Source organism: Bacteroides celer (genome assembly GCF_002632415.2).
Classification (GTDB): Bacteria; Bacteroidota; Bacteroidia; order Bacteroidales; family Bacteroidaceae; genus Bacteroides.
In genome coordinates this window covers 3,748,647-3,863,989 of record NZ_CP178209.1, presented here as the reverse complement: position 1 = coordinate 3,863,989, position 115,343 = coordinate 3,748,647, and the positions used below count along the sequence as shown (strand labels likewise).

At 41.9% G+C, this 115,343-nt stretch carries 99 protein-coding genes, 3 tRNA genes and 6 pseudogenes (1 of these 108 only partly in view); 82 read left to right on the top strand and 26 right to left on the bottom strand.

The genetic code is table 11. From position 1 onward, the window contains the following. Together CJF29_RS15815 and trxA are read right to left on the bottom strand one after the other, a co-directional pair. Nucleotides 1-616: the 5' portion of a radical SAM/SPASM domain-containing protein gene (locus tag CJF29_RS15815; RefSeq protein ID WP_099147281.1), read on the bottom strand. Its footprint begins 602 nt before the window's first position; the window shows 616 of its 1,218 coding nt (coding positions 1-616); its start codon is at nucleotides 614-616; the stop codon falls past the left edge of the window. A 216-nt stretch (nucleotides 617-832) separates the two neighbouring features. Continuing rightward, the gene (gene trxA / locus CJF29_RS15810) at nucleotides 833-1,330 is read right to left on the bottom strand and encodes a thioredoxin (protein ID WP_176553170.1); all 498 of its coding nucleotides are present in this window, start codon (nucleotides 1,328-1,330) and stop codon (nucleotides 833-835) included. Nucleotides 1,331-1,836: 506 nt separating this feature from the next. Between trxA and CJF29_RS15805 the strand changes: the two genes are divergently transcribed. The 6 genes from CJF29_RS15805 (at nucleotide 1,837) to tnpC (ending at nucleotide 7,920) form a co-directional block, all read left to right on the top strand. Then, on the top strand, nucleotides 1,837-3,234 hold the full coding sequence (locus CJF29_RS15805; RefSeq protein WP_099147280.1) for an RtcB family protein: 1,398 nt from the start codon (nucleotides 1,837-1,839) through the stop codon (nucleotides 3,232-3,234). Between the two features lie 42 nt (nucleotides 3,235-3,276). Next, entirely contained in the window at nucleotides 3,277-3,984 is a 708-nt protein-coding gene (locus tag CJF29_RS15800) for an RNA ligase family protein (RefSeq protein WP_099147279.1), read from the top strand. Nucleotides 3,985-3,986: 2 nt separating this feature from the next. Then, nucleotides 3,987-5,096, top strand: a complete 1,110-nt coding sequence (locus tag CJF29_RS15795; RefSeq protein ID WP_099147278.1) for an AAA family ATPase — start codon at nucleotides 3,987-3,989, stop codon at nucleotides 5,094-5,096. Nucleotides 5,097-5,363: 267 nt separating this feature from the next. Next, on the top strand, nucleotides 5,364-5,738 hold the full coding sequence (locus CJF29_RS15790; RefSeq protein WP_099147684.1) for a hypothetical protein: 375 nt from the start codon (nucleotides 5,364-5,366) through the stop codon (nucleotides 5,736-5,738). Beyond that, on the top strand, nucleotides 5,732-6,067 hold the full coding sequence (gene tnpB / locus CJF29_RS15785) for an IS66 family insertion sequence element accessory protein TnpB (protein WP_099147683.1): 336 nt from the start codon (nucleotides 5,732-5,734) through the stop codon (nucleotides 6,065-6,067). The genes CJF29_RS15790 and tnpB overlap by 7 nt, the downstream gene beginning before the upstream one ends. A gap of 68 nt (nucleotides 6,068-6,135) precedes the next feature. Further along, nucleotides 6,136-7,920, top strand: coding sequence for an IS66 family transposase (gene tnpC / locus CJF29_RS15780; RefSeq protein WP_413544489.1), 1,785 nt, complete (start codon nucleotides 6,136-6,138; stop codon nucleotides 7,918-7,920). 877 nt (nucleotides 7,921-8,797) lie between these two features. On the opposite strand, the gene CJF29_RS15775 is transcribed toward tnpC, so the two are convergent. From CJF29_RS15775 to CJF29_RS15765, 3 genes are all read right to left on the bottom strand, one after another. Further along, a complete protein-coding gene (locus CJF29_RS15775) occupies nucleotides 8,798-10,297 on the bottom strand; it encodes an L-lactate permease (RefSeq protein WP_099147612.1) in 1,500 nt (499 codons plus the stop codon). Between the two features lie 92 nt (nucleotides 10,298-10,389). After that, the gene (locus CJF29_RS15770) at nucleotides 10,390-11,841 is read right to left on the bottom strand and encodes a DUF3868 domain-containing protein (protein ID WP_099147613.1); all 1,452 of its coding nucleotides are present in this window, start codon (nucleotides 11,839-11,841) and stop codon (nucleotides 10,390-10,392) included. Nucleotides 11,842-11,865: 24 nt separating this feature from the next. Then, nucleotides 11,866-12,453, bottom strand: a complete 588-nt coding sequence (locus CJF29_RS15765; protein WP_099147611.1) for a DUF3575 domain-containing protein — start codon at nucleotides 12,451-12,453, stop codon at nucleotides 11,866-11,868. Nucleotides 12,454-12,699: 246 nt separating this feature from the next. Between CJF29_RS15765 and CJF29_RS15760 the strand changes: the two genes are divergently transcribed. The 6 genes from CJF29_RS15760 (at nucleotide 12,700) to CJF29_RS15735 (ending at nucleotide 20,028) form a co-directional block, all read left to right on the top strand. Continuing rightward, the gene (locus CJF29_RS15760) at nucleotides 12,700-14,244 is read left to right on the top strand and encodes an acyl-CoA carboxylase subunit beta (protein ID WP_099147610.1); all 1,545 of its coding nucleotides are present in this window, start codon (nucleotides 12,700-12,702) and stop codon (nucleotides 14,242-14,244) included. Nucleotides 14,245-14,399: 155 nt separating this feature from the next. After that, nucleotides 14,400-15,911, top strand: a complete 1,512-nt coding sequence (gene accC / locus CJF29_RS15755) for an acetyl-CoA carboxylase biotin carboxylase subunit (RefSeq protein ID WP_099147609.1) — start codon at nucleotides 14,400-14,402, stop codon at nucleotides 15,909-15,911. A gap of 104 nt (nucleotides 15,912-16,015) precedes the next feature. After that, nucleotides 16,016-16,429 carry a helix-turn-helix domain-containing protein gene (locus CJF29_RS15750; RefSeq protein ID WP_099147678.1) on the top strand — a complete coding sequence of 138 codons (414 nt, stop codon included), beginning with the start codon at nucleotides 16,016-16,018 and terminating at the stop codon, nucleotides 16,427-16,429. After that, the gene (locus CJF29_RS15745; protein ID WP_141561047.1) at nucleotides 16,345-17,028 is read left to right on the top strand and encodes an IS630 family transposase; all 684 of its coding nucleotides are present in this window, start codon (nucleotides 16,345-16,347) and stop codon (nucleotides 17,026-17,028) included. The genes CJF29_RS15750 and CJF29_RS15745 overlap by 85 nt, the downstream gene beginning before the upstream one ends. Nucleotides 17,029-17,057: 29 nt before the next feature. Then, a complete protein-coding gene (locus CJF29_RS15740) occupies nucleotides 17,058-17,582 on the top strand; it encodes a biotin/lipoyl-containing protein (protein WP_004297139.1) in 525 nt (174 codons plus the stop codon). A gap of 88 nt (nucleotides 17,583-17,670) precedes the next feature. Then, nucleotides 17,671-20,028 carry a PAS domain-containing protein gene (locus CJF29_RS15735; protein ID WP_099147201.1) on the top strand — a complete coding sequence of 786 codons (2,358 nt, stop codon included), beginning with the start codon at nucleotides 17,671-17,673 and terminating at the stop codon, nucleotides 20,026-20,028. Nucleotides 20,029-20,133: 105 nt separating this feature from the next. Here the strand turns inward: CJF29_RS15735 and bioD are convergent, their stop codons facing one another. The 6 genes from bioD to CJF29_RS15705 all read right to left on the bottom strand — a co-directional run bounded on the left by bioD (nucleotide 20,134) and on the right by CJF29_RS15705 (nucleotide 27,390). Then, nucleotides 20,134-20,787, bottom strand: coding sequence for a dethiobiotin synthase (bioD, locus tag CJF29_RS15730; RefSeq protein ID WP_004297136.1), 654 nt, complete (start codon nucleotides 20,785-20,787; stop codon nucleotides 20,134-20,136). Further along, entirely contained in the window at nucleotides 20,784-21,674 is an 891-nt protein-coding gene (gene bioC / locus CJF29_RS15725) for a malonyl-ACP O-methyltransferase BioC (protein WP_099147200.1), read from the bottom strand. The genes bioD and bioC overlap by 4 nt, the downstream gene beginning before the upstream one ends. A 64-nt stretch (nucleotides 21,675-21,738) precedes the next feature. Continuing rightward, nucleotides 21,739-22,401 (bottom strand): DUF452 family protein, encoded by a 663-nt coding sequence (locus CJF29_RS15720; protein WP_099147199.1) that lies wholly within the window; start codon nucleotides 22,399-22,401, stop codon nucleotides 21,739-21,741. Next, entirely contained in the window at nucleotides 22,398-23,552 is a 1,155-nt protein-coding gene (locus CJF29_RS15715) for an 8-amino-7-oxononanoate synthase (RefSeq protein WP_004297133.1), read from the bottom strand. The genes CJF29_RS15720 and CJF29_RS15715 overlap by 4 nt, the downstream gene beginning before the upstream one ends. A gap of 221 nt (nucleotides 23,553-23,773) precedes the next feature. Next, nucleotides 23,774-26,188: an adenosylmethionine--8-amino-7-oxononanoate transaminase gene (bioA, locus tag CJF29_RS15710; RefSeq protein ID WP_099147198.1), complete on the bottom strand. Its 2,415-nt coding sequence runs from the start codon at nucleotides 26,186-26,188 to the stop codon at nucleotides 23,774-23,776. Nucleotides 26,189-26,280: 92 nt separating this feature from the next. After that, on the bottom strand, nucleotides 26,281-27,390 hold the full coding sequence (locus CJF29_RS15705; protein WP_004311216.1) for a DUF4421 domain-containing protein: 1,110 nt from the start codon (nucleotides 27,388-27,390) through the stop codon (nucleotides 26,281-26,283). A gap of 157 nt (nucleotides 27,391-27,547) precedes the next feature. On the opposite strand from CJF29_RS15705, the gene CJF29_RS15700 reads away from it, so the two are divergent. Beyond that, nucleotides 27,548-30,676, top strand: coding sequence for a SusC/RagA family TonB-linked outer membrane protein (locus CJF29_RS15700; RefSeq protein ID WP_008774623.1), 3,129 nt, complete (start codon nucleotides 27,548-27,550; stop codon nucleotides 30,674-30,676). 14 nt (nucleotides 30,677-30,690) lie between these two features. Beyond that, nucleotides 30,691-32,172 (top strand): RagB/SusD family nutrient uptake outer membrane protein, encoded by a 1,482-nt coding sequence (locus CJF29_RS15695; RefSeq protein ID WP_004311214.1) that lies wholly within the window; start codon nucleotides 30,691-30,693, stop codon nucleotides 32,170-32,172. Nucleotides 32,173-32,293: 121 nt separating this feature from the next. Here CJF29_RS15695 and CJF29_RS15690 read toward each other — a convergent pair whose 3' ends face one another. Then, nucleotides 32,294-33,511 (bottom strand): MFS transporter, encoded by a 1,218-nt coding sequence (locus tag CJF29_RS15690; protein ID WP_074557974.1) that lies wholly within the window; start codon nucleotides 33,509-33,511, stop codon nucleotides 32,294-32,296. A gap of 207 nt (nucleotides 33,512-33,718) precedes the next feature. On the opposite strand from CJF29_RS15690, the gene CJF29_RS15685 reads away from it, so the two are divergent. The 5 genes from CJF29_RS15685 to uxuA all read left to right on the top strand — a co-directional run bounded on the left by CJF29_RS15685 (nucleotide 33,719) and on the right by uxuA (nucleotide 37,827). Then, nucleotides 33,719-33,964: a GlsB/YeaQ/YmgE family stress response membrane protein gene (locus CJF29_RS15685; protein ID WP_004297125.1), complete on the top strand. Its 246-nt coding sequence runs from the start codon at nucleotides 33,719-33,721 to the stop codon at nucleotides 33,962-33,964. A gap of 44 nt (nucleotides 33,965-34,008) precedes the next feature. Continuing rightward, a complete protein-coding gene (locus CJF29_RS15680) occupies nucleotides 34,009-34,296 on the top strand; it encodes a YtxH domain-containing protein (RefSeq protein WP_004297124.1) in 288 nt (95 codons plus the stop codon). A gap of 390 nt (nucleotides 34,297-34,686) precedes the next feature. Next, nucleotides 34,687-35,760, top strand: a complete 1,074-nt coding sequence (locus CJF29_RS15675) for a substrate-binding domain-containing protein (protein ID WP_004304112.1) — start codon at nucleotides 34,687-34,689, stop codon at nucleotides 35,758-35,760. Nucleotides 35,761-35,781: 21 nt separating this feature from the next. Then, nucleotides 35,782-36,594 (top strand): SDR family oxidoreductase, encoded by an 813-nt coding sequence (locus CJF29_RS15670; protein WP_004304110.1) that lies wholly within the window; start codon nucleotides 35,782-35,784, stop codon nucleotides 36,592-36,594. A 63-nt stretch (nucleotides 36,595-36,657) separates the two neighbouring features. Continuing rightward, nucleotides 36,658-37,827, top strand: coding sequence for a mannonate dehydratase (uxuA, locus tag CJF29_RS15665; RefSeq protein WP_004304108.1), 1,170 nt, complete (start codon nucleotides 36,658-36,660; stop codon nucleotides 37,825-37,827). 74 nt (nucleotides 37,828-37,901) lie between these two features. On the opposite strand, the gene CJF29_RS15660 is transcribed toward uxuA, so the two are convergent. Further along, complete coding sequence (locus tag CJF29_RS15660; protein ID WP_004304106.1) at nucleotides 37,902-38,498, bottom strand: 3'-5' exonuclease; 597 nt, start codon at nucleotides 38,496-38,498, stop codon at nucleotides 37,902-37,904. Between the two features lie 310 nt (nucleotides 38,499-38,808). Here CJF29_RS15660 and CJF29_RS15655 point away from each other — a divergent pair. The 3 genes and pseudogenes from CJF29_RS15655 to CJF29_RS15645 all read left to right on the top strand — a co-directional run. Continuing rightward, nucleotides 38,809-38,979: pseudogene (locus CJF29_RS15655) on the top strand (ammonia-forming cytochrome c nitrite reductase subunit c552); the annotation flags it as partial. Between the two features lie 37 nt (nucleotides 38,980-39,016). Beyond that, a complete protein-coding gene (locus tag CJF29_RS15650; RefSeq protein WP_004297116.1) occupies nucleotides 39,017-39,841 on the top strand; it encodes a helix-turn-helix domain-containing protein in 825 nt (274 codons plus the stop codon). 81 nt (nucleotides 39,842-39,922) lie between these two features. Further along, entirely contained in the window at nucleotides 39,923-40,339 is a 417-nt protein-coding gene (locus CJF29_RS15645; protein WP_004304104.1) for a pyridoxamine 5'-phosphate oxidase family protein, read from the top strand. Between the two features lie 67 nt (nucleotides 40,340-40,406). Here the strand turns inward: CJF29_RS15645 and CJF29_RS15640 are convergent, their stop codons facing one another. Then, entirely contained in the window at nucleotides 40,407-40,682 is a 276-nt protein-coding gene (locus tag CJF29_RS15640; RefSeq protein WP_004297114.1) for a putative quinol monooxygenase, read from the bottom strand. Nucleotides 40,683-41,075: 393 nt separating this feature from the next. Here CJF29_RS15640 and CJF29_RS15635 point away from each other — a divergent pair, with 393 nt between their 5' ends. The 10 genes from CJF29_RS15635 to CJF29_RS15590 all read left to right on the top strand — a co-directional run bounded on the left by CJF29_RS15635 (nucleotide 41,076) and on the right by CJF29_RS15590 (nucleotide 51,582). Further along, entirely contained in the window at nucleotides 41,076-41,915 is an 840-nt protein-coding gene (locus CJF29_RS15635) for an RteC domain-containing protein (protein ID WP_099147197.1), read from the top strand. Nucleotides 41,916-42,023: 108 nt separating this feature from the next. After that, nucleotides 42,024-42,626 (top strand): DUF1062 domain-containing protein, encoded by a 603-nt coding sequence (locus CJF29_RS15630; protein ID WP_004304101.1) that lies wholly within the window; start codon nucleotides 42,024-42,026, stop codon nucleotides 42,624-42,626. An 85-nt stretch (nucleotides 42,627-42,711) separates the two neighbouring features. Continuing rightward, nucleotides 42,712-43,413: an SIMPL domain-containing protein gene (locus CJF29_RS15625; protein ID WP_004304099.1), complete on the top strand. Its 702-nt coding sequence runs from the start codon at nucleotides 42,712-42,714 to the stop codon at nucleotides 43,411-43,413. Between the two features lie 217 nt (nucleotides 43,414-43,630). Continuing rightward, on the top strand, nucleotides 43,631-44,719 hold the full coding sequence (rsgA, locus tag CJF29_RS15620; RefSeq protein WP_004311209.1) for a ribosome small subunit-dependent GTPase A: 1,089 nt from the start codon (nucleotides 43,631-43,633) through the stop codon (nucleotides 44,717-44,719). A gap of 198 nt (nucleotides 44,720-44,917) precedes the next feature. Then, nucleotides 44,918-45,037 (top strand) — tRNA-OTHER (locus tag CJF29_RS15615). A 213-nt stretch (nucleotides 45,038-45,250) separates the two neighbouring features. Beyond that, nucleotides 45,251-47,497: a hypothetical protein gene (locus CJF29_RS15610; protein ID WP_004311208.1), complete on the top strand. Its 2,247-nt coding sequence runs from the start codon at nucleotides 45,251-45,253 to the stop codon at nucleotides 47,495-47,497. A gap of 269 nt (nucleotides 47,498-47,766) precedes the next feature. Continuing rightward, the gene (locus CJF29_RS15605) at nucleotides 47,767-48,387 is read left to right on the top strand and encodes a DNA-binding protein (RefSeq protein WP_074557967.1); all 621 of its coding nucleotides are present in this window, start codon (nucleotides 47,767-47,769) and stop codon (nucleotides 48,385-48,387) included. Between the two features lie 145 nt (nucleotides 48,388-48,532). Next, nucleotides 48,533-48,847 carry a hypothetical protein gene (locus CJF29_RS15600; protein WP_004297096.1) on the top strand — a complete coding sequence of 105 codons (315 nt, stop codon included), beginning with the start codon at nucleotides 48,533-48,535 and terminating at the stop codon, nucleotides 48,845-48,847. Between the two features lie 87 nt (nucleotides 48,848-48,934). Further along, complete coding sequence (locus CJF29_RS15595; RefSeq protein WP_099147196.1) at nucleotides 48,935-51,094, top strand: TonB-dependent receptor; 2,160 nt, start codon at nucleotides 48,935-48,937, stop codon at nucleotides 51,092-51,094. After that, nucleotides 51,091-51,582: a DUF4625 domain-containing protein gene (locus tag CJF29_RS15590; protein WP_004309723.1), complete on the top strand. Its 492-nt coding sequence runs from the start codon at nucleotides 51,091-51,093 to the stop codon at nucleotides 51,580-51,582. Before CJF29_RS15595 ends, CJF29_RS15590 begins: the two co-directional genes overlap by 4 nt. Before the next feature lie 102 nt (nucleotides 51,583-51,684). On the opposite strand, the gene CJF29_RS15585 is transcribed toward CJF29_RS15590, so the two are convergent. Next, a complete protein-coding gene (locus CJF29_RS15585) occupies nucleotides 51,685-52,593 on the bottom strand; it encodes a helix-turn-helix domain-containing protein (RefSeq protein WP_175486893.1) in 909 nt (302 codons plus the stop codon). A 218-nt stretch (nucleotides 52,594-52,811) separates the two neighbouring features. On the opposite strand from CJF29_RS15585, the gene CJF29_RS15580 reads away from it, so the two are divergent. From CJF29_RS15580 to CJF29_RS15535, 10 genes are all read left to right on the top strand, one after another. Next, nucleotides 52,812-53,840, top strand: coding sequence for an efflux RND transporter periplasmic adaptor subunit (locus tag CJF29_RS15580; RefSeq protein WP_099147203.1), 1,029 nt, complete (start codon nucleotides 52,812-52,814; stop codon nucleotides 53,838-53,840). Between the two features lie 8 nt (nucleotides 53,841-53,848). Further along, nucleotides 53,849-56,959 carry an efflux RND transporter permease subunit gene (locus CJF29_RS15575; protein ID WP_099147202.1) on the top strand — a complete coding sequence of 1,037 codons (3,111 nt, stop codon included), beginning with the start codon at nucleotides 53,849-53,851 and terminating at the stop codon, nucleotides 56,957-56,959. 21 nt (nucleotides 56,960-56,980) lie between these two features. Then, on the top strand, nucleotides 56,981-58,270 hold the full coding sequence (locus CJF29_RS15570) for a TolC family protein (protein WP_099147195.1): 1,290 nt from the start codon (nucleotides 56,981-56,983) through the stop codon (nucleotides 58,268-58,270). Nucleotides 58,271-58,377: 107 nt separating this feature from the next. Next, nucleotides 58,378-58,977 (top strand): cytochrome c nitrite reductase small subunit, encoded by a 600-nt coding sequence (nrfH, locus tag CJF29_RS15565; protein WP_099147194.1) that lies wholly within the window; start codon nucleotides 58,378-58,380, stop codon nucleotides 58,975-58,977. 39 nt (nucleotides 58,978-59,016) lie between these two features. After that, complete coding sequence (gene nrfA, locus CJF29_RS15560; RefSeq protein WP_099147193.1) at nucleotides 59,017-60,498, top strand: ammonia-forming cytochrome c nitrite reductase; 1,482 nt, start codon at nucleotides 59,017-59,019, stop codon at nucleotides 60,496-60,498. A 12-nt stretch (nucleotides 60,499-60,510) separates the two neighbouring features. Beyond that, the gene (locus CJF29_RS15555; protein ID WP_099147192.1) at nucleotides 60,511-61,746 is read left to right on the top strand and encodes a cytochrome c biogenesis protein ResB; all 1,236 of its coding nucleotides are present in this window, start codon (nucleotides 60,511-60,513) and stop codon (nucleotides 61,744-61,746) included. Then, entirely contained in the window at nucleotides 61,743-62,534 is a 792-nt protein-coding gene (locus tag CJF29_RS15550; protein ID WP_074557958.1) for a cytochrome c biogenesis protein, read from the top strand. The genes CJF29_RS15555 and CJF29_RS15550 overlap by 4 nt, the downstream gene beginning before the upstream one ends. 29 nt (nucleotides 62,535-62,563) lie before the next feature. Beyond that, nucleotides 62,564-63,844 (top strand): alginate export family protein, encoded by a 1,281-nt coding sequence (locus tag CJF29_RS15545; RefSeq protein WP_008999995.1) that lies wholly within the window; start codon nucleotides 62,564-62,566, stop codon nucleotides 63,842-63,844. A 127-nt stretch (nucleotides 63,845-63,971) separates the two neighbouring features. Continuing rightward, nucleotides 63,972-64,382, top strand: a complete 411-nt coding sequence (locus tag CJF29_RS15540) for a hypothetical protein (RefSeq protein ID WP_002558307.1) — start codon at nucleotides 63,972-63,974, stop codon at nucleotides 64,380-64,382. Further along, nucleotides 64,324-65,400, top strand: coding sequence for a transposase (locus tag CJF29_RS15535; RefSeq protein ID WP_002558306.1), 1,077 nt, complete (start codon nucleotides 64,324-64,326; stop codon nucleotides 65,398-65,400). Before CJF29_RS15540 ends, CJF29_RS15535 begins: the two co-directional genes overlap by 59 nt. A 141-nt stretch (nucleotides 65,401-65,541) precedes the next feature. On the opposite strand, the gene CJF29_RS15530 is transcribed toward CJF29_RS15535, so the two are convergent. Both CJF29_RS15530 and CJF29_RS15525 read right to left on the bottom strand, forming a co-directional pair. Continuing rightward, the gene (locus CJF29_RS15530; protein ID WP_074557955.1) at nucleotides 65,542-66,231 is read right to left on the bottom strand and encodes a Crp/Fnr family transcriptional regulator; all 690 of its coding nucleotides are present in this window, start codon (nucleotides 66,229-66,231) and stop codon (nucleotides 65,542-65,544) included. 80 nt (nucleotides 66,232-66,311) lie between these two features. Next, nucleotides 66,312-67,136 carry a helix-turn-helix domain-containing protein gene (locus CJF29_RS15525; protein WP_074557954.1) on the bottom strand — a complete coding sequence of 275 codons (825 nt, stop codon included), beginning with the start codon at nucleotides 67,134-67,136 and terminating at the stop codon, nucleotides 66,312-66,314. Nucleotides 67,137-67,262: 126 nt separating this feature from the next. On the opposite strand from CJF29_RS15525, the gene CJF29_RS15520 reads away from it, so the two are divergent. The 10 genes from CJF29_RS15520 (at nucleotide 67,263) to CJF29_RS15475 (ending at nucleotide 77,375) form a co-directional block, all read left to right on the top strand. After that, nucleotides 67,263-68,111, top strand: coding sequence for an aldo/keto reductase (locus CJF29_RS15520; RefSeq protein WP_074557952.1), 849 nt, complete (start codon nucleotides 67,263-67,265; stop codon nucleotides 68,109-68,111). Between the two features lie 16 nt (nucleotides 68,112-68,127). Further along, the gene (locus CJF29_RS15515; protein ID WP_074557951.1) at nucleotides 68,128-68,436 is read left to right on the top strand and encodes a Dabb family protein; all 309 of its coding nucleotides are present in this window, start codon (nucleotides 68,128-68,130) and stop codon (nucleotides 68,434-68,436) included. Between the two features lie 6 nt (nucleotides 68,437-68,442). Further along, complete coding sequence (locus CJF29_RS15510; protein WP_074557949.1) at nucleotides 68,443-69,309, top strand: aldo/keto reductase; 867 nt, start codon at nucleotides 68,443-68,445, stop codon at nucleotides 69,307-69,309. A 4-nt stretch (nucleotides 69,310-69,313) separates the two neighbouring features. Continuing rightward, the gene (locus CJF29_RS15505) at nucleotides 69,314-69,961 is read left to right on the top strand and encodes an NADPH-dependent F420 reductase (protein ID WP_099146800.1); all 648 of its coding nucleotides are present in this window, start codon (nucleotides 69,314-69,316) and stop codon (nucleotides 69,959-69,961) included. Between the two features lie 18 nt (nucleotides 69,962-69,979). Beyond that, complete coding sequence (locus CJF29_RS15500; RefSeq protein WP_229092346.1) at nucleotides 69,980-70,999, top strand: aldo/keto reductase; 1,020 nt, start codon at nucleotides 69,980-69,982, stop codon at nucleotides 70,997-70,999. Between the two features lie 44 nt (nucleotides 71,000-71,043). Beyond that, nucleotides 71,044-71,793 (top strand): SDR family NAD(P)-dependent oxidoreductase, encoded by a 750-nt coding sequence (locus CJF29_RS15495; protein WP_099146801.1) that lies wholly within the window; start codon nucleotides 71,044-71,046, stop codon nucleotides 71,791-71,793. A gap of 24 nt (nucleotides 71,794-71,817) precedes the next feature. After that, the gene (locus CJF29_RS15490) at nucleotides 71,818-72,375 is read left to right on the top strand and encodes an NAD(P)H-dependent oxidoreductase (protein ID WP_074557993.1); all 558 of its coding nucleotides are present in this window, start codon (nucleotides 71,818-71,820) and stop codon (nucleotides 72,373-72,375) included. Between the two features lie 221 nt (nucleotides 72,376-72,596). After that, a complete protein-coding gene (locus CJF29_RS15485; protein WP_074557945.1) occupies nucleotides 72,597-73,136 on the top strand; it encodes a flavodoxin family protein in 540 nt (179 codons plus the stop codon). A 148-nt stretch (nucleotides 73,137-73,284) separates the two neighbouring features. After that, entirely contained in the window at nucleotides 73,285-74,106 is an 822-nt protein-coding gene (locus tag CJF29_RS15480) for an MBL fold metallo-hydrolase (protein ID WP_074557943.1), read from the top strand. A gap of 17 nt (nucleotides 74,107-74,123) precedes the next feature. Beyond that, nucleotides 74,124-77,375: a S41 family peptidase gene (locus tag CJF29_RS15475; protein WP_074557941.1), complete on the top strand. Its 3,252-nt coding sequence runs from the start codon at nucleotides 74,124-74,126 to the stop codon at nucleotides 77,373-77,375. 109 nt (nucleotides 77,376-77,484) lie between these two features. Here the strand turns inward: CJF29_RS15475 and CJF29_RS15470 are convergent, their stop codons facing one another. Beyond that, nucleotides 77,485-78,156: a YczE/YyaS/YitT family protein gene (locus CJF29_RS15470; protein ID WP_099146802.1), complete on the bottom strand. Its 672-nt coding sequence runs from the start codon at nucleotides 78,154-78,156 to the stop codon at nucleotides 77,485-77,487. A 154-nt stretch (nucleotides 78,157-78,310) separates the two neighbouring features. On the opposite strand from CJF29_RS15470, the gene CJF29_RS15465 reads away from it, so the two are divergent. After that, nucleotides 78,311-79,216, top strand: a complete 906-nt coding sequence (locus CJF29_RS15465; RefSeq protein ID WP_099146803.1) for a helix-turn-helix domain-containing protein — start codon at nucleotides 78,311-78,313, stop codon at nucleotides 79,214-79,216. 67 nt (nucleotides 79,217-79,283) lie between these two features. Here CJF29_RS15465 and CJF29_RS15460 read toward each other — a convergent pair whose 3' ends face one another. Both CJF29_RS15460 and CJF29_RS15455 read right to left on the bottom strand, forming a co-directional pair. Then, nucleotides 79,284-81,041 (bottom strand): 1-deoxy-D-xylulose-5-phosphate synthase, encoded by a 1,758-nt coding sequence (locus CJF29_RS15460; RefSeq protein ID WP_099146804.1) that lies wholly within the window; start codon nucleotides 81,039-81,041, stop codon nucleotides 79,284-79,286. A gap of 300 nt (nucleotides 81,042-81,341) precedes the next feature. Further along, nucleotides 81,342-81,509: a winged helix-turn-helix domain-containing protein gene (locus CJF29_RS15455; RefSeq protein ID WP_081352720.1), complete on the bottom strand. Its 168-nt coding sequence runs from the start codon at nucleotides 81,507-81,509 to the stop codon at nucleotides 81,342-81,344. A 151-nt stretch (nucleotides 81,510-81,660) separates the two neighbouring features. Here CJF29_RS15455 and CJF29_RS15450 point away from each other — a divergent pair, with 151 nt between their 5' ends. The 3 genes from CJF29_RS15450 to CJF29_RS15440 all read left to right on the top strand — a co-directional run bounded on the left by CJF29_RS15450 (nucleotide 81,661) and on the right by CJF29_RS15440 (nucleotide 84,786). Next, entirely contained in the window at nucleotides 81,661-82,692 is a 1,032-nt protein-coding gene (locus tag CJF29_RS15450) for an alpha/beta hydrolase (protein ID WP_074638066.1), read from the top strand. Nucleotides 82,693-82,758: 66 nt separating this feature from the next. Further along, nucleotides 82,759-83,622 (top strand): DUF3737 family protein, encoded by an 864-nt coding sequence (locus tag CJF29_RS15445; RefSeq protein ID WP_074638082.1) that lies wholly within the window; start codon nucleotides 82,759-82,761, stop codon nucleotides 83,620-83,622. 3 nt (nucleotides 83,623-83,625) lie between these two features. After that, nucleotides 83,626-84,786, top strand: a complete 1,161-nt coding sequence (locus tag CJF29_RS15440; protein WP_074638068.1) for a MalY/PatB family protein — start codon at nucleotides 83,626-83,628, stop codon at nucleotides 84,784-84,786. A gap of 12 nt (nucleotides 84,787-84,798) precedes the next feature. Here CJF29_RS15440 and CJF29_RS15435 read toward each other — a convergent pair. Further along, nucleotides 84,799-84,887 (bottom strand): annotated as a pseudogene (locus CJF29_RS15435) (anaerobic ribonucleoside-triphosphate reductase activating protein); the annotation flags it as partial. Nucleotides 84,888-85,079: 192 nt separating this feature from the next. On the opposite strand from CJF29_RS15435, the gene CJF29_RS15430 reads away from it, so the two are divergent. The 10 genes and pseudogenes from CJF29_RS15430 (at nucleotide 85,080) to CJF29_RS15385 (ending at nucleotide 95,906) form a co-directional block, all read left to right on the top strand. Continuing rightward, nucleotides 85,080-86,216, top strand: coding sequence for an OmpA family protein (locus tag CJF29_RS15430; RefSeq protein ID WP_081352721.1), 1,137 nt, complete (start codon nucleotides 85,080-85,082; stop codon nucleotides 86,214-86,216). Nucleotides 86,217-86,417: 201 nt separating this feature from the next. Beyond that, complete coding sequence (locus CJF29_RS15425) at nucleotides 86,418-87,491, top strand: STM4015 family protein (protein ID WP_099146813.1); 1,074 nt, start codon at nucleotides 86,418-86,420, stop codon at nucleotides 87,489-87,491. Between the two features lie 3 nt (nucleotides 87,492-87,494). Further along, nucleotides 87,495-88,505: an STM4014 family protein gene (locus CJF29_RS15420; RefSeq protein WP_074559838.1), complete on the top strand. Its 1,011-nt coding sequence runs from the start codon at nucleotides 87,495-87,497 to the stop codon at nucleotides 88,503-88,505. Beyond that, entirely contained in the window at nucleotides 88,492-89,346 is an 855-nt protein-coding gene (locus tag CJF29_RS15415) for an STM4013/SEN3800 family hydrolase (RefSeq protein ID WP_099146805.1), read from the top strand. Before CJF29_RS15420 ends, CJF29_RS15415 begins: the two co-directional genes overlap by 14 nt. Next, the gene (locus tag CJF29_RS15410) at nucleotides 89,343-90,620 is read left to right on the top strand and encodes an STM4012 family radical SAM protein (RefSeq protein WP_099146806.1); all 1,278 of its coding nucleotides are present in this window, start codon (nucleotides 89,343-89,345) and stop codon (nucleotides 90,618-90,620) included. Before CJF29_RS15415 ends, CJF29_RS15410 begins: the two co-directional genes overlap by 4 nt. An 11-nt stretch (nucleotides 90,621-90,631) precedes the next feature. Further along, the gene (locus CJF29_RS15405; protein WP_099146814.1) at nucleotides 90,632-92,197 is read left to right on the top strand and encodes an STM4011 family radical SAM protein; all 1,566 of its coding nucleotides are present in this window, start codon (nucleotides 90,632-90,634) and stop codon (nucleotides 92,195-92,197) included. 237 nt (nucleotides 92,198-92,434) lie between these two features. Further along, a pseudogene (locus tag CJF29_RS15400) lies at nucleotides 92,435-93,800 on the top strand (MATE family efflux transporter). A 40-nt stretch (nucleotides 93,801-93,840) separates the two neighbouring features. Next, nucleotides 93,841-94,389, top strand: coding sequence for a Crp/Fnr family transcriptional regulator (locus tag CJF29_RS15395; protein ID WP_004297054.1), 549 nt, complete (start codon nucleotides 93,841-93,843; stop codon nucleotides 94,387-94,389). Between the two features lie 123 nt (nucleotides 94,390-94,512). Continuing rightward, nucleotides 94,513-95,391 (top strand): helix-turn-helix domain-containing protein, encoded by an 879-nt coding sequence (locus CJF29_RS15390; RefSeq protein WP_074559846.1) that lies wholly within the window; start codon nucleotides 94,513-94,515, stop codon nucleotides 95,389-95,391. Nucleotides 95,392-95,483: 92 nt separating this feature from the next. After that, nucleotides 95,484-95,906, top strand: coding sequence for a pyridoxamine 5'-phosphate oxidase family protein (locus tag CJF29_RS15385; RefSeq protein ID WP_004309698.1), 423 nt, complete (start codon nucleotides 95,484-95,486; stop codon nucleotides 95,904-95,906). Nucleotides 95,907-96,095: 189 nt separating this feature from the next. On the opposite strand, the gene CJF29_RS15380 is transcribed toward CJF29_RS15385, so the two are convergent. From CJF29_RS15380 to CJF29_RS15370, 3 genes are all read right to left on the bottom strand, one after another. Then, on the bottom strand, nucleotides 96,096-96,716 hold the full coding sequence (locus CJF29_RS15380) for a TetR/AcrR family transcriptional regulator (RefSeq protein WP_004304037.1): 621 nt from the start codon (nucleotides 96,714-96,716) through the stop codon (nucleotides 96,096-96,098). 4 nt (nucleotides 96,717-96,720) lie between these two features. Continuing rightward, nucleotides 96,721-100,932 carry an acyl-CoA dehydratase activase gene (locus tag CJF29_RS15375; RefSeq protein WP_074638073.1) on the bottom strand — a complete coding sequence of 1,404 codons (4,212 nt, stop codon included), beginning with the start codon at nucleotides 100,930-100,932 and terminating at the stop codon, nucleotides 96,721-96,723. A gap of 624 nt (nucleotides 100,933-101,556) precedes the next feature. Beyond that, nucleotides 101,557-101,919 (bottom strand): hypothetical protein, encoded by a 363-nt coding sequence (locus CJF29_RS15370; protein WP_004326683.1) that lies wholly within the window; start codon nucleotides 101,917-101,919, stop codon nucleotides 101,557-101,559. A gap of 97 nt (nucleotides 101,920-102,016) precedes the next feature. Here CJF29_RS15370 and CJF29_RS15365 point away from each other — a divergent pair, with 97 nt between their 5' ends. From CJF29_RS15365 to CJF29_RS15335, 7 genes and pseudogenes are all read left to right on the top strand, one after another. After that, on the top strand, nucleotides 102,017-103,276 hold the full coding sequence (locus CJF29_RS15365) for a phosphatase PAP2 family protein (RefSeq protein ID WP_074558974.1): 1,260 nt from the start codon (nucleotides 102,017-102,019) through the stop codon (nucleotides 103,274-103,276). A 247-nt stretch (nucleotides 103,277-103,523) separates the two neighbouring features. Then, nucleotides 103,524-103,892: pseudogene (locus tag CJF29_RS15360) on the top strand (putative quinol monooxygenase); the annotation flags it as partial. Nucleotides 103,893-103,903: 11 nt separating this feature from the next. Next, nucleotides 103,904-104,730 (top strand): annotated as a pseudogene (locus CJF29_RS15355) (carboxymuconolactone decarboxylase family protein). Nucleotides 104,731-104,785: 55 nt separating this feature from the next. Then, nucleotides 104,786-104,860, top strand: a pseudogene (locus CJF29_RS15350) (sugar O-acetyltransferase); the annotation flags it as partial. Nucleotides 104,861-104,958: 98 nt separating this feature from the next. After that, nucleotides 104,959-105,522 carry a flavodoxin gene (locus CJF29_RS15345; RefSeq protein WP_004304033.1) on the top strand — a complete coding sequence of 188 codons (564 nt, stop codon included), beginning with the start codon at nucleotides 104,959-104,961 and terminating at the stop codon, nucleotides 105,520-105,522. 105 nt (nucleotides 105,523-105,627) lie between these two features. Continuing rightward, nucleotides 105,628-106,206: a Crp/Fnr family transcriptional regulator gene (locus CJF29_RS15340; RefSeq protein WP_074638457.1), complete on the top strand. Its 579-nt coding sequence runs from the start codon at nucleotides 105,628-105,630 to the stop codon at nucleotides 106,204-106,206. Between the two features lie 64 nt (nucleotides 106,207-106,270). Next, nucleotides 106,271-106,693 carry a GNAT family N-acetyltransferase gene (locus CJF29_RS15335; RefSeq protein ID WP_004326689.1) on the top strand — a complete coding sequence of 141 codons (423 nt, stop codon included), beginning with the start codon at nucleotides 106,271-106,273 and terminating at the stop codon, nucleotides 106,691-106,693. Nucleotides 106,694-106,911: 218 nt separating this feature from the next. Here CJF29_RS15335 and CJF29_RS15330 read toward each other — a convergent pair. Together CJF29_RS15330 and CJF29_RS15325 are read right to left on the bottom strand one after the other, a co-directional pair. After that, nucleotides 106,912-106,985 (bottom strand) — tRNA-Asp (locus CJF29_RS15330). A gap of 55 nt (nucleotides 106,986-107,040) precedes the next feature. Next, a tRNA-Asp gene (locus CJF29_RS15325) sits at nucleotides 107,041-107,114 on the bottom strand. A 443-nt stretch (nucleotides 107,115-107,557) separates the two neighbouring features. On the opposite strand from CJF29_RS15325, the gene purU reads away from it, so the two are divergent. The 9 genes from purU (at nucleotide 107,558) to CJF29_RS15280 (ending at nucleotide 115,307) form a co-directional block, all read left to right on the top strand. Continuing rightward, complete coding sequence (purU, locus tag CJF29_RS15320; protein WP_004297049.1) at nucleotides 107,558-108,415, top strand: formyltetrahydrofolate deformylase; 858 nt, start codon at nucleotides 107,558-107,560, stop codon at nucleotides 108,413-108,415. Further along, entirely contained in the window at nucleotides 108,415-109,005 is a 591-nt protein-coding gene (hisH, locus tag CJF29_RS15315; protein WP_004297048.1) for an imidazole glycerol phosphate synthase subunit HisH, read from the top strand. Before purU ends, hisH begins: the two co-directional genes overlap by 1 nt. 18 nt (nucleotides 109,006-109,023) lie before the next feature. Further along, entirely contained in the window at nucleotides 109,024-109,743 is a 720-nt protein-coding gene (hisA, locus tag CJF29_RS15310) for a 1-(5-phosphoribosyl)-5-[(5-phosphoribosylamino)methylideneamino]imidazole-4-carboxamide isomerase (protein WP_009000028.1), read from the top strand. A gap of 103 nt (nucleotides 109,744-109,846) precedes the next feature. Further along, entirely contained in the window at nucleotides 109,847-110,602 is a 756-nt protein-coding gene (gene hisF / locus CJF29_RS15305; RefSeq protein ID WP_004297046.1) for an imidazole glycerol phosphate synthase subunit HisF, read from the top strand. Nucleotides 110,603-110,732: 130 nt separating this feature from the next. Beyond that, complete coding sequence (hisIE, locus tag CJF29_RS15300) at nucleotides 110,733-111,344, top strand: bifunctional phosphoribosyl-AMP cyclohydrolase/phosphoribosyl-ATP diphosphatase HisIE (RefSeq protein WP_074558975.1); 612 nt, start codon at nucleotides 110,733-110,735, stop codon at nucleotides 111,342-111,344. Nucleotides 111,345-111,385: 41 nt separating this feature from the next. Then, nucleotides 111,386-112,114, top strand: coding sequence for a cell division ATP-binding protein FtsE (locus tag CJF29_RS15295; protein ID WP_074558976.1), 729 nt, complete (start codon nucleotides 111,386-111,388; stop codon nucleotides 112,112-112,114). 13 nt (nucleotides 112,115-112,127) lie between these two features. Next, nucleotides 112,128-113,447, top strand: coding sequence for an aspartate kinase (locus CJF29_RS15290; protein ID WP_099146807.1), 1,320 nt, complete (start codon nucleotides 112,128-112,130; stop codon nucleotides 113,445-113,447). Between the two features lie 78 nt (nucleotides 113,448-113,525). Then, the gene (gene lysA / locus CJF29_RS15285; protein ID WP_099146808.1) at nucleotides 113,526-114,686 is read left to right on the top strand and encodes a diaminopimelate decarboxylase; all 1,161 of its coding nucleotides are present in this window, start codon (nucleotides 113,526-113,528) and stop codon (nucleotides 114,684-114,686) included. Nucleotides 114,687-114,827: 141 nt separating this feature from the next. Then, on the top strand, nucleotides 114,828-115,307 hold the full coding sequence (locus tag CJF29_RS15280; protein ID WP_099146809.1) for a ferritin: 480 nt from the start codon (nucleotides 114,828-114,830) through the stop codon (nucleotides 115,305-115,307). The last annotated feature ends 36 nt before the right edge of the window (nucleotides 115,308-115,343 follow it).

The window sequence follows — 115,343 nt, the reverse complement described above, 5'->3', positions numbered from 1 at the left end:
GGGCTGCTTCAATCGTATGAGTAGATAAATGGAAACGTCCATACATCCACGTCATGAAATCATTAATCTGGTCTATATTATATTTAGTGATAACCGTGGCTACATTGAGCAATACTTTTCCATCGTCTTTAAAATGTTCGCTTACTTTCCGTATGGTATCTGCCGCTTTATAAAAATTGCCCGGTACCCCTCGTTGTGTATCATGTGTATCTCCGAATCCATCCAGTGAGATGCTGACATTGATATTACAATCCGGACAGTTGGTGCGGAACCGTTTCACCCATTCGATGACACGATCCGGCTTCAGTCCGTTTGTCGGCATATTGACATCTTTGATTTGGTTATTGCGGTAAAACATTTCAAGAATTTCAGAAAGATCTTCCCGGAGCGTCGGCTCGCCTCCAGATACCCACAACTTGTTGATTTCTCCGGCCGTCTCTGATATTTTCCTGATTTCTTCGAAAGTCAAATCCTTTTCTTTCTTAGCCATATCATTGGCATAAAAGCACATGGCACATTTGGCATTACACTTTCCGGTAACAAATAAAAAGATGGACTCTAACTTTTTTTCCGAATTCATAGAACGAAAAGAACTTCTTGTACGCTTGGTCTTCATATTATTAGAATATTGCTTTAATTATTGGCTAATACATATCTATATGAGACAAAAGTACATAAATCTTCAATTCGAAGTCCAGCGGTGAAAAGTAAAATTCTTACCTTTTCACTGTAAATGAATACCATAAGGCAACCTATTATAAAGAACTAGCCCTCTATCCATCTTCAAAAGACGAATAGAGGGCAGTCACCATGACGAGAAAAAAGTCGAAGTCTATTGCTTTGCTTCGTTATTTTGTTTCAGAAGAAATTCATCAATTGCTTTTTTAAGCTGGTCTTTGGGCATAGCTCCCTGCATGATTCTAGGTTCCTCTTTCATCGGAATCATCAATAAGGTAGGGATGCTGCGGATACCGAATGCCGCTGCCAGATCTTGTTCTTTGTCCACATCAATCTGGTAGATATCTACTTTACCGCTATATTCTTTGCTTAGTTCTTCCAGAATCGGGTGCATCACCTTACATGGACCACACCAGGTAGCATAGAAATCTATGATAGCAGGACGGCTGCCCTCAAATTTCCAATCGTTCGGATTGGCTTCATAATTATATACTTTCTTTAAAAAATCTGCTTTATTTAATGCTACTACTTCCATTTTATTGTCCTCCTTTGTTGATTCATTACTCTTTTTATTTTCTCCGCTGTTGCCTGCACAAGCTGTGGTTGCCAATACAACGGCAAAAGCACTCAATAAACCTTTCATTAGTTTCATATACTATCTTTCTTTTTGTTTTCTCTGTTGCAAAGATAGGGGATATAAAGGGAGTAAAAAATAGCAATTTGACAGAAACTCTTGGCAAAACTTCCCTCGGATAGTTACTGAACGCTAAAATTTGTCTATTATTCTTTGGAGGAAATAAAAATAAGCACTACTTTTGCCGCGATAAAATGAGTATTCACCCTTTAAAAACAGATGGAAAGGGTATTAATTATGTTGGAGTTATAATATTTTCAAATTAGGACTAAGTTGTCTCGTCGGGAGGATGAGGCTTTGCAACTTATTGTTTTTACACTGAACCTATGGTTCTTATATTGACCGCAATTCTACTAACAAGCGGTAATCGTTGATTAGTCCTGCAATCACTTTTTATATTTTAAATTAATCACTTCAATGCGGTGGTGAGGTATTTCATATCCAAAGCATTGGTATCACGTGTATTGCATTGTTGTTTGCCGGTGAGGCCGACAGGGAATGCTGTATGCGAACGAAAAAAAAGTATGGGAATACGATTAAAAGATTTAAGCAAACTGGGATACCGGGATAATGTTGCCTGTAGTCTGGTAGTGGACATTGTGAGTAAACATTGCAAATACGACACTAAAGAACAGATTGAAATGACATTGAGCGATATACTCGAGCATCCCGAATCTTACAAAAATAATGAAATTTGGAATAAGCTGGCCGAACGCCTTTCGCCTACTATCATAGCAAAAGAGTTTATAGCTTATGATTTATTGGATGAGCCGTTGATGTATAAAACCTATGGAGGTAAATTTATCGAAACGCTTGCCAAACAACAGATGAACCTGGCTATGCGCTTACCTGTAACGGTGGCCGGAGCATTGATGCCTGACGCTCATGCCGGATACGGGTTACCTATCGGTGGAGTGCTTGCTACGGATAATGTCGTGATTCCGTATGCCGTAGGCGTTGATATCGGTTGTCGGATGAGCCTGACGGTATTTGATGCCAGCGCCGACTTCCTGAAACGATATACCTATCAGATGAAAGAAGCCTTGAAAGATTTCACCCATTTCGGTATGGATGGCGGATTGGGTTTTGAGCAGGAACATGAGGTGTTGGATAGGGAAGAATTCCGTTTGACGCCTTTGTTGAGAGATTTGCATGGAAAGGCAGTACGTCAACTGGGGAGTTCCGGTGGTGGCAATCATTTTGTGGAGTTCGGCGAGATCGCTCTGCAAGAAAATAACGTGTTGAATCTTCCGGAAGGAAATTATCTGGCATTGTTGTCACATTCCGGTTCACGAGGATTGGGAGCTGCCATTGCCAAACATTACAGCCTGTTGGCACGTGAAGTGTGCAGGCTTCCCCGTGAAGCACAGCATTTTGCCTGGCTGGATTTAAACACTGAAGCGGGGCAGGAGTATTGGATGAGTATGAATCTGGCAGGCGATTATGCCCGTGCCTGTCATGAGCGGATTCATTTGAATTTGGCGAAAGCATTAGGGTTGAAGCCGCTTGCTAATGTCAACAACCATCATAACTTCGCTTGGAGAGAGGAAATAGCACCGGGGCGTATGGCAATCGTGCATCGTAAAGGGGCTACTCCGGCACAGAAAGGACAAGCGGGATTGATTCCCGGTAGCATGGCTACTGCAGGTTATCTGGTTTGTGGCAAAGGGATGGAAGCTGCTTTAAATTCGGCTTCTCATGGAGCCGGCAGGGCGATGTCCCGCCAGAAGGCAAAAGATAGTTTTACGCAATCGGCTTTGAAGAAACTACTGTCGCAGGCAGGAGTGACTTTGATTGGTGGGAGCGTGGAAGAAATGCCACTGGCATATAAGGATATTGACAGAGTGATGTATACACAGGAAACGCTGGTGGAAGTGCAGGGTAAATTTATGCCTCGCATCGTTCGAATGAATAAGGAGTGATGCGATGAAAGAAATTAGTATTTAATTAAAAAAAAGAAAGAAATGATATCAGAGAAATATGGTCGCACTTATCACTATCCGTTCTCTCCCGGAACGACTAGTGACGACCGGATTAGCCATACGTATTGGGAGGACATTCAACGGATTCGGACATTGGTGCATACCGAGAAGCTGGATGGAGAGAATAATTGTTTAAGTCAGTGGGGTGTCTTTGCCCGTTCGCATGCTGCTCCTACTACTTCACCCTGGACGAGGCAACTGCGTGAGCGTTGGGAATTGATAAAGAATGATTTGGATGATATAGAAATCTTTGGAGAAAATCTATATGCCGTACATTCCATAGAATATCAGCGATTAGAAACGCATTTTTATGTTTTTGCAGTCCGCTGTATGGATCAGTGGCTGTCGTGGGAAGAAGTAAAGTTTTATGCAGCTTTATTCGACTTTCCTACTGTTCCGGAGTTGAAGATAGAGCCTGTTTCCGGTTTGACACCGGAACTATTAAAACAGGAAATCATCCGTATGTCACAAGAACCGGCTATCTTCGGCTCTTGTGATCCGTGGACGAAAGAGGTTTGTACCCGTGAGGGAGTAGTCAGCCGCAATGTCGGAGAATATCCGGTTAGCGAATTTGCACATAATGTATTTAAGTATGTGCGGAAAGGACATGTTAAAACAGACGAGCATTGGACACGTAACTGGAAGCGTGCCCCGCTTGTTTGGGAATTTAATAATGAAAAGGAGGAATAAAGATGAATTGGAAATTGATAGAAGATAAATCGTGGTGCTCACTCGAACAACAGTTCGAGTGGGTGCGCGAAATGAATACTGTTCAGCAGGATATTCGTTATCATGCCGAGGGCAGTGTAGCCGAACATACCCGTATGGTGTTGGAGGCATTGCAGCAGTCTTCCGCTTATCATTCTCTTTCTACTTTGGAGAAAGAACTTATTTGGACATCTGCCTTGTTGCATGATGTTGAAAAACGTTCAACTTCCGTGGATGAAGGAGAGGGGCGGGTATCTGCTAAAGGACATGCCAGAAAAGGAGAGTACACTGTCCGCACTATTTTATACCGGGATTGTCCTGCTCCATTCCATATCCGGGAACAGATTGCATCTTTAGTCCGGTACCATGGATTACCTGTTTGGCTGATGGAGAAGCCTGACTCTGTGAAGAAACTCTGTGAAGCTTCTTTACGGGTAGATACTTCATTGCTAAAGATGTTGGCCGATGCTGATATCAGAGGACGCATTTGTGAAGATAAGAATGAACTGCTGGAAGCACTGGAACTGTTTGAGATTTTCTGCCGTGAACAGGATTGTTGGAAGAAACCAAGAGAATTTGCCACTGATTATGCACGTTTTCATTACTTCCATACTGAAGACAGTTATATTGATTATGTCCCTCACGAACAGTTTAAATGTGAAGTGACGATGTTGTCAGGACTTCCGGGAATGGGGAAGGATTATTATATTCAATCTGCTGGCATAGATGTTCCGGTGGTGAGTTTGGACGTCATTCGTCGAAAACACAAATTGAGTCCTACGGATAAGTCTGCGAATGGATGGGTAGTGCAAACAGCGAAAGAGGAAGTCAGAACGTATCTCCGCAAAGGTCAGGACTTTGTTTGGAATGCTACTAACATAACTCGTCAGATGCGTGCTCAATTGATTGATTTGTTTGTTGATTATGGTGCAAAAGTAAAGATAGTCTATCTGGAACAACCATACCACATTTGGCGTCAACAAAATAAAAGCAGGGAATATGCACTTCCTGAATCTGTTTTAGATAAAATGTTGGATAAACTGGAGGTTCCTCAACTGGCGGAAGCGCATGAAGTCGTATATCATGTGGTATAAGTAACTAGAAAAAATGGGACAAACATAAAAAAGCCTGCCACATTGATACAGCAGGTTCTCCTGCTGTGAACTTTGATAAAGAGCATTGTAAAGATAGAATATAAATCAAAAAGAAGAAAGAAAATCTAGATAATTTAGAGCTTATAGCAATAAACTCAACACTAAACTTCTGAAAATGTCTTTCATATGTTAGCGTCCAAAAATGCCGTATAGTATAACCGATATAAAATCCAGATCTTTGCTTTCGTTAAATCAAAATCCAAGTTTATGTATAGTTACAATGATTTTGAGCGTCTATTTTTGCGCTATAAATTGGAAGGTATCCCTGCTGGTGTTTCTATTGAGAAATTTTGTATGTCCAACCAAGTTCCTTATAACCTATTTTCCAAATGGTACAAGGATACCCGAAAGAAGATAATTCCTGTTCAGGTTTTGGGTTCTCCCTCAACGGAAGCAGAAGTGCCGGAAAGTCCTTCCTCAATCCGGGAAGTAAAGCCAGAATCGGATCCTCGGCTTTCTTGTCATACCGAACTTCGAATCCTGGTGGATATCCGCATGAGCAATGGTGTTCATCTCAGTCAGAAAAATTTAAGCTACGAAGGTTTGAAAAGCTTAGTGGAGAAACTGGAGGGCTTATGTTGAATATTACAGGACTAAATCGTTTTTTCTTAGTTCGTGATTTTCATGATATGCGCTGTAAATATGATAAGGTCTTATCCATCATCCATCAACAGTTGAACCGTGAGCCTGAGGATGGTGATGTCTTTATCGTGATGTCTAAAGATTTACGTCTGGTTCGTTTGTTCAGCTATGACCGACGGTCTTACAGTATGTTTGAGAAACGTTTCAGACCCGGCTACCAGTTTATGCATGTAACCTGTAATGGTGCTGAAAGTATTTATTCAATCAATTGGCAGGATGTCATCCTCTTGTTGGAATCCCCTGTTGTTAAACGTTTAATAATCAAATAATTATCAATTAAAAAGTAGTAAAAAATTCTTTTATTTCATTGTTTTTTTGTATCTTTGAAGCAACAAAGATGCTGAATATGAATGATTTGGAAAGAATGAAACAGCTTTCTTCCGCAAGGAAATTGAAGGAACGGGAGGAGACTCCTGCACCTTTTGAAGACCCATATTCAGATATGACCCCTGACGAAAAATCAAAAATGATAATAGCGCTGATGGCTGCCCGTGAGCGTGACGCTGAACGGATCCAACGGGACGAGGCTCGCATAGATGAACTGTTGTCCAAGGTTGATGAACTGTTGTCTTTGCAGAGATCGGCCATTGCAGCTGAAAAACAGCTGGACGATTATAAACAGATGAACATCAATCTGTTGTCTAAAATATCAGCTTTGGAAGAGCGGCTTAAAGTCCGTAATAAGAATCTTTATGATGGTAAGAGCCAAAAAGGAATCCATAAAAAGAAGCGTGAGGTCGAAGAGGACCATACACGTGACAAGGATGATTTCGACGGCACTCCCCAATCCCTCGGCTCCTGCTTGCCACAATCTGGTGAGGCTCATGCGCAGGAAGAGGATTTTGAATCAAAATCAAAAGAAGCCCGTCTTTATCGTCAAGGACTTTCTTATCGCACTATGAGCGCTGACAATACGGTTTGTCATAATAGTGATATCCGCCAACTGCCGGCAGGTTCAAAAATCATCAAACGTTTCCGTAAATATGCCTATGAACAGGTAAGCAAGCTTGTCGAGCATGATTACGAGGTTATCCGCTATAAGACTTCGGACGGGAAAATTCATGAAGGCTATTTCCCTTTCAGTGGGCAGCCTGAAATCATTGACGTGGTTCCTGGAACGCACGCTTCCGGTTCTTTTCTGGCTTATCTTGCTTTCAACAAATATGTTCTGGATACCCCTCTTTATCGTGAAATGTACAGATTATCAGGTGAATCAATGCGTTTGAGCCGTATGAGTCTGACCAATTGGTTGGAGAAAGGCTCTACCCATTTCTGCGGTTTGATTGCTTATCTTAAGAATACTTGTTTGGAAAAGGATTCCATCGTGAACTGTGATGAGACCTGGTGCCGGGTAAAGCGTAAAGGCTGCTATAAGAAGAAATACATCTGGTGTCTGGTCAACAAACTGTCAAAAGTGGTTATCTATTGCTACGAGGATGGTTCCAGAGGACGTGATGCCTTGAAGCATATCTTGGGTGACAGCCAGGTGAAAGCTCTTCAGTCAGATGGCTACAATGTCTATCTGTATTTGGATGATCATATGGTCGATATAGAACATCTTTGTTGCATGGCCCATGCCCGTGCGAAGTTCAAGTATGCGTTGGATCAGGGTAATGATAAGGATGCGGCATTCATATTGGAATTGATCGGTGAGCTTTACAAGCTGGAACGCGAGTATGAAGAAGGGCAGTTGTCCCCCGAGCAGATAAAGCTTTGCCGGAATAACTTAAAGACCAAAGAAGTAATCATAAAGTTACGCAGTAAGCTTGACGTCTTGCTCAGTGACGGTCATCCGCCCCGCGGAGAGTTGATGGAGAAGGCAATAAATTATATGAATACTTTTTGGACTCAGCTGTTCGCCTACTTGAATGACGGCTCTTATTCCATCGACAATTCCATTGCCGAACGTTTTATCCGTCCCTTGGCCGGTGAGCGAAAGAACTCGTTATTCTTCGGAAGTGACAGGATGGCACACGTTTCAGCGGTATATCATACCATCATCTCAACCTGTAAGATGCAGGGTGTGTCTGTGCTTGATTATTTCAAGAGATTTTTCAGCGAAATTGTTAAAGGACGTAGGGATTATGAACATTTGTTACCCTTGACAATCGGACTGGAGTAATAACAAATATTAAAAATCAGTATCTTTTTTGACGTTATTTATGAGGGAACCGCCTTGTGGCGGCTTTCCTTGGGGTACACGTCAAAATTGGACGCTAACCTTTCATATAGATTATTGGATATATATATCCAATATATAGGGGATATATGCGCAGCGTGTTGGATATATATGTCCAATGTGTTGGGTATATATACCCGACAATTCATGTATTAATATCCTAGCGATAGAGTATTAATACTTTTCCACCTTTACAACTTATCATGAACGACTAGATGTTTTAGTTATATTATGCAGAAGATATAATAAGTTCTATTGCATCTATTACTAATTTCTCCTTATCTTTTAGCTAATTCATCCGCATAAGTTAATCTGTTGCACTTGAGTAACTACTCATCTACACTTGTGTAACAGCTACGTAGCACTTGTCCATTCGGTAAATTACTCAACTGCAAGCAAACAGTGATTATCTAAAAGATATCTTTACCGACAACAAAGAAATAGATGCGTTGAGGCCGAAGTGTGATGAAAAGAATAAAACGATACATCCAATACACTAAAATTCAAATGATTAAAAAGAAAGTGCATTTTATCTTCTCCAAAAAGCAGAAACTCTATATACGTTTTCTGTAAACTTCTCTTATTTCTACGCTTTTTTAGAACCAAGTCATTGATTATAAGCACTGCCACATTTTTGTTTTCCCCCGTATAATACTTGAATAAATGACAAAAATGTGGCAGAGAGTTATAGTTTTTATTGGTGTTCAAATCAGTACGAAAATGAGCTGAATGCTTTGCCATCTAATGGCTAAGCGGAAATATTGTCAAGCATTATCGCACTTTGTTAACGGTACTATTATCTTCTTCTATTTTGGGGGAATTAACTGAAAATATAAACAATAATTCCGGTAATCGCTACATATACTAATGCATACGGAATAGCCGCTTTCAGTATTTCACCTTCTTTTCCCTGTTGGTTTCCGGCAGAAGTAGCAATAGCAATACTTTGCGGGGAGATAATCTTACCACCTGTGGCACCTACTGTATTTGCCGCAGACAGCCAATCCGGACTGACATGAATCTGTCCTGCCACACTTGCTTGCAACTTTCCGAAGAGGATGTTGGAAGATGTATCGCTTCCAGTGATAAATGTTCCCAGACAACCGATAACCGGAGCAAATAACGGATACAAACTTCCGGTAGCCGTAGCCAGTGCTGTGGCAATCACAGCGATCATTCCGGAACTATCCATAATAGTAGATAACCCCACGAGGCAGATAACCGTAATGAATGTTTTCTTCAACTGCTTCACGGTATTCCAAAGAACGATGAACAGATCTTTTACTTTAGCCCCCTGAATCAATCCACCGATAAAAGTACCGATGAAAAGCAATACTCCGGCGTGAGTCAGCCAAGAAATAGTATAATTGACGGTGGACGCATTGATAGGCAGACTGATTCTCGTAATCCAATTGTTCTCTAAAGTATGACGCAATCCCGGAAAGAGCGGACTGGTCAGGATAATCAGAAACAGAATCAGTAAATAAATGCTCCATGCATTTAATATATCTTTCGTTTTCAGATGACTTTTTCGTGCTTTCTCTTCTTTGGATGCAGTAAGTTTTCCATAAACAACGATTACGATAATAGAAAGAATACTGCCGATTATGGCCGGAGATTCAGCACCCATATATTTTGCTGCCACATATTGGCTGGCTAAAGAGACTCCGCCTACCAATAAAGCTAGGAATATATTTTTCGGGAGCGATTTAAGTTTGGAGTCAGTAAGGAAAAGTAGAACCAGCGGAATCAGGAACATTAAAACGGATAATTGCAATACGACATTCGTACTAAGATGCAATACGTCCAAATTCGTTTCTTTGGCCAATACTAATACTGGAGTTCCGATTGCTCCGAAAGCAGTAGCTACACTATTGGCAATCAGACTCACCGTTGCCGAAAAGATAGGCTTGAATCCCAGACTGATAAGAATTGCCGCCGGAATAGCTACTGCTGTTCCGAAGCCGGCCATAGCTTCCAATAGACCTCCGAATCCCCAAGTCAGTAATAACACCTGAATACTTTTATCGGTAGAAATAGAAGCGAATTGCTGTTTAATAATCTCCATCTTTTCAGTTTTCAGCAATACATTATAACTGAAAATAGCCATCAAAATAATGATTAAGATAGGAGAGACAGCTTTTAATGCTCCATATAAAAAGGAGTAAAACAGATTGTCTACCGAGAAAGCAAAGCCGAAAAGAGCAATCAGCATCGTCACAATCAGAGAAATGATACTACTTTTATCACCTGACATTTTAAAAAATGCCATCAGTATAATCAACAGTAACACCGGAATAACAGCAAGGATCAAGGTCATAATTATCAGATTTAAAAAGTGGAACGTCGTTTATTATTGATATAACAAACGAACGCCCCACTTTGGTCGGTTGAATAAATAGATTTTTCTGTTTATTTCATCTTCACACTTAAAATTTGTTGTAATTGTTTTAAGTTGGCAAGGGCAGCTTCATTACCTAGCTTTGCTGCTTGCTCGAATGCAGCCATGGCACGGTTAATGTCTCCGTTAAGGAAATTGTAGACTCCGGTATTGTTTATGAATTCGGCGGTATTGTGATCGGCTTTCTCCATAAACTTCACTGCTGCATCCAAATCCTTTTGTGATAATGCGACGGCTCCTGCGTTCAGGTTAGCTACGGCGTCAGTAGGATACATGCGTACAGCAATATCGAATACATTAACAAAATCCTTGCTGCCTTTCGGATAACTGTTGGCCACCTGATACATTTCGTTCAGACTAAGATATTTCGGATTTTCCCGGATAATGATACGGCCTTGTTCAACATCGAAATTGACAACGGTATAGTCAATCTTGCAGTTCACTTTACGCAATCCCGGATAAATCTCTTTCAGCATACTACGGTAAGGAGCTCCGCCGCCTACACGCATGATTTCCTGTTTACGTTTGGCATCGTCAGTTGTATTTTTGATGATGTTCAGGAATGTTTCCTTCTCCTTCATCGAAGAAGATTGGAGTGCTTTTACCAATCCATCCCAGTTTTCTCCACCGAAAGTCACTTTATATAGTTTGGAAGACACTTTTTCGTTCTTAACCAGATAATCCTTCAAAGCTTCCGCACGTTTTTTGGAAAGCTGTTCATAGAAGGCAAGAGGTCCTTCTGGCGAGGCGAAACCTTCGATACTGATACCTTTCACAGTCAGGTTCCGGTCATTCTGTATTTTGTCAAACATGGCATGGATATTCACCAATTCAGCATGATTGTTCATGAAGTCGGTAAGGATCACCGATTTGTTGACCGGAAAATCCAGATGAGCTTCATATTGTTCGCTACGGTTTTTGACCACTTCTACGGTTGGCTGAATATAGGCAATGATAGGAGACATGGCACTTAAACGTTTGGCTTCAGTAGATACATCATTGGTAATCAGTTCCTGTGCATTCATTTCCTGATAATTGCCGCATCCGCATAGATTCTCTACAAGTTGCAAACTGGCATTAGCCATCCAGGGTTTGTAAGGAATCACCTGCGTATAATTAAAAGTTTCCCTTTTATTATACGGAACGATAATGGCGGTAGGTTCTTGCTTAGTGATTGCCAGACCGCGGATATATGCTTTTTCGCGTCTTTTACCATTGACGATGATTTCTTGCAAGGGTACATTATGCTGTCCGTCCGTTAGCAGGGGAATAAGGCTTAAACTTCGGGCGGAACCTATTGTCAGATTCTTCATGTCGAAAGTCATGCCGACATAAAGAGAGTTACCTTGTTGCCATAAAGATACGTTCGAGAGAGTGAGCGCATCGTTCAGGAATTTTTGTGCATGAGCCGGCAGGATAGTGGCTGCAAGAGCTATAAATAGATAAATAAGTTTTCTTTTCATCATTGTAAGTTTTAGAAAGTTCGATTATTTGATGACATAAATGAAGCTAAGACCGACTTTGGTCGGGCCGAAATAATTACGGGTGTTATGTCCCAGCTTTTCACCTCCGTCACCACGGGCATACTTATCATATTCCAGACGGGCGTATCCCACTCCGATGGTAGCTTCCATACTCCATCGTTTGCTTATGATCCATTGGTATCCGTAGGAAATACCGGCTCCGTACAGATTGCCGTCGTAACGGTCATGTCCCATTCCGAATATATTCAGATTGCTGACATTCATTTCTCCGTAATGTCCGTGCAAACCGAAGAAACTTCCGTTGAAACGTTCGCAGAGCCAATAGCGTAATTCCGGCTGAACGAGCCAATGTTTGATTTGACGGTCGTCACCAAACTTCCACGGATTGTAGTTACCGGATATGTCGAGAGTCAGTTTCTTTGCCAGTCCCACTTCGATTCCTAAGTTGGGCGTAGAAGTGGCCCAATAGAGAGCATTGGTCTTGATGGCAAATTTGGGTAGATAGGTTTCATTCCGTTGTACCTGTGCATGAATACTTGTACCGAACACGAGCAGGAAACCGGCTGCTAATAAGATTTTAATTGTTCTCATTTTGTTAGGGTATAGGTTTTATTAAAAATGATAAGCGATAAACAGAAAAGCATGGACATTTGTTGTCGCAACCTGCAAAAAAAGCTTCCTGAATAAATAGAAAAAGATGTTTTAAGGCATAAATGCTAACAAATTCCGTACACGATGCGTTCATTATATAAAAGTATCTTTGTGTAATCAATATGACAATGATTTCATTTATTACTATTTATTTTTACACACATACAATTTTAATAACTACAGCCTATGAAAGAGCTTATTAACAATCTGGAAGAACTGAACAGGAAAGCAGAAAAAGGCGGCGGAGACGCTCGCATTGAAAAACAACATTCTGTGGGCAAACTGACCGCCCGTGAACGCATCGATTTATTATTGGAGAAAGGTTCGTTTATCGAACTGGATAAGTTGGTAACCCATCGGTGTACCGATTTCGGTATGGAAAAGCAGAAATTTGCCGGAGACGGGGTGGTGACGGGATATGGTATGATTGGCAAGCGCTTGGTTTATGTATTCGCACAGGATTTCACCGTATTTGGAGGAGCTCTTTCAGAAACGCACGCTAAGAAGATCTGCAAAGTGATGGACATGGCTATGCAGATGGGAGCGCCTATCATCGGATTGAATGATTCGGGAGGCGCGCGAATTCAGGAAGGGGTACGTTCTTTGGCCGGATATGCCGAGATATTCCTGCGCAATTCTATGGCATCCGGAGTGATTCCACAGATTAGCGCGATCATGGGACCTTGTGCCGGTGGTGCGGTTTATTCTCCTGCATTGACCGATTTTATTCTGATGGTGAAAAACTCCGGTTATATGTTTATTACAGGACCGGATGTGGTGAGAAGCGTGACACAGGAAGAAGTGACTAAAGAAGAACTCGGCGGAGTGGGCGTGCACATGACAAAGTCCGGTGTAGCCCATCTTTCTGCGGAGAATGATATTGAGTGCATCAATTATATTCGTGAATTGATCTCCTATCTGCCGGGGAATAATATGGAAGAGCCTCCGTTTGTAGCGACCAGCGATTCGCCGACTCGCCTGACTCCGGAACTGGCAGATTTGATTCCGGCCAATCCGAATCAGCCATATAATATAAAAGAGATGATAGAAGCGGTGGCTGATGATAATAGTTTCTTCGAACTTCAGGCAGAATATGCTGCGAATATTGTGACGGGTTATATCCGCCTGAATGGAAAAACGGTGGGAGTGGTGGCTAATCAGCCATTGGTGCTTGCTGGTACACTGGATATCAATGCGTCTGTCAAAGCCGCCCGTTTTGTCCGCTTCTGTGATGCTTTTAATATTCCTTTACTGACATTGGTAGATGTGCCGGGATTCCTTCCGGGAGTCGATCAGGAATATGGTGGAATTATCCGTAACGGGGCAAAACTGCTTTATGCTTATTGCGAGGCTACGGTTCCGAAAGTGACGGTTATTACCCGCAAAGCATACGGTGGTGCTTACGATGTGATGAGTTCCAAGCATATCCGTGGAGATGTAAATCTTGCTTTCCCTACTGCCGAAATCGCAGTGATGGGACCGGATGGAGCTGTGAATATCCTTTTCCGTAAGGAAATAGATAAAGCCGAGAAACCCGAAGAGAAACGGAAAGAACTTCAGGATGATTATCGCGGAAAGTTTGCCAATCCTTACCGGGCGGCGGAACTGGGATATGTGGATGAAGTGATCGATCCGGCGGTAACCCGTTTGCGGTTGATTCGAAGTTTCGAGATGCTTGCCAACAAACGGCAATCGAATCCTCCTAAGAAACATTCTAACCTACCGCTTTAGGCTTGTTTATGGATTGAATTTAGGCACGGATTACGCGGATTTCACGGTTGCTTTATGTGGTAACCTTTATTCTGCAAGCAGTGTAATCCGCGTAATCCGTGCCTAATATTATTTGATTGCTCTTTTAAGTTTTTATTTCTAAAAAGAAAAAGATTATGATAAAGAAAATATTAGTAGCCAACCGGGGTGAGATAGCGATGCGTATCTTCCGCACTTGCCGGGTGATGAATATCTCGACAGTGGCTGTTTATACCCATGTAGATCGCGGGGCTTTGCATGTCCGTTATGCAGAAGAAGCCTATTGCATTTCCAATTCGCCGGAAGATACCTCTTACTTGAAGCCGGAATTGATATTGTCCATTGCCAAAAAGACCGGAGCCGCTATTCATCCGGGATACGGTTTCCTGTCAGAGAATGCGGATTTTGCCCGTCGTTGTGAAGAAGAGGGAGTGATTTTTATCGGACCGAGTGCGGATATTATTTCCAAAATGGGAATCAAGACGGAAGCCCGTAAGATTATGCGTGAAGCAGGATTACCCATTGTGCCCGGAACCGAAACGCCCGTACAGGGCATTGATGAGGTGAAGAAGGTCGCTAATGAAGTCGGCTACCCCATTATGTTGAAAGCACTTGCGGGAGGTGGAGGCAAGGGGATGCGTCTGGTACGTACGGAAGAAGAGGTGGAAACAGCTCTCCGTTTGTCACAATCCGAAGCAGGGACCTCCTTTGGCAATGATGCGGTTTATATTGAAAAATATATTGAGAATCCGCATCATATCGAAGTTCAGATCATGGGAGACAAGTATGGAAATGTCGTTCATCTGTATGAACGTGAATGTTCCATCCAGCGTCGTAACCAAAAGGTGATAGAAGAAAGTCCTTCTCCTTTTGTGAAAGAAGAGACGAGAAAGAAGATGTTGAAGGTAGCTGTGGAAGCCTGTAAGAAAATAGGTTATTACAGTGCCGGGACATTGGAGTTTATGATGGATAAAGATCAGAATTTCTACTTTCTTGAGATGAATACCCGTTTGCAGGTGGAGCATCCTGTGACGGAGGAGTGCACAGGCGTTGACCTGGTACGGGATATGATTACTGTTGCTGCCGGAAATTCGTTGCCTTATAAGCAGGATGATATACAGTTTAGCGGAGCAGCGATCGAATGTCGTATTTATGCCGAAGATCCGGAGAATAACTTCATGCCTTCTCCCGGTGTGATTACTGTTCGTGAAGCTCCCGAGGGACGTAACCTGCGTCTTGACAGTGCCGCTTATGCGGGATTTGAAGTCTCTTTGCATTATGACCCGATGATTGCAAAGCTTTGTTGTTGGGGACGTACCCGTGCTTCGGCCATTTCTAATATGGCACGTGCTCTGCGCGAGTATAAGATTCTGGGAATCAAAACGACGATTCCTTTCCATCAACGTGTATTGAAGAATGCGGCTTTCCTGAAAGGTGAATACGATACGACATTTATCGATACGCGTTTTGATAAGGAAGACCTGAAACGTCGTCAGAATACCGATCCGACAGTGGCTGTCATTGCTGCCGCAGTGAGACACTACGAGAGGGAGAAAGAAGCGGCTTCCCGTGCCACTACGCTTCCGGTAGTAGGCGAATCGCTCTGGAAGTATTACGGTAAATTGCAGATGACTGCTAATAATTATTAAATTGAAAATTGAGAATTAAAAATTAAAAAATAAGTAGTTATTCATAATTATTTCACATATGTCGAAATTGCATTATCTTTGTCTCGAACCAAACCGCAAGACAAATGAAAATCAAGAAATTGACGTTGAGCGATTCCGAACGTCGGGAACTTACCACCGGTTTCCGTACAGGCGAAAGCCATTGTTTTCGTATGCGTTGCCGCGCCATATTGCTCAAAGCAGAGGGCTTGAGTGCGCCCCAAGTGGGAGCACAAACGGAAATGACCGCCCAAACCGTTGGCAGTTGGGTCAAACGTTTCGAAAACCAAGGAATCCAAGGATTATATACACGTCCGGGACAAGGTCGCAAAGCCATCATGGACTGTTCGGACGAGGAAGCTGTGCGCAAAGCCATCGAGTCGGACCGACAGAGTGTGCGTGCAGCCAAAGAAGCCTGGCAGAATGCTTCGGGCAAGGAAGCGAGCGAATCGACGTTCAAACGTTTTTTATCCGCATTGGCGCAAGATATAGACGTATAAGAAAACGTCCTAAGGGTAAGCCCTCGCCGCAGCTCTATGCGTATAAGACCGAGAAGCTGCAAGAACTTGAAGTACTTTTTGAAAAAGGCTCCATCGACCTCTTCTATGGTGACGAATCTCATATCTGCACGGAAGGCTATGTCCCTTACGGGTGGCAGTTTTCCGGAGAAGACGTTTACATTCCTGTCGAAAAAGCCAAACGGCTCAACATCTTTGGTATGATTGACAGGAATAACCGCTTTGAAGGTTTCTGCACCTGCGATTCTGTTGATGCAGAGAAAGTCGTGGATTTCCTCGACAGGTTCTCTTTCAAGCTCAACAGAAAGACATTTGTTGTGCTTGACAATGCAAGTGTACACCGTAATGAGAAAATAAAGCGAATGCGTCCAATATGGGAAAAACGGGGACTTTTTCTTTTCTACATTCCCCCATACTCTCCTCATTTGAACATTGTGGAGACCCTTTGGCGTATTATGAAAGGGAAATGGCTCCGACCGCAAGATTATGTCACTACAGAATCGCTGTTTTATGCCACAAATAGGGCTTTGGCGGCGATAGGAACACAACTGAATATTAACTTTAGTCATTATGCTGCTTAATTTTGATTAGTTACTTAACGGAATTGGTTATGGGTACAACATTAGCTACATATTACGCCAAGCTCCAGGATATGCCGGACAGTGAATATAAGGTGGAGATTCTGGAGGACGGACCAATCAAGAAGATTGCAGTCAATGGTAAGATATATGAGGTCGATTATAACATGGGTGGCGACTCTATCCATTCGATCATCATCGATCATCATTCGCATGGAGTGCAGATTTCTCCTTCTTCCAATAATTCGTATACGATTATGAATAAAGGGGAGCTTTATCAGATTGAATTGCAGGGAGAAATGGAGAAGATACATAATGCCCGCACTGCTGCTGAATCCGTAGGGCGTCAGGTGGTACAGGCACCGATGCCGGGAGTTATCCTGAAGACGTATGTAAAGAAGGGAGATCTCGTGAAGCGGGGTGATCCGCTTTGTGTATTGGTGGCGATGAAAATGGAGAATGAGATACGTTCGGTGACGGATGGAGTTGTGAAAGAAGTATTCGTGGAAGATGGCATGAAGGTGGGATTGAACGACAGGATTATGGTAATTGAGTAATTCTTTGAAAAAAACGGGGTAAATACATGCTTTTATTCAAAAAAATATTTACTTTTGGCAGATAAGTACGTATTTACCCCGTTACATCATGAGCATCGAACAAAGCAAAGAAGCATTACTAGAACAGTTAGAAGCACTTAAAAAAGAAAACGAGCAGCTTAGAAAAGAACTTTCTGTTCTTAGGGATGAGAAGCATAGCGATCGTCCTGTTAGTTTTAAAGAGAAATATGCTGTTAGAATACTAGACTCTCTTCCCGATATGCTGACTGTCTTCAATCAGAGTGAGGTAGGCATTGAAGTTGTTTCCAATGAAGAAACCAACCATGTAGGAATATCAAACAAGGATTTTAGAGGGATGCGCATGCAGGATATGGTTCCACCGGAAGCGTATCAGAATATTCACTCCAATATGCGTCAGGCTATCACCACCGGAACTGTTTCAACTGCACATCACGAACTGGATTTTAATGGTGAACGCCATTATTACGAGAACCGTATTTTTCCGTTGGATGAGGAATACGTGCTGATTATGTGTCGTGACATAACGGAACGAGTGGCTACCCAAAGACAATTGGAAGTTTTTAAAAGTGTGCTTGATAAGGTGAGTGACAGTATTCTTGCTGTGGCGGAAGATGGAACGCTGGTTTATGCAAATAAGCAATTTATAGAAGAATACGGTGTAACGCAGGAGTTGGGTACACAAAAAATATATGATTTGCGTGTCTCTATGACCGACAAGGAGGCATGGGAACAAAAGCTCCAGGTGATACGCGATCATGAAGGAAGTCTGGCTTATCGGGCGGCTTATATACCTTACGGGCATACGAAGGAGAGAGTACATCAGGTATCTACTTTCCTGATTCGTGAAAATAATCAGGAACTCACCTGGTTCTTTATGCAGGACATTACCGATGTTATCAAGAAACGCGATGAACTCCGTGAACTGAATTTATTGTTGGATGGTATTTTAAATAATATTCCGGTCTATTTGTGTGTGAAGGACCCGGAAGATGATTTTAGATATTTGTATTGGAATAAGGCATTTGCCGATCATTCAGGTATTCCGGCGTCTAAAGCTATCGGGCATACGGATTATGAAATATTTCCGGTGCATGGAGATGCGGAGAAATTCCGTAAAGATGATTTAGAATTACTTCAGACTCATAAGCGCATTGATATGCAGGAAACTTATTTGTCCGCTAATGGAGAAGCGCGTATCGTGCAGACTTTGAAAGCACTTGTACCGATGGAGGGACGTAAACCGTTGCTGATTGGCATTTCATGGGATATTACTAATCTTCAGAATATTGAGCAGGAACTGATTAGGGCAAGGATTAAAGCGGAGCAATCCGACAGATTGAAAAGCGCTTTCCTTGCTAACATGAGCCATGAGATCCGGACTCCGCTGAATGCTATTGTAGGATTCTCCCAGTTATTGCCTTCTGCCGAAACTGCTGAAGAGAAAAAACTCTATTCGGATATAATCAATCAGAATTCGGATATTTTGTTGCAATTGATTAATGATATTCTGGATTTATCGAAGATAGAAGCCGGGACACTGGAATATATCAAACGTCCAATGAATCTGGGAGAGGTCTGCCGAACAATTTATACTGTTCATAAAGAACGTGTGAAAGAAGGGGTAACTCTTGTCTTTGATAATGAGGAGGAGGATTTGCTCATGGAGGGAGATCAGAACCGTATCATGCAGGTGATAACGAATTTCCTGACTAATGCAAGTAAGTTTACCTATGAAGGAGAGATCCGTTTTGGTTTTGGACGAATGGATAAAGATATTCGTGTGTATGTAAAGGATACAGGAATAGGGATAGAACCGGAAAAGGTAGATCATATCTTCGAGCGTTTTGTCAAACTGAACTCTTTTGCCCAAGGGACAGGATTAGGTCTGTCTATCTGTCGGATGATTATCGAAAAAATCGGTGGAGAAATAGGGGTGACTTCCGAACTGGGTAAAGGCTCCACATTCTATTTCACGATCCCTTATGAAGAAACCGGAGAGCATGGTAAATTCTTTAAAGAGTCGAAAGTGGTATCTAAAGGAAATACAGTCAATCGTGTACAACAGATTAAGAAGATTCTGGTAGCAGAAGATGTGGAGAGCAATTTTATCTTGCTGAAGAATCTGATTGGCAGGGAATATACATTGCTTTGGGCTAAAGACGGAGTGGAAGCTATCGAAATGTATAAGCAGTACCAACCGGACTTAATCCTGATGGATGTAAAAATGCCGCGTATGGATGGACTGGAAGCAACCCATATTATCCGCTCTTATTCTAAAGAAATTCCAATCATTGCTTTGACGGCTTATGCTTTTGAGGCGGATAAAGAATTGGCATTGGAGATGGGTTGTAATGACTTTGTGACCAAACCGATTTCGGAAAGAACATTGAGAAAGGCTTTAGATAAATATTCGACTACTGTTTAAAAAAAGGATTATGGCTATATGTATCCGGTGAAAGTTACTTATGATAGCCATAATCCACAAAAGAGTACGATTGTTGTTGAGTGAAAGTAGTCGGTGATTACTTTTCTATAGATTCTTTTTTATTTCCGGAACCAGTATAAACTTCGTTTCCGGAAAATACTTTTTCAGCCAGGTCCGGATAAATTCCATTGTATCATTCTGAATCGTCTTGTCTTCTACGGTAGGATATAAATTATATAATACGGTATCTAGTACAATGCCGCGTTTTTGTATTGCTTCGAGACTAAGCAGGGTATGATTGATACTCCCCAGTTTGCCCGAAGTAACAAAGATAAGCGGATATTTTTCTTGGACGATGTAGTCAATGGTTAAAAGTTCAGTTGTCAGGGGAACCATAAGGCCGCCTGCTCCTTCAAGTAAAACAGAGTCATACCGTTCACTCAATTCTTCGGTCGCACGTTTTATTTTATCAAAGTCGATGGGGCGGTTATCCAGCTGGGAAGCAAGATGCGGAGAGGCGGGATAAGAGAAAATCTCCGGCATGGTTAGTCCCTCTTGGTCTTCTTTGGTGAAAGGGATTCCCATGATTTGCCGATGTAGGTCAATATCTTCGGAATGACCTACATTTCCCGTTTGAATAAATTTCTGGGTGATGGTGCGATGCCCGTTCTTGTTCCATTCACGAGCTAGAAAGCCGGTGGCATAGCTTTTTCCGGCATCAGTGTCGATACCGCTTACGAAATATACATTCTGTTTCATACTTTTTTCTTTTTTGCGATGATATAAATAGGGTGATATGTTAAGGACACAGAAGTGCCCTGAGTAAATTCCTGCGTGTAACGTTCACAGAAGAGTTGCAAGTCACGACGAGTCCACTGTTGTTGGGGGAGATTGTTCTTAGAATTGTTCTTAGAATTGTTCTTAGAATTGTTCTTAGAATTAGTTCTTGAATTATTCTTTGAATTGTTGTCTGATGAACACAAATCGTTCTCTTGTTTTCCGGTAGGAGAGGATTGCGTTGATAAGCCATTGACTCCGGTTTGCTTCAAGTGATATAGTACTTTTATCGGGTCTTCGAACGAAAGCGGGATAAGCTCTTCTTCTGAATACAGTATGTCAAAATGGGGTGACAAAGCTACTTCGAGCTCTTCCCGTGAACGATAAGGAAGTCCGTTGCCGGTAAGTTCGCGTATTTCTTTCATGTTTTCTTTTCCAAAAGTGCTAAAAGCAAAATAACCCTGATTATTGAGTAGGGTATTACACCTTTCGAAAAAGTTTTCTGGTGATTCGAACCATTGCAAGGCGGAGCAGGAAGTTATCAATGTACTTTCGGTGGGGAAAGAGACTGTTTCGGCATCTCCCGGAAGAAAAGAAACCTGCTTCTTCATTAATAAGTCCTCACAGCAATATTTCATATCGGGGCAAAGGTCATTAAGTAATAACTCTTCCGGACGGAGGGCTTGGAGCAGCATACGGGAGTAAATACCGGTTCCGCAGCCAAATTCAATTACTTTCGAACAGGGAGAAGGTATGTGTTCTGTAAGCAAACGAATCATTTTACCTGCTATTTGCCGTTGCACGTTTGCTTCCTTTGGATAGGTAGTGATAGCTTTTGAAAAACGTTCTGCGATTAGTCGTTTATTCATAATCAATATTTATTTAATAGGCTGATATACTTGATAATCACTTTATTTTAAAATGATGGATGCATCAGTTCTCCGGCTGCATGAGTATCGTGTTAAAAAGCTCTTGTTGGTAATGTGCCGCTTCCACTTGTTCAAGAGAGTCCACTTGGTTTTCCCATGCCAAATATTGGTTATCCGGGAGGAAAATGTGGTCGCCTTTTCCTATGATAGCTTTTTGCCATTTAAAATCAGAGGGCGGCAATGATAAATATTGTTGTTGTATAGCGGCAAGTTCTTCTTTGAGTTCTTCCATCGGACGCTGGGGGGATATGGTTTGAAAAGTTTTATAGTCAGCTATTGAACCACACATTCTTCTTTGAAATTTTTGCAAGGTTTGTTCATTCAGCCCTTGAAGTGTGCCATCGAAAATAGAGTGAGCGATACCTTTGGTTTCGTGTATGGGGTAGAGGGTGCCGTTGATGGCGATACTTTGGGAGACAGGCAGATGTGGGTACTGCTTCATGATTTGCGAAGCTGCCCAGACTCCCATCGACCAGGCGATAAGTGTAATCTGGGAATAGGTTTCTAATAAGTCGGTATCAAATGCTAATGAACGGTAATCATAGCAAATCATCCAGTCCTTATCTGTAGGATGAATGGTCAGGAAAGGAGTTTCGTCCATCCCCCAACCGGCGAAGAAAAGCAATAGATGCTTCTGATTATTCTTTATGATAAAATGCTGCTTCATTCGTTTATCAATTTGATGAGTTGGTCAATTTCATGTTCAGTGATGTCCGCTGTCAGTGAAAAACGGATACGTGAAGTTCCGTCGGGTACGGTAGGCGGACGGACGGGCAATGCATAGAATCCTTTGCGCTGGAGTTCTTCTGCTTTCAATATGGTATCTTCACTGGCTCCTATAATCATAGGTACAATATGGCTCACCGATGGGCAATTATATCCTTTGGCTGTAAGGGCTACCTTTAGCTTTTCACTGATTTGTAGCAGGTGAGCCCTCTTATGTTGTAAAGCTGAAAGGCGTTCTAACATCCACGAAGTCCACTGGATATTGATAGGAGGAAGTGCGGTGGTGAATATAAACGTGCGCATTTTATTAATAAGATATTCCCGAATGAGTTGCCGACAGACAATATAGGCACCTGCCGAAGCAATGGCTTTTCCGAATGTTCCTACTAAAAAGTCTATATCGTTGATACAGTCCTGTTCTTCGGCACATCCTAATCCTTTTTTTCCTCGTACACCAAAAGCATGAGCCTCATCTACATAAAGAAGAACATTGGAATAACTCTTTTTGAGTTGAATGAGAGCGGGAAGATCAGCTTCATCGCCATCCATGCTGAAGATACTTTCGGTAACAATAATAAGCTGCTCATAAGCGTTATGATTTTCAGCAATCAGTCGTTGCAACTGGGAAATATCATTGTGACGATACCGAATACATTTAGCTGATGATAATTTAATTCCGTCTATCAGGCTTGCATGCACTAGCTTGTCGGCAAGAATCAGTGTGTGAGTATTGCAAATGGCAGGAAGTATTCCTGTATTGGCATGATAACCACTATTGAATATAAGTGCACTTTCCGTTCCGAACATCGTGGCTAGCTGTTGCTCCAACTTCTGATAGTCACTAAAATTGCCGGTCAGTAACCGGGAAGAGGAGGAAGTAGGCAGGAATGTTTCAGGGGTGAGTGTTTTTAAGAATTCCTTCCTCAATGAAATGTCATTGGACAGCCCGAGATAATCATTAGAAGATAGGTTCAACATTCGTTGTCCGTTCAGCAGAACATCTCGTCCTTCGTGAATAAGCGGTGGGAGAGAACGGTAGTTCTTTTTCTCTTTCAAGGTCTGGAGTTCCTGGTTTATATGTTCTAATGTCATGAATTATTGTTTTAAGTAATAAGTATTCGATATATGGATGGTTGAAAGCGTAATCAGTTGTCTATAAGATGTTTATTGTCTAAAGAAGTATCCCGAAAGTTTCTCACCGACCAAGGCATCCTTCCTCGGTGAGGAAAGGCCCGTTCCTCACCGAGGAACACCCTTTTGCTCACCGAGGAACAGATTCTTGGGTGAAAATCTGGTAATATTCTTCTTATCTGTCATCTTTTTTGAATAACTTTAAGTAAGCCGGAAGTCAGTTCGCTTAATTGTTCCGAAGTGATGATGAAAGGCGGCATCAGATATACCAGCTTGCCAAAGGGACGTACCCAGATTCTTTCTTCCACAAATCTTCGTTGCATATAGGCCATATTTACCGGACGTTTCATCTCAATGACTCCGATGGCTCCGAGTATTCGTACATCAGCCACTTCCGGAAATTCCCGTGCAGGAGCCAGTTCTTCTTTCAGTTGAGTTTCGATTCGCTTCACATTCTCTTGCCAACCGGATTCGAGCAGCAGGCGAACGGAAGCGCAAGCCACTGCACACGCAAGTGGATTCCCCATAAATGTAGGTCCGTGCATAAAAGCTCCCGGTGCGTGGTTAGAGATTGTATCTGCTATCCGGTTGCTGGTCAATACAGCAGAAAGTGTCATATATCCTCCGGTCAGTGCTTTACCGATACACATTATATCCGGTTCTACTCCGGCATGTTCCCAAGCAAAAAGTTTACCGGTTCGTCCGAATCCCGTTGCTATCTCATCGAAAATAAGAAGAATATCGTGCTTCCGGCAAAGCTTTTCTGCTTCACGTAGGTACTGCGGATGATAAAACCACATCCCGCCTGCTCCCTGTACCACCGGTTCCAGAATAAGCGCCGCCAACTCTTTTGAATGTTTTTCAATCATCTTTTGTAGAGGTAGTATATCTTTCGGATTCCATTCTCCGTCGAACCGGGAAGTGGGGGACGGGACAAAATAACGTACAGGCAATGCCGAACCGAAAAGACTGTGCATACCCGTCACCGGATCACATACAGACATGGCATTCCACGTATCACCGTGATAGCCGGAACGGATAGTCACGAAATTGTTCTTTTCCGGTTTTCCTGCTGCATACCAATATTGTACAGCCATTTTCAGTGCCACTTCTACGGCTACCGAACCGGAGTCAGCATAGAATATTTTCTGCATGGAGGAAGGAACCAAAGGCAATAACAGTTTCCCCAGTTCAATGGCCGGATCATGCGTCAGTCCTCCGAACATGACATGAGACATTTTATCTAATTGTTCTTTTGCCGCCTGATTTAATACCGGATGATTATATCCATGCACTGCACACCACCAGGAAGACATTCCGTCAATGAGCGTTCGTCCGTCTTCGAGGGTAATGGTAGCGCCGTCTGCCCGTTTTACTTTGTAGACAGGAAGCGGATCGGTAGTCGAAGTATACGGATGCCAGATGTGCTCGCGATCAAATTGGGAATCGGCGAAATGATAGCCTTCTTCCTGAATCATCTTTTTGTCTTCCGATACTTTGGAGCCGAGTGTTGTCAATAGGTCGCCTACGATAGCCGAGTTAATTCCGATATATAATGCCTTGTGCATCGCTTCGGAAGAAAGTTGTGAACGTCCTCCGGCAAAACGCAGAAAAGCGGTCGGATTGATAAAACGAAAGAGTGCGATGGTTTTAAGTATTTCTTCTTCGCTTAGAGGCTGCTCGTTTTCCAGTGGAGTTCCCGGAATCGGACTAAGCAGGTTGATAGGTATGGATTGAACATTCAGTTCTGCCAATGTGAAAGCAAATTCAATCCGTTGTTCCATCGTTTCTCCCATGCCGATGATACCTCCGCAACAGATATCCATGCCTACACGACGGGCTGCATCGAGAGTAGCCAGTTTCTGTTCTTGCGTATGCGTAGAGCAGAGTTTGGAAAAATAAGACGGGGCAGTTTCCAGATTACAGTGATAACGGGTGATTCCTGCTTCATGCAGGGAACGCAATTCCTCTTCATTGAGCAGTCCAAGAGAAGCACAAAGTTGAATCGACGAATGTCGACGCATATAACGGACTGTATCGCAAAGTTGGGTAATCTGTTTGGGAGATGGTTTTCGTCCGCTGGTAACGAGGGAGAATCGGTTGACGTCCTGGGCTTCGTTGTATTGGGCCTGTCGGAGACATTCTTCAGCGGGGAGGAGATCGTAAATCTCGGCTTTGGTCTGGTAGTGGGAGGATTGTGCACACCATTTGCAGTTTTCCGGGCATCGGCCGGACTTGGCGTTGATGATGGAACACATGTCGAATTCGTGCGAAGCACGTGCGACGGTAATCTCATGCGCGGCGGCATAAAGCGCCTCGCTGTCAGCCATGTTGGCTAGCCAAGCTGCTTGGTCGGGTGATATGTCGATACCCGCCAACACTTGGTCTTTGATTTCCTGAAGTGTCATAAATGTATGATAAGGGATAGTTTGTGCAGCATTCTGCTTACGAAGAGCAACGTCTACTACATTGGTATGCAGATGACCGATTTGGAATTCGCGTCCCATACTTGCAAAGGCAGCATAGTTCTTTCTTCCCCAGTAGCGAAAGCGGGAAAGAAGAGTGCGTGTGGTCTGTATGTGGCGTTGTTGCTTCATTGATTTTTTTACTTTTGTTCGTTAGAACGTGGCAAATGTACAAAGATTCTTTGGATAAGCAAGCAAGTTGATGATTTCTAGTTTCTGTGGAATTATTTCTTTTTCCTGTATTCTTTGCGGGTGTTGAAGTTGAATCCGGCATATATTTGGAGAGTACCGAATCCATTGTCGACAGAGAAATTGTTGCGATGATAATTGTAGTTTTTTCCAACAAAAGAAGTACCTACGTAATACTTGCCTGTGTTGTAGACAATCCCTGCCCGAACCAGAAAATCCAGATTGAATTTACCGTACCATGCTTTTGCTTCATTTGTTTCTGCGTCCACATCGGAAGCTTTGTAGGCAATGGCAGGGGTGAGAGACAGGCATGCCAGACAGTTGCGGGTAAAGACCCAGTTGTAGGCGTAGCCGAAACTGATATTGGCATTGGTGTATTTAATATTCTTGACTTTCATGGCAGGATTCATCGCCTCCTGGATAAATCCCGGAAGTGCTGTATAGTCGAAGTCGAGATGATGCTTTGAAATGGAAAAACCTGCAATAAATGTACCTGCATTGCGTCGTTGATTAGTGGACTGACTGAATGCGGCAGGATAGGAGAATTTACGGTTATTGAAGATATAATATAGATTCAGTCCTTTGATATCTACCTTTATTCCGCTGAAATCTTCGGAATAGTTAGAGGGGATATCGTCTGAAAATCCTCTGATTTTATGTATTTTGTAATCATTACCAGTGCGGCGATAGAAGATATCCACACCCAGTTTGGAACTGTATAGGCTAAGATCGAATTCTGTTCCTCTGTTCTTTCGGGTACCTTTTTTGAAAATATCGTTCACATCTACAGACCATCCCAGGAAAATCCATCGCCAGCCGAAATACAATCCTATCTTGTTGTGCGGGTTGGGAGAAAAACTAAGTTTCTGTGGCTGCGGCAATTCACTGGTGATAGAATAATACTCAAAGTTGCTGAAATGAGTAACCATCAGCGCATAGTTATAACGGTTGGGACTGATATAGAGCGTATCGAAATCACTGAAGTTCATAAACTTCTTGATCGCTCTTTTAAAAGCACTTGGCTTGGTGGTTGTTGTGGAATCTACTTCTGTACTATCGTTGCCTAAAGAGACTTTCTCTTCAGTCTGCGCCTGTAAGGACAGTGAAAATAACAGAAAAAGATATAGAATAACCCGTTTCCCCATGTGGTTCTTTGTTGGTATAGATATTTTTAGTTTCACGAATGTACTATCTTTCGTTGATTTATACTAGCAATCTTCTAAAAAATGTTTCGTTTCCTAAACAAAAAAGTTCAATGTACTGTTAGTTACAACAAGCAAATAAATCTTAAGCCACAAAATTATGAGAATCTATTTACGTTTATTAGTCGTGTCTCTTCTGCTTTTTGTAGGAAATATAGTATATGCGGAAGCACAGCAGGAGAAACGCGTGACAGGCACGGTGACTTCTGAAGGAGAACCTTTGCCTGGTGTCTCCGTACAATTGAAAGGAGCATCTTCCGGCACCATTACCGATATTGATGGAAAGTATTCGATTGAGGTTCCTGCTACCGGTACTTTAGTGTTCCGTTTTGTAGGAATGAGAACAGTAGAACAACCGGTGAATAACCGGAGTGTGATTAATGTCACGTTGGAATCGGAAAGTAAGGAACTGGAAGAAGTAATGGTAGTAGCTTATGCTACCGCTAAAAAGTATAGTTTTACCGGAGCAGCTTCGACGATGAAAGCAGGTGAGATTGAAAAGTTACAGACTTCCAGCATATCACGTGTATTAGAGGGTACGGTATCCGGAGTACAGGCAAGTGCGGCAAGTGGGCAGCCGGGTACGGATGCGGAAATCCGTATTCGTGGTATCGGGTCTATCAACGCTTCCAGCGCTCCGCTTTATGTAGTGGACGGTGTACCGTTTGATGGTAGTGTGAACTCTATCAATCCGGATGACATATCTTCGATGACAGTATTGAAAGATGCGGCCTCTGCTGCTTTGTACGGTTCCCGTGGTGCGAATGGAGTGATTATTATCACCACCAAGCAGGGAGATCAAAATACCAAAGCAACGGTAAAGGTGAAAGCTTCCTTAGGAGGTTCCAACCGTGCCGTGCGTGATTATGATCGTGTCAGTACCGACCAATATTTTGAATTATATTGGGAAGCACTTCGCAATCAGTATGCCAAGAGTGCGGATTATACTCCGGCAACTGCCGCCACGCAAGCATCCAAAGACTTGGTAACGAAATTAATGGGAGGTGGCCCGAACCCCTATGGTCCTCAATATGCGCAACCGGTCGGTACAGATGGAAAGCTGGTGGCAGGTGCCCGTCCGTTATGGAATTCTGACTGGAGTGACGCCATGGAGCAACAGGCACTTCGCACAGAGTTAAATCTAAGTGTTTCCGGAGGTGGAAAAGCGAATCAGTATTTCTTTTCTGCCGGATACCTGAATGATAAAGGTATTGCACTCGAATCCGGTTACCAGCGTTTCAATCTCCGTTCCAATATCACCAGCGAGATGACTTCCTGGTTGAAAGGAGGCGTCAATTTGAGTTTCGCACATTCCATGCAGAACTATCCAGTTTCATCCGACTCCAAAACCAGTAATGTGATTACCGCAGGACGTACCATGCCGGGATTCTATCCCATTTATGAAATGAATACGGATGGTAGCTACAAATTGGATGAGAGTGGAGACCGTATTTATGACTTCGGTTCCTATCGTCCTTCCGGTTCGATGGCAAACTGGAACCTTCCGGCTACTTTGCCTTTGGATAAATCGGAACGAATGAAAGATGAAGTCTCCGGTCGTACTTTTCTGGAAGCTACGATTATTGAAGGATTGAAATTCAAGACAAGTTTTAACTTTGACTTGATTAATTATAATACATTGGATTATACGAATCCGAAGTTAGGCCCGGCTAAAGAAAACGGCGGCGGCGTCAGCCGAATGAATACCCGTACTTTCTCTTGGACATGGAATAATATTGTTACGTATGACAAGACAATTGGTGAACATCATTTTAATGTTCTTGCCGGTGTGGAGGCCTATTCTTACCGCTACGATGAACTGACGGCATCACGTTCCAAAATGGCGCAGCCTGATATGCCGGAGCTGGTAGTCGGTTCACAGTTGACCGGAGGTTCGGGGTATCGCATCGACTATGCGTTGGTGGGTTATCTGACTCAAGCATTATACGACTATCAAAATAAATATTTCTTCTCGGCATCCTATCGTCGCGACGGTTCTTCACGTTTTGCGCCGGAGACCCGCTGGGGAAATTTCTGGTCGTTGGGTACTTCTTGGCGTATCGACCGGGAAGAGTTTATGGCAAGTACTTCCGACTGGTTGTCTGCCTTGACTCTGAAAATGAGCTATGGTGCGCAGGGAAATGACAACCTGGGTACTTATTATGCAAGTAAAGGACTTTATACCATTGTTTCCAATTTGGGAGAAAATGCGTTAGTGTCCGACCGTATGGCAACTCCGAATCTGAAATGGGAAACAAACCTCAACTTTAATGTAGGTATCGACTTCTCCCTGTTCAATAACCGTTTTTCCGGTTCGTTTGATTTCTTTACACGTCGTTCGAAAGACCTGCTTTATTCACGTCCGCTAGCTCCTTCCCTGGGATACGGTTCTATTGACGAGAATGTAGGAGCCTTGAAGAATACAGGTATAGAAATGGTGCTTAACGGAACGATTATCAATCAGAATGGTTGGGTATGGAAACTGGGTATGAACTTGACACACTATAAAAATAAGGTGACAGACCTCCCATTGAAAGATATGCCGCGAAGTGGTGTGAACAAGTTGCAGGTAGGTCGTTCGGTGTATGATTTCTATATGATAGAGTGGGCGGGAGTAGATCCGGAAAATGGAGATCCGCTGTGGTATAAGGATGAGGTGGATGCAAATAAGAATCCGACCGGAAAACGTGTGACAACAAACGATTACGATTCGGCTGACTATTATTACATCAATAAATCGTCTCTCCCGAAGGTGTATGGTGGATTTAATACCTCTCTTTCCTGGAAAGGATTTGATCTTTCTGCCATCTTTGCTTACAGTATCGGTGGATATATCTACAATCGTGATATAACAATGATTCTGCACAACGGAAGTCTGGAAGGACGTGACTGGTCGACAGAGATTCTAAAAAGATGGACTCCCGACAATCGCTATACAGATGTCCCGGCCTTGAGTACTACCTCTAATGACTGGAATTCGGCTTCTACCCGTTTCTTGCAGAATAACTCGTATATGCGATTGAAAAATCTGACTCTTTCCTATAACTTACCCAAACAATGGATTAGTAAGTTATCATTGAGCAGTGTGCAGGTATATGTACAAGGAGATAATCTGTTTACCATTCACCGGAATCAGGGACTAGACCCAGAACAGGGAATTACCGGTATTACTTATTATCGTTATCCGGCTATGCGAACGATCTCCGGAGGTATTAACGTTTCTTTCTAAATTCAGACTAAATTATGAGAAAAATAAAAATTCAATCCATTCTTGCGGCAGTTGCCGGACTTTTCCTGGCAACGAGTTGTAGCAGCAGTTTTCTGGATACGGACCCAACGGATGCGGTAAGTTCAGAAAAAGTACCTGTACCCGAAAATGCGGAGGCACTTGTGAATGGTGCCTGGTATAATCTGTTTGATTATTCAAGTACCTATGCCAATATCGGTTATCGGGCGCTTCAGTGTCTGGACGACATGATGGCAAGTGATGTTGTTTCCCGTCCGAAATACGGTTTCAATTCTTCGTATCAGTTTAAAGATATAGCGCAATCCTCAAATGGTAGAACAGAGTTTGCCTGGTATCTGATATATAAAACGATAGATAATTGTAACACTGCCATTTCTATCAAGGGGGATTCGGAAGAACTCCGTCAGGCACAGGGACAAGCATTGGCATTACGCGCCTTTTGTTATTTGCACCTGGTACAGCATTATCAATTCACCTACTTGAAAGATAAAGATGCTCCGTGTGTTCCTATATATACCGAACCTAGCAATAGTTCCACTGTACCGAAAGGAAAATCAACAGTGGCACAGGTTTATCAGCTTATTTTCGACGACCTCACTTTGGCGAAGGACTATTTGAAAAACTATGTCCGCAGCGGTGATAATCAAAAGTTCAAACCAAATGTAGCAGTAGTCAACGGTCTTTTGGCTCGTGCTTACTTGCTGACAGGACAGTGGGAAGAAGCTGCGAAAGCTGCTGAAGCAGCACGTGCAGGATATACGTTGATGACAACTACAGCCGAGTACGAAGGTTTTAATAATATTTCCAATAAAGAATGGATATGGGGATTTCCTCAAATTCCTTCCCAATCGGATGCCAGCTATAATTTCTATTATTTGGATGCAACATACGTAGGAGCATATAGCAGCTTTATGGCTGATCCCCATCTGAAAGATACATTTACCGAAGGTGATATTCGTTTACCTTTGTTTCAGTGGATGCGTGAAGGATATTTGGGATATAAGAAATTTCACATGCGTGCAGATGATACGGCTGATCTGGTCTTGATGCGTGCTGCTGAAATGTATTTGATAGAAGCGGAGGCGAAAGTTCGTGATGGCGTAGCGTTGGCACAGGCTGTAGCTCCATTGAATACATTGCGTAATGCCCGTGGAGTAGGGGATTATGAGGTGACAGGAAAATCACAGGAAGATGTAATCAATGAGATTCTGATGGAACGTCGCCGTGAACTTTGGGGAGAAGGATTTGGTATTACCGATATACTTCGTACACAAAAGGCAGTAGAACGTGCTGCTTTATCGGATGAGATGCAGAAGACTGAAGTCGATTGCTGGCAGGAGGGTGGTAGCTTTGAAAAACGAAATCCTCTGGGACATTGGTTCCTTAACTTCCCGAACGGTAAACCGTTTACAGTAAATAGCACCTATTATTTATATGCTATTCCACAGAAAGAAATTAACGCTAACCCTAACATATAAATAGCTCTCTTAATTTTTTGACTTTGACCTTAACTTGTAGACCGGTATACGTCGTGACGACGCATACCGGTCGTTTTCTTTGGAAAAGAGGGAGCGCAAAATGTGACACACCCTATTTTATTTAATCTAATCTTATTCTATTTTTTTTCTTCTTCAAATTAGGTAAAAAGAATGTGACCAATCCTAGTAGCGGCATATAAGCACAGATATTATATACATATTCAATACTCGTTTTATCCGCTAAATTACCGAGTACAGCAGATGCTACACCAGCCACCCCGAATGCAAATCCAAAGAATAACCCTGATATTAATCCGAGCTTGGTAGGAAGCAATTCCTGTGCATAAAGCAATATGGCGGGAAAAGCGGAAGAAAGCATCAATCCCACACAGAAGCTAAGGATAATAGTCCACATCAAATTAGCATGTGGCATTAGTAAACTGAACGGGGCAGCTCCTAAAATAGAAGCCCAAATCACATACTTCCGACCGATACGGTCACCGACAGGTCCGCCGATTAATGTTCCGATAGCAGTAGCTACCAGAAAGATAAATAAATATAGCTGCGAATCTTGTACACTTACATTGAATTTATGAATCAAATAGAAAGTATAATAACTCGTGAGACTTGCCATATAGATATATTTGGAGAAAATCAGAATCAGCAATATCGCGATTGAAAGGGCTGTCTTATCCATAGGCAAAGGAAGATGAACAGGTTTTCTAACACTGACAGTCTGTGCTTTCATCCGGTTTAGATATGATTTATACCATTTGCAAATTGGGTACATCACTCCGATAGAAGCTAAAGCCACAAATGCAAATACGATGAGATGTTGTCTGCCATAAGGAGCCACCAATAGAGCAACCAGTAAAGGACCTAATGAACCTCCGAAGTTGCCACCTACCTGAAAGAGTGATTGTGCCAGTCCACGTTTTCCGCCGGAGGCAAGGAACGTGATACGGGAGGCTTCCGGATGCAGTACGGAAGAGCCAATTCCGATTAAGAATACGGAGGCTAATATCCAGTATAGATTATCAGAGAATGCTAAGTTTATCAAACCAATCAGTGTAAAGCTCATTCCGATAGGCAATGACCATGCGACGGGATGCTTATCAAAGAAAATTCCGGTAATCGGTTGAAAAACTGAAGCGGAAAGTTGATAAACTAGTGTGATAAGTCCGATTTGCGCGAAACTAAGTCCTAAATCATCTTTAAATAAAGGATAAGATGCTGATAGCACCGACTGTAAAAGATCGTTGAGGCAATGCGAAAGACTCAATGCAATCAAAATGGAAAATGTAATTTTTCCTACGGGTTGTTCCTGATTCTGTACCATAATACCTATTTACTATTGAAGTGTTCCTGAAAAATCGGCTGCAAAGGTACGGAAACTTCCCGTTTCTCAATATATATTTGCTGTGATTAATTCAATATGATAGGAATAAAGCTCTAAGACTAAGGATTGTAAATTGTCGTTAATTCAGTTTTGAGTGACTGAACTATTCTTCATACCTACTGTTGTTAAATAAAAAAGGAGGATTATATGGGCTTTATATGGTATATCGTTATTGGTATTGTGGCTGGATTCCTCGCAGGTAAAATAATGCGCGGCGGAGGTTTTGGTCTTGTTATAAATTTATTACTTGGTATTCTTGGAGGTGTACTGGGCGGTTGGGTGTTTGCCCTTTTCGGACTGGCAGCTTCAGGACTGATCGGAAGTTTGATAACTTCCACCGTAGGAGCTATCCTTGTATTGTGGATTGCTTCTTTATTCTCGAAATCTAAATAGATATTTATATAATTTATTTTTAATCCTAAAAACAGAACTTGATTATGGAATGTAGACATGGAAATTTCTGGATTGGACTCGGAATTGGGTCAATCCTTGGCGCAGTAGCTTATCGTCTTTCACGTACAGCAAAAGCAAAACAATTAGAAAGTGAAATTTATAATGCTATCCATCGCATAGGTCGTGATGCTGAAATAGCTGCTGCTCATGCTGAAAGAAAAGCAGTGGATCTTGGACTTAAAGCAGTAGAAGCCGGTGCGGAAATTGCTGATAAAGTAGCAGATGAAGCCGATAAAGTGGCCGGAAAAGCAAAAGATAAGTGGGGAAAATAAGAATTCCAAAACGGGTAATCGATTTAAATAGAATCGGTTACCTGTTTTATTTTATATACGTTTAATCTTTTATTTCTAGCCTTATCAGTCACTATTTGAATGATGTGTGCACGAACACATATTGGTGTATCTTCTCCATTATTTTCACTTCCTTCAAGAATCAAAAGCTACTTTTCCTCTGGTTTCTCATCTGATAAGTACTTTTTTATCTATACTATCTTTACTTTTTCTTATGTTTAACAACATGTATACTTCCTTGCTGTTGTGGTTAACTTACTGATTATTAGTAGTATGTTCTTTATTGTGTGTTATGTGTGTGCGCACACACTATTGCTTAATTCAATAATTCATTTTACTTTTGCCGATGAAAAACAAGATACTTATCAATAGATGGATAAAGAGTTTTCAAATATTCGGATTGTAGACATTGCCAAGATGGCAGGAGTCTCTGTTGGCACGGTAGATCGTGTAATACATAATCGTGGCAGGGTATCTGAAGAAAACAGGAAAAAGGTACAGGCGATTCTGGAGATGGTACATTACCAGCCCAATCTGATGGCACGTTCATTGGCGGCCTCCAAAAAGCAATATCATCTTCTTGCGATTACTCCTTCTTTTGTTCAGGGAGAGTATTGGGAAGCTATTTCGGAAGGTATAGATAAAGCAGCGTCGGAAATGGAATCGTATAACATCACCATTACCAAACTCTTTTTCGATCAATATAATAACAAGACTTTTGATGATATCATCCGTAATCTGCTGAATGAGAAAGTAGATGGTGTATTGATTGCGACTTTGTTTACGGATTCTGTTATCCGGCTTTCGCAGGAACTTGACAGGAATGAAATACCTTATGTGTATGTTGACTCCAACATTGGAGGGCAACATCAACTGGCTTATTTCGGAACGGAGTCTTATGATGCCGGAGTGATTGCTGCCAGATTGTTGATGGATCGGCTTTCTTCGTCTTCCGATATATTGATGGCGCGAATTATTCATAGTGGGAAGAATGACTCTAATCAGGGAAAGAACAGGCGGGAAGGTTTCTGCCATTATCTCACGCAAACAGGATTCAATGGAAATCTGCATGAAGTGGAGCTGAAAATAAATGATTCAGTGTATAACTTCATGAAACTGGATGAAATATTTGAAGCTAATCCAAATATAAATGGGGCTGTTATCTTCAATTCAACTTGTTATATTTTAGGGAATTACCTGAAAGCGAGAGGAATGCAGTCTGTTAAACTGGTTGGTTATGACCTTATCGGGAGAAATACACAGTTGCTTTCCGAAGGTGTGATAACCGCATTGATTGCGCAGCGTCCGGAGCGTCAGGGATATGATGGTATTAAATCATTGTGTAATCATCTGTTGTTCAAACAGGGCAGTGAAAAGGTTAATTTGATGCCTATCGATATTCTTCTCAAAGAGAATCTGAAATATTATCTGAACAATAAATTATAAACATATAAATTTGTAAGAACCATGAATGAATTATTTAACGTAAAAGGCAAAGTAGTTGTTATCACCGGTGGAGCTGGTATTTTAGGTAAAGGTATTGCTGCGTATCTCGCAAAGGAAGGTGCAAAAGTAGTTGTGCTCGACAGAAGTGAAGAAGCAGGAAAAGCATTGGTAGACAGTATCAAAGCCGAAGGAAATGAAGCCATGTTCCTTTACACGGATGTGATGGATAAAGAAGTGTTGGAAGGCAACAAAGTGGAAATCATGAAGGCTTATGGCCGTATTGATGTATTGTTGAACGCTGCCGGAGGTAACATGGCAGGTGCAACTATTGCTCCGGATAAAACTTTTTTCGATTTACAGATTGACGCATTCAAGAAAGTAGTGGATTTGAACCTTTTCGGTACAGTATTGCCTACGATGGTATTTGCTGAAATTATGGTAGAACAGAAGAAAGGTTCTATTGTAAACTTCTGTTCTGAATCGGCTCTTCGTCCATTGACCCGTGTGGTAGGTTATGGTGCGGCAAAAGCAGCTATTGCCAACTTTACTAAATATATGGCTGGCGAACTGGCTTTGAAATTCGGTAACGGTCTGCGTGTAAATGCCATCGCTCCGGGATTTTTCCTGACCGATCAGAATCGTGCGTTATTGACTAATCCGGATGGTTCTCTGACCGATCGTTCAAAGACCATTCTCGCTCATACTCCATTCAACCGTTTCGGTGAACCGGAAGACCTTTATGGAACAATCCATTATTTGATTAGCGATGCTTCTAACTTCGTAACAGGTACAGTAGCTGTTATCGACGGTGGATTTGATGCATTCTCTATCTAATATTGGGATGATATCATTCTGTTTTTAATCATAATTAGTAACTTGTAATCAGGAAAGAATAATATGTATTTATGTGAACAAACTTGGCGCTGGTATGGTCCTAATGACCCGGTTAGCTTGTGGGATATTAAGCAGGCAGGCGCTACTGGTATAGTAAATGCTCTTCATCACATTCCAAATGGTGAAGTGTGGACAGTAGAAGAGATCATGAAGCGTAAGCAAATGATTGAAGAAGTGGGTCTGACATGGTCTGTGGTAGAAAGTGTACCTGTACACGAGCATATCAAAACACAGACGGGCGACTTTATGAAATACATCGAAAACTATAAGGAAAGTATCCGTAATCTGGCGAAGTGTGGCGTGATGGTAGTTACTTATAACTTCATGCCTGTATTGGACTGGACCCGCACAGATCTTGCCTATACAATGCCGGACGGCTCTAAAGCACTCCGCTTTGAAAAAGCAGCTTTTGTAGCTTTCGATCTTTTCATCTTGAAACGTCCGAATGCTGAAAAAGACTATACTCCGGAAGAAATAGCTAAAGCGAAAGCTCGTTTTGAGCAGATGAGCGAAGACGACAAGAAATTGTTGGTTCGTAATATGATTGCCGGACTTCCGGGTTCGGAAGAAAGTTTCACAGTAGAACAATTTCAGCAAGCATTAGATCGTTATGACGATATTGATGCAGAGAAGCTTCGTTCCAACCTGATTTTTTTCTTAAAAGAAATTGCTCCTGTTGCCGATGAAGTAGGAGTGAAACTGGTGATTCATCCGGATGATCCTCCTTATACCATCTTAGGTTTGCCTCGTATTTTGAGTACGGAAGAGGATTTCAAGAAATTGATTGAAGCCGTACCTAACGAATCTAATGGCCTCTGCTTGTGTACAGGCTCTTTCGGTGTGCGTGCCGACAATGATCTTGCAGGTATGATGGAGCGTTTTGGCGACCGTGTGAACTTCGTACACTTGCGCAGTACACAACGTGACGAGGAAGGAAACTTCTACGAAGCTAATCACTTGGAAGGAAATGTAGACATGTACAACGTAATGAAGAGCCTTATTCTTCTACAACAGCGTCGTAAATGCTCTATCGCTATGCGTCCCGACCACGGACATCAAATGATTGATGACTTGAAAAAGAAAACGAATCCGGGATATTCTTGCCTGGGCCGTCTTCGCGGATTGGCTGAACTTCGCGGCTTGGAAATGGGTATTGCAAAATCTATCCTCTAATCGAAGTACATAGTTAGCACTTTATTATCAAACACTACGGCTATTATTGATTGAAATAATAGTTGTAGTGTTTTTCATTTGCTCTTTTTCACTGGTTGAGGAATAAGTGAAGCGAATAAATCTCCAACATGTATATCTTTATCAGCTTTCTTTGTTTTTCTTGCTTTTTTCGGTTCGGGAATAATAAGTAAAGCTATTTGTGCGCAAGCCTCTGCATCTGCCAGTGCGTGGTGGTGATTCTCTAAATGATATCCGCATCGTTCTGCTACCGTATGCAACTGATGATTGGGCAAATCTTTTCCAAAGACTTTCCTCGAAGTACGGCAAGTACAATAAAACTTATAATCAGGATAAGTCATGTCATATAATTCGTGAACCGCCCGGAGACAACCTTCATCAAAAGGACTGTTGTGCGCTACAAGTGGCAGACCGTCTATCAATGGTTTGATTTCCGCCCATACTTCCGGAAATTCGTCGGCTTCCATCGTATCGTCGTAAGTTAAGCCATGAACAGCTGTGGTCCATTGCGTATAATAATTGGGACGGGGACGGATCAGACGATAGATTTTATTCGTTATTTTTCCTTCCCTTACGATGACAACCCCAACACTGCATACGCTGGTACGTTTGCCGTTGGCTGTTTCAAAGTCGATAGCTGCAAAGTTTATCATCGTTTCTATTATTTTTTCGGATACAAATATAGCATAAAAAATGAGGTTGGAGAAAATATAGTAACAGGATTGGCAAATAGAAACCTTTTACTAAAAATTGAATTAAAATGGACTTTGGGGAAACATTTCCAATAAAAAACTCTTCTTTTAAAGAATTTACACTATTTTTGTTCGACATAAACCAAAGGCATGGACAAAATGGAAAATCCGGGACCATTTGCCCCCTCCTGTCCAAATCAAATTGATCCCCTGAATCCAATCTAAATTGATCCCTTTTGTCCAGCTGAAAGTGACCCCTTCAAATTGAACGTACGGATATACTGGTGATGTTCCGCTTCCGGATATCACAACGAAAGAAAAGGCGCAGCAATATATCGGTTTGGATATGGCTGCCGAAAAGGTAGGCAAAGATAAATTTCTCGAAGAGATTGTCCCTGAATGGCTTCAAAAGGTAAAGGCAAACGGACGCATCGTTGATTAGAATTTATTTTCGCTATATTTGCGTACAAAATAGATCCATGTATACAGAATATCAGCCTTCTCATTTACTTGTTCCCTACATTGATAGCTATTGGGAGTTTAAGGGCAATCCGGATTATGGTATGCGCATCCATATTCTGCCGGATGGTTGTACCGATTTTATATTTACGCTGGGAGAGGTGGCTAATGCTGTTGAAGAAGGGAGTCTGATTATGCAACCCTATCGTTCCTATTTTGTAGGACCTATGACAAAATATTCGGAACTCGTCACTTATACAGAATCGATTCACATGTTTGGCGTTCGTTTTTTACCTTGTGGTTTGTCTTGCTTTACAAACCTGCCTCTACACGAGTTTGTGAATAGCAGAGTCAGTACTAATGAGATGAAGGCTGTTTTTGATGACACTTTTATTGAAAAATTAGGTGAGCAGAAGCATGTCACAGATCGAATACGAGTAGTGGAAGAATATTTGCTGGCATATTTGGCGCGTCATTATCAGCCTGCCGATTCTCATGTCGCTATGGCAGTGAACATGATTAATCATTCCAAAGGAAAACGTTCAGTTCGCAGCTTGATGGATGATGTCTGTTTGTGTCAGCGTCATTTTGAGAGAAAGTTCAAGCATTATACCGGATTTACTCCTAAAGAATACAGCCGTATTGTTAAATTTAAGAATGCTGTGGAATTGTTGAGAACCACAACATCAGCCAATCTGTTGACTACGGCAGTTGATGCAGGATACTATGATTTAGCGCATTTTTCAAAAGAGATTAAGTCGATGTCCGGCAATACTCCTGCGTCTTTTCTTTCCCTAACCGTTCCGGAAGAAACCACACTTACTTATATCGAACCACAAAGATAGATTAGGTAAAAGTCGCTTTTTTACAATAGAATGGGAAGATATGCCGTTACCTTTGCAAGGTTAATAAAAAACAATCAATTTATGACCACAAAAACAATGAAAGAGAAAGCAACAGAATTGTTGCAGAGATGTGAAGTAGTTACCCTTGCTTCTGTGAATAAAGAAGGTTATCCCCGCCCTGTACCGATGAGCAAAATCCTGACAGAAGGAATTTCCACTATCTGGATGTCTACCGGAGCAGATTCACTAAAAACAATTGATTTCTTATCGAATCCGAAGGCAGGATTATGCTTTCAGGATAAAGGAGACAGCGTAGCGTTAACGGGGAAAGTGGAAGTTGTGACTGACGAAAAGATGAAGCAGGAACTTTGGCAGGACTGGTTTATCGATCATTTTCCCGGTGGCCCCACTGATCCCGGTTATGTCTTGTTGAAATTTGAATCGAATCATGCAACTTATTGGATTGAAGGAACATTTATCCATAAGAAACTCGACTAATTCTACTCGGAAAGATAGTGAAATAGTGAATTTTACGAGGCTGTTCAAGAACAGCCTCGTAATTCATTTAGAATTCAAATTTTTCTAATTTCATTTCAGCCAATTTCTGAATGATACCTACATATTGAGCGAAATGAGGAGATTTTTCGTGTGCTGCCAATACTTCGGCATTCTGCCAAGTTTCGCAAATCATGAAAACGTCAGGACGCGTGCTGCTTTCGAAAGTATCATAAGCAATGCATCCTTCTTCTTTTAAAGAACAGGCAGTCAGTTCTTTTGCCGCTTTTATCGCTTCTTCGCGGTTGGATTCGTTTACACGAACAAAAACATTTAATCTGATCATAGTCTTTTTTATTTATATAATTAAAAGAATTGCTTTCTCACAGTATCTGTGAAAAGTCGGAGGCAAAGATACTATTTTTCTATACTTCTGGTGAGTTTATTTCAAAATTTCATATAAACTTCATGTCATCCTAAAAAAACAATTATATTTGCATCTGAATTCTAAAAGCAATGATTTTGGGCACAATTCTTAAATTTGTTATAGCTTAATATTAGCCTCATAAACCACAGGCTAATTTCTTTCGTTTGAGTAGTTCTATACTTGAACAGGTTTTTCATTTTATCATTTTTATTATTCACTGCATCGTTTTTCAAAACTGATGCAATTAAGGTATTCAGGCTTTTAGTCCGGTTTATGCTAATCAGATGGGAGTGGTGGGTGCGTTGAGAATGAATGGAAAATTTCGTAAGAAATAGTAAGCTGAACATAGAAGAAGAAATAAAAAGGATTGAGCTTCAGACGGTTGATCCTTTGGATAGAATCAGGCAGATCATTGGTGTCGTACAGGTTTCACTGACCTCGCTGAAAATAGCTGTTGCCGGATATCAGTTTCGAAGTGCTGAAGAAGAGATTCTTTTCTTTAAAGTATCGAAACCGCAGATTTCCGGTCTGTTGATGTTTTATGTCCGTTTGTATCAGATTGAAAAGAATCGTATCGACAAATCTCTGTCATCCCAATGCAGATATCTGAAGATTGAATTGGAGAACCTGCAAAAATCATTTTTGAATAATGACTTTTATGAATATTACCGTGCCGGTCGAACAGAGCTTGATAACCGCTATTTTATTCGGGAGAATTATGATATTCTTTCTGATATACATTGTCATCTACTGGATAGAGATATTTCTTTTACCACCTTGCATGATTCGAGTGTTGCAGAAATTCTGGCGAATAATCGCTTGATAGAATATGTGTCGGAGGAAATAGAGCAGCTGACAGAGAAACTTCATCTTAAATTCACTTCCATTGTAGACAGTAAACTGTTGCAATGGACGGACAGTAAAGTTGCTTTGGTTGAGTTTATCTACGCCTTGTATGCAGGTAAATGCTTTAATAATGGAAATACGAGTTTGAAAGACATTGCTTTTTGTTGCGAAACACTGTTTAATATCGAGATAGGTGATTTTTATCGTATATTCTTGGAAATCAGGAATAGAAAGAAAAGCAGAACCCAATTTCTGGATAAGTTGAAAGAACAGATTATAAAGATGATGGATGAGCTTGACAGATAAATTTCAGGGCGTCTTGTGATATCTTGTGAATTATACAAATGGCTATTATCCAACTTTGCGGAGAAATATAATTGATTCACAAAGAAAGATAATCGCTTTTGTATAGTTATGGAAACAACATTTACATGGGAGATAAGGGTGAAGAATTGCCCCTTATTAATTAAGAAATGCAGTCACTGTGATAGTGACCGCTTTTATTGCAGTGATAAGTTCAGGATGAATGCACAGAAGAAAAACATTGATGTCTGGCTGATTTATAGATGTGTGAAATGTGATAACACTTGTAATATGACTCTGTTGTCACGAACTAAACCCGACTTGATTGATAAAAAGCTCTTTCACAGCTTTTCTATGAATGACAGGGAAGTTGCCTGGCAATATGCCTTTTCTGCCGGAGTGGCAAGTAGGAATAATCTTCAATTAGATTATGACAGTGTTGAATATGAGGTGATAAATACCGTCTCTTTAGAAGACATCCTGAATATGAGTAGTGAGATCATAAGTATCCAAGTCAAGTGTGATTTCGACTTGAGCCTTAAATTATCCTCATTGATAAAAAGATGTCTGCCTCTTTCCAGTACCCGCTTGAAGCTGCTGTTTGAAAAAGGGTATATTTCTTTACTTTCCGGCAAAACATCTTCCAAGTGTAAGGTAAAGAATGGCGATACTATTTTGATGGATCGAAAAAGCCTGATTGATTTCTTGGGATAAAATCGGTTTTACAGTTTTTTTTAATAGCTTTGTGAAATGATAATTCGCATTCTGTAAAAGAGGTTGTACTATTAAGATTGAAGATATGAAAAAGGTATGTTTATTAGCTTTTGTTTTGTTTACTTGGAGTATCGTTGTGAATGCACAGGAAAGTGATGGACGATACGTTGAAGTGACCGGTTCTTCTGAAATAGAAGTCGTTCCGGATGAGATTCATTTTCTGGTTCAGATTAAGGAGTATTGGCAAGAAGAATACACCGGTAAATCAAAAAAAGAAGAAGATTTTCATACGAAAGTGCCATTGGCAATGATAGAGAAAGATTTGCGTAAAAGTTTGCGCAAAATAGGAATAACGGATGATGCTATCCGCACACAGGAAATAGGAGATTATTGGCGTCAGAGAGGAAAGGAGTTTCTGATAGGTAAGCAATTGGATATCCGGCTTACGGATTTTGAGCAGATTAACTCTATTATTCGTTCAGTCAATACGTGGGGAATTGAGTCCATGCGCATCGGAGAACTCAAACATAAGGATTTGCCAATGTATCGGAAACAAGGTAAGATTGAAGCACTGAAGGCTGCCCGTGAGAAAGCATCTTATCTGGTGGAAGCGATGGGGCAGCAGTTGGGTGAAGTGATTCGTATCATCGAACCTGCCGATAATAACATAAGCCGTTATCTTCCTTTCGAAGCGCAGAGCAATGTAAGCATGGGTGCGGCAGCTACCGAGCAGTACCGGGTTATCAAGCTACGGTATGAAATGACGGCTCGTTTTGCCATTAAATAAAAATAGTCTATCTTTGTCGCATGACAAGAAATAATAAATCGGATTTGGTTTAGTAAACAATCTGTGTTTCTGATACAGATTGTCCTTTCGTTTGCTCTCGGATGATTCCTTCCGGGAGTACTCTTTATGTCTTTATAATTTCAATTTTTAACTTGCGTACAAGGGTGCTAAAAGTATCGTGGTGCTTTGTAACGTGTACGCTGTATACATTAAGATCATGAATAACGAAAATCAAACAATTCACAAATTCGACTTTAATTTAAACTGGTATGGCTGGAATGATAAACTAAGCCAACTAAAACAAGAATCACTCTACAGCACTCTTCCTCATGGACGTATATCCATAGTACATCGTACCTGCTACGAGGTCGTTTCCGAAAACGGATTGTTTCAGTGTGAACTCACGGGAAACATGATGTATGGGAAATCTGATGCTGAATTACCCTGTACGGGTGATTGGGTGCTTTTTCAACCATTTGATGAGAATAAAGGGATTATTGTCTATATGCTACCTCGTGAGCGGACATTGTATCGCAAGAAAAGTGGTACAGTTGCCGATAAGCAGGCCATTGCTTCTTACGTCGATAAAGCATTTATTGTGCAGAGTCTTGACGATAATTTCAATGTCCGCAGAGTAGAACGTTTTATGGTTCAGGTATTAGAAGAAAACATCAAGCCTGTATTGGTACTTAATAAATCCGATTTAGATTTTGACAGGCAGAGTGTTGAAGAACAAATAAATCATATCTCCAATCAGATACCCGTATTTTTTACGAGCATTCATCAACCCCAAACGATTCTCCGGTTGCGGGAATCCATATCAGAGGGAGAAACTGTTGTGTTTGTCGGTTCTTCGGGTGTCGGGAAAAGTTCTCTGGTAAATGCACTCTGTGAAAAAACGGTGTTGCTTACCTCCGATATAAGCCTGTCCACAGGAAAAGGCCGGCATACATCAACCCGTCGGGAAATGGTATTGATGAATGATTCGGGTGTTTTAATCGATACTCCGGGTGTGCGTGAATTTGGCTTGGTTATCGACAATCCAGACTCACTGGCCGAAGTACTTGAAATCTCTGACTATGCAGAATCGTGCCGTTTCAAAGATTGCAAGCATATCAACGAACCGGGTTGTGCTGTTTTAGAAGCAGTCAATAGCGGTGTGTTAGATTATAAAGTTTATGCAAGCTATCTGAAACTTCGCCGGGAAGCGTGGCACTTTTCAGCTTCCGAACATGAGAAACGTAAAAAGGAGAAGTCCTTTACAAAACTTGTAGAAGAAGTAAAGAATCGTAAGGCAAATCGCTGATTTCTATTTAAACGATGCAGGTATTGGAATTTATTTTTTTCTTTAAAAGAGCAAAAAAGTTTTAGTTGCGCAAAAAGGCTGCGCACCACTGCATCTATCTTTGTCGAAGAAACAAGAAAACAGGTCAAGTACGGGTTACTTCCATACATCCTGTTAAGATATTGACTCATACGATTATCAGTTTTCCTGTTTCGTAAAGGGGCAGTAGCTCAGTGGGTAGAGCATCATACATAATCTTGAGATTATCCTGATGAAAAAGGTCAATTAAGATTTACTTCTATCCTGTGACGGTCGTCGGTTCGACTCCGGCCTGCTCCACAAAAAATAAATATAGAGGTAGGACAGCAGCTTCGGGATTATCTGAAATGAGGTCAACCGGGGCTTACTTCTTAACGGTGGATAACGCTGGTTCGAATCCGGCCTGTTCTACCTCTTTTTATCAACTAAGGTCAAGGAAGACTTACTTCAAAACCGCAGGAATGCTCCATTGATTCACAGTCTTCCGATTACCTTACTTAAAAAAACAAAGTTATGAATAAAGATTTGTTGAAAGTGTCTATCAGGCAGAATGCAATCTATTTGCCTTTGATAGAAGAAGAGAAAAAGCAGGAAGAGTTGACTTCGACTACCATTGCATTGGTAGCCCAACTCCGTAAAGTAGGATATAGCTTGTCCGAAGAACTGCTGCATGCCATTAATCAGTTATATCCGGCTCAACAGATGATGATTCTTCAGGTGATGAAAGAAGCATTAGGCGTGACGCTAAACTGGTCTCCATTGGTGAAAGGGTGGGATGTACCTACCGGAGAAACGCGCTTGGATCATCTGGTTACATGGATCGCTAACCTGTTTAATAGCCAGAAAGGCGTTAAACTACCTTGCGGACACGTGATCCCTGATAATACATTCCCTATGGAACGATACAATGGTTGTCCGTTCTGCGGAACCCTGTTCCAAACGGCTACTACGGAATATTTCGGACAGGGAAGTAAACTGAAAGTGCTGGAACTTTGGCAGGACAAGGAGCTGAATGCTTTTTTCTGTGACTTGCTTGAATCGCGTACAGCTCTTGATGCCACACAAGCGGATAGCTTGAAAATAATGCTTGGCGAACTTCCGTTACCGGCAGTCGAAATCAAAATGAAGGAGACATTGATGTTGGTGATAGATACATTGGTGGAACAGGATAGAGCGCAGGAAGCGCAAATCTATTTCTCTACTCCGAATGATATATTGCGTTATCTGTGGTATAAGAAAACCGGATTCCTGCAAATCATAGAGCCTAAGACTATTATCCGTAAAACAGGTAGAAACAACACACATATATGTGGAGTTTTGGATAAAAGTCGTTCGGCAGCTCAAGCGAAGCGTGAGGAGTTGAAGTTGAAATATACGCGTCGTGAATGTAAAATGGTAGCTCTTTGGTTGAACAACCTGACAATGGCTCCGGAGAAGGCTTGCGAAATCATGCATCCGAAAAGAGAGATGTGGGTACGTATGATACGTGCGTTGCGTCTGGCGGAATATGCCCGTAAGCCGGAATTCGGAAATTTGAAGGAATTGATGGATATATTCTACCGCCAGGCATATACTGTGTGGCAAGGAGAAGTGGAGCGCAACCGTTTGAAGGCGGATGCGGAACAGACATTTGCTTTGTTAAAGCAGCGACCGGGTATGTTTGCACGTTCTTTATTTGCGAATATGCTTTGGTTCGGAGCTGAAGAGACGTTGGCTGCATTTAAAGAAGTAGTTCATTTGTTGCCGGCACGTTTGGTAGTTACTTTGGGTATGTATGCGGAGAACTACTTTGAACCGGGACATAAGAGAATGGTGAAACCTTTAGGGGGGAATGCTCTTTTGATAGAACCACATTATTTGGTGGGTCTGTATATGGAGGATCAGCTAAAAGCGATGGTGAAGGATGTACAGGATTTGTGTAAGGAAGTCGTAGCTGCCCGTTTTGCCAATGCAGCTGCCGAAAGTGAAAACAAAAGTATGTATATTGACCCTATGTTGTTCCATATCCCGTTGGCTATCGGCGATCGTAGTGAAACAATTCAGGATACTTCCTGTGCTTTGCAGGGAACGCGTTTCCCGGTAGAGGGGGATAAAGTGCGATTGTTTATGCAGTGGGGAAAAGGGCTTCCGGCACAGCATCTTGATATGGACTTGAGTTGTCATATCACTTTGCCTTCCACAACAGAAGTTTGTTCCTTCTTCAACTTGCAAGCTATTGGCGCTAAACATAGCGGGGATATCCGAAGTATTCCTAATAAGAAAGGTACTGCCGAATATATCGAGCTGGATTTGAATGAACTGAACCGTGTAGGTGCGGAATATGTCGCTTTCACTTGCAATGCATATAGCAATGGGACTATCTCTCCTAATCTGGTGGTAGGTTGGATGAACTCTGCCTATCCAATGAAGATATCGGAAAGAACAGGAGTAGCTTACGACCCTTCTTGTGTACAACATCAAGTACGTATTTCCCAAAGTTTGCAGAAAGGACTTGTTTTCGGAGTTCTGAAAGTGAAAGAACGGGAAATCGTTTGGCTGGAAATACCTTTTGGCGGACAGACTATTCTTTCTTTGGATACACAGACCATCGAAAAGTATCTGGATAAGCTGGAAGCGAAAACAACTGTCGGTGAACTGTTAGCTGTCAAAGCACAGGCGCAAGGCTTGAAGTTAGTTGATATTCCGGAAGCGGACGAGATATATACTCGTGAATGGGCATTGAATACTGCCGCTGTGACTAAATTACTGTTGGGTGATTAAATTCTTGGGAGGAATTGTCTTTTTCCTCCTAGGATTTAAAGGTCGTATCGCATAAAGTTATACCTTTGTATGCGATCAATTAATCGTCTGACAGCTGTTGAACTTTCGTCTGACAACTGTTATCTTTCCGTCTGACAACTGTCAGACGAAAAAGATACAGCTGTCAGACGATTATTTTTATATGAACTGAAGATTAAAGTTCAATGAACAGACGATTAAATATACGTAGTGAAAGTAATAAATGTATGAACTAATAAAAAGATATACTTATGAGTGCTCAATATGATTTGTATGAAACACCGGATCCTGACAGTACCGGAGAACAAAAGCCTTTGCATGCCCGTATCGTTCCAAATGGAACTTACTCGAAAAAAGAATTTCTGGAACGTGTATCTCGTTCTTCCCAGACTTTTAACTATAACGTGATAGATGCGGTAGTAGGAGTTGTATTGGATGAACTAGCCGAAACGTTAGCAGAGGGATATATCGTAGAACTTGGCGAACTCGGGCATTTCAGCATCTCTTTGAAATGTACGCATAAAGTAATGACTAAACGGGAGATTCGTGCCGAATCAATCTGTTTTGATAATGTGCATTTGCGTACTTCCAAAGAGTTCAAAAGGAAGATTAAGCGTGAAATAGAGTTGGAACGTGTGGATAAATCCAAACACTCTTCTCAAAAAGTGGAATTTTCTATGGAGCAACGCCAACAGCTTTTACAGGAATTTCTAAGGAAAAATGGTGGTATTACCCGATTGGAATATAGTAGCCTGACCGGACTTTCCCGGCTGAAAGCAATAGATGATTTGAATACTTTCATTGAGAAAGGGATTCTTCGTAAACGTGGAGCTGGAAGAACCGTGTTTTATGTCTGGCAACAGGAAGAATGATAATCAACTAAAAAATCCTCGTGCTGTTACTGACAGCTTTGTGTTTTTTGTCATTCACGGTAACACATATTAAGATGTATAACTTGCTGATTATTTTTCATACTGTTATATTTGTCCCGCTATTCTATTAATCAATAGAGGGAGAATGTATCAAAAGAAAAATATAAGGGTATATATAGCATGGATGTTATTCATGACATTCATTCCCTTCTTTGTAGTGAAGACCTTTCACTATCATGGAAGTGAGGATGAAAAGTCGTGTTCCCATGCAAAGCATTCTCACCAATCATCTGATGATTGTGCGATCTGCCAATACTCCCTTTCTTTCTTTACTGAACCTCAACCGATAGAATTTCATTGCACACTGACGCTCGTGCCCTACGAGCCGATTATTTACCAGGATAAGGTTGTTTGCAAACGAACTTATTCGCATCATTTACGCGGGCCTCCGGTCGCATGATTACATACTCATATTTTCAATGGAGATAGATTGGCTTTCAATCTATCCTTACATTCATTTTACACATTAAATAAAAGATTGTAATTGATGCGTATCGGAATTATTTCGGGCGTAATAGGGCTATTTGTAACCTTATCCGTCCATGCACAGAAATCCGATTCAATCAAGAGCATGCTTTTGCCTGATGTTGTGGTAACCGAAACGTACCAGCAACGTCAAGCGAAAAAGTCTGCCCTTACGGTTGATGTAGCCGATCAGGATTTTTTGCGCAAACATTTTACAGGAAACTTCATGCAGGCGATGGAGAATATTCCCGGAGTACAGGCAATGGATATTGGTTCGGGCTTCTCCAAACCGATGATTCGCGGAATGGGATTCAACCGGATTGCTGTATTGGAAAACGGAATCAAACAGGAAGGACAACAATGGGGAGCCGATCACGGACTAGAACTGGATGCTTTCAATATCGGAGCAGTCAATGTATTGAAAGGACCCTCTTCACTGCTCTATGGCAGTGATGCAATGGGAGGAGTGATTGATGTTGTTCCGTCGGCTGTTCCTGCTGATAATCGTGTATTCGGAGATGTCACACTGCTGGGTAAATCAGTCAATGGAACCATCGGAGGATCACTGATGCTGGGAATCAGGAAGAATGCCTGGTACTCCCATATTCGTTATTCGGAACAACATTTCGGTGACTATCGTATTCCGACGGATTCTATTGTCTACCTGACACAAAGAATTCCCATATATGGGCGTAAACTCAAGAATACAGCAGGCATTGAACGCAATATCGGACTTTTTACCCAATATCAACGAAGAGCCTATAAAGCGAATTATGCTGTGAGTAATGTATATCAAAAGACGGGATTCTTTCCGGGGGCACATGGCATACCCGATGCGTCACGTGTGGAAGATGATGGCGACAGCCGTAATATTGAATTGCCATTCAGTAAAGTGAATCACCTGAAAGTGACCACCCACCAGCAATATGCATGGGAGAAACTGATCTTGTCAGGCGATTTAGGTTTCCAGAACAATCACCGTGAAGAGTGGAGTGCTTTCCATACTCACTATGGTTCGCAACCCGCACCGGAGAAAGACCCCGACAAGGAACTTGCTTTTAATCTGAACACTTTCAGTGCTTCGGTGAAAGCTCGTTTTATTGGTTCTTCTTCGTGGGAACATACATTGGGGTGGGATGGACAACATCAACGGAATGACATTTCCGGCTATTCATTTTTACTGCCTGAATATCGCCGTTCCACTACCGGAATGCTTTGGCTTACGACATACAGACCCAACAATGTGTTTTCCGTCAGCGGAGGAGTGCGATATGACTACGGATATATGAATATCTCTTCGCATGAAGATACTTACCTTGCCGATTATCTTCGGAAACAGGGCTATGATCCGGAACAGATAGACTTCTACAAGTGGAACAGTCACTCTGTGAATAAGCACTACGGTGATTATTCTCTTTCTCTGGGATTGGTATGGACTCCCTCCGACAAGCATCTGGTAAAGGTGAATATCGGGCGTAGTTTCCGCCTGCCCGGTGCGAATGAGTTGGCTGCCAACGGTGTACATCACGGCACTTTCCGCCATGAACAGGGAGATGCAAACCTAAAGTCCGAACAAGGCTGGCAACTGGACGCTTCTTATCATCTGAAGTACCGGGGAATTTCTTTCTCCGTCTCTCCATTTGTCAGTTGGTTCAGCAATTACATCTTTCTGCGTCCTACCGGAGAGTGGTCTGTATTGCCTCATGCCGGACAAATCTATCGTTATACCGGAGCAGAAGCGCTATTTGCAGGAACTGAAGCTACCGTAGATGTTGATTTTCTGCGCAACTTCAATTATCGGATTTCCGCTGAATACGTTTACACCTATAATTGTGATGAACATATTCCATTGAGTTTCTCGCCACCTCCTGTTATGCGTAATACATTAACCTGGCAAAAGAATCGGTATATGGTATATGCAGAATGGCAGAGCATTGCCCGGCAAAATAGAGTGGACCGTAACGAAGACCGTACAGCCGGAGCAAATCTCTTTCATCTGGGTGGTTCATTGAATATTCCGATAGGTGGAAACAATGAGATTGAAATAACCCTGACCGCCCGGAATATATTCGATACCCGATATTACAATCATCTTAGTTTTTACAGGAAAGTTGAAATCCCCGAACCGGGACGTAACTTCCAGATATTAATCAAAGTTCCATTTAAAAAATTACTGAAATGAAAAATAAATTTTATCTCCCAATGATTAGCCTTTTGGCAACAGTTACTTTCATGTTTTCCTCTTGTGATAATGATGACTCCAGTGATACGACCAAACCTCTGATTGAACTTCACGAACCGGAAGAAGGTCAGGCTTTGGAGATAGGAAACGAACATGGGGTTCATTTTGAAATGGATTTGTCGGATGATGTCATGCTGAAATCCTATAAGATTGAAATTCATAGTAATTTCGACCACCATTCACACGGAGGTAATAGCAGGGCTGCACAGGAAACAGTAGATTTTAGTTTCAACAGATCCTACGATGTGTCCGGACAGAAAACCGCCCATATTCATCATCACGATATTGTAATACCGGCCAATGCTACTGCAGGAGATTATCATTTGATGGTTTATTGCACGGATGCCGCAGGTAACGAATCTTATATCGCACGCAATATCAAATTGAGTAATGAGGTGGAAGACGAAGACCATCACCATGATGAATAAGACAACTTGCTGAACACGGAGAAATCCCCTTTATTTTAGCCTGACTTGTAAGTCGGAAAGGCTGAAAGAAAGGGGATTTCTTTATATGGAAACCGTCGTATATCAAAAAGTCTTCCGTACTTCTCTTGGAGACATCCCGAAATGGGCTCTCACATACTTTCCGAAGAAAGAAATATTGGGGAAATTCAGTTCGTCAGAGATCTCTTTGATCGATTTCTCGGAGTGTTTCAACATATACCTGATATTTTCCGTCGTATAGTCATGTATCCATTTCAAAGCCGTTTTCTGACTGGCAACTTTACAGGCATAAGATAAATATTTAGGAGTGACACACAGCTCTTTGGCATAGTATGCCACTGAACGTTCTTTTCCTTTAGTCTGCTCCAGTAATTTCATAAAGTTCTTGAATAGAATATCTCCCTGTCTCATCAGATTATCTTCGTCAGATGATATGAGCTTATCCAAATCCACCAGCAATTCGTAAAGGGCAGCTTGCAGGAGAGAACGCATAATCTCTTTATGATAGATGTGTGGCGGTTGGTTGACTTTCAGTTTAATCAATTCATAGTAATGTTCAAAACTGTTCTGTTTTTCTTCATTCAGATGTATAATGGGATTTTTGCTGATATATAAGGCTTTGTTCCAGATATTCCTGCTGTTGAAAAAGAAATGTTGGAGAATGCGTTCGGAGAATCCCACTATTTTTCCTTCAAAATCCGGACTAAGCATGTAATTGTTGCATAAAATATTGGGACGGCAAAACAAAAGATCGTTCGAATGAACCACATACGTATTACTGTTGACATCCAGTTGCAACTTACCTTTGATACACATGATAATAATCAGCATATTCAGTTGTATGGTAGAATTATCATTGTAGGGCAGTTCCCTGATATCATCTGCAATAGCAATGTCTCCGTCCATATAATTCAGTAGACCAACCAAGGCTTCCTCATTTTTGATATTATCCATATTTATCTCATGGATAATATTGCTCTCTTTCATTTCCATTGTTCCATTCTTACTTATTATTTCTGCAAATATGGTCATTATTTCCAAAGATGATGCGTCCGATTTGGCGGAGATAGTGTTCTGTTTTTCTTATTAGGCATATCTTCTTGAAAAATGGAACACTTGCTGGCTTTTAAAGAACACTGCAACTGTTCGAAAAATCTACATCTTCGCAGGCGAAAAAAGAAAATGATGTAATCAGTAAAATGAAAACTAAAATGAAACAGAGCTATTATTGGGTAACATTAGTGTTCGGCATGCTATTGATGGGATGCAAACAAACAGGAGAGACGACAGAGATGGAACCTGTGAAGGTAAAAGTAGTGACGATGGAAGAAATCCCGTTGAATGGCACGCAGGGATTTTCGGGGACTATCGAAGAAATGACAGGTTCTACTTTGAGTTTCCCGGTGGGAGGAACGATAGGGCAGATAGCGGTAACAGTTGGTCAGCGGGTTGCGAAAGGAGCAATCATTGCTACGGTAGACGAGTCTACTTTGCAGAACACTTATAATGCATCTGCCGCGTTGCTTGCTCAAGCCGAAGATGCTTATCAGCGGTTGAAACAGTTGCACGACAATGGCAGTCTGCCTGAAATACAGTGGGTGGAGGCACAGAGTAAATTGAAACAGGCGGCTGCTTCCGAACAGATTGCCAGAAAGAGTCTGGACGATTGCCGGTTGTGTGCACTGTTTAGCGGTATTATTTCAGAAAAGAGTGTGGAAACCGGACAGAATGTGATGCCGGGAATGCCGGTTGTAAAACTGGTCACTATTCATCAGGTGAAAGTCAAAGTGGCTGTACCCGAGAATGAAATAGCACAAGTCAGGATTGGACAGACTGCCCGGATTATGGTTCCTGCGTTGGATAATCGGGTGTTTGAAGGCAGTATCATTGAGAAAGGAGTAGCGGCAAATGCTTTGTCCCGTTCGTATGAAGTAAAAGTTTTGGTAGATAATCCGGAACAGGTATTGATGCCGGGTATGATTTGTCAGATGTATATGAATAAATCGGAGGGAGAAGCGAAGGCATTTGTGCTGCCGGTTCAGGTTGTTCAGCTGGATGAAAATAACCGTTCGTTTGTGTGGGTGAATACACACGGGAGAGCAGAAAAAAGAATGGTGCAGACAGGAGAACTGACCGATCGGGGAGTAGTGATTAAAAACGGACTGACTTCCGGAGATGAAGTGATTGTTGAAGGACAGCAGAAAGTAAGTGTGCAGACACGGATTACAACGGAAAAATGAAAAAGGAAATGAAGACAAAGAAGCGTAGCGTCGTTGAGTGGGCGATGCATTACCGGCAGGTTATTATTTTGATTACCTGTTGTTTGATGGCATTTGGAGTCTACGGACTGTCTGAGATGAAAAAGAATGAGTTTCCCGATTTTACGATCCGGCAGGGAGTTGTTGCCGCTGTGTATCCGGGAGCTACTGCTGCGGAAATGGAAGAGCAGGTGGCGAAGCCTTTGGAAAACTATATATTCAGTTATAAAGAGGTGAAGAAAGCAAAAACTCATTCTACCTGTAAGGATGGCATGGTGATTATTCAGGTACAGTTGAATGATGACTTGAATAATAAAGATGAGTTTTGGAGCAAGTTTAAACATGGAGTCGGGCAGTTTAAGAGTGAATTGCCGCAAGGAGTGTTGGCTGTTCAGGTGATGGATGATTTTGGCGATACGTCGGCTTTGCTGGTTACGATGGAGAGCGGAGACAAAACCTATCGCGAACTGAACACTTATATGGACGGGCTGAAAGACAGATTGAGAAGGATAGAAAGTGTAGGACGGCTGAACACGTACGGTATGCAGCAAGAACAGATTTCGATCTATCTCGATAGTGACCGTCTGTCTCATTACGGAATTAACGACCAAACCCTTGCAATAACCCTGTTTACAAAAGGGTTTACGACCACTGCCGGACGGATAAAAACTGACGACTACATCTCTCCCGTTTATATTGCTAAATCTCTGAATACACTGCGGGATGTGCAGGAGATGATTGTTTATTCCGATCCGATGGGAAATACGGTTCGCCTGAAAGATATAGCAAGAGTTGTAAAAGAATACCCTGTACCGGAATCGGTAATTACGAACAATGGTAAAAAATGCCTGCTTCTTAGTGTGGAAATGAAGAAGGATAAGAACATTGTCCGTATGGGTAATGAGGTGAAAGAAGTGCTGGCGGAATATGAGAAAACCTTACCGTCGGACGTGCAACTGTTTAAGATTACCGACCAAAGTAAGGTAGTGAACGACAGTGTAATCACTTTTCTGAAAGAACTGTTGATTGCCGTTATTGCTGTGATTATTGTAGTAATGCTGTTGATGCCGTTCAGAGTGGCGATGGTAGCGGCATCCACCATCCCCGTCACTATATTTATTTCTCTGGGCTTATTCTACGCTTTTGGCATTGAATTGAATACGGTAACATTGGCAGCACTGATCGTTACATTGGGAATGATTGTGGATAACTCTATTGTGATAATCGATAGCTATCTGGAAAAAATATCGGAAGGAATGTCCCGTTGGCATGCCTCTATTGAGAGTGCCACTCATTTCTTCAAATCCATATTTTCGGCAACTTTAGCTATCAGTATTACTTTCTTCCCGTTCCTGTTTACAATGACGGGCATGACGCATGACTTCCTGATGAGCTTTCCGTGGGCTACTACCTTGATACTGATGATTTCATTGCTGGTTGCCGAACTGTTGGTTCCTTTTCTGCAGTTTTACTTTATCCGGAAGCCTGTTAAAAGTGAGTTCCCGGAGGGCGGAAAGAAGAAATTTTCTTTTTTGGACAGCTTGCAGACTGGATACAACTGGCTCTTGGATAAATGTTTCGCTTATCCACGGATAACGATTGGTTTAGGGGTACTTTCTGTTGTTGTAGGCATCGTGCTGGTGGGAAGTTTGCCGCAAAAGCTGATGCCTACCGCAGAGCGGGATCAGTTTGCCGTAGAGATTTATATGCCAACCGGCACGGCAGTAGAGAAAACGACACAGGTAGCAGATAGCCTGGAGCATATTCTCCGTCAGGATTCCCGGGTGTTATCGGTAGCTTCTTTTAAAGGTACTTCTTCACCCCGTTTCCAAAACTCGTATGCACCACAAATGGGAGGAAGCAACTTTGCCCAATTTATCGTGAATACGACCGGAGTAGATGCCACACTGGAACTTCTGGATGAATATACTCCCCGATATTCGGGTTATTTTCCGGAAGCCGTAGTGCGTTTCAAACAATTAGGATATAGTGAGGCGGTCAATCCTGTGGAAGTGCGTATCAGTGGCGACAGCCTTTCCGTATTGAAGGATGAGGCCGACAGAATTGTGGAGATCCTGCGTACAATGCCGGAACTGGAACTGGTGCGGACTAACTTCAATGAACCGTTGGCGGCTACCCGGATTGAACTGGATGAAGATGAATCCATCCGGCTGGGAATAACGAACGCTTCATTGGAAACGGCACTTGCTATGCGCTACGGAAGTGGTTTCCCCGTTGCCACTACCTGGGAAGGCGATTATGATATCAATATTGTGCTGAAAAGCACCAAGGCAGACTCTGCCCGCTATCAGGACCTCGGAGACGAGCGGATTGCCGCATCCGGCGGACTGGCGACTGTACCTTTACGACAGATTGCAAAGATTGTTCCTGTATGGAACGATGGACAGATTGTACGCCGCAATGGAATCAGGACCATTACTGTAATGGCGGAAGTAGGCCGTGAAATAAACGTGATGAATGCAACCGCCAAAGTGCAGGAGAAGTTGTCCGGTTTATCTTTGCCGGAGGGAGTGACATTGACTTATGGCGGTGAGCTGGAAGAAAATGAAGAGCAGATGCCTAATATCATGGCCGGACTCTGCATTGCTGTTGTGATTATTTTCTTCATTCTTCTTTGGCACTTTAAACGTATCAGTACGGCAGTTATGATGTTGATGTGCCTGACGCTTTGCCTATTCGGTACGGCTATCGGTATTCTGATACAGGGTGTCGACTTTGGTGTGACTTGCGTGTTGGGAATTGTCAGCCTGATGGGAATCCTGGTACGTAACGGCATCATTATGATCGACTATGCCGAAGAGCTTCGGAATAATGAAAGAATGACAGCGCATCAGGCTATTTATCATTCGGCACAACGGCGTATGCGCCCTATCTTCCTGACATCGGCAGCTGCTTCTATGGGAGTCATTCCGATGATATTGGGAGGCAGCGGACTGTGGATGCCGATGGGGACCGTTATTTTTTATGGCACACTGATTACAATGGTGTTTATTCTGACTGTGATGCCGGTATGTTACTGGTTGATGATGAGCGGAACAACGCGGAAACGCAGTCGGTCTGCCAAACTGGAATTGGAATAATTAAATGAAGAACAAAAGACAATGAGACAGGATAAATATAAAAAAATAGTGATTTTCGTTTTGTGCGGATTCATGATGTTTCCTTTGTGTGCGCAAAAGACTTATACGCTTGAGCAATGCCGCTCTATGGCATTGGCACACAATATAAAAATGAAGAAAGCTCACACAGACTTGAAGGCTGCGGAGCAGACAAAGAAAGAAGCATTTACCGGTTATTTCCCTACGGTGGGAGCTACGGGAGCCGGATTTAATGCAAATAAAGGTTTGCTTGAAATGGAATTGGCTCCAGGGATGGGAATGTCTATGTTGAAGAATGGAATTGTGGGCAGCATTACGGCTACGCAGCCTTTGTTTACAGGCGGACAGATTGTGAATAGCAACAAACTGGCGAAGGTGAGCGTGGAAGTGAGTAAATGGCAGTTGCGTCAGTCGGAAAATGAAGTGAGTTATACCACGGAACAATATTACTGGCAGGTAGTCACTTTGCAGGAGAAGTTGACCACGCTCACTAGGGTGCAGAAAATGCTGGACCGTCTGTATCAGGATGTAGAAGTGGCGGTCAAAGCAGGAATGACCACAAGAAACGAACTGCTTCAGGTGGAACTGAAAAGGAATGAAGTAGCCAGCAACCGGATAAAGTTAGAGAATGCGTTGTCTCTTAGCAAAATGGTATTGGCACAATATATCGGTGAAACAGGCGACGGCTTTGAAATAGAGACGGATATTCCGGTGGAAGACATTCCGGTTTTTCCCGAACAACTTCGCAGGGACCATCATGCTTCATTAGTGCTGACTCCTGAATATCATCTGTTAGAGAAAAATGTGGAAGCTAACCGGCTGCAGAAAAATCTGGCAATCGGAAAGAATCTGCCTACGATTGCCATTGGCGCAGGATATATGTATGATGACCTGATGGATAAATCTCATCCTTTTGGTATTGCTTTTGCCACCGTTTCTATTCCCATATCTAACTGGTGGGGTGGTTCTCATGCCATTAAAAAGCAGAAGTTACAATTAAAGTATGCGGAATATGAACGGGATGATACGGGAGAATTGTTGATGATTAAGATGCAGAAAGCATGGAATGATGTCGATGATGCTTACAAACAAATTCTGATTGCCCGGAAGTCCATTGAACAGGCAACGGAGAATCTGAAATTGAATGAAGATTATTACAAGGCAGGCACCACAAGTATGAGTGATTTATTGGATGCACAGTCTATGTTTCAACAAAGTAGGGATACCTATGTGGATGCCTATTCTCAATATCAGATAAAGAAACTGGAATATCTGCTGGCTACAGGACGATAGATATACTGTTTTTTTACGTAATGAGTATTTTTTCTTTCGAAAGGTGTAATATCTATTACACCTTTTTTGTTTTCAATCCTTTACTTTTGTGAAAAATACTTTTTCGTATGATGAAGTTTCCAATAATAAATCGACTCTTTCCTTCTTATAAATGGAAGGTAGCGGCTGTCATCATTGGCGGTGTTATTGTGGGTGGAGGAGCACTGTTTATGTATATGCTCCGGGCGCATACCTATCTTGGAGATGACCCGGCTGCATGCGTGAATTGTCACATTATGACTCCTTACTATGCAACCTGGTTCCATAGTTCACATGCCCGGAATGCCACTTGCAATGATTGTCATGTGCCGCATGAAAATGCTGTGAAGAAATGGACCTTTAAAGGTATGGACGGTATGAAACACGTGGCTGCATTTCTTACCAAAAGCGAGCCGCAGGTCATTCAGGCTCATAAAGCCAGTTCCGAAGTGATTATGAATAATTGCATCCGCTGTCATACACAACTCAATACGGAATTTGTGAAGACGGGGAAGATCGATTATATGATGTCACAGGTAGGAGAGGGGAAGGCTTGCTGGGATTGCCATCGTGATGTTCCTCATGGTGGAAAGAATTCCCTGTCCGGTACTCCGAGAGCGATTGTTCCTCTTCCGGAATCGCCTGTTCCCGAATGGCTCCGGAAGATGGTGAATCAGAAAGATAAATAAGAAATGAAATACGTAATAAAATAATAAAACCGATATACAATGGAAAAGAAATTAAAATCATGGCAAGGATGGCTGTTGTTCGGAGGTTCAATGGTCGTTGTATTTGTTTTGGGATTATGCGTTTCTGCGTTGATGGAACGGAGGGCGGAAGTTGCCAGCATTTTCAATAACCGTAAAAACGTTATCAAGGGGATTGAAGCACGAAATGAACTGTTTAAGGATGACTTTCCCCGTGAATACCAGACTTGGACGGAGACTGCAAAGACTGACTTTGAGAGTGAATTTAATGGAAATATTGCTGTCGATGCTTTGGAAAAACGTCCTGAAATGGTGATTCTATGGGCGGGATATGCTTTCTCAAAAGATTATTCCACTCCACGGGGACACATGCATGCCATTGAGGATATTACGGCATCTTTGCGTACCGGTTCGCCCATGAGCCCGACCGAAGGTCCTCAACCGTCTACCTGTTGGACTTGTAAGAGTCCGGATGTTCCCCGTATGATGGAGGCATTAGGTGTCGATTCTTTCTATAACAATAAATGGGGGGCTATGGGTGCTGAAATTGTGAATCCTATCGGATGCTCCGATTGCCATGATCCCGAAACAATGAATCTTCATATCAGTCGTCCCGCTTTGATAGAGGCTTTCCAACGTCAGGGTAAAGACATCACTAAAGCTACTCCGCAGGAGATGCGTTCATTGGTATGTGCACAATGTCATGTGGAATATTATTTCAAAGGGGATGGTAAATACCTGACTTTCCCTTGGGACAAAGGTTTTACGGTAGAAGATATGGAGGCTTATTATGATGAGGCCGGTTTCTATGATTATATTCATAAATTGAGCCGTACTCCGATTCTGAAAGCGCAGCATCCTGACTATGAGATTTGTCAGATGGGTATCCACGGACAGAGAGGTGTTTCTTGTGCCGATTGTCACATGCCGTATAAGAGTGAAGGTGGTGTGAAATTCAGCGATCACCATATCCAAAGCCCGTTGGCTATGATTGACCGCACCTGTCAGGTTTGTCACCGCGAAAGTGAAGAGACTTTACGTAATAATGTGTACGAACGCCAACGTAAAGCGAATGAAATCCGTAACCGTCTGGAACAGGAATTGGCAAAAGCACATATCGAAGCTAAATTTGCCTGGGACAAGGGTGCTACAGAAACACAGATGAAAGATGTGCTCGCACTGATTCGTCAGGCACAATGGCGTTGGGACTTCGGAGTAGCTTCACACGGAGGTTCATTCCATGCACCGCAGGAAATTCAGAGAATTCTTTCTCATGGATTGGATCGTGCCATGCAAGCCCGTCTGGCTGTATCTAAAGTATTGGCAAAGAATGGATATACGGGAGATGTTCCGATGCCGGACATTTCAACAAAGGCAAAAGCACAGGAATATATCGGCTTGGATATGGATGCTGAAAGAGCGGCTAAGGAGAAATTCCTGAAAACAACTGTTCCGACATGGTTGGAGAAAGCGAAAGAAAACGGTCGTCTGGCACAGAAATAAGAGAATTTATATATGTGGAGCAAACCATGGAGTTATAAAGAAGGGCTGGTGATTGGCGCAGGATTACTGGTGATAGGGTTATTGCTGCAAATGACAGTGGGAGCCATTCATTGGGACCTGTTTGCCTGTCCGGTCAATGTGATTGTGTTAGTGGTTTATATCATTGCTTTGGTAGCCATGCACCTTCTTCGCAAACGTGTCTATTTATTCGGATGGTTGAGTCATTATTCCGCTGCTGTCTCGTCTCTATTGTGGGTGGTCGGCATGACGGTAGTGATGGGACTGATCCGGCAGGCTCCTTCCGGTCATGCTCCGGCTGATCTGCTGGGATTTTCGCAGATGATTTCTTCCTGGCCTTTTGTCCTGCTCTACTTTTGGATGGTCACCGCCTTGGGGCTGACAATCCTTCGCACCGGTTTTTCTTTGAAGATCAGCAGGATTTCTTTCCTTCTGAATCATATCGGATTGTTTATTGCACTGATAACAGCCACTTTGGGAAATGCCGATATGCAAAGGTTGAAAATGACAACCCGGATGGGAAGTGCCGAATGGCGGGCTACGGATGATAAAGGTCAACTGATTGAACTTCCGCTGGCTATCGAACTGAAGGATTTCACTATCGACGAATATCCTCCGAAACTGATGTTGATTGATAATGAAACCGGCCGTACGCTTCCCGAAAAATCTCCTGTACATGTATTGTTGGAAGAGAGAGTGACAAATGGCAGCTTGCAGGACTGGCAGCTAACTATTGAACAATCTATTCCGATAGCTGCTTCTGTGGCTACCGAAGATACTTTGAAGTTTACTGAATTTCATTCGATGGGAGCGACTTATGCTGTCTATCTGAAAGCAGTCAATCAGAAGACTCAAACAACTAAAGAGGGATGGGTAAGTTGCGGTAGTTTTCTTTTTCCCTATAAGGCAATCCGGCTGGATTCTTTAACCAGTATTGTAATGCCGGAACGGGAACCGCAACGATTTGCATCGGAAGTGAAGATTTACACACAAGAAGGAACGATCACGGAAGGAACTATTGAAGTGAACCGTCCGATGGAGATAGAAGGTTGGAAAATTTATCAACTTAGTTATGATGAAACAAAGGGACGATGGAGCGATGTCAGTGTCTTTGAGTTGGTTCGCGATCCGTGGTTGCCGGTTGTTTACACAGGAATAATAATGATGATGGCAGGAGCCATCTGTCTGTTTGTCAGCGCACAAAAGAGGAAAGAGGAGGACAAAGCATGAGTTGGGAATACTTTATACTATTTGCAATAGCTGCACTGGTTTGTTGGGCTTTGGGAGCTTTTGCTGCCTGGAAAGGTACAAAACCGGGATGGGCTTATGGATTTACTTTCTTAGGTCTGGCTATTTTCTTCAGTTTCATTATCGGAATGTGGATTTCATTAGAACGTCCTCCGATGCGGACAATGGGAGAGACACGGCTGTGGTATTCTTTCTTCCTTCCGTTGGCAGGATTGATAACCTATGCACGCTGGAAGTATAAATGGATTTTAAGTTTCAGTTGCATCCTTTCATTGGTCTTTATCTGTATCAATATCTTCAAACCGGAGATTCACAATAAGACGTTGATGCCTGCTTTGCAAAGTCCGTGGTTTGCCCCTCATGTCATTGTGTATATGTTTGCTTATGCTATGTTGGGAGCGGCGACGGTGATGGCTGTCTATCTGCTTTGGTTCAAAAAGAAGGAGATTGAACGGAAAGAAATGGATTTGTGTGACAACCTCACCTATGTAGGTCTGGCATTTATGACATTAGGTATGCTTACCGGAGCTATCTGGGCAAAAGAAGCCTGGGGACATTACTGGGCTTGGGACCCGAAAGAGACTTGGGCGGCAGCTACCTGGTTCGCTTATCTGGTGTATATCCATTTCAGATTAGGCAAGCCATTGAAGGCACGTCCTGCATTGATTATTCTGTTAGTATCATTTGTCCTGTTGCAAATGTGCTGGTATGGAATCAATTACCTTCCGGCCGCACAGGGAGTCAGTGTGCATACTTATAATTTAAATTGAAATATCGAATCACTTAAACTTCAATATCAATGAAAACACTTTATTGGTCATTCTTGCTTATGCTATTGCCAAGCATGGCATATACACAAAACACGGAGAAAGAGAATGAATTTACGATGTCTATGCAAATCAGACCTCGTGCGGAGTATCGGAATGGTGCACTGACTCCACGGGATGAAGGGGTAGCTCCCACATCTTTCATCAATAACCGTGCACGCCTCTCGATGGATTATAAACGTTCGGATCTGGAACTAAAGATGTCGGCACAGCATGTCGGTGTTTGGGGACAAGACCCGCAGATTGAGAAGAATGGGCGTTTTATGTTGAATGAGGCTTGGGCGAAACTGAACTTTGGTGAAGGGTTCTTTGCTCAACTGGGACGTCAGTCATTGATTTATGATGATGAACGTATTTTGGGAGGACTGGATTGGAATGTAGCGGGCCGTTACCACGATGCATTGAAGCTGGGATATGCCAACAAAAATAATGAAGTCCATCTGATTCTTGCTTTTAACCAGAATAATGACAATAGAACAAGTGGAGGTACTTACTATGATTCTTCTACCGGACAGCCTTATAAGAATATGCAAACCGTCTGGTATCATTATAAAGCGGACAATGTTCCGTTTGGAGCTTCTTTATTGTTTATGAATCTGGGATTGGAAACGGGTGATAAAGCCACGGATGATTCTCATACCCGCTATTTACAAACAATGGGTACTTACCTCACTTATAAGAATAGTAACTGGAATCTGGATGGTGCTTTCTACTATCAGATGGGTAAGAATAAAGCTGCGGAGAAAGTTTCAGCTTTGATGGGAAGCATACAAGCCGCCTATACGTTTAATCAGACATGGGGAGCCGTGGCTAGTTTTGATTATTTAAGCGGTGATAAAGGAAATGGCGGTAAGTATAAGGCTTTTGATCCTCTTTATGGAACCCATCATAAATTCTATGGAGCAATGGATTATTTTTATGCTTCTACATTTGCAAACGGTTATGCACCGGGATTGATGGATGCTCGTATCGGAGGTCGTTTCCGTCTATCTGACAAGGTAGATATGGAACTTAATTACCATTACTTTAGTACAGCAGTTAAAGTTCAGGATTTAAAGAAATCATTAGGTTCGGAAGTTGATTATCAGATTAACTGGTCAATCATGAAAGATGTGAAACTCTCTGCCGGATATTCTTTTATGCGTGGCACGAAGACAATGGATGCTGTGAAAACGGGCAATCATAAAAGCTGGCAGGACTGGGGTTGGGTATCATTGAATATCAATCCGAAAATATTGTTTGTAAAGTGGTAAATCCAAGGAAATAATAAGAATTAAATAGAGAGAGATTTTTGGGGCACGTGTAAAAACCTGTGTTTTCGTTTGTTATTTTTTGCTATAAAAAATCTTTGTAGTACCTTTGTTTTGCAATCATATAGCAATGTCAGAGAATCCATTAGTAAAGCTATTAAGCTACATACTCCCTTCGGAGTTCAACGAATATTTTGACCTTACCGATGTTAAGGAAGAAGAACGTGGCGTGGAGAAGATTCTCCATCTGTATCTTCACGAGAAGAACCTTCAGCCGGATGGTCACACAGAGCTGTCTCCCAACGGTTTCTACCCGGAATCATGCATCAACCACTTTCCTCTCAACGAGCACCGTACCGTTCTGCACGTATGCCGTCGCCGTTGGAAGGACGGTTTGGGCAGGACGTATAGCAGAGATTGGGAGTTGACAGCAAAAGGAACACGGCACACTAAGGAGTTTGCCGCTTTTTTAAAAGAATTCCTTGGATACATCCCCGATTACAGCCAGATCACTCCAGAAACCGTATCACATCAAGGCTGACGAGTTCGAACGTGCCTACAAGGATTTCCTCAGCGGTTACCGCACCTGGAAAGAATTGTCACATGCGGAGGACTGGCTTGTCTTCTATAAGAACATAGGGCCACAACTGAGCATTGACGAGACAGCGCTCTCTGACGGTGAACTTTATACAATAATCTCCAACAAGGCTGCCCATGGCGGCAAGGGAGCTATCGTGGCCATTATCAAGGGGACAAAGGTCGAGGATGTCGTAAAGGCGTTGATGCGCATCCTTTGGTACGAGAGGGCTAAGGTGCTGGAGGTAACGATGGACTTCTCCGAGAGCATGCATTCCATAGTAAAGCAGTGCTTCCCGTATGCCACGATAACCATCGACCGCTTCCATGTCCAGAAGGACTGCTACGATGCCATGCAGCAAGTGCGTATCAGGCACAGGCGCGAGGCCCAACGTACCGAAGTGGAAGCGCGCGAGCAGCACAAGCTCCGTAACAAGAAGAATGCCGAGGCACGAAAGAGACGTCTTGAGAAGAATGGAGGCAAACGGAAAGGAAAACAAGGACGGAAGCCTAACCGCAAGAATGAGAAGTACGAGCCTGTGAGGCTGTCAAACGGAGATACCGTCTGTGAACTCCTGACGCGCTCACGCTATTTGCTGATGACATCGGCAGATAAATGGACAGCGACTCAGAAAATCCGTGCAAGGCTGCTGTTTGAACTCTATCCTGATATGAAGACCGCATATTCAATCTCGCACTCTTTGCGCATGATTTTCAATAACAAAAACGCCACAAGGGAAAGCGGGAAGAAAAGCCTCGCCCAATGGTATGCAAAAGTCGGAGAGTTCGGAGACGAAAACTTCAACACTGTTGCAGCAACCATCTATGAACGGCAGGGAGAGATTCTCAACTACTTCATCAATCGGTCTACCAATGCGTCTGCTGAATCTCTTAATTCAAAGATCAAGCAGTTTCGAGCACAACTACATGGGGTTATAGATGTAAAGTTCTTCTTATTCAGACTCTCAAAGATATTTGGCTAAACACAGGTTTTTGCAAGTACCCCGAATTTTTGAAAAGTTTTGAGTTTATAAAATCATCCTTACTACACATATTGCAGTAGGGATGATTTTTTGTTTTAGAGACTTCCCTGATAATTATCTTTATTGTTATGGAATAGATTATTACAGATATTTCTCTAAAGTTATTTGATCTAAAATCTCTATTCGTTTTCCTTCCATAGTGACAAGTCCTTCTTTAATCATCTTATTGATTTCCTTAGATAGAGCGGGACGTGACACATTTAAGTATTCGGCGAGTTGGGATTGAGTATGCATGATATCTACCACCAATGAATCTTTTTTCTTATGTTCATATAGATAAACAATAAATCTTTCCCGCACTGTTTTACGTGAAAGAGGTTTCAGACGGGACACTGTGCAGATATTACAATTACCGGCGATGCAAAGAAAATTATGAAGAACCTGTGGATCCTGACTGATAACCTTAAAGGTCGATTCCTTGGTTGCCATCAATACCACACTGTTTTCGAGAGCGGTAAAAGTGGCGGGCAATGTATTGTTTGAACTGAAGAGGTGCGGAGTGGCAAAGGTACGTGGAGCGATAATATATTCAATCATCACCTCGTTTCCAAGTCCGTCTATAATGTCTGTGCGTAGTTTGCCTTCCAATAATACATATAGTTTATTGCATGGAGTACCTTGTGTTACAACGATCTCTTTTTTTTCTGCTGCATAGACTACAAATTCCAGCTTTTCAAGCAAAGAAAGTTTGATGTTCAGAGGTAAGTCCCGGAAGAGAGGGATTTGAAACAGCTTTTCTTTATGTGAGTCGGTCAGTAGTATTTTCTTCATTAGTATTATATTGTTCGTATCCTGAACAAAGATAGGGATAAAAAATGAGAATAAGGGCAAATGGACGTAAGAAAGTATTATCAAATAGATGTATCATTCCGATACTCTGACGGAGTTACTTTTATTTTCTTCTGCACATAGCGGCTAAAATAAGAGACAGAGGAAAAATTCAACCGTTCTGCAATTGCTGTCAAGGAAAGCTCTTTTTGCCGCAGCAGACGGGTGATTTCTTGAAGTGTAAAGCGGTCAATCCAATAAGTCGCAGGTTTGCCACTTACCTTTTTGCATATCTCCGACAGATAATGAGGCGTTATGCAAAGTTGAGAAGCATAAAAATCAAGATCACGGTTTTGGATATACTCGCCGTTATATAATAGTTCTATGAATTTTCGTAGCAACGAAGTTATATGTTCCGATACTTGCACGTTATTCTGACTGCGTGCATGAATATCATAAAGGTCGAGAATATGTGCCGTAAGCAGACTTCCCATCAACTCCTCCCAAAACAGATGCTCTTTGTCTGCTAAACGCTGTCGAATACAATGCATCGCCTGCTCACATACTTGAAAATCATGGGCAGAAAGTTTCATAACCGGATTCTGTAAAAGCGACAGATACCCGATAATACCGTAATTGCTGCGGATGGCAATTGAGGAAACGAACGCATCCGAAAGGTTCATCAGGATGCCTTGAAAGTCTTCGGAATCCGAAAATTCCGATGCGAGCGTGGCGTTGGGTAGAATTACATAATCCCCGGCCGCGATGTTATAACGGGTATCTTGAAATGTGAAACCCATATTTCCTCCGCTGCAAAGAATATGGATTACTCTTCCTGCATATCGTAAGGTATTAAACTCCTGCAATGTATCAGCAAAAATAATCCCATCGAAGTCTGTATGTTTCATTTATTCTTTCATTTCCTGCAAAAATAACGAAAAACCACGAATAGTGAAAATTCCTCCCCGAATAATGCAACGATAAAATGATAGGCATTCTGTAATTTTGCATCAGAATTAAAAAACATAAAGGATATGAAAAATGTAAGATTAAGCAATGGTGTAATGATGCCTGCCATCGGGTTTGGTGTCTTTCAGATTCCTGAAAACGAAACGGAACGTGTGGTGCTCGATGCCATTGGGGTCGGTTATCGGAAATTCGATACGGCTGCGGCCTATTTCAATGAGGAGCAGTTGGGAAACGCCATTCGGCAAAGCGGCATTAAACGAGAGGAGTTTTTCATAACCACCAAATTGTGGGTGCAAGACTACGAATACGACGATGCTCTACGGGCTTTCGACCTCTCGATGAGAAAGCTCGGATTGGATTACCTTGACCTCTATTTGATGCACAAACCATACGGGAATTACTATGCCGCATGGCGGGCTATGGAGCGGCTCTATAAAGAGGGACGTATCCGGGCTATTGGGGTTACGAGTTTCTCCAACGAACGTCTGCAAGACCTTTTCTTACATAACGAAATAAAACCTGTCGTAAACCAGCTTGAAACACATCCGTTTTTCCAGCAGCAGGCTGCCAATGCCTTCTTACAGCAGGAAGGTATCCAACACGAGGCCTGGGCGCCTTTTGCCGAAGGGCAGAATGACATATTCAATCATCCCACATTGAAAGCGATAGCAGAGCGACACGATAAGGGCGTCGGGGCCGTGATTCTTCGCTGGCTGAATCAACGTGACATCGTGGTTATCCCGAAATCCGTACACAAGGAACGGATGATCGAGAACTTCAATATCCTCGATTTTACGCTGTCCAAAGAGGAAATGGATACTATCGCCCTGCTGGAGACAGGAAAAAGCCCCATCTACGACGATATGGACTTACCTACGGTAAAAGGTATCGGGTTACATCGCATACACGAATAATTTATAAAAAAGAAATATGTTACGTCATATATTTATCATCAACGTCAAGGAAGGAATTTCCGATGACGTGGTAGAACAAAAGATGGCTGAAATGCGTGCCATGAAAGAGATAGAAACGGTTATTGAAGACATCACGGTCGGTCGTACACGCGGACTGTTTGGACGTCCCGATGCCGTGATGATGGTCGTCGATCTTAAAGACAAGGCCGCTTTCGACGTATTGCTCCGGAGTCGGACACACATCGACATTGCGGAAAAAGCGGAAGAGGCTTTCGATATGCAGAGCGCCGATATTGCTCAAATAGAATATGAACCCTTAAAATAGAATTATATGCAGACTGTAAAATTGAACAACGGCATTAAAATGCCGATATTAGGATATGGTGTTTTTCAGGTATCGCCCGAAGAGTGCGAGCGTTGTGTACTCAATGCCATCAGCGTAGGTTATCGGTTGATAGATACGGCGCAGGCTTATTATAACGAAGAGGGCGTGGGTAATGCCATCGCCAAATGCGGTGTGTCCCGTGATGAACTTTTTCTCACGACAAAGGTGTGGATTACCAATGCGGGCGAGGAAAAGGCAACCCGCAGCATCGACGAATCGCTCCGTAAGTTACGCACCGATTACATCGACCTGCTTCTTATCCACCAGCCGTTTAGCGACTATCCGGGAACATGGCGGGCTATGGAGAAAGCATTAAAGGCCGGAAAAGTCCGTGCTATCGGACTCTCGAACTTCTATCCCGACCGCTTCGTGGACATGGCTGAATGTGCCGAAATCAAACCCGCCATAAATCAGCTGAAAACCAATGTATTCAGTCAGCAGTGGGACGCTGAAGCCGAAATGAATCCTTATGATACACGTATCATGGCTTGGGCGCCGCTGGCACAAGGCGATCCCGACCTTCTGACCAATCCCGTACTGACGGCCTTAGCCGAGCGATACGATAAAACGGTACAGCAAGTCGCTCTGCGTTATTTGGTGCAACGCGGCATCATTGCCATTCCGAAAAGCACGCGCATTGAGCGAATGAAACAAAATCTGGATGTATTCGATTTTGCACTCACACCGGAAGATATGGAAAGCATCCGTCCGCTCGACAAACCGGCCGACTTCCGCTGGTCGCACCGTAATCCCGAACTCGTAAAATTCCTTCTGAATTACGACAAGCAATTTAACCCGAACAATAAAAAATGAAAGTATGAAATACGGAATCTTAGGAACAGGCGATGTGGCTCACGCCATCGCCACGAAATTGACCGAACTCGGTCACGAAGTTATGATGGGGGCGCGTAATGCCACCAACGAAAAAGCTGCGAACTGGGCGAAAACTAATGGCGAGCGGGCTTCTCACGGCACTTTTGCCGATGCTGCACGATTCGGTGAAAGAGTATTCAACTGCGTGCAGGGCATCCACTCGCTCGAAGCTCTAAACGCTGCCGGAAAAGAAAATCTGAACGGGAAACTGTTGATCGACTTGGCAAATCCATACATCTACAAAGACGGACATATCTCGCTCGATTCGAGATGGAGCGGAACAACCAGCTTGGGAGAAGAAGCCCAAAAAATTCTGCCGGACGCAAAAGTCGTAAAAACACTGAACTATCTCTGCAATCATTTGATGGTTCATCCGAAGCAACTACCGGAAGCCATTACGGGCTTCTATTGCGGTAACGATGCTGACGCGAAAGCTGAAGTAGCGGTTTTATTAAAGGATTTCGGCTGGGAGGATACCCTTGACTTAGGAAATATCAGTATGTCCCGCTACACTGAAATGCTCGGTGCGTTTTGGGTAGCCGCGCTTAGTGCTACCGGGAATATGGATTGGGGCATAAAACTCGTAAGATAAACAAGTAAAAGATACAGAATGATGAAAACAAGAAAATTCGGAACATTGGAAATCTCTGCTGTCGGTCTTGGCTGTATGGGGTTCACGCATGGTTACGGGACTTGTCCGAGTGAAGAAGAATCTATTCGTCTTATCCGTAAAGCCTATGACGAAGGCTGTACCTTCTTCGATACAGCAGAAATATACAGTTGTTATAAGAATGAAGAACTCGTAGGAAAAGCATTAAAGCCTTTCCGCCATGAAATAACAATCTCTACAAAATTCACTCCGGCTGTCCTGCCCGGACAAGAGAATCCGGAAGGCAAACTCAGTCGTATCGGCATCCGACAAGCCGTCGAAGGTTCTTTACGACGTTTGCAAACCGACTATATCGACCTTTACACGGAACACCGTGTGCCCAAAGAGAATGATCCCGCAGAGGTTGCCTATTGGATGGGGGAATTGATTAAGGAAGGAAAAATCCGTGCATGGGGACAATCCGAGCCTACCCTCGAACAACTCAAGGCGGCACATGCCGTTACGCCTATAACAGCCGTACAGAGCGAATACTCGCTGATGGAACGCAAGTGGGAGGCGGACGTCATTCCTTATTGCAAGGCTGAAGGCATCGGCTTTGTTGCTTATTCACCTATGGCAGGAGGTTTTTTAAGCGGTAAATACCACTCTGCGCATGAATTTAAGGGAGATGATGTAAGGCGTGTGATTACTCGTTATTCCGAAGAAAATATGCGTGCCAATCAAGTCCTGCTCGATCTTATCAATCGCTATGCAGAAGAGAAGCACTGTATCGCCGCACAAATATCTTTAGCTTGGGTGATGTATTCCGGTCATATTGTTCCTATACCCGGTATGCGTAGCGATGCCCGTATTCTTGAAAATTTGGGTGCTGCGGAAGTGGCTATTACGGCTGATGAATATGCTGCTATGAACGAAGCATTAAGTCATATTATTATACATGGAAATCGCACGGACGAGGATATTGCCAAGATGGGGACTATCGAAGGACATCAGCAGACAGTAGCCAAGGCGGAGAGATAGAGAATTAAAATCAACAAAATCAAATAAGAAAATCAATAAGAAATATGTATTCATCATTAAATCATAAAACAGCTCTTGTAACCGGAGCCGGAACAGGTATCGGAAGAGCTATTGCCCAACGTCTGGCCGATGAAGGCGCTAACGTATTGATTGTAGGCCGCACGGAACCGACACTTGCCGAAACAGCCTCCTATAGTGATAAGATAACCTTTCTTGCTGCCGATCTCGAAGTGGAAGCCGGAATAGAATCTATTATCCAGATTATCGGAGAACGGTACGGTCGTCTCGATATTCTCGTCAATAATGCCGGATGGGCGCCCGTCACCCCGTTTGCAACGATGAAAATCGACGAATACGATAAGGTATTTGCTATCAACGTGCGTGCCGTCGTCATGCTGACACAAGCCTGCCTGCCGATGATAAAAGCAGTAAAAGGCAATATCCTGAATGTCACGACAACCATGACAACCAATCCTATCGCAACGATGGCAAACTATGCCGCCTCGAAAGCTGCTGTCTATACCATGACACGTGCATGGGCAAAAGAGTTGGCTAAAGATGGCGTGCGTGTCAATTCACTCGGCGTAGGGCCTATCGAAACCCCTATCTACGGCAAGACCGAACTTTCGGACGAAGCCGCGAAAGCCCACAAAGATATGGTAACTAAAAGCGTACCTCTCGGTCGAATGGGACAAGCCGAAGAGGTTGCCGCTGTCGTCGCTTTTCTGACAAGCGACGAAGCCAGTTTCGTAACCGGGGCCGACTATAAAGTGGACGGCGGTGTAGGTACATAAGAAATAACAATAAAAAGAATGAATATGAAAAATGTATTGATTATCAGCGGCCATACAGACCTTGCCGCATCCGTAGCCAATAAAACGATTCTCGAAACCTTGAATGAACGGCTGCCGGAAGCCGAAATCGTAAAGCTGGACGAACTCTATCCCGACTTCAAAATCGACGTGGAAGCCGAACAGCAGAAATTGCTCCGGGCAGACATCATCGTGTTGCAGTTCCCCCTTTTCTGGTACTCCGCACCCTCCATATTGGAACGCTGGATGGAAGAGACTTTCCGTCACGGTTTTTCACACGGAAGTACCGGAGACAAGCTCAAAGGCAAGAAACTCGTTCTCTCTTTCACAACGGGAGCACCCGAAGCACTGTATAGCCATGAGGGGGCGATGGGCTACACTATCGACGAATTTCTGCCCTGCTACAAAGCCACCTGTCGGCTGACGCAGATGGAGTATTGCGGCTGTGTATATACTTGTGGCGTGAGCTACGGTAGTCGTACTGCTCCCGAACTCATTGAACAGCAGAAAGCTATGTCGGTGGAACATGCAGAACGTCTCATAAAGTTACTAGAGACGCTCTGATGCTCGAGGAGAAATATATAACTGTGATAATACAGCCATCATGAATGTAGAATAAATATGTACAAGGGATTGGATAAAAATAATGGCAAAACATGGAATCTGTAATTTAGGTATCTTTCTCTGTAATTTATCTACATTCGATATACTTTTATTTCCCTACTTTTGCAAAGTGAATCATTGATAGAAAGAATTCTGAAAATAAAAAGTAATAAAGTAAAGTTATGGCTAAAAAGGTTTTGATTATTTCATCCAGTCCACGTAAAGGTGGTAATTCTGAGTTATTATGTGATGAATTTATGAAAGGTGCTCTCGAAGCAGGTAATGAAGTGGAGAAGATTTTTCTGAAAGACAAAACAGTTCATCCTTGTACGGGGTGCAGTGTTTGCAGTATGTATGGCAAACCTTGTCCGCAGAAAGATGATGCAGCGGAAATTGTAGAGAAGATGATTGCTGCAGATGTGATTGTGATGGCAACTCCGGTCTATTTTTATACCATGTGCGGACAGATGAAGATTATGATCGACCGCTGCTGTGCACGCTATACGGAAATAACCAATAAGGAATTTTATTTCATTATTGCGGCTGCGGAAAACGATAAAGCAATGATGGAACGTACCATTGATGGTTTCCGTGGCTTCCTCGATTGTCTGGAAGGACCGCAGGAAAAGGGAACGGTTTATGGAATTGGTGCATGGAAGGTAGGGGAAATTAAAGATACTCCCTATATGCAGGAAGCTTACAAGATGGGAAAAATGGTATAACCTTTTGAAGGATAAAAATAAGGATTCAATCAGAAAGATTGAAAAGTCAAGAATTTTAATTGATTAGATTGCTTGTTCTGCCACAGAATTATTATAATTTTGTGGCAGAACTTTTTATTTTACATTATTTGTTTGATAACTAAACATCATGAGCTATAAAATAACGACTCTTGTGGAGAATTGTGTCTATGGACGTAAATTGCAGGCAGAGCATGGTCTTTCTCTCTATATTGAGATCCAAGGGGATAGAATTCTTTTCGATACGGGAGCATCTGACTTGTTTATCCGTAATGCCCGTCTGTTGCACATTGATTTACAAAAAGTTGATTATTTAATATTATCCCACGGTCATAGTGACCATACGGGTGGACTGCGTTATTTTCTGGAATTGAATACACAGGCAACCGTTGTCTGTAAACGTGAAATCTTTTTTCCTAAATTCAAGGATGAACGCGAGAATGGAATGAAGCATACGCAAAATCTTGATCTTTCCCGTTTTCGCTTTATCACAGAGCAGACCGAACTGCTTCCCGGAGTCTTTCTTTTTCCATCTATTGATATTATCAATGAGGAGGATACCCATTTTGAACGCTTCTGGGTTCAGAAAGAAGATGGTTGCAAAATACCGGATACCTTTCAGGATGAATTGGCAATGGTGTTAGTGGAACCGGAAGGAGTTTCTGTGTTAAGTGCCTGTTCTCACCGGGGGATCACCAATATCTTGCGTACCGTTCGGGCTGCATTTCCTGAATCTCCCTGCAAGTTAATTCTCGGAGGTTTTCACATTCATAATGCGGAAAAACAAAAATATCAGATCATTGCAGATTATTTGCAGGAATACCTTCCCCGGCAAATTGGCGTTTGTCATTGTACGGGAGTGGATAAATACGCTTTCTTTTTCAAAGATTTTGGTGACAGAGCATTTTATAATTACACGGGAAAACTAATTCAAACTGATTTTTCGGAATAAATATATAATAAATTGATATGAAGAAACTAATAACTTCGTTAGCACTGGTATTATCAGCATTATCCAGCTATGCAATTACTCCTTTGTGGATGCGTGATGCACGTATTTCACCGGATGGGACCGAGATTGTCTTCTGTTATAAAGGAGATATTTATAAAGTTCCCGCACAAGGAGGAACTGCCGTTCAACTTACCACACAAGCCTCTTATGAAGCCAATCCCGTCTGGTCTCCCGAAGGAAAACAAATCGCATTTGCCAGTGACCGGAATGGAAATTTCGACCTGTTCATCATGCCTGCCGACGGAGGTGTCGCCCGGAGACTGACTTACCATTCCGCATCGGAAATTCCCTCGGCTTTTACACCGGATGGAAAGTATGTCCTTTTCTCCGCTTCCATACAAGATCCTGCAAACAGCGCCTTGTTTCCTACGGGAGCAATGACAGAATTATACAAAGTTTCTGTAGACGGAGGACGCACCGAACAAGTATTGGCAACTCCCGCCGAACTCGTTTGTTTTGATAAAGCAGGAAAGAACTTTCTTTATCAGGACCGCAAAGGTTTTGAGGATGAATGGAGAAAACATCACACTTCATCCATTACGAGAGATATTTGGTTATACAATACCCAAACCGGAAAACATACGAACCTGACAAACCGGGGAGGGGAGGACCGTAATCCTGTATATGCACTTGATGGTAATACAGTCTATTTTTTGAGTGAACGTAATGGAGGTTCTTTTAATGTGTATACTTTCCCATTGAATACTCCACAAGAAGTAAAGGCTGTCACTACTTTTAAGACTCATCCGGTACGTTTCTTGTCTGTCAGCGATAAAGGAACTTTGTGTTATACCTATGACGGTGAGCTTTATACCCAGAAACCCGGTGCCCGTCCGGAAAAAGTAAAAGTAGAACTTGTCCGTGACGATGAAGAGCAGGTTGCTGCACTTAAATTCTCACAGGGAGCCACTTCCGCTTCCGTATCTCCGGATGGCAAACAGGTTGCTTTTATTGTGCGTGGTGACGTTTTTGTAACTTCAACTGACTATGCTACAACCAAGCAAATCACAAATACTCCCGCGAAAGAAGCTTCCGTCTCTTTTGCTCCGGACAACCGGACGCTGGTTTATGCCAGTGAACGCACCGGTAATTGGCAACTTTACACTGCAAAAATAAGCCGTAAGGAAGACCCTAATTTCCCTAATGCCACTCTTATTGAGGAGGAAGTTTTGTTACCGTCCAAAACGGTAGAACGTGCCTATCCGCAATATTCGCCGGATGGTAAAGAACTGGCTTTTATCGAAGACCGCAATCGTTTGATGGTACTCGATTTGAAAACGAAGAAAGTACGTCAGGTGACGGACGGTTCTACATGGTATAACACTGGAGGTGGATTTGACTACGAATGGTCGCCGGATGGCAAATGGTTTACTCTTGAATTTATCGGCAACCGTCACGATCCTTATTCGGATATAGGTATTGTCAGTGCACAGGGAGGAGCGATAACCAATCTGACTAATAGCGGATATATCAGCGGTTCTCCGCGTTGGGTACTCGATGGAAATGCCATTCTTTTCCAGACCGAACGTTATGGTATGCGTGCACATGCTTCTTGGGGGTCTCAACAGGATGTTATGTTGGTATTCCTCAATCAGGATGCTTATGATCGTTACCGTTTGAGCAAGGAAGATTTCGAATTGCTCAAGGAACTTGAAAAGGAACAAAAGAAAGCAAAGGAGAAAGATGATAACAAGAAGAAAGACAGTGATAAAGAGAAGGCGGATGAGGAAAAAGTAGACCAAAAAGATATAGTAGTCGAACTTAACGGCATTGAAGACCGTATCGTACGTCTGACTCCCAACTCTTCTGACTTAGGCAGTGCCATACTATCCAAAGATGGGGAGGATCTCTACTATTTCTCTGCTTTCGAAGATGGATATGACCTTTGGAAAATGAATCTCCGTGAGAAAGAGACAAAACGTCTGCATAAACTCAATACCGGGTGGGCATCGCTGATGCTGGATAAAAAAGGAGATATCTTCTTATTGGGAAGCCGCAATATGCAAAAGATGGATGCCAAGTCGGATGCTTTGAAATCAATCAGTTATCAGGCTGAAATGAAAATGGATTTGGCAGCTGAACGTGAAGCGATGTTTGACCATGTGTACAAACAACATCAGAAACGTTTTTATAATGTCAATATGCACGGGGTAAACTGGGATGCCATGACTAATGCTTATCGCAAGTTCCTGCCTCACATTGATAACAATTATGACTTTGCAGAACTGTTGAGTGAATGGTTGGGCGAGTTGAATGTTTCACATACCGGAGGACGCTATTCTCCCAAAGGTAAAGGTGATGTTACTTCCAATCTGGGACTTCTGTTCGACTGGGATTATCAGGGAAAAGGGATGCAGATTGCCGAAATTATCGAGAAAGGTCCGTTCGACCATTCGCGTACCAAAGTAAAAGCGGGATGTATCATTGAAAAGATTAACGGTGAGGAAATAACTCCCGATCATGACATCACTTGTCTGTTGAATAATAAAGCAGGGAAGAAGACCTTGATTTCAATCTACAATCCGCAAAATAAAGAACGTTGGGAAGAAGTAGTGATGCCGGTTACGAGTGGTCAGCTGAATGGGTTGTTATACAAACGTTGGGTGAAACAGCGGGCGGCAGATGTTGAGAAATGGTCGAAAGGACGTTTGGGATATGTTCATATTCAATCCATGGGAGATGACAGTTTCCGTACCGTTTACTCGGATATTCTGGGAAAATATAACAACTGTGATGGAATTGTGATTGATACCCGGTTCAACGGTGGTGGTCGTTTGCACGAAGATATTGAAATACTGTTCAGCGGTCAGAAATATTTCACTCAAGTAGTCCGCGGACGTGAAGCGTGTGACATGCCAAGCCGTCGTTGGAACAAGCCGTCTATTATGCTGCAATGTGAAGCCAACTATTCGAATGCACATGGAACTCCATGGGTATATAAACATCAAAATATAGGAAAACTTGTCGGTATGCCTGTTCCGGGTACAATGACGAGCGTGTCTTGGGAAACTTTACAAGATCCTTCACTCGTCTTTGGTATTCCTATTGTCGGCTATCGTTTGCCTGATGGCAGTTATTTGGAAAACACCCAGTTGGAACCGGATGTGAAGGTTGCTAATGATCCGGAGACGGTCGTTAAGGGAGAGGATACCCAATTAAAAGTGGCTGTCGATGAACTTCTGAAAGAAATAGATAAGCAGAAGAAGTAAATGCAAGTATAATTATATCTGAAATAAAAAGTCGCTTCTTTGAAAAGATATTGATTCTTTCAAAGAAGCGACCTTTTTATAAGGTGTTTATTTAAAACTGACGCAGGATTTACTTCCAGACTGGTAATAATTTATGGAGGGTCTTTCTCGTCATTATCTTTTGATTCAGGAAACTCACGATATATCCGGTTATGCAGGCTGCAATGAGTGACCCCTCACGTACTCCTTGAATACCTTGTGTCAGTAAGAGGGAGAGAATTACGGCCATTGTAACCAAAGTAATATCAAAATAGACTTTGAACTTTCCGAACTCCTTGTTATAATGGCGGGACGCATATTTCACGAATGCTTCTGCACTCATCATGGCTACTCTCGGTTTTAGTTCGAGAACTACTCCGATAGATTGCACCATGCATCCTGTAAGTAATAAAGCGATTGACATGCCATAATTGGCGGGATGCAGTTCACTTGTCAGCATCATATTAAAATCAATGAATGCCGAAAAGATAAAAGAGAACGGCATTTGAAGAAGAATTTCAATAATATCCTGCTGGGTTCTGTTTTTTCGGATTAACCAGAATTGTCCCAAGATAAGAACCATATTGATGATGAAGGTGCAAGTACCTAATGACAAAGGACTATTCAAGCTTAATACATAATTGATGCTCGATATGGGAGTAGTCCCTAGTGCCGAGCGTATAATCAATACAATGCTTGCCGCTAAAAAATAAAGTCCGATAACAAATACTAAATACCTCTTGAAAACATCTTTCATTTCCATTCCTTTTTGACCTCCTTTATTTATTTTCCTTTCATGTATTGAAAAGGATATGCAAAGGTCCCGTTTTTTACTCTGAAATAGATTATCTAATTCCGTACACTTTTTGTCATATCCGAAACAAATCGTATTTTTACGTCATAAAAAGAAGATGTAAATGGTAAAATCTCGTATATTTGATAATACGCAGCTGTTGAAGGAGCATCCGGAACTTCCTCATTATAAAGAGGAGGTAGTCTGTTTTAGGAGTGAATATAAAGACAGAAGTTATCCGGCAAATGAATGTTATTTCAATCGGGAACTTTATATGATATTCGTTCTTGAAGGTCGTTCGGAGATTCTGCTGAATGGAGAGTTTATTGCGATAGAGCCGAATATGCTGCTTATTCATGGAGCAAATTATCTCACGGAGCATCTTTACTCAAGCCGTGATATTCAGTTTATTACTCTTGCCCTTTCCGAATCCATGCGGACAGACGACTCTTATTTGACACAAATAACGGCTATCTTATTGGCGACAATGAGGCAGAATAAACAATATACGATACAGTTGACAGAGTACGAAGCCCAAATCATCCGTAAGGAACTGGAAGTGTTGATGCGCCTGCTGAATATTGAACATCATTTTCTTTTCCGGCGCATACAGGCAGCGTGCAATGCTTTATTTCTTGATATAGCTGATTTTCTTTCCCGAAAGACAATTATTAAAAAAGAGGTCAGCCGTAAAGACCACGTTTTACAGGAGTTTCATGAATTGGTTACCCGGAATTTCAGGGAAGAACATTTTGTGAGCTTTTATGCGGATAAACTGGCTATCAGTGAGCAGTACCTGGCCCGTATTGTACGCGCCGGAACAGGCAAGACTATCAATAGTATTATAAACGAACTGTTGGTTATGGAAGCGCGTACCTTGTTGAGTTCTACAAAATCTACGGTTGGTGAGATTGCTTCCAAGTTAGGGTTTAGTGATGCGGCAGCTTTTTGTAAGTTCTTCAAAAGGAATGCAGGACAGACTCCATTGAATTATCGAAAAGGATTGTTACTTCATATCGAAATGAAATAGGTTGATGTAATTGTCTTAACCGACAATATACATCAACCTGTTGAATATATAGTGAATGGGTTTGATTTTAACCGATAAGTGCTGTGATATCTTCTACAATCTGCTCATCTGTCAAGTGATTGGCACGGAGAAACTCCTGTAAATCAAAACGATCTACAAATTCCTTTTTAGCTCCATAGTTCAGGACTTTCATGTCTGTAGCACCATAGTAGCGGGCAATTTTTTCACCGAAACCGCCATCCAATACACCATCTTCCAATGTTATCACTAACTCGTGATCTGCTTTCAGTTCATCCATCAGTTCGTTGTCTACACCGGTGATGTAACGCGGATTGATGAGTGTTGCGTCGACATTGTTTTTTTCTTTCAGAAGTGATGCAACCGACTGTCCTAATCCATAGAATGAACCCAAAGCCACAATGGCCACTTTCGAACCGCGATGAGTAACTTTGTAACGATTGAGAATGCTGTAATCGGAATCTACCGGTTCTCCGCTACTGATTACATCTGTTGCCGGCACGCGGATAGCAACCGGGTGTTCATTCTGACGGATACTCCATTCCAGCATGGCAATATATTCTTCCTTACAAGTCGGAGCCAGATAAACCATATTAGGAATATTGCTGATAAGCGGAATATCGAAGAAACAGAGATGAGTCACATCATTCATTCCGGATAACGTACCCCAGAAGACCAACAAAACAGCCGGATTGTTATTGATACAAAGGTCTTGTGAAAGTTGATCGTAGGAGCGTTGGATGAATGTACTATATACTCCGTAAACGGGTTTCCCACCATTGGCTGCGATACCCGAAGCAAGAGCTACTGCGTGTTCCTCGGCAATGCCTACATCTACGAATTGCTTGCCTGCTTCCTGACGACGGTCCGGAGTAAATCCCAGAACGGTGGGAGTACCAGAAGTGATTGTTACCACACGCGGGTCCTCCTTCATCTTTTTCAGCAGGTATTGGGCGGTTACCTCGCTGTAATCTTCTTCTTCATCACTCACTTTTGCTTCTCCGGTTTCTACATTGAATGGAGTACGCCAGTGGTAAGTCTCTTTATCTTGCTCGGCACGTGCATAACCCTTACCTTTTAATGTATTGATGTGTACTACTATCGGATGCTGAATATCTTTCACTTTAGAGAAAGCTTCAATCAATGCCTGTACGTTATTACCATCATTTACATACATATAATCCAGTCCCATTGCCTTGAAGAAGTTGCATTCGCACTGACCGTTACTGTCACGTAATTCTTTCAGATTCTTGTACAATCCTCCGTGGTTCTCGGCAATAGACATCTGGTTGTCATTAACGATAATAATCATGTTAGTACCAAGTTCTGCTACATAATCCAATCCCTCGAAAGCTTCACCTCCGCTTAAAGAACCATCCCCTATGACGGCTATGATATTTTCATTGCCGCCTGTAAGGTCGCGTCCCTTTGCCAATCCGCTGGCCAGGCTGACAGAAGTAGAAGTATGTCCGATGATGAAGAAGTCATGTTCACTTTCTTGCGGTTCGGTATAACCTGATACATTGTCGTATTTTTCCGGATGAAGGAACGCATCTTTACGACCGGTCAGCATCTTGTGTACATAACTCTGGTGCGATACGTCAAATACAATTTTGTCTTTGGGTGAATTGAATACATAGTGTAAAGCAATCGTTGCTTCCACCATTCCGAAATTAGGTCCGAAATGCCCGCCATGTTCACTTAATTTTTGCAGGAGTGCTGCACGGATTTCTCCACCTAACTCGTTTAGCTCTTTTTCCGACAGTTTCTTAACATCTGCAGGAGAATAAATATTTTCTAAATACATATCAAACAGTTTTTCTAAATAATGTTTTTACTTATTTCTTTATGACACCGCAAAGATACTGCAGGATTTGAAATCTGTTTGTATATGAATTACGGATTAATTTACCCATATTACAGTTCCCCATAATAGGATAACTCAACTTTTATAAGGAAAAGTATTGATGTGTTATTAAAAAAAGAAACGTTTTCATTTTTGTGGAAGCATTTCTAGATTATATATGCGGAAAATACCTTATTATTATGAGCGATAAATATTCATAAGGTTATTTATGCAGTAGCATAATACGGCCATCTTTCTTATTTACAACAATATTATTTTCTCTTGCCAACCAATAGCTAAAACTGCTTCTTCAAAAGTCATAGTTAGCTTTTGACACAACTCTTGTATGGAAAATTCGAATGTTCTTTTCTCAAGTTCATTCCATACACGTCCGGCATTACTGCCAATTTCTGTAATTCTTAAATTCATTTGTCCAATTACATTCTTTCTTAATATTCTACAATCTGTAATTGGGGTTATAATGTCAGTAATTCGTCTACAAATGGTCTCTTTCTTTCATCGTACTTTTGCAATGTCGAAAATAGGTAATCAATTTATTAATTATTAAAGCGCAAGAGATATGAAACGGATTTTATTATTAACGGCTGTATTTATGATGATGCTCGGAACCAGTTTTTCTTCAGCACAGACAAATGCTGATAATTTTTATAAAAGTGATCGGGTGGATGTAGAAAAAGTATCTTTTTCTAACCAATATAAGATGAAAGTAGTGGGTAATCTTTTTCTGCCCAAGAGTATGAAAGAAGGGGGAAAATATCCTGCAATCATTGTAGGGCATCCGATGGGAGCTGTTAAGGAGCAGAGTGCGAATCTCTATGCAACGAAAATGGCGGAAAGGGGATTTGTTACACTGTCCATCGATTTGTCTTTCTGGGGTGAGAGTGAAGGCGAGCCGCGTAATGCAGTTTTGCCGGAGGTTTATTCGGAGGACTTTAGCGCTGCGGTTGATTTTTTAGGTACGCGTCCGTTCGTTGACCGGAATCTTATTGGTGTAATTGGAATTTGTGGGAGCGGAAGTTTTGCTATCAGTGCAGCGAAAATAGATCCTCGTCTCAAGGCCATTGCAACAATCAGTATGTATAATATGGGAGCAGCCAACCGTAATGGATTAAATCACTCATTAACGTTGGAACAGAGAAAGCAGATTATGGCTGAAGCGGCGGAACAGCGTTATACAGAATTTTTGGGTGGGGAAACTAAATATACCAGTGGAACTGTACATCAATTGACAGAAACGTCCAGTCCGATCGAGCGGGAGTTTTATGAATTCTACCGTACGCAGAGAGGAGAATTTACTCCTGACGGAGTAACTCCTATGACCACTACACACCCTACGCTCTCAAGCAATGTGAAATTTATGAATTTCTATCCTTTCGAAGATATTGAAACTATTTCACCCCGGCCTATGCTTTTCATCACCGGAGAGAATGCCCATTCACGTGAATTTAGTGAAGACGCCTATCGATTGGCTGCCGAACCTAAAGAACTGTACATAGTACCCGGTGCCGGGCATGTCGATCTTTACGATCGTGTGAGCCTTATCCCGTTTAATAAGCTGGAAGCTTTCTTTAAGGAGTATCTGAAGAAATAAATTTCAATACCATAAATAGGATATACTATGTGTAATTTTTGAAATAACAGACTAAAAAATAAAATGATGCAACAAATAAGAAATAAAGAATATGGAGGCGAACGCCCTCTATTTGCAACCCATGACATTCAGTTAGAAGATGTAACGATTCATGCCGGTGAATCGGCACTGAAAGAATGTAGTAATATCATAGCGATAAACTGCCGTTTTGAAGGGAAATATCCTTTCTGGCACACCAATGGATTCATTGTGAAGAATTGTCTTTTTACAGAAGGAGCTCGTGCTGCCCTATGGTATTCTCAAAGTCTGCAAATGGCGGATACCTTGGTGGAAGCACCGAAGATGTTCCGTGAAATGGATGGGGTAAAACTCGAAAATGTGCAGTTGCCCAATGCCTTGGAAACGTTTTGGTATTGTCGTAATATAGAACTGAAGAACGTACAGATTGATAAAGCAGATTATCTTTTTATACATAGCGAGAATATTCATATACAAAATTACGCTCAAAATGGAAACTATTCGTTTCAATATTGCAAGAATGTAGAAATCCATAATGCAGTCATCAACTCCAAAGATGCTTTTTGGAATACGGAAAATGTAACTGTCTATGATTCGGAACTGAACGGAGAATATCTGGGATGGCATTCTAAAAACCTGCGTTTGGTAAATTGTAAGATTTCGGGCACTCAACCTCTTTGTTACGCACATGATCTGGTGATGGAAAATTGTACGATGGCGGAGGATGCTGACCTTGCTTTTGAGCACAGTAGCGTGAAAGCAACGATTAAAAGTCCGGTTCATAGTGTGAAAAATCCTCGTACAGGGAGTATTGTTGCCGAAAGCTTCGGCACAATTATTCTGGATGAAAATCTGAAAGCACCGGGAAATTGTGAATTGAAACTCTGGGACGACCTAACCTGTTTTGATTGAAATATGAAGTATAATTTCGATGAAATTATTCCACGCAGAGGTACGAATTCCTATAAATGGGATTCGTCCGCAGATGCGGATGTCTTGCCGATGTGGGTGGCTGATATGGATTTCCGTACGGCTCCCCCCGTCGTGGAGGCATTGAAGAAGCGGGTGGAACATGGGATTTTCGGATATGTACGCGTACCTGACGCATACTACGAAGCGATAACCAACTGGTTTGCACGACGACATGCCTGGCGGATAGAAAAAGAATGGATTATTTATACTACCGGAGTTGTGCCGGCAATATCTGCTGCAATTAAAGCACTGACAGTACCCAGCGATAAAGTGATGGTGCAGACGCCTGTATACAATTGTTTTTTCTCCTCTATCCGTAATAACGGGTGCGAGATGATTGCCAATCCTTTAGTATATAGAAACAGGGGGTATCAGATTGACTTTGATGATTTGGAGAGGAAAGCTTCCGATCCGAAGATAAAACTCATGTTGTTATGTAATCCGCATAATCCTGTCGGAAGAGTATGGAGTAAGCAGGAATTAAGGCAGATAGGTGAGATTTGTATTCGGAATAATGTGTTTGTGATCGCTGATGAAATTCATTGTGAATTGGTTTTTCTGGGGCATGAATATACTCCTTTCGCTTCTATATCAGAAGAGTTTCTTGTGAATTCGGTAACCTTTGTTTCGCCTAGCAAGGCTTTCAATCTGGCAGGGCTTCAGATAGCCAATATTATTTCTGCAGATGCAAATGTACGGGTGAGGATAGATAAAGCGATTAATATAAATGAAGTATGTGATGTAAATTCTTTCGGAGTGGAGGCGTTGATGGCTGCTTACAATGAGGGTGAAGAATGGCTGGAAGAACTTAAAATCTATTTGTTTGCGAATTACATCTATTTAAAAGGTTATTTTGATGAATATCTTCCGGAATTTCCCGTAATGATGTTGGAAGGTACGTATCTGGTTTGGGTAGATTGCTCGGTCTTGAATCAAACGTCAGCAGAAATAGTAAAAGACTTGTTGAAGAAAGAAAAGCTTTGGGTGAACGAAGGCAGTCTGTATGGAGAGACTGGTGAAGGGTTTATCCGTATCAATATTGCATGTCCGCGACAGCGGTTGATAGAAGGATTAAACAGATTGAAGCGGGTACTGAAATCATAAATACGAATGAAAAGCTAATTGTTCCATTTCTGCAGGTGAAGCATCACCCCCATGAAACAGACACAGGTAATCGCTTTTCCATATTTACCAAGCAGGATAGAAAACCTTCTTCATATTTTAGATTTTCTGAAAGCATAATAGATGTTAATAGGGCTCATAGCTTGCGAACTAATTTTTGGTATGATATGTTGTCTAAAGTGAATAACGAATTAAAAAATGAACTAGAAAGTTAGACATGAACATACAATACATTTCTAATGATTTAGCAGATAAAACATTACATTTAAAAACTTATGAATATGAGAAAATCTATTATTTTATTAGCTTTTATATTGGGTGGCTTTACAGCAGCAAATGCCCAATCAGTTGTAGAAGGTACCAAACTTACAGATAATTGGTCTGTCGGAGTAAATGCCGGTGGAGTCACTCCCCTTACTCACAGTGCTTTCTTTAAAGGTATGCGTCCCGCTTTTGGAGTGGGAGTCTCAAAGCAATTAACTCCTATCTTCGGTTTGGGATTCCAAGGAATGGGATATATCAATACCACATCCAGTAAAACGGCTTTCGATGCTTCGGATGTCAGCGTATTGGGTAAAGTCAATTTGATGAATCTATTTGCAAGTTACACGGGCGAACCTCGTTTGTTTGAAGTGGAAGCTGTGGCCGGAATGGGTTGGTTACATTATTATGTGAATGGCGATGGCGATCAGAACTCCTGGTCTACGCGTTTGGGATTGAATTTCAATTTCAACTTGGGTGAAAGTAAAGCATGGACATTAGGAATCAAACCTGCCATTGTGTATGATATGCAAGGTACTTACCCTGAAACAAAGAGCCGTTTCAATGCTAATAACGCAGGTTTTGAGTTGACAGCCGGATTGACATATCACTTTAAGACAAGTAACGGAACACATCATTTTGCCAAAGTGAGAGTATATAATCAAGCCGAAATTGACGGACTGAACTCTTCAATCAATGCACTTCGTGCAGATGTAAACAACAAAGATGGTGAGATCAGCAATGCAAACCAACGTATCAACGGATTGCAGGAAGAACTTGAAGCATGCCGCACAAAAGTGGTTCCGGTGGAGACTGTAGTGAAAACCGCCCGTGTACCCGAATCTATCATTACTTTCAGACAAGGTAAATCGTCAGTTGACGCTTCACAACTTCCTAATGTGGAACGTGTAGCTTCTTACCTGAAGAAATATGCTGATTCTAAAGTGGTTATTAAGGGATACGCTTCTCCGGAAGGTAGTGTTGAAGTGAATGCCAGAATTGCCGCAGCACGTGCAGAAGCTGTAAAAACGATCTTGGTCAACAAGTATAAAATCAGTGCATCTCGTATCACTGCTGAAGGTCAGGGTGTAGGCGATATGTTTACTGAACCGGATTGGAACCGTGTAAGTATATGTACTATTGAAGATTAAACTGATATATTACAGAAATAGAATAATGAAGGCTGCCCCAAAAGGCAGCCTTTGTTGCATATCTTGGGTTGTATTTTTGAATACTCTGAAAGTTTAGTAAACAGATTTCTTTGTACATTACATAAAATGGTTATTTTTGCAGGTATTGTTCATGCGCGTTCTGTGTTGAGTGTGCAAATATCAACCATTAAAAACTGTATTATGAAGAGAGTATTCGTTTTTCAAGATTTTAAATCGCAGAAATTCTGGAGCATAGAGGTAGTCGGAACAGATGTTACTGTAAATTATGGTAAGTTGGGGACCGACGGACAAACACAAGTGAAAAACTACGCAACGACTGAAGAAGCTGAAAAAGCAGCCAGCAAACTGATTGCGGAAAAGACCAAAAAAGGGTATGTAGAAACTGCTGAAGAAACTGCACGTGAAATGAAAGTGGAAGCCAAGAAATATACTTTGAGTTATGATGAGTATGAAAACAATGTGAATCTTCTGGATAAGATATTGAAAGATAAACATCTCTCTGAATATAAACAAATAACAATCGGTTGTTGGGATTATGAGGGTGGCGACTGTTCTGCCTTATTACAGGGAATGATTGAAAATAAGGAGAAGTTCGCACAAATAGAAGGCTTGTTCTGGGGAGATATTGAGCAGGAAGAACAGGAGATTTCATGGATTGAACAAGCTGATATTAGTCCGCTGCTCGATGCCATGCCTAAATTGAAAGATCTGAAAATCAAAGGAACCAATAATCTGCGTTTGGGAAAGACTTCACGGCCGGAGTTGCGGTCACTGGAAATTATCAGTGGTGGCCTGCCTACTGAAGTGGTAGAAGATATTCTTGGTTCTGATTTCCCCAATCTGGAAAAACTGATTCTATATGTTGGTGTGGAAGATTATGGATTTGAAGCTGATATTGAGATATTCCGTCCGTTGTTCTCCAAAGAACGTTTCCCGAAGCTGACTTATCTGGGGATCGTCAATTCTGAAGAACAGGACAAGATTGTAGAAATGTTCCTGGAGTCGGATATTCTTCCCCAACTTGAAACAATGGATGTTTCGGCCGGTACTCTCAAAGATGAAGGTGCCCAATTATTGCTGGATAATATGGATAAGATCGCTCATTTGAAGTTTATCAATATGCGCTACAATTATTTGAGCAAGGATATGAAGAAACAGCTGCAGAATCTTCCTATGAAAATAGATATTGCTGAAACTGAAGAGGTGGATGAATATGATGGTGAATTGTGGTATTACCCGATGATTACAGAATAGGAGATGCAGATAATCGTTGTCAGCAACTCTCTGTCCAAACGTATAGAATACTTTATTGAAGCAGGCAAACACTTGCAGACGGAAGTTCGTTTTATGACTTACGGGGAACTTTTTAACTGCTTGCCGCAATTACGGCAGGCAGTTATCAAACTGGAACCTTGTGTAAGCGATGAAACGGATTTCCAGAAATATGCGCTGTTGAATCAGGCATATAAGGAAACACTGCAACGTTTGGGCGAGATGAGGCTATCTGATGACGTGTCCTTTTTGAATACTCCCCATGCTTTGTTACGTGCTCTTGATAAAAAGGAGACTAAACAAGTGCTGATGGACAGAGGTTTGAAAGTGACTCCGATGTTACCTTCTCCCCATTCTTTTGATGAGTTGAGAGAGCTTCTTGCCGGTTGCGGTAGAGGATGCTTTTTGAAACCCCGTTACGGTTCGGGGGCGGGAGGCATTATGGCTGTTCGCTATCAACCCAACCGGAATAAATGGGTAGTCTATACTACCTTGCAACAAGTGGATGGAGTCATTCATAACACCAAACGTATCCACCGTTTGAGTACGGAAAAAGAGATGATCCCGTTGGCGGAAGCGGTGATGCAAACAGAAGCTATTTTAGAAGAATGGATTCCTAAAGAGCAGTTGCAGGGAGAGAATTATGATCTCCGGGTAGTGTGCCGGGAATCTGAAATTGATTATATCGTTGTGAGATGCAGTAAAGGAAGCATAACCAATCTGCATCTGAACAATAAGGCACATTGGTGGAACGAATTGTCTTTGCCGGAAGTAGTGCGGCAACAAATCTATTTTCAGTGTCAGGAAGCGGTTCAATCTTTGGATTTGCAATATGCCGGAGTGGATGTACTGATAGAGAGAGGAACAGATATTCCTTATATAATAGAAGTCAACGGACAGGGAGATCATGTGTATCAGGATATGTTTGCTCATAATTCTATTTATATTCAACAGATAAAAAACATAAAAAAGAGATATAACCATGCAAATAGATGAACTGCCGGCTGGCGAACAGACCCAAAATCCGAATCTGGATATGAATCAGGTGGTGGGTACTCATGATATATTGATGCTTTGCTTTGATACCTTGCGTTATGATGTCAGCAAGGAGGAAGAAGAGGCAGGAAGAACACCGGTACTGAACAGTCACGGAGGAGAATGGGAAAAAAGACATGCGCCGGGAAATTTTACTTACCCGTCTCATTTTGCCATCTTTGCAGGATTTCTGCCTTCTCCGGCGGAACCTCATTCGCTACGCAGCCGTAAGTGGTTGTTTTTCCCTGTGCAAGCTGGTACGGGACGTATTCCGCCTGCGGGAAGTTATCCGTTTACGGAAGCAACTTTTGTGCAAAGCCTTGCCAATGTAGGTTATGAAACGATTTGTATAGGAGGGGTGAACTTCTTCAGCAAGCGTAATGAACTGGGGCGTGTGTTTCCCGGTTACTTTACTAAAAGTTATTGGCTGCCGACCTTTGGATGCACGGCACCCGATAGTACTGAAAAACAAATTGATTTTGCATTGAAGAAACTCGAAAACTATCCGGAGGACAAACGGATTTTTATGTATATCAATTTTTCTGCTATTCATTATCCGAACTGTCATTATGTGGAAGGCAAAATGAAGGATGATAAGGAATCACACGCTGCCGCGCTGCAATATGTCGACAGTCAGCTACCCCGTTTATTTCAGGCCTTTCAGAAGCGGGGAAATACGCTGGTGATTGCTCTTTCCGATCATGGCACTTGCTATGGAGAGGATGGATATGAATATCATTGCATATCTCACGAAACGGTTTATACAGTCCCTTACAAACACTTTATTTTAACGAAAAAATGAATCAACCGCTACCACGATATGTAGACTATATGTATAGTTATCCACATAAAACTGCTTATCGTTCTTTTCCGTCCCCGGTTTCGCTGGTTCCTTACCTGAAACAGGTGGAAGGACAGAAAGCATCGCTTTATTTCCATATTCCTTTTTGTAGTCATAAATGTGGATATTGCAACCTGTTTTCTCTGCAAACAAATCGTGCGGATTATATCGCAACTTATTTGGAAACTCTTCACAAGCAGGCGCAACAGTTGTCTCCACTCACTACCGGACTGGCATTTGATAGTTTCGCCATTGGAGGAGGCACACCGTTGCTCCTCACTGTTCCTCAACTGGAATACTTACTGGATACAGCTGCCTTATTCGGAGTGCATCCTTCACATACCTTTACTTCCGTAGAAACATCGCCGGAATATGCCGATCCTGCCCGTTTGGACTTATTGAAGCAAGCAGGAGTGGCTCGTGTGAGTATTGGCGTACAGAGTTTCCTTGACGAAGATTTAACTGCTTTGAAAAGACGTCCCCGGCGAGACATGATTAATCAGGCGCTGGAGGCTATTCGGAAGAGACAATTCCCGTTTTTTAATATTGATTTGATTTACGGAATCAGAGGACAAACTGTGGCCAGCTTTCTTTATTCATTGGAACAGGCTCTTCTGTTTCAGCCTAACGAACTCTTTATCTATCCGCTATATGTGCGACCGGGAACGGCTATCACAGAGCGGGAATCCGATGATGTCTGTTTTCAGATGTATTGTGCCGCTTGTGATTTGTTGAAAGACAGAGGCTTTCTACAAACTTCGATGCGACGTTTTATTCATCATCCGTCTACTGATGCGGAAATCTCATGTGGGGATGAAGTGATGCTGTCGTGTGGCTCCGGCGGACGCAGTTACCTGGGTAATTTGCATTATGCCACCCGGTATACTGTTTGCCAGCGTTGTATTGCCGGAGAGATAGATGATTATATGGGCACTACTGATTTTACAGTGGCTCGTAATGGATTTATTCTTTCTCAGGAAGAACGGCGACAACGTTTCATCATTAAAAATCTGATGTATTATATGGGGCTTGATAAGGCCGAATATGAGCGTCGTTTTGGAGAATCACCGGATAATGTGCCGTTGTTTCGACAGTTAGCTGAACGGCAATGGATAGAAAATACGGATAACGGTCGTGTTTGTCTGACTTCCGAAGGAATGGCATACTCCGATTATATTGGTCAGTTGTTCATTACTCCTGAAATAAGAGAACTGATGGAAACTTATTCTTATTGAACGAAATAGAAATGGAAAACGAAAGCTCTTTACTTTCCTTCAGGCATATGTATTATCGCGGTAAATTGAATAGCTGCAACTATACCTGTTCTTATTGCCCTTTCGGCAAGAAGTCGCATCTGGCAGATACAACACAGGATGAACAGGCATGGAATCGTTTTATAGCAGCTATTGAACAATGGAAAGGGGAGCCGTTGCAGCTATTTATTATTCCTTACGGTGAAGCGTTGATCTATCGTTATTATCGGAAAGGAATGATGCATTTGGCGGCATTGCCACAGGTGTCCGGAATTTCCTGTCAGACTAACCTTTCTTTTCCGGCTAAACACTGGCTTGATGAGATTTGTGTGGCTCCCACTGTGATAAGTAAGATAAGGCTTTGGGCTAGTTTTCATCCTGAGATGACTTCGGTAGAGAAATTTGCACATCAGATTCATATACTCCATCATGCGGGAATACAGGTATGTGCCGGAGCGGTAGGAAATCCCTCTGCAAAGGCTGTACTTAATGATTTACGGAATGCTCTTTTACCGGATATTTATTTATTCATTAATGCTATGCAAGGGTTAAGGGCACCATTAAGTCAGGAAGATATTCAGTTTTTCAGTCAACTGGATAATCTTTTTGAGTATGACTTGAAGAATGCTCCGGCACAATGGGAAGTTTGTGCAGGAGGAAGGAATAATTGTTTTATCGATTGGAAAGGGGATATGTATGCTTGTCCCCGAAGCCGGGTGAGGATAGGTAATTTTTATCAAGGTGATGGAGCTGTTGTGCCGTTATCTTGCAAGAGGAAGGTTTGTGACTGTTATATTGCATTTAGTAACCTGAACAATCACCCTTTACATCGAATAATGGGAGAAGGGGCGTTCTGGCGAATACCGGACAAGCCACTTATTACGACTGTTTTCTTCGATGTGGATGGAACACTGACTGATTCACAGGGAAAAGTTCCAGAAAGTTATGCTAACGCTTTGCGATATATGGCACAGTCCGTTTCCTTATATCTTGCCACTTCTCTGTCGATGGAGCAGGCGAAGAAAAAGCTGGGAAAGGCTCTTTTCGATTTATTCAGAGGAGGAGTGTTTGCAGATGGAGGTTTATTATCTTATTCGGGGCAGATTAAGTGTTTGCCGGTGAAAGTATATCCGGAGGTAAATGGAGAATCGTCAAAAGTTACTATTCATAGTTATGAAGGAGTGGTTTACAAGTATAGTATATTGGTACGTGATAAAGAACAGAGAGAAGCTATTCTTACCCGGTTGAAAGAAAATCCCTGCCAGGTCTTTCATAAAGCTCCGCTGATAACAGTCATTCATCCTGAAGCGAGTAAAAAAGAGGGGGTACTTCAGTTATGTAAGGCTTTGGGTTTAGCTTCTGAACACACTTTAGTTGTAGGAAATTCGTTAAAGGACTGGCCGATGATGTCTGTGGTTTCTCATTCTTGTGCCGTAATGAATGCGGAACCCTTATTAAAAGAACGCGCACGTTATACGCTGAATCCGGATCGGTTGGCAGCTTTCTTTCGTTTTTCTAACGGAGATCCTATAGACCAAACCTCGTCTGATAATAGTTGATATATAGCTAGTTACATCTTCATAGGAAAATAAAAACCGGTTAAAATTTGGTAATTATGAAAACAAAGCCCATATTTGCAGCCCTGAAATAGGGACAGGCATAAAAATCCTCATCGGAGGGTGCTATAATAATAATTATAGTGCTGGATAAGATGAATGGTGCAAATCATTCGCTTGTCCGGCACTTTTTTTATGTTGTAACAAAATAAGATAAAGAGGAAAAGTATCGAAGAAACTATGAAAGAGTTAGATTTGACACAAGGAAGCGTACCGAAGGTATTGTTGCAGTTTGCAGTACCTTTTCTGATTGCCAATGTGCTCCAGGCACTTTATGGTGGGGCTGACCTTTTCGTTGTCGGACAATATGATGATTCGGCAAGTGTGGCAGCCGTAGCTATTGGTAGTCAGGTGATGCAGACAATAACAGGTATTATTCTGGGTATTACTACCGGGACAACAGTGCTGATTGCTATTGCTACCGGAGCTAAAGACAATCGACAAAGTAGCTTTTACTATCGGGTCTTCCGTATGGTTGTTTTCAATAACCGGCGTAGTGCTAACTTTGGTCATGGTGCTTTTTCATAGTCGGATAGCAGAACTGATGCATACTCCCGTCGAAGCGATGGCAGATACGAAAAGCTATATTTTGGTATGCTCTCTGGGTATTCTGTTTATAGTAGGATATAATGTTGTATGTGGTATTTTGCGTGGATTGGGTGATTCTAAAACACCGCTTTATTTTGTCGGACTGGCATGTGTGATAAATATAGTGCTTGATTTTATATTGGTCGGTTATTTCCATTGGGGGGCTACGGGAGCGGCTATTGCTACTGTAACCGCACAAGGCGTCAGTTTTGGGATAGCGCTTTGGTTCTTATACCGGCACGGATTCCATTTTGATTTTTCACGGAAAGATATTCGATTGAACCGGAATCTGTCTAAAAAGATCTTGGTGTTAGGAGCACCTATTGCTTTGCAGGATGCTTTAATCAATGTTTCTTTTCTGATTATCACTGTCATTGTCAATCAGATGGGAGTCATTGCATCTGCTTCCCTGGGTGTTGTTGAGAAAATCATCGTGTTTGCTATGCTGCCTCCGATGGCTATATCATCGGCTGTGGCAACCATGACTGCACAGAACTATGGAGCGGGACTTATCAAGAGAATGAATAAATGTCTGGCTTCGGGGATTGGGATTGCTCTTGTTTTCGGTGTGTCGGTTTGCGTGTATTCGCAATTCCTGCCGGAGACTCTTACTGCTTTCTTTACGAAAGATGCTGCTGTGGTGGCAATGGCGGCAGATTATTTGCGAGGGTATAGCATCGACTGCATCGTGGTTAGTTTCGTGTTCTGCATTAATTCTTATTTCAGCGGACAAGGAAACTCGTTATTCCCGATGATTCACAGTCTGATAGCCACTTTCCTGTTCCGTATACCGTTGTCATACTGGTTCAGCCAGATAGATAGCTCGTCGCTGTTTATCATGGGATTTGCTCCACCCATTTCAACGGTCGTTTCATTATTGATCTGTATCTGGTATTTACGATATACCCAAAGGAAATTATATTTGAGTGGCACAATGATGCCTGCTATGTCGAATTAGGTGTTTTTAAGTGACATATATTAACTAAAATCTATTTTGTATGGAAGCTTATTTGAAGAAACTCTGTTTTGAGTATCAGGTGGATGAAAGAGAAGTGAAAGAGCTGTTGGCTCGAATGGAAATGGTGTATCTGGATAAAGGAGAAACGATTGCTTCTGCCACATTGCCAGAGCAGAGCTTGTACATTATTGTTTCCGGTATTTTGCATACATATACCACTCATGAAGGAGAAGAGAGAACCAATCGGTTTTTCTCTGCGGGTGATGCTGTGTTATGCTATAATTCAAGTCAGTATTCTATCAAGACACTGACGAAATGTGCTGCTTATTACATCAGTGAAGAGGAGATTGAAGAGTTGTGTGCATCTTCAATTTCATTTGCGAATCTGGTCCGTCAACTGATGGAGTATCAGTTTTACTTTAAAGAGGAAGAGGATATGAATGCCCGCAAGCTGACAGTAAGGGAAAGGTACCTCTCTTTATTGGCGGAAATTCCGGATATTCTGTACAGGGTACCATTGAAGCACATTAATCATTACTTGGGGGCAGATGTGACCAGTTTGGGATATCTGGCCGGAAGTTCTAAATAGGAAATATAACCTAGACATATTTTTCTATGTATTCCTTATCAGATGGTTCATGGCTTATTCAATCGAATCGAATTTGAAAAGTCTTTGGATTATTTGGTAAGGAATACTATTTTTGTATTCTGAATGAAAAACTCAATACCTCGATATACTTTTTATAAGCATAAGTATGGGAGTGAACTTTTGGTCGATGTAGTAGAACTGAAGTATGTGAAGAAGTTCCTGGCTAAAAGTGCTGTCCACACTCTAAATTATTATGATATTACTTTTATAACAGAAGGTAAGGGAGCTTTTTCAGTCGATAACCAAACCTATGAAGCAATTCCTCGTGACGTTCTTTTCTCTAAACCGGGGGAAATCCGGAACTGGGATACTCATCATATCACCAATGGGTATGCTCTGATTTTCGAAGAAGAGTTTTTGTCTTTCCTCTTTAAAGATTCTTTGTTTGTACAGCATCTTTCGTTTTTTCAGATAGAAAGTTCTTCATCGCTACTACATTTGTCTGATGAGCTTTATACACGCATACTTGAAACCTTGCATGATATAAAGATGGAGATTGATTCGTATCAACAGGGCGATGTACACGTTTTGAGAGCATTGCTTTATGAAGTCCTGATGTTGCTGGACCGTGCTTACCTTAAAATGACTTCGATAGAGGAGGGCAGAAGTAGGGAAGTTTCCAATAATCATGTAAGTAAATTCATGAATTTGGTTGCTACACATGCAAAAGAGCAACATTCGGTTCAATATTATGCGGATAAGCTCTGCATTACTCCTAACTATCTCAATGAGATGATAACCTCGACCATGGGGTTCAGCGCAAAACAATATATTCAGAGCAAGGTGATGGAAGAGGCTAAGAGGCTGCTTGTTTATACGGACTTTCCTATAGCTGATATTGCATTTGAACTCTGTTTTTCAACGGTTTCTTATTTTATCCGTAGCTTCCGGCAGCATACGGGAGAAACTCCGTTATTGTATCGTAAGGCGCACAAACCGTAAAAAGTGCTATTTCTACCTTTCTTTTTATTGCATTGCTTTCCTGGCATTTCTCTACTTTCGCATCAGATAATAAACCAATAATAAAAAGTAAAATGATGAGAGACGCGGAAAAAACAGTAGGCAACATGATTGATAAGCTGAAAACAGCTTTTATCGGTTCGATAGACGGTGAAGGATTTCCTACCATCAAAGCAATGTTGCAACCCAGAAAAAGAAAGGGGATAAAAACGATTTATCTGACAACAAATACGTCGTCCATGCGTGTGGCGCAATACCGTGAGAACAACCATGCGTGTATCTACTTCTGTGATACGAGATTCTTTAGAGGTGTCATGCTACGCGGTACGATGGATGTCTTGACGGATAGTGCCAGTAAAGAGATGATCTGGCAGGAGGGAGATACCATGTATTATCCGGAGGGAGTGACGGATCCCGATTACTGTGTATTGAAGTTTACTGCTATTTCAGGACGTTTCTATAGTAATTTTAAATCGGAAGATTTTGTGGTCGAATAAGGTGCAAGATGGGGTGATTGGAATGGTAATAACGGAGTGTGTCAAAACGCAGATTAACGCAAATTATCGCAGAAATAATTTTATAAGTCGTTGATTAATATATCAATATAATTGGAATAATCTGCGATAATTTGCGTTAATCTGCGTTTTATTATTCATTATGACACACCTCCTTATATAGTATCTATACTATTCCTCATAACACAATAAGTTCTGCAATTGGTTGATGATGTTTTGTTTCCATTCTTGCAGGAAGTCAGCAAAAGCGGCTTCATCTTCCAAGAATAAAGATACTATCAGGTTCTTGGCAAGAAATGGATAGCTCAATAGGCTGTAGACAGTCAGAAATACAATATGTATCGGAACCTTTTTAAGTTTACCGTCTTCCATTGCTGTCAGTATACTGTCTTTCACTTGGGATAAAGCATCTCCGAACTGAAGTTCTTTTGCAGTGGCAAGCAAGTGGTTTACATCACGCTGTATTTCTCCGCAAATGAATCTGGGAAGACAGGGATTACTTGTGAAAAGCTCAATATACTCATCCAGAATCATGCTTAGTCGCTCCATAAATGGGATATCCTGTTTTACTATATCCTGTATTTTCGGCATTAAAGACATGACTATCGAGCCGAACACGGCTTTGAACATCTTATCTTTGGTTCTGAAATAATAATGTAAAGTGGGCCGGTTGATTCCTACCGTTGCAGCAATATCACTCATGCTGGTCTCCACAAATCCTTTTTCTATAAAAAGTTGTTGGGCAGTTTTTATTATTTGCTGCTCTAAATCGCTATGTTCCGTTGTAGCCATAATTTTAGTTGTTTATGTTGTCAATAAAAAGTAATAATCTGTTTGTTATGTTCACATCGCTGACGCTACTGTCAAAGTCTAAAGATAGTATATTCATTTGAGGGCACAGCGATTTTATACGTTTTTCTATTCCTTTTTCTACAATGTGATTGGCAATGCATCCGAAAGGTTGCAAGCTAATGACATGATTGACTCCTTGGGAAGCAAAGGATAGTATTTCACCGGATATCAGCCAACCCTCTCCAAACTGGGTGCCCAGGGAGATGACTTGTTTAGCTTTTTCTGCCTTTTCAAAGATTGATTCGAACGGCGTGAAGTAATTGAAATTTTTGCCGATTTCATTCACTTTATTAATCTGCTTCTGGACTTTCTTGTATAACCAGTCGATAACAAAGTCGGGAGTGAGTTTTCGCTGCAAGTGTTGGTTCTGTCTCACTTTCAGGTTGACAAATCCCTGCATGAAGAAATCACTTATCAGTGGCGGAATCACTTCGATCTTCTGGTTGATGAGCCATGAGGTGACGTCCTTTTGAGCAAAAGGGTTGAACTTCAGGAATATTTCCCCAACAATACCTACTTTGTGACAGGATCTCTGTTCACAGATTTTGTTGAAGTCTCTGGCAGCGAGATATAAGTAGCTCAACAAGTCCTCCGGTTTATTTTTCTGGATGATGGGCTGTGCTGTATCCAGATAAAGATCGCGCAGACGGGCGGCCTGTCCCCGTTCTTTCTCACGAACGACAGCTGCATAATAGAATTTGGCAATGCAATCACTGTATAACACAGACGCAAGTATGATTGGTAAAACCTTGAGCCAGTTTACCTTAAAACCGGATTGCTCATTTTCGATACCACTGCCGAAAGCAAGTGATACCACCGGTGTATTGGTGTATCCATTCTCAATCAATGCCTTTTTTATCAGTGAAATATAGTTGCTGGCACGACATTGTCCACCGGTTTGTGTGATGGCAACGCACGTATTGGCAGGATCATAACGTCCGCTTTTAAAGGCTTTTACTATGTCGCCGACAATCAATGTTGCCGGATAACATACCTCATTATTGGAGTATTTCAATCCCCAGTCGCAAGATGCGGTGTCGCTCAACGGTAACGTTTCCATTTCATATCCGGCCACTTTCATGATGGATGGAATGAGTGGTGAAATGAAAGGCGTAAAAAATGGAGCGAGGATTTTCTTCTTTTTGTCTTTCTTGGTGAAAGGAGCAGTTGAAACAAATGGCTCGGGATCTTTCGCTTGAGAATGTTTCAAACTGAAATTCAAGCTTTCCACCAACGAGCGGACTCGTAATTTGATGGAGCCGATATTATTAACATCGTCTATCTTGAGCAAAGTAAGATTCTTGCCGTATCGTTTCAGCAAGTTACGTACTTCATCTATAAGGAAAGCATCCGGACCGCAGCCAAAAGAAGTCATCTGCATATATTGTATGTCACCCTCTTGCATTGCCGCCCACTTGGTTGCTTTCAGAATACGGTTGGTAAATGCCCATTGAGAGAGGTAATGAGTCTTTTCCAATGAAATCTCCTGCTGGCGGACAATATCATCAGTTATCACATAAACTCCCATCGCAGCAATCATGTCCGAAACCTTGTGCTGTATCAGTGGATCGCTATGGTAAGGGCGTCCGGCGAGTAAGATAATCAGTTTGTGTTTTTCCCGTCCCTCGTTCAGAACTTCCTGATTATAGGCAGCAATTTTTTCTTCGAAAGCATATTGTTCCTGTAATGCGCGTGAGAAGGCATTTTTGCATACCTCATCCCTGATACCCAAAGATTTCAGATATTCATAGCATTGTTTATACAGCAATGCTTCATCTTTGAAGGTGATAGTCGGAGCATCTATCGGTATATTCTCTTCCTGTACACTTTTGATGACTTCCGAATAACCGGAAACGATGGGGCAATTATAGCTGTTTTGCTGTTGCTTATCCTTTTTCTCGAAAACAACGAACGGCATAAATATCCGGTTGACGTTTTGCAGTGTCAGGTTACGGATATGACTGTGCACAAGTTTGGCAGGGAAGCAGATGTTATCAGACATCACCATGCCGGCAGCAGTCTCGTATTTGCTGAATGTAGAGGGGTCCGACAACTGTACCTGAATGCCGCAAGCAGTAAATAAGGTATGCCAGAAAGGGTATTCCTCATACATGTTCAGAATACGTGGAATACCTATGGTGAATAGGGGTTGTGGAATATCTGCGCTCCGGTCGAATAATAATTCCAGCTTTTTATCATACGTATTGATGCCTTTGTCCGCATGGCTTCCTTTATTGGAAAACACCTTCTCACACCGGTTGCCGGAGAAGTAATGGTTTTCACTGTTGAACGTATATCGCATGATGGCGCACTGGTTCTCGCACCCCCGGCATTGAAGTTGCTTGGAAGTATATTGTGCCCATTGGAGCATCTCGTTCAGCTCCGTCACCCGGGCATTTTCGACTTGTTTGGCATATAGGGCACAACCAAGAGCACCCATCAATTCAGGACAGTTACTGCGGAAGGTTTGTTTCCCGGTCAGCTTTTCCAGACTTCGTACGATGGAATCATTACGCATGGTTCCTCCCTGCACGACAATATGGTCGCCAAGTATCTCCGTGTCTTTTAATTGCAGAACCTTATACAGGCAGTTTTTAACAACGGAATAAGATAATCCGGCAGCTATATCCGCTACGGACGCTCCTTCCCGAAGTACCTGTTTTACTTTGGAGTTCATGAAGACTGTGCAACGTGTACCCAGATCACATGGTGCTTGCGAAAAACAAGCTGCTTTGGCAAAGTCCTCCACACTGTAATCCAGCGATTGCGCAAATGTGCTGATAAAAGAACCGCAACCGGAGGAACAGGCTTCATTGATTTCGATTCTGTTGATTACTCCGTCGTTCACAAAGATGGCTTTCATATCCTGCCCTCCAATATCCAGGATAAAAGAAACTTCTTTGCTGATATGTTTGGCAGCAGCATAATGAGCGATGGTTTCAATGATTCCCGCATCCATGTGGAAAGCCGCTTTTATCAGATCTTCTCCGTAACCGGTAGAACATCCTCCTTTTATGCGCAGGGTAGTTCCTCGTCTCCGGCATTCTTCATATAGTTTCTGCAAGCCGTTCTCTACTGTTTTTATAGGGTTTCCGTTGTTGTCGTGATAATAGGAGTAAAGGATACGATGATTGTTGTCGAGTACTACGATTTTGGTGGTAGTAGAGCCGGAGTCTATGCCGATAGTTGCTTCCTGTAATCCGGGACGCAGACTGGCATATTGAATTTTATACTGGTCTTTTTCTTTTTTCCATGACCGATATTCTTCCTCACTGTCGAATATAGGAGAAAGATCACTCTGGAAAGGTGAGGTAACACTTAGTTTGTTTTCTATTACCTGTATCAGGTTGGAGAGATGAATACTTTCTTCATTGTTCTCTGCCAATGCTGCTCCCCAGGCAGGGATCAGATTTCCTTTTTCCGGTAATATGAAATCTGTATCTTGTGACAGATTCAGATAGCTGGCAAATGCTTTCCGAAGGGCCGGAATAAAAGTCAATGGGCCACCGCAGAGTAATACCGGAGCTACGATATTGCAACCGCGTGCAAGTGTGACAGTGGTCTGTACGGCTACTGCATGGAAAATGGAAGCTGCTATATTTTCTTTAGATATATTTTTGGCTATCAGATTCTGTATGTCCGTTTTGCAGAATACTCCGCAGCGTGAAGCGATAGAGTATACCTGATTGGAACGAAGTGCTAGTTCATTCAATTCGTCGATGGAGACTCCAAGCAGAATAGCCATCTGGTCAATGAAAGCCCCGGTTCCGCCGGCGCAATTTCCATTCATGCGCAGGTCTGTAGCCTGTCCGTCCTGAAAGAAAACAACTTTCGCATCTTCTCCTCCAATATCGATCATAGTGGCTGTGTGCGGATGCTCCCGGCGCACATAGTTTGTTGCAGCTACAACCTCTTGCACAAACGGCAGAGAGCATTTCTCTGAAATTCCCATTCCAACAGAGCCCGTAATATGGAAAGATAAAGGAATATCACCCAACTGTTCCTTTATTTGATAAAGAAATCCGAGTAAACATTCTTGTATTTTTGCCTGATGCCTTTTGTATCCGGAAAACAAGACTGTAGTTCCATCTTTGTCCAATACTACCATCTTGGCGGTAGTAGAGCCTATATCTAAACCCACTTTATATGCATTCATATACCAAACATCTTAAATTAGACCTCGTGTTTGACACTTGTGTCAGACGCAAATGTATGTAAAAATATGGTAGATACGGCAAATCGTAATTGAAGTTTTGGGTTTAATTAACGAATTGGGAAAAAAGAAAGATGGAATGTGAGGGAGGAAAACGATTGTGTAAATAAAGAAGTAAATGAATGATTGTATGCTTATATTACTTGTAAGGTTGTAGCAGATCTTTTATGGTGAATCCTAGAAATCTTGTTTACTCTATTTCTGACAAAAGGAAACGTGGCTTTTAATAAACCCGGATTCTGTTTATAATAAACTTTTTGATAGTTTTAGTAAAACGGTATTCGAGTTTATTATAAACTATTGTAGAACAGTTTTAGAATCAGACGAGAGATTTTAAGCTGAATTATAAACAAAATGGGGCAATAATCATTCGACTATTGCCCCATATCGTATAGGAGTGGTATTGTAAAATACCAGGTTATTTATGATTTATGTATGATTATTTCTTACTATTTTCATGTTGCTTATACTTTTTCTTTTCTCAAAGATACAACATAAAAAGTCCTTTGTCAAGAGTCTGATGAGAAAAGTATCTTATCGGTTTTAAAAATAGAGTCCGCGTGCCATTTAGTTTTCTGTATCCGAGAGGGATTCGCTAATAAAATGATTCCAAATCATATTTTGCAGGTGATCTTCGAATTTGAGATATTCTGTAAGTTTGGCTTTTATCGGACGTGTCACATTTGACATATAAGTTTCACAGCTGTCATGCAACAAACATCCCAACTGTATATGGTTGGAAAGTCCTCGTGTTTTAGCCTCTTTGCAGCACGCGATAGAATGTTGGGCAACAGAATAAAAGAAACGGGTATGACCGTTTGCACGACAGATCAAAGACAAGGCATGAGCGATGTCTTTCATATCAATTTTTTCAGGAACAGGATGGATGGGGTCGAAATGCTTCCCCGTAAAAGTTGTAATGTAACTCATAACTATAGAATTTATAGTCATATTTTTGTAAATCTTCAAACTTTCTACAAAGTTGCCTGTTATCTTTGTATCCTAATTCAAAAGAAATTACGATAGCATGAAAAGGATTGTAATATGCATTGTTGGCATTTGTAGCTTTTCTTTCTTATCGGCTCAAAATTCGGCAGATAATGTAATGGCAGAAAGAGGGGATAGTTTGCGTATCTCTACAACAACCAATTTTAGTAGAAGGCTTGATAAATTCTCATCTTCCCGTTTCTATCAGATGACGTATATCGGCGTTCCGTTAATTGTTGGTGGCTTGATTGTAAAAAGGGAGGACGATCATTTTCGAGGTTTACGTAACGAATATCTGCCCCGTTTCAATCGTCATTTGGATGATTATATGCAATATGCCCCTGCTGCGGTGATGCTTGGTATGAAAGTAGCTGGAGTACAAAGTCGCAGTTCATGGGGTAGAATGCTCGTTTCCGATGCTTTTTCTGCACTGCTGATGGGTGGTGTGGTAAATACTTTGAAGCAAACGACGAATGTCGAGCGTCCGGATGGTTCAAACAAACACTCTTTTCCATCCGGACATACGGCTACGGCATTTATGACTGCTACCATGTTTACTAAGGAATACGGACATAAAAGTCCGTGGGTAGGTGTCGGAGCATATAGTGTGGCTACTGCAACCGGTCTTATGCGGATGGCAAACAACAAGCATTGGTTAAGTGATGTATTGACGGGTGCAGGAATCGGAATATTGTCAACGGAAGTGGGGTATTACTTTGCTGATCTGATATTCAGGGAAAAAGGGATCAATAGGTTTGCGAATGAAAATATGTTCGACAGGATGGACAAGCCTTCATTTGTCAGTTTGTATCTCGGGTTGAATATTCCGTTGAGCGGTTATGATATTGACGAAGAAATGGAGTTCCGTACTTCATCAGGCAGTTCGGCCGGTGTGGAGGGGGCCTATTTTTTTAATCCGTATGTAGGCGTTGGAGGACGATTCACAGTTTCCAATACTTTGATTATTGTCAATGAAGAACGGGCAGAGAATAACACCTTTGATGCGATATCACTTTGCGGAGGAAGCTATTTTTCATATCCGTTGTCTTCACGATGGCTGATAGGCAGTAAACTTCTGGGTGGATACGTGCATTATCCACAATTGGAATTAACTGACCGGTCGGTTTCTTCAAGAAGTGGTTTCTGCATGGGAAGTGGGGTTTCCTTGACGTTCAAAGCAAAGGAATATTATGGAATCCGTTTTTTTCTCGATTATAACTTGCTTCCGTCACATAGCAGAAACAGTGGTGAGTATATGAATATGCTTACTTTGGGGTCATCATTTATGATTACGTTCTAAATCGTAGTATATTTAATTCTTTTATTGGCAATATAATTCATTTCATTCGAATTATGTACGGTTCTTTATTGCAGAATCGGGGATTTGGGTACAAAAATCCGTAATTGATATACAATTCCATTCGTTTTATCGCAGTAAATTTGCAATCAGAAGTTTAATAATGAAAAGATAGAAGATGATGATAAAAACAATTCTAAGTGTTTTGTCTTTATTCGTTATGTTATCATGCAGTATGACAGGGAAAAAGGATATAAAACAGCAGCCTGGTATGTGCGCCAAATTACCTATGGCGGCTGACGGTATTGTGCGGCTATCGAAAATCGAGGTTTATCCGGAGTATCTTGAAGAATATATGAAATATGCGACCGAAGTGGGTGAAGTCTCCTTGCGTACTGAACCGGGAGTGCTGACTATGTATGCCGTCAGCGAAAAAGAGAATCCTGGCAGGATAACTATTCTTGAAACTTACGCGAGTCAGGAGGCTTATAAATCTCATATTGCATCGGAGCATTTTCAAAAGTACAAGCAAGGAACGCTGCACATGGTTAAGACTCTCGTACTCTCTGACCAAATGCCGCTTAACCCCGCAAATTGCATTAATAACTTCATTCAATAAACGAAATGATTATGAATAAACTCCTTTTATTTTCAGTATTTAGTATTTTAACACTCAATGTTATGGCACAAGAAAAGATAGTACAGACGGCAGGACGCGACCAGTTAGGAACGTTTGCCCCCAAGTTTGCGGAACTTAATGACGATGTTCTCTTTGGAGAAGTTTGGAGCCGCACTGACAAACTCGGTCTGCGTGACCGCAGTTTAGTAACCATTACCTCCCTTATCAGTATGGGAATCACGGACAATTCGCTCGTTTATCATCTTCAGTCGGCGAAGAAGAACGGCATCACCCCACGGAGATCGCAGAGATTATCACTCATATAGGTTTCTATGCAGGTTGGCCGAAAGCGTGGGCAGCGTTCAATTTGGCAAAAGGAGTATGGTCTGAAGATATTGTTGGTGAGGATGCCAAAACAGCTTTCCAGCGTGAGATGATTTTCCCTATTGGCGAACCCAATACAGCCTATGCACAGTATTTTATTGGTAACAGTTATCTTGCTCCGGTTTCGCGCGAGCAGGTGAATATCTCTAACGTTACTTTTGAACCACGTTGCCGCAATAACTGGCATATTCACCGTGCAACGAAAGGTGGCGGACAGATGCTTATCGGTGTAGCCGGTCGAGGCTGGTATCAGGAAGAAGGTAAACCGGCGGTAGAGATTCTGCCTGGTACGGTTATCCATATTCCTGCCAATGTGAAACACTGGCACGGAGCTGCTGCCGACAGTTGGTTTGCTCATCTGGCTTTCGAAGTTTCCGGTGAAAACACTTCCAATGAGTGGCTTGAACCGGTTACAGATGACGAGTATAACAAACTCGAACAGACTAAACGATGATTTTTGCTAATCCTGCTTTATCTTTTGAAAGGAAATAATATGACTACCGAGGAATTTTAAGGAATATGTAAAGACGCGCAAAGCGCTTAATACAGAAGAAATACATCGTTTGATGGACGATATGGGCAATTATCAAAGTAATGGAAGAATGAAAACGCCTGTGGGGTTACTCCATCGTGATAATGTCTAAACTAATTAATGATAAGAAATATTTAAAATCAAAATAAAATGAAACAGATTATATTCATATTTATGAGTCTCCTTTGCTTTAGCTGCTCATCAAAAGCGCAGAATCAGACAGCGGATACTAATGTACAGTCCGATAAGAAAATCCTGGTTGCCTATTTCTCTTGTACTGGAACTACAGAAAAAGCCGCCGATGCCATTGCAAAAACGGTTGGCGGCAAACTTTATCAGATAACTCCCGCTACAGCCTATACCTCGGCAGATCTCGACTGGAACAACAAGAGTAGCCGTAGTTCAATTGAAATGACGACTGAAAATTCACGTCCGGAATTGGGGGGAGAAGCGCTTAATCTGAAAGATTACGACGTGATATTCCTTGGTTACCCGATATGGTGGAATTTATGTCCGCGTCCGGTCAATACATTCCTTGAGAAATATGATTTTTCCGGTAAAACCGTTATTCCATTTGCTACTTCCGGAGGAAGCTCAATAACTAATAGTGTAAAACAACTCAAGAAACTTTATCCAAAAATCGTATGGGGAGAAAGCCGATTGTTGAACGGAAGTGTCAAGCAGGCCGGAGAGTGGGCGAAAGGAGTAATATAAAGATGGCTACTGAAAATATATTCACTAAATATGAGAAGTTAAATAGGGCGGAAGTAATAGTGAATATATTAAATGAGTAAGTATATTACGAATCATATTTAGATTATGCTTTTAGAAAAACTACTTAAAGAATTTAATTTTAGTACTAATATTTTTAATTGGGAGGAGTTTAAGTTATTCGACCAATATTTTGAACGAATATTAGTTAGTAAAGGTACATTTTTGATTAAGGAAGGAGAAACAGAGAGGTATAGTTATTTCGTTTTTGAAGGAATATTACGTTGTTGGCTTTTAAATCATAACGGGGAAGAACAAACTTTCTGGTTTTGTAAAGAGGGTACGTTTTCAATGTCAAACATATCTTTTACATTACAAACTAGGTCTGCATTTAATGTGCAAACAATTGTAGATAGTGTTATTTACCGAATAGACAAGAAGCAAGTAAATGAACTATATACCGCTATCCCTAAAGTAAAAACTGTATTTGAAGATTTAAATGCTATATTGTTGAATAAACTTTTGAAAAGAAATATCGACTTGATTAAATATTCTCCTGAACAGTATTATCTACAGATGATGGAAGAATATGGTATTACATTAAACTATATACCATTAAAAGATATAGCTTCTTATTTGGGTATCACACCGCAAGCACTAAGCAGAATCCGTAAACGTATTTTTTAACTTGGGTTCAGTGTTTTGAATGTATAAGTAACGAACTTTGCGGCTTTAAATTGCAATTACAAGTATGATTAGAAAAATTAAAGTTACGGATTATCCACGTTTGATGGAAATTTGGGAAAGTGCAGTATTGAGTACACATGATTTTCTTAAAGAGGAAGATTTTCTATATTATAAGGAACGACTTCCGGTATATTTTCAGTATGTTAATCTATTCGGATTTGAACAAGAGGGAATCTTAATCGGATTTATGGGAATTGCAGAAGGAAATCTTGAAATGTTATTTATTGACAATAAGTATCGAGGCGCAGGAATCGGAAAAAAATTAATAACTTATGCCATAGATAATTTGCAAGTAACTAAAGTTGATGTGAATGAGCAAAATGTTCAAGCTGTCGGTTTTTATAAATATATGGGTTTTAACATATATAAAAGGTCGAATTTGGACGGAGAAGGTAAGGAATATCCTATTTTACACATGCAGTTGTAGTCTCTGTTCAATTATAAACAGATGCTTAGTATAGGTACCTTTAATTGAAGATGTAATGTTACATTTGAATAAAATGATTGGTTAAAAAATCATTGTAGAGTTTGAATGGGCACATCTATCGCCTACTTAAACTCTGTTTTAAATGAACTGAAGAAAAAGAAAAAAGCTCTGAATTTCTTGAATTTCAGAGCTTTGCTTTAATTTGCTATTTGCTTTCGCGGTGCGTACGGGACTCGAACCCGTGACCCCATGCGTGACAGGCATGTATTCTAACCAACTGAACTAACGCACCAAATTTTAATTGGATTAACTCATTTATATTTCTCTCTGCTTCTTAGTGAAAGAAGCGGTGCGTACGGGACTCGAACCCGTGACCCCATGCGTGACAGGCATGTATTCTAACCAACTGAACTAACGCACCAGAATTTCAATTTATTAATCTGCATCTCTCTCGATTGCGGGTGCAAAGGTAGTTGTTTTTTGTAAACCTGCAAGCGTTTTGAGAAAAGTTTTTTTCAAGAAAAAAACAAGAAAAATGCTTAGTGTCTCATTTTGAGTACTTTTGTAATGAAAAAAAATATTCGTTTTTCTTCTCTTCGGATAGTGACGGTATCTGATCGTTATAGTGACGCTATCACGATGGAATACCGTCACTATCCGAAGGCAATGGCATCACTATCCTAAAGTTTGTCATTCTTTTCATTGAAAATAACTCTCGATATCTTTCTATCTGTAAGAAATCACCGTTTTTATATCAACTTTCTGCTTGAATAATTCGTAATTTTGCAATAAATCGTTATTTTTGCGGACTAAAATTAGAAAGGTAGAAAATAATCTGCCTAGAATCGTTAATTAGTAGAAAGAATGATGACAACAGCCAAACTGTTATTGCACTGTCCCGACAAACCGGGAATCCTAGCGGAAGTGACAGACTTTATTACGGTAAACAAAGGAAATATTATCTATCTGGATCAGTATGTAGATCATGTAGAGAACATCTTCTTCATGCGTATTGAATGGGAACTGAAAGATTTTCTGGTTCCACAGGAAAAAATTGAAGATTATTTCAGAACACTCTACGGGCAAAAATATGAAATGGATTTTCGTCTTTATTTCTCTGATGTAAAACCACGTATGGCCATTTTCGTATCCAAGCTGTCGCACTGTCTTTTCGATATGTTAGCCCGGTATACGGCAGGAGAGTGGAATGTAGAGATACCTCTTATTATAAGTAACCATCCGGATTTGCAGCACGTAGCAGAACGTTTCGGAATTCCTTTCTATCTGTTTCCTATCACCAAGGAGACGAAAGAAGAACAGGAACGCAAAGAGATGGAACTGCTTGCCAAACATAAGATTACATTTATTGTATTGGCACGCTATATGCAGGTGATCTCCGAACAGATGATTAATGCTTATCCGAATAAGATTATCAATATTCATCACTCTTTCCTTCCTGCGTTTGTAGGGGCGAAGCCTTATCACGCAGCTTTCCAGAGAGGAGTGAAAATTATTGGTGCAACTAGTCATTATGTAACGACAGAACTGGATGCCGGACCGATTATTGAACAGGATGTAGTGCGCATCACTCATAAAGATGCTATTGAAGACCTCGTAAATAAAGGAAAGGATTTGGAAAAAATCGTTCTTTCGCGTGCAGTGCAGAAGCACATCGAGCGCAAAGTTTTGGCTTATAAAAATAAAACAGTAATATTTAGCTGATGAAAGTAGCAGTTGTAAAATACAATGCCGGCAATATTCGTTCTGTGGATTATGCTTTAAAACGGTTGGGGGTAGAAGCGGTGATTACTGCTGATAAAGAAGAACTTCAATCGGCTGATAAAGTTATTTTCCCCGGAGTGGGAGAGGCGGAAACTACCATGAACCACTTGAAAGCAACGGGACTGGACGAACTGATAAAGAATCTCCGTCAGCCTGTATTTGGAATTTGTCTCGGCATGCAGTTGATGTGCCGGCATTCCGAAGAAGGAGAAGTCGATTGTTTGAATATCTTTGATGTGGATGTGAAACGTTTTGTCCCGCAGAAACATGAAGATAAAGTGCCGCACATGGGATGGAACACCATTGGAAAAACGAATAGCAAATTGTTTGAAGGGTTCACCGAAGAAGAGTTTGTCTATTTTGTGCATAGCTTCTATGTGCCGACCTGCGACTTTACTGCTGCTACAACTGACTATATTCACCCGTTCAGTGCTGCGCTGCATAAAGATAACTTTTATGCTACCCAGTTCCATCCGGAGAAAAGTGGTAAGACAGGAGAGAAGATTCTGACAAACTTTTTAAACCTCTAAGATACAAATAGTAAATAGATGATAGAAATTATTCCAGCCATTGATATTATTGACGGAAAGTGCGTACGCCTTTCCCAGGGAGATTACGATAGTAAAAAGGTGTATAATGAGAACCCGGTGGAAGTTGCTAAGGAGTTTGAGGCGAACGGTGTTCGCAGGCTTCATGTGGTAGACTTGGACGGTGCTGCTTCTCATCATGTCGTTAACTATCGGGTGTTGGAACAGATTGCTGCACGCACTTCTCTCGTCATAGATTTTGGTGGGGGAGTAAAGAGTGATGAAGATTTGAAAATTGCTTTTGAGAGCGGTGCGCAGATGGTAACCGGAGGAAGCATTGCAGTGAAAGATCCGGAATTATTCTGTCATTGGCTGGAAATATACGGCAGTGAGAAGATTATTTTGGGGGCAGATGTAAAAGAACATAAGATAGCCGTCAATGGTTGGAAAGATGAAAGTGCCTGTGAACTTTTTCCATTTCTCGAAAATTATATAGATAAAGGTATACGAAAAGTAATCTGTACGGATATTAGCTGTGACGGAATGTTGAGTGGTCCTTCTATCGATTTGTATAAAGAGATGCTGGCAAAATTCCCTGACCTTTATCTGATGGCTAGTGGCGGGGTGAGCAAGATGGATGATATTGTAGCCTTGGATGAGGCCGGTGTTCCCGGAGTTATTTTCGGTAAGGCATTATACGAAGGACATATCACCTTACAAGATTTGAGAATCTTTCTGTAATGAGCGTATCGGAATAAATAAGATACCTTTATAATAAGGGAGATAAGAATCAAGCTTCAGGAATATAGATTATAAATTGTTGAACAATAAATAAAATAGGATTGTGTTAGCAAAAAGAATAGTACCTTGTCTGGATATAAAAGACGGACAAACCGTGAAAGGAACGAATTTTGTCAACTTGCGTCAAGCCGGTGATCCGGTGGAGCTAGGTCGTGCTTACAGTGAACAGGGGGCGGATGAACTTGTTTTCCTGGACATTACTGCAAGCCATGAAGGACGTAAGACTTTTACGGAATTGGTAAAACGGATTGCTGCTAATATTAATATCCCATTTACCGTAGGTGGTGGAATCAATGAATTAAGTGATGTAGACCGTCTGCTGAATGCAGGGGCAGATAAGATTTCTATCAATTCTTCCGCTATCCGCAATCCCCGGTTGGTTGACGAGATAGCAAAGAATTTCGGCTCACAAGTTTGTGTGTTGGCTGTAGATGCCAAACAGACCGAAAACGGTTGGAAATGTTACCTGAACGGAGGACGCATCGAAACGGATAAAGATCTGTTCGAGTGGACTAAAGAAGCACAGGAACGCGGAGCAGGAGAAATACTCTTCACAAGCATGAATCACGATGGTGTAAAAGCCGGTTATGCAAATGAAGCACTTGCCGCTTTAGCGGATCAACTCTCCATTCCCATCATAGCTTCAGGAGGTGCGGGCTGTAAGGAGCACTTCCGTGATGTCTTTTTACAGGGAAAGGCAGATGCTGCATTGGCTGCCAGTGTTTTTCACTTCGGAGAAATTAAAATTCCCGAATTAAAATCGTATCTTTGCGGCGAAGGAATTACCATCAGGGGGTGAGGCACCCCGGCCGGGTTTTCCTGCGGATGGATTATATAGTCAGATAAATATAGGAACTGTCTGCAAAAGAATTCCGTAGGCGAATAGGTAGTAATTGTAAATTGGAATAGTAATTAGAACTTATATAAAAATGGAATTGGATTTCGATAAAATGAACGGACTCGTTCCGGCTATCATACAGGACAACGAGACACGTAAGGTCTTGATGCTGGGTTTCATGAATAAAGAAGCTTATGATAAAACGGTAGAAACCGGAAAAGTTACATTCTTTAGCCGTACGAAGAATCGTTTATGGACAAAAGGTGAAGAAAGCGGTAACTTCCTTCATGTTGTATCTATAAAGGTTGATTGCGACAATGATACATTATTGATTCAAGTAGAACCGGTAGGTCCTGTGTGTCATACAGGCACAGATACTTGTTGGGGGGAGAAAAACGAAGAACCGGTCATGTTCCTGAAAGCATTGCAGGACTTTATAGACAAACGTCACGAAGAAATGCCCGAAGGTTCTTATACAACCAGCCTGTTTGAGTCGGGAATCAATAAGATAGCTCAAAAAGTAGGTGAGGAAGCTGTGGAAACAGTGATCGAAGCAACGAACGGTACTGACGAACGTTTGATCTACGAAGGAGCCGACCTCATTTATCACATGATTGTATTGCTTGCTTCAAAAGGCTATCGCATCGAAGATCTTGCACGTGAACTGCAGGAAAGACATAGCAGTACCTGGAAGAAGCATTAATAAGTAAAGATTAGAAATTAAAAATTAAAACGGGAGTCGGCATGGATGACGGGGCGTTGATACAATATAAGAACGTAGAAATCCATCAACAGGAACTCTGTGTGCTAAGTGATGTAAATCTGGAATTGCACAAAGGAGAGTTTGTCTATTTGATCGGAAAAGTAGGCTCGGGAAAAACGAGTCTGCTCAAGACTCTTTATGGCGAACTGGATGTAATTGACGGTGAAGCGGAAGTGCTGGGCTATAATATGCGATCTATCAAACGTAAGCATATCCCGCAATTGCGCCGCAAGTTAGGCATTGTATTCCAGGATTTTCAGCTGCTCACAGACCGTACTGTATATAATAACCTGGAATTTGTGCTTCGTGCCACAGGCTGGAAAAACAAACAGGAGATACAGGAGCGTATTGAAGAAGTGCTTCAACTGGTGGGAATGTCCAACAAAGGTTATAAACTTCCGAACGAACTTTCCGGTGGCGAACAGCAGCGCATTGTGATTGCACGTGCCGTACTCAATTCTCCGGTTATCATCCTGGCGGATGAACCAACCGGAAATCTGGATGTGGAAACAGGTAAAGCCATCGTTGAATTGTTGCACAATATCTGCGAATCCGGCTCATCGGTAGTGATGACGACGCACAATTTGCAACTGTTGAAAGATTATCCGGGCAGGGTATATCGTTGTGCGGACCATCAGATTGTGGATGTGACTGATGAATATATGCCCAGACAGAGAACAATAGAAATAGATTTAAATATAGATAACTAAAACAGTAACGAAAATGAAAGTTTTAAAGTTTGGAGGAACTTCCGTAGGTTCTGCTCAGCGCATGAAGGAAGTAGCCAAATTGATTACCGATGGTGAACAGAAGATTGTTGTTCTTTCTGCTATGTCAGGAACAACAAACACATTGGTGGAAATTTCGGACTATCTGTATAAGAAGAATCCGGAGGGTGCCAACGAGATTATTAATAAGCTGGAAGCAAAATATAAACAGCATATTGATGAGCTTTTTGCAACCCAGGAATATAAACAGAAAGGTCTTGAAGTTGTCAAATCCCACTTCGACTACATCCGCTCCTATACTAAAGACCTTTTCACTTTGTTCGAAGAGAAAGTGGTTTTGGCACAGGGAGAGCTTATCTCTACGGCGATGGTAAACTTTTACCTGCAGGAATGCGGTGTGAAGTCCGTGTTGCTTCCGGCTTTGGAATTCATGCGTACTGATAAGAATGCAGAACCGGACCCCGTATATATTAAGGATAAGTTACGTGCTCAACTCGATCTTTATCCGGATACGGAGATCTACATTACGCAAGGTTTCATCTGCCGCAATGCTTACGGGGAGATAGACAACCTGCAACGTGGTGGTAGCGACTACACCGCTTCTCTGATCGGTGCAGCAGTGAACGCTTCCGAAATCCAGATCTGGACAGATATCGATGGTATGCACAATAACGACCCGCGTATTGTTGACAAGACCGCTCCGGTGCGTCAGCTTCATTTTGAGGAAGCAGCCGAGTTGGCTTACTTCGGTGCAAAAATTCTGCACCCTACTTGTATCCAGCCGGCTAAATATGCCAATATCCCTGTCCGTCTGTTGAACACAATGGATCCGGAAGCTCCGGGTACACTAATCTCCAACGATACGGAAAAAGGTAAGATCAAGGCAGTAGCTGCAAAAGATAACATTACTGCTATCAAGATCAAATCCAGCCGCATGTTATTGGCTCACGGTTTCTTGCGTAAGGTGTTCGAAATCTTCGAAAGTTATCAGACATCCATCGATATGATCTGTACGTCAGAGGTCGGTGTATCTGTTACGATAGATAACACGAAACATCTTAATGAGATTCTGGATGACCTGAAGAAATACGGAACAGTAACCGTTGATAAAGGAATGTGTATCATCTGTGTTGTAGGTGACCTTGAATGGGAAAATGTCGGTTTTGAAGCAAAAGCACTCGATGCGATGCGCGATATACCGGTGCGAATGATTTCGTTTGGGGGAAGTAACTACAATATCTCCTTCCTCATTCGGGAGTGCGATAAGAAAGTAGCTTTACAATCGTTGAGCGATATGCTTTTCAACGGCAAGTAATTCCATAAATAACACGAGCGCTTTTACCGAACTGATAAAAGCGCTCTTTTTTAACCAACTAAACAAGTTTTTCGAATTATGAAGGGAATATTTCCAATCGATAAGTTCCGCACTTTGCAGACACCTTTCTATTATTACGATACCAAAGTGCTGCGTGATACATTGTCGGCTATTAACCATGAGGTTGCCAAATATCCTAATTATTCAGTGCATTACGCTGTCAAAGCAAATGCCAACCCAAAAGTACTTACTATCATCCGTGAGAGCGGAATGGGAGTCGATTGTGTGAGCGGTGGAGAAATCCGCGCCGCTATCCGTGCAGGATTCCCGGCCAATAAAGTCGTTTTTGCAGGAGTAGGTAAAGCGGACTGGGAAATCAACCTCGGGCTGGAGTACGGAATCTTCTGTTTCAATGTAGAGTCTATTCCCGAACTGGAAGTAATCAATGAATTGGCTGCTGCTCAAAATAAGGTGGCTAATGTTGCTTTCCGTATCAATCCGGATGTAGGCGCACATACTCACGCAAATATCACTACCGGTTTGGCAGAAAACAAATTCGGTATCAGTATGCAGGATATGGACAAGGTGATAGATGTGGCACAGGAGATGAAAAACGTAAAGTTTATCGGCCTTCACTTCCACATTGGTTCGCAGATTCTGGATATGGGCGATTTTGTAGCTCTCTGTAATCGTGTTAATGAATTACAGGATAAATTGGAAGCTCGCAGAATTCTGGTAGAACATATTAACGTAGGAGGTGGTTTGGGTATTGACTATGGACATCCCAACCGTCAGGCTATCCCGAACTTCAAAGACTATTTTGCTACCTATGCCGGGCAACTGAAATTGCGTCCTTATCAGACGTTACATTTTGAATTGGGGCGTGCTGTTGTAGGACAGTGCGGTTCCTTAATTTCTAAAGTTCTGTATGTAAAACAAGGTGCTCGGAAGAAATTTGCCATCTTGGATGCTGGCATGACCGATCTTATCCGTCCGGCTCTGTATCAGGCATTCCATAAAATGGAAAATATTACTTCCGAAGAACCATTGGAAGCATACGACGTGGTAGGACCGATCTGTGAATCGTCGGATGTTTTCGGAAAAGCGATTGACCTGAACAAAGTGAAGCGTGGTGACTTGATAGCCCTTCGCTCTGCCGGTGCTTATGGTGAAATAATGGCTTCCGGATATAACTGCCGTGAACTGCCGAAAGGATATACCTCTGACGAACTGGTGTAAGTAAAAAGTGAACCGCTACAATTAAAGTGTGAATGTAGTTTAAAAATGTAGGGTGCGTGGAACAATTTTAACTGAAAGCTTGTTATTTTTGTAATGAGTTCAAAAAGAAACTACATTAACAACTTAATAAAAAATACGATTATGATTTCAGAAAAATTACAGAATGCAATTAACGAACAGATTACTGCTGAAATATGGTCTGCTAACCTGTATTTAGCAATGTCTTTCTATTTCGAGAGAGAAGGTTTCAGTGGATTTGCTCATTGGATGAAAAAGCAATCTCAAGAAGAAATGGGACATGCTTATGCCATGGCAGATTATATTATCAAGCGTGGAGGAGCTGCTAAAGTTGATAAAATAGATGTTGTTCCTAACGGATGGGGTACTCCTTTGGAAGTATTCGAACACGTTTACAAACATGAATGTCATGTTTCTCAATTGGTAGACAAGCTGGTAGACGTAGCTGCTGCTGAAAAGGATAAAGCGACACAGGATTTCTTGTGGGGATTTGTTCGTGAACAAGTAGAAGAAGAAGCTACAGCACAAGGCATTGTTGACAAGATCAAGAAAGCCGGTGATACCGGAATTTTCTTTGTAGACTCACAATTGGGACAGCGTTAATGATGCTACTCTGAAAATAGTTCTTTAATATATTAT

What these genes read in the sequence shown, in the direction of transcription:
- trxA (WP_176553170.1), bottom strand. Translation starts at nt 1,330, where the DNA reads ATGAAACTAATGAAAGGTTTATTGAGTGCTTTTGCCGTTGTATTGGCA.
- CJF29_RS15805 (WP_099147280.1), top strand. Translation starts at nt 1,837, where the DNA reads ATGGGAATACGATTAAAAGATTTAAGCAAACTGGGATACCGGGATAAT.
- CJF29_RS15800 (WP_099147279.1), top strand. Translation starts at nt 3,277, where the DNA reads ATGATATCAGAGAAATATGGTCGCACTTATCACTATCCGTTCTCTCCC.
- CJF29_RS15795 (WP_099147278.1), top strand. Translation starts at nt 3,987, where the DNA reads ATGAATTGGAAATTGATAGAAGATAAATCGTGGTGCTCACTCGAACAA.
- CJF29_RS15790 (WP_099147684.1), top strand. Translation starts at nt 5,364, where the DNA reads ATGTATAGTTACAATGATTTTGAGCGTCTATTTTTGCGCTATAAATTG.
- tnpB (WP_099147683.1), top strand. Translation starts at nt 5,732, where the DNA reads ATGTTGAATATTACAGGACTAAATCGTTTTTTCTTAGTTCGTGATTTT.
- tnpC (WP_413544489.1), top strand. Translation starts at nt 6,136, where the DNA reads ATGCTGAATATGAATGATTTGGAAAGAATGAAACAGCTTTCTTCCGCA.
- CJF29_RS15775 (WP_099147612.1), bottom strand. Translation starts at nt 10,297, where the DNA reads ATGACCTTGATCCTTGCTGTTATTCCGGTGTTACTGTTGATTATACTG.
- CJF29_RS15770 (WP_099147613.1), bottom strand. Translation starts at nt 11,841, where the DNA reads ATGAAAAGAAAACTTATTTATCTATTTATAGCTCTTGCAGCCACTATC.
- CJF29_RS15765 (WP_099147611.1), bottom strand. Translation starts at nt 12,453, where the DNA reads ATGAGAACAATTAAAATCTTATTAGCAGCCGGTTTCCTGCTCGTGTTC.
- CJF29_RS15760 (WP_099147610.1), top strand. Translation starts at nt 12,700, where the DNA reads ATGAAAGAGCTTATTAACAATCTGGAAGAACTGAACAGGAAAGCAGAA.
- accC (WP_099147609.1), top strand. Translation starts at nt 14,400, where the DNA reads ATGATAAAGAAAATATTAGTAGCCAACCGGGGTGAGATAGCGATGCGT.
- CJF29_RS15750 (WP_099147678.1), top strand. Translation starts at nt 16,016, where the DNA reads ATGAAAATCAAGAAATTGACGTTGAGCGATTCCGAACGTCGGGAACTT.
- CJF29_RS15740 (WP_004297139.1), top strand. Translation starts at nt 17,058, where the DNA reads ATGGGTACAACATTAGCTACATATTACGCCAAGCTCCAGGATATGCCG.
- CJF29_RS15735 (WP_099147201.1), top strand. Translation starts at nt 17,671, where the DNA reads ATGAGCATCGAACAAAGCAAAGAAGCATTACTAGAACAGTTAGAAGCA.
- bioD (WP_004297136.1), bottom strand. Translation starts at nt 20,787, where the DNA reads ATGAAACAGAATGTATATTTCGTAAGCGGTATCGACACTGATGCCGGA.
- bioC (WP_099147200.1), bottom strand. Translation starts at nt 21,674, where the DNA reads ATGAATAAACGACTAATCGCAGAACGTTTTTCAAAAGCTATCACTACC.
- CJF29_RS15720 (WP_099147199.1), bottom strand. Translation starts at nt 22,401, where the DNA reads ATGAAGCAGCATTTTATCATAAAGAATAATCAGAAGCATCTATTGCTT.
- CJF29_RS15715 (WP_004297133.1), bottom strand. Translation starts at nt 23,552, where the DNA reads ATGACATTAGAACATATAAACCAGGAACTCCAGACCTTGAAAGAGAAA.
- bioA (WP_099147198.1), bottom strand. Translation starts at nt 26,188, where the DNA reads ATGAAGCAACAACGCCACATACAGACCACACGCACTCTTCTTTCCCGC.
- CJF29_RS15705 (WP_004311216.1), bottom strand. Translation starts at nt 27,390, where the DNA reads ATGGGGAAACGGGTTATTCTATATCTTTTTCTGTTATTTTCACTGTCC.
- CJF29_RS15700 (WP_008774623.1), top strand. Translation starts at nt 27,548, where the DNA reads ATGAGAATCTATTTACGTTTATTAGTCGTGTCTCTTCTGCTTTTTGTA.
- CJF29_RS15695 (WP_004311214.1), top strand. Translation starts at nt 30,691, where the DNA reads ATGAGAAAAATAAAAATTCAATCCATTCTTGCGGCAGTTGCCGGACTT.
- CJF29_RS15690 (WP_074557974.1), bottom strand. Translation starts at nt 33,511, where the DNA reads ATGGTACAGAATCAGGAACAACCCGTAGGAAAAATTACATTTTCCATT.
- CJF29_RS15685 (WP_004297125.1), top strand. Translation starts at nt 33,719, where the DNA reads ATGGGCTTTATATGGTATATCGTTATTGGTATTGTGGCTGGATTCCTC.
- CJF29_RS15680 (WP_004297124.1), top strand. Translation starts at nt 34,009, where the DNA reads ATGGAATGTAGACATGGAAATTTCTGGATTGGACTCGGAATTGGGTCA.
- CJF29_RS15675 (WP_004304112.1), top strand. Translation starts at nt 34,687, where the DNA reads ATGGATAAAGAGTTTTCAAATATTCGGATTGTAGACATTGCCAAGATG.
- CJF29_RS15670 (WP_004304110.1), top strand. Translation starts at nt 35,782, where the DNA reads ATGAATGAATTATTTAACGTAAAAGGCAAAGTAGTTGTTATCACCGGT.
- uxuA (WP_004304108.1), top strand. Translation starts at nt 36,658, where the DNA reads ATGTATTTATGTGAACAAACTTGGCGCTGGTATGGTCCTAATGACCCG.
- CJF29_RS15660 (WP_004304106.1), bottom strand. Translation starts at nt 38,498, where the DNA reads ATGATAAACTTTGCAGCTATCGACTTTGAAACAGCCAACGGCAAACGT.
- CJF29_RS15650 (WP_004297116.1), top strand. Translation starts at nt 39,017, where the DNA reads ATGTATACAGAATATCAGCCTTCTCATTTACTTGTTCCCTACATTGAT.
- CJF29_RS15645 (WP_004304104.1), top strand. Translation starts at nt 39,923, where the DNA reads ATGACCACAAAAACAATGAAAGAGAAAGCAACAGAATTGTTGCAGAGA.
- CJF29_RS15640 (WP_004297114.1), bottom strand. Translation starts at nt 40,682, where the DNA reads ATGATCAGATTAAATGTTTTTGTTCGTGTAAACGAATCCAACCGCGAA.
- CJF29_RS15635 (WP_099147197.1), top strand. Translation starts at nt 41,076, where the DNA reads ATGGAAAATTTCGTAAGAAATAGTAAGCTGAACATAGAAGAAGAAATA.
- CJF29_RS15630 (WP_004304101.1), top strand. Translation starts at nt 42,024, where the DNA reads ATGGAAACAACATTTACATGGGAGATAAGGGTGAAGAATTGCCCCTTA.
- CJF29_RS15625 (WP_004304099.1), top strand. Translation starts at nt 42,712, where the DNA reads ATGAAAAAGGTATGTTTATTAGCTTTTGTTTTGTTTACTTGGAGTATC.
- rsgA (WP_004311209.1), top strand. Translation starts at nt 43,631, where the DNA reads ATGAATAACGAAAATCAAACAATTCACAAATTCGACTTTAATTTAAAC.
- CJF29_RS15610 (WP_004311208.1), top strand. Translation starts at nt 45,251, where the DNA reads ATGAATAAAGATTTGTTGAAAGTGTCTATCAGGCAGAATGCAATCTAT.
- CJF29_RS15605 (WP_074557967.1), top strand. Translation starts at nt 47,767, where the DNA reads ATGAGTGCTCAATATGATTTGTATGAAACACCGGATCCTGACAGTACC.
- CJF29_RS15600 (WP_004297096.1), top strand. Translation starts at nt 48,533, where the DNA reads ATGTATCAAAAGAAAAATATAAGGGTATATATAGCATGGATGTTATTC.
- CJF29_RS15595 (WP_099147196.1), top strand. Translation starts at nt 48,935, where the DNA reads ATGCGTATCGGAATTATTTCGGGCGTAATAGGGCTATTTGTAACCTTA.
- CJF29_RS15590 (WP_004309723.1), top strand. Translation starts at nt 51,091, where the DNA reads ATGAAAAATAAATTTTATCTCCCAATGATTAGCCTTTTGGCAACAGTT.
- CJF29_RS15585 (WP_175486893.1), bottom strand. Translation starts at nt 52,593, where the DNA reads ATGGAAATGAAAGAGAGCAATATTATCCATGAGATAAATATGGATAAT.
- CJF29_RS15580 (WP_099147203.1), top strand. Translation starts at nt 52,812, where the DNA reads ATGAAACAGAGCTATTATTGGGTAACATTAGTGTTCGGCATGCTATTG.
- CJF29_RS15575 (WP_099147202.1), top strand. Translation starts at nt 53,849, where the DNA reads ATGAAGACAAAGAAGCGTAGCGTCGTTGAGTGGGCGATGCATTACCGG.
- CJF29_RS15570 (WP_099147195.1), top strand. Translation starts at nt 56,981, where the DNA reads ATGAGACAGGATAAATATAAAAAAATAGTGATTTTCGTTTTGTGCGGA.
- nrfH (WP_099147194.1), top strand. Translation starts at nt 58,378, where the DNA reads ATGATGAAGTTTCCAATAATAAATCGACTCTTTCCTTCTTATAAATGG.
- nrfA (WP_099147193.1), top strand. Translation starts at nt 59,017, where the DNA reads ATGGAAAAGAAATTAAAATCATGGCAAGGATGGCTGTTGTTCGGAGGT.
- CJF29_RS15555 (WP_099147192.1), top strand. Translation starts at nt 60,511, where the DNA reads ATGTGGAGCAAACCATGGAGTTATAAAGAAGGGCTGGTGATTGGCGCA.
- CJF29_RS15550 (WP_074557958.1), top strand. Translation starts at nt 61,743, where the DNA reads ATGAGTTGGGAATACTTTATACTATTTGCAATAGCTGCACTGGTTTGT.
- CJF29_RS15545 (WP_008999995.1), top strand. Translation starts at nt 62,564, where the DNA reads ATGAAAACACTTTATTGGTCATTCTTGCTTATGCTATTGCCAAGCATG.
- CJF29_RS15540 (WP_002558307.1), top strand. Translation starts at nt 63,972, where the DNA reads ATGTCAGAGAATCCATTAGTAAAGCTATTAAGCTACATACTCCCTTCG.
- CJF29_RS15530 (WP_074557955.1), bottom strand. Translation starts at nt 66,231, where the DNA reads ATGAAGAAAATACTACTGACCGACTCACATAAAGAAAAGCTGTTTCAA.
- CJF29_RS15525 (WP_074557954.1), bottom strand. Translation starts at nt 67,136, where the DNA reads ATGAAACATACAGACTTCGATGGGATTATTTTTGCTGATACATTGCAG.
- CJF29_RS15520 (WP_074557952.1), top strand. Translation starts at nt 67,263, where the DNA reads ATGAAAAATGTAAGATTAAGCAATGGTGTAATGATGCCTGCCATCGGG.
- CJF29_RS15515 (WP_074557951.1), top strand. Translation starts at nt 68,128, where the DNA reads ATGTTACGTCATATATTTATCATCAACGTCAAGGAAGGAATTTCCGAT.
- CJF29_RS15510 (WP_074557949.1), top strand. Translation starts at nt 68,443, where the DNA reads ATGCAGACTGTAAAATTGAACAACGGCATTAAAATGCCGATATTAGGA.
- CJF29_RS15505 (WP_099146800.1), top strand. Translation starts at nt 69,314, where the DNA reads ATGAAATACGGAATCTTAGGAACAGGCGATGTGGCTCACGCCATCGCC.
- CJF29_RS15500 (WP_229092346.1), top strand. Translation starts at nt 69,980, where the DNA reads ATGATGAAAACAAGAAAATTCGGAACATTGGAAATCTCTGCTGTCGGT.
- CJF29_RS15495 (WP_099146801.1), top strand. Translation starts at nt 71,044, where the DNA reads ATGTATTCATCATTAAATCATAAAACAGCTCTTGTAACCGGAGCCGGA.
- CJF29_RS15490 (WP_074557993.1), top strand. Translation starts at nt 71,818, where the DNA reads ATGAAAAATGTATTGATTATCAGCGGCCATACAGACCTTGCCGCATCC.
- CJF29_RS15485 (WP_074557945.1), top strand. Translation starts at nt 72,597, where the DNA reads ATGGCTAAAAAGGTTTTGATTATTTCATCCAGTCCACGTAAAGGTGGT.
- CJF29_RS15480 (WP_074557943.1), top strand. Translation starts at nt 73,285, where the DNA reads ATGAGCTATAAAATAACGACTCTTGTGGAGAATTGTGTCTATGGACGT.
- CJF29_RS15475 (WP_074557941.1), top strand. Translation starts at nt 74,124, where the DNA reads ATGAAGAAACTAATAACTTCGTTAGCACTGGTATTATCAGCATTATCC.
- CJF29_RS15470 (WP_099146802.1), bottom strand. Translation starts at nt 78,156, where the DNA reads ATGGAAATGAAAGATGTTTTCAAGAGGTATTTAGTATTTGTTATCGGA.
- CJF29_RS15465 (WP_099146803.1), top strand. Translation starts at nt 78,311, where the DNA reads ATGGTAAAATCTCGTATATTTGATAATACGCAGCTGTTGAAGGAGCAT.
- CJF29_RS15460 (WP_099146804.1), bottom strand. Translation starts at nt 81,041, where the DNA reads ATGTATTTAGAAAATATTTATTCTCCTGCAGATGTTAAGAAACTGTCG.
- CJF29_RS15455 (WP_081352720.1), bottom strand. Translation starts at nt 81,509, where the DNA reads ATGAATTTAAGAATTACAGAAATTGGCAGTAATGCCGGACGTGTATGG.
- CJF29_RS15450 (WP_074638066.1), top strand. Translation starts at nt 81,661, where the DNA reads ATGAAACGGATTTTATTATTAACGGCTGTATTTATGATGATGCTCGGA.
- CJF29_RS15445 (WP_074638082.1), top strand. Translation starts at nt 82,759, where the DNA reads ATGCAACAAATAAGAAATAAAGAATATGGAGGCGAACGCCCTCTATTT.
- CJF29_RS15440 (WP_074638068.1), top strand. Translation starts at nt 83,626, where the DNA reads ATGAAGTATAATTTCGATGAAATTATTCCACGCAGAGGTACGAATTCC.
- CJF29_RS15430 (WP_081352721.1), top strand. Translation starts at nt 85,080, where the DNA reads ATGAATATGAGAAAATCTATTATTTTATTAGCTTTTATATTGGGTGGC.
- CJF29_RS15425 (WP_099146813.1), top strand. Translation starts at nt 86,418, where the DNA reads ATGAAGAGAGTATTCGTTTTTCAAGATTTTAAATCGCAGAAATTCTGG.
- CJF29_RS15420 (WP_074559838.1), top strand. Translation starts at nt 87,495, where the DNA reads ATGCAGATAATCGTTGTCAGCAACTCTCTGTCCAAACGTATAGAATAC.
- CJF29_RS15415 (WP_099146805.1), top strand. Translation starts at nt 88,492, where the DNA reads ATGCAAATAGATGAACTGCCGGCTGGCGAACAGACCCAAAATCCGAAT.
- CJF29_RS15410 (WP_099146806.1), top strand. Translation starts at nt 89,343, where the DNA reads ATGAATCAACCGCTACCACGATATGTAGACTATATGTATAGTTATCCA.
- CJF29_RS15405 (WP_099146814.1), top strand. Translation starts at nt 90,632, where the DNA reads ATGGAAAACGAAAGCTCTTTACTTTCCTTCAGGCATATGTATTATCGC.
- CJF29_RS15395 (WP_004297054.1), top strand. Translation starts at nt 93,841, where the DNA reads ATGGAAGCTTATTTGAAGAAACTCTGTTTTGAGTATCAGGTGGATGAA.
- CJF29_RS15390 (WP_074559846.1), top strand. Translation starts at nt 94,513, where the DNA reads ATGAAAAACTCAATACCTCGATATACTTTTTATAAGCATAAGTATGGG.
- CJF29_RS15385 (WP_004309698.1), top strand. Translation starts at nt 95,484, where the DNA reads ATGATGAGAGACGCGGAAAAAACAGTAGGCAACATGATTGATAAGCTG.
- CJF29_RS15380 (WP_004304037.1), bottom strand. Translation starts at nt 96,716, where the DNA reads ATGGCTACAACGGAACATAGCGATTTAGAGCAGCAAATAATAAAAACT.
- CJF29_RS15375 (WP_074638073.1), bottom strand. Translation starts at nt 100,932, where the DNA reads ATGAATGCATATAAAGTGGGTTTAGATATAGGCTCTACTACCGCCAAG.
- CJF29_RS15370 (WP_004326683.1), bottom strand. Translation starts at nt 101,919, where the DNA reads ATGAGTTACATTACAACTTTTACGGGGAAGCATTTCGACCCCATCCAT.
- CJF29_RS15365 (WP_074558974.1), top strand. Translation starts at nt 102,017, where the DNA reads ATGAAAAGGATTGTAATATGCATTGTTGGCATTTGTAGCTTTTCTTTC.
- CJF29_RS15345 (WP_004304033.1), top strand. Translation starts at nt 104,959, where the DNA reads ATGAAACAGATTATATTCATATTTATGAGTCTCCTTTGCTTTAGCTGC.
- CJF29_RS15340 (WP_074638457.1), top strand. Translation starts at nt 105,628, where the DNA reads ATGCTTTTAGAAAAACTACTTAAAGAATTTAATTTTAGTACTAATATT.
- CJF29_RS15335 (WP_004326689.1), top strand. Translation starts at nt 106,271, where the DNA reads ATGATTAGAAAAATTAAAGTTACGGATTATCCACGTTTGATGGAAATT.
- purU (WP_004297049.1), top strand. Translation starts at nt 107,558, where the DNA reads ATGATGACAACAGCCAAACTGTTATTGCACTGTCCCGACAAACCGGGA.
- hisH (WP_004297048.1), top strand. Translation starts at nt 108,415, where the DNA reads ATGAAAGTAGCAGTTGTAAAATACAATGCCGGCAATATTCGTTCTGTG.
- hisA (WP_009000028.1), top strand. Translation starts at nt 109,024, where the DNA reads ATGATAGAAATTATTCCAGCCATTGATATTATTGACGGAAAGTGCGTA.
- hisIE (WP_074558975.1), top strand. Translation starts at nt 110,733, where the DNA reads ATGGAATTGGATTTCGATAAAATGAACGGACTCGTTCCGGCTATCATA.
- CJF29_RS15295 (WP_074558976.1), top strand. Translation starts at nt 111,386, where the DNA reads ATGGATGACGGGGCGTTGATACAATATAAGAACGTAGAAATCCATCAA.
- CJF29_RS15290 (WP_099146807.1), top strand. Translation starts at nt 112,128, where the DNA reads ATGAAAGTTTTAAAGTTTGGAGGAACTTCCGTAGGTTCTGCTCAGCGC.
- lysA (WP_099146808.1), top strand. Translation starts at nt 113,526, where the DNA reads ATGAAGGGAATATTTCCAATCGATAAGTTCCGCACTTTGCAGACACCT.
- CJF29_RS15280 (WP_099146809.1), top strand. Translation starts at nt 114,828, where the DNA reads ATGATTTCAGAAAAATTACAGAATGCAATTAACGAACAGATTACTGCT.